This window comes from Tepidibacillus sp. LV47 (assembly GCF_048381575.1).
Lineage (GTDB): Bacteria > Bacillota > Bacilli > Tepidibacillales > Tepidibacillaceae > Tepidibacillus.
Window position 1 is genome coordinate 57,672 of the sequence record NZ_JBLWIF010000001.1, and the last position, 115,343, is coordinate 173,014.

The following is a 115,343-nucleotide window of genomic DNA, read 5'->3' on the forward strand; positions in this document are numbered from 1 at the left end:
GATCAGAAGATTCCTGAAAAATTAAGTCGATTATATTGTTGGTTTCCTATAAAAAATAGTTATAATTTTTATATGGATAATCTTGGATAGGTGAGATGATATGATCTTTAGAATAAATGAATTAGATCTAGTAATGGCCTTATCAAGTGTAATAGACTTGATAGATGAAAACGTAACAGATCATCATAAAAGAGTTGCCTATATTGCGTTCCAGATAGCGAAGGAAATGGGCTTATCGGATAGAGAACAAAGAGAGCTTATACTTGCAGGTGCACTTCATGATATTGGCGCCCTCTCTCTTCAAGAAAGAATTGATATCACTCGTTTTGAGAAATCTTACGATTATATTCACGCGGAAATTAGTTATATGTTTTTAAAAAAGTTTCAACCTTTTTATAAAGTTGCTGACATCGTTCGGTATCATCATACCTACTACTTTGATTTGATAAAAGATTCAAATTTACGCCAACAGGTAACAATTTTAAGTCAGATTCTTCATCTTGCTGATCGAATTGAAATTCTTATTAATCGTTCTGAACAGAATATACTAAACCAAGTTAAGGCTATAACCAAAAAGATAGATGAAAATAAAGGTGATATGTTTCACCCAGAGGTAGTTGAAGTTTTTCAGATTTTAGCAAAAAAAGAATATTTTTGGTTTGATTTAATAAGTCCTTTTATTGAACGAATCTTATCAAATCATTTTCGTTCTACTGTGGTTATGTTAGATTTGAATGGGTTATTAGAATTGGCGAAATTATTTTCACAAATCATTGATTTTCGTAGCCGGTTTACATCTACACATTCAAGTGGTGTAGCTGCGACGGCAGAAATGCTGGCTTGTTTAGCAGGGTGTACTGAAGAAAAATGTAAGATGATGAGAATTGCAGGTTACTTACATGATCTAGGAAAGTTAGCTGTTCCGATTGAAGTACTTGAGAAACCAGGAAAACTTACGGAAGATGAATACAACCTTGTAAAACAACATGTTTATTATACGAAAAGGGTACTAGAACATATGAAAGATTTAGAGGAAATTGTCCATTGGGCCTCATCACACCATGAACGGCTTGATGGGAAAGGGTATCCTTTCCATTATGTTGCCAATGAATTAAACATTAGGTTGTAGAATTATGGCAGTCGCAGATGTATTTACTGCAATTACAGAAGATCGGCCTTATCGAAAAGGAATGGATAAAGAAGAAGCGTTAAGTATTTTGGATGATATGGTTTCTAAATCGATGATTGATCCTCATGTGGTTTATCTGCTTCACTCATATTTTGATGAAGTGAATCTGGCTCGTATTGAAGCTCAGGCACAGGCTGAACTTGAATATGAAGAATTCATGAAGCAAATAGGATACACTGGTGTGTGAATTCGGAAGGATCTATGGTAAAGAACTAGATAAGGATCGCTCTCAATAAAATTCTGACTACATTAAGTGAAATATCAAAAAACTTGATGAGAGAAATAGATGGTAACAATACCGAAAGGAGACATTTATGTATGTTTCCAATATTTGATTCTCATTTTCATATTATTGATTATCGTTCCTCCAACTTCACGAGCTTGGAGTAAGAGCGATAAGATTTAATGTTATAATGCTACAATTTCTCTGATTTTTTCTGCAGAGTCGTACATGCCAAGCGCTTCAAGTTGATAAATTGATTGTAAATATCGTTGTATTGCTTCGTACTCAGCTTTTAAATCTTGTCGAAGCATTTACTCATAGTGGAAGCAGGGCAGAAGGAACGATCATTGGCGGAAATTTATGTACATTGAATTTGTTATGTTAACACTATTCTTTTGCTGTTAATGACGAAACTTTTTAATGTCAGTAGGGTGGGAGGAAAAAGATGGACAACTTAAAGAAGTTACTACACGAGTCGAATTATACTGTAATATTTACAGGGGCAGGGATGTCCACTGAGAGTAATTTGCCAGACTTTCGTTCTGCTTCTATAGGACTTTGGAACAAGTTTGATCCTTCAAAGTTAGCCACTATTGATGCAATGAAAAATAATCGTGAGGAATTTAGAGAGTTTTATACCATGAGGATGAAAGCCATCCAAAACACAAAACCCCATATAGGTCATCATATTCTTGCAACATGGGAGAAGAATGGGCTTATTAAATCTATCATTACACAAAATGTAGATGGTTTTCACCAACAAGCTGGAAATAAAAAAGTCGTAGAATTACATGGAACACTTCGCCATTGTCATTGCCATCTTTGTGGTAAAATTTACTGTAACGAGCGATTTATAAATAACGAAACAAAATGTAAATGCGGAGGCTTTATTCGTCCTTCTGTTGTGTTATTCGGAGAAAATCTCCCGGAAGAAGCATTAGAAATGGCCGAAAAAGAAACCAAAAAGTCCGATTTGTTTATTGTATTAGGTTCATCACTCCAAGTATCACCGGCTAATTATTTTCCCTCTATTGCAAAGAGAAACGGTGCAAGGTTAGTCATTGTCAATATGGAACCAACTCCTTTGGATGATCAAGCCGACATAGTAATTCATCATCGAAAGATTGGGGATGTGTTAAAAGAATTAAATCAAAGGAATTGAGTAGATAGGATATTGCTGTAACCATTAATGATGTTATTCTTTTCACTCATTATCATGAGCCGCGCGGCTTAATTCACAGAGATCGATAATCCATTCACCAAAATAAAGCAATAAAAATAGAAAAAAGAAGTATCGTAAAGTATTAAAAAAGGCTTCCTAGGCTCTTACTAAAGAAATTGGAATGGAATATTGAAGACCATTGATAAAACAAAAAATGTTAAGATGAACTAACCAATGAAGGATTTGAAACCTTAAATCATTTTTTCAAAGATTGCAGGATATTGGGGTAAATTCCGTTAGCCCAATGAAAGCAAAATTTTATGAAAAACTTGGAAAACTGTATTATTGTGAATATTATCACAATAATTTTTATAAGGCTGAATATTTTTATTTGTCTTTACATTCCGAAAAATATAGGTTAAATAAGTAAAATAAAGAAAACGAATTCATTTTTCGGAAAATTAGAACTTTAACTTCGTTCAATATTTTGCTATATTTTTCACAATCATTAATTAAAAAATGTTGTATAATATGTTTGAGAAAAAAATTAAAAATAAAAGGGTGATTTAAAAATGAGTACTGAGGTTTTAGAAAGATTAAGCCAAAGTGAAGCAATTAACTTTACGAAGGAATATGTTGTTAAGTTTAAGGGTAAAAAGATTAGTTTAGAAGAATATTTAGCTGCAAAAGAGGAAGAGGCAATTTTCTCTAGATTTTAAACATAGATACGATTTTGAAATAAATGGTTCGTAACCAATAAACCTTCTATATTGGAAGGTTTATTTTTTTTATCGGTAAGAGTATTTATGAGGAGGAAGTCAATCAATCCCTCCTCAAACTCAAACTTTTATATAGCTATTCGGTCAATTAGATCTAATGGGTTTTTCTGCTGGGTCTTCAATCACTCTCCTATTAAAAGAATAACGAGAACCATTTATTAATAAGGTTCATAATGACCAAGTAAATCTTTCCTGTCCCATAGTGACATTAGCACTAAAGCGTTACAATATGACAATATTATAGACGTACAACATCTCTAATGAATCATCATCAGGGTCAAAACGAAAGTATTATCATTTGACGAACGCTGGAAAGGCAAGTTTAGAAGAAGCCAAGAGAGTATGGAAGGAATTAAATGCGGCTGTAGATTGTTTCATTCATAAACCACAAACCACACGTTTCTCATTTCTTTTTCTTTCCATGATTTTCACCTCCCCAAAATTCATTGTAGCACAATAGGATAACAAATGCTCTATATTGTGTGAGAGCAACATAACCAATTATTTTTTCAGAATATTACAGAAATTAATTGACATTATTTGCTATCCCTTCTAAACTAAATGTTAACAGGATGCTTTTATATAAGTTAACAAATTATTTGGGGGGATGGTATGAACCAAAGAGTTTCAGAATTAACGAGAATTGCTTTACTGGCTAGTTTTATTGCGGTAACTGGTATGATCAAAATTCCAACAGGGTTTCCAGGTGCAGAATTTCAGTTGTCCGCTCCATTGGCCGTTGCTATTGTTGTTACTTTTGGATTTTGGCGTTACTTTATCGCAGGTTTAATTGCGAGTTCTGTTTTATTCATGCTAGGGATTCATACAATTCTTAATGTCGAGGTTGCTATTCTTTTTCGCCTTGTTGCAGGTGGAATAATTGCACTATTTAGAACATCTCTTGGGGTTATTCTTATTGCAGGACCAATTGGATCTCTCATTGCACGTATTGGACTTGCTTATACTTTACAAATTGAGCCACTTCCTCTAATCCTAACTGCAATTCCGGGAATGATTTATACCGTGATTACGGTTTATCCGCTTACGAAAGTGTTGCAAAGAGCCAATAAGGTGGTGTGGAGATCGTATGAATCTGTATAGTATTCGGATGCGAGCAGCACAAGGCGGTTCACATGAACAGGGTGGAAAACATATTTCTGGTGGCGAACAAATCGCAACTTTCCATGAAATTCAGGATCGTGTTTCTTATTTATTAAAAAAAGCACTGGAACATGATCGTGGTAACCCAGATTTCCTCCAGCTAACGATTGACCTTATAGTAGAACCTGTTCAGATGCTGTCTCCATTATCGGTTTATACCCATACAGTAAATCAAGTGGAGGAAGGAAGAAATCTAGCAAGGGGTATTTTGCGAGATCTAGGATTGAAAGAAATTGTAATCGATAAAGGCTTCAAATGGATGGAGATAGCGAATGAGGTACGTGGTGCTATACTGGTAGATGCTATTACAGGTGAGAGAATCGATCAACAAGGGTTAAAAGGTGTTAGAGCAACAAGATTGGATTGGAAAGTCGGGGAATTTGAAAAATGGTGTTACGCTCAACAGCTACAACCCAATATCCGTCTAAAAGAAGCGTTGGCATTAGCTACAAAAATTAGTCATTATGAGGGGGTTGTTGCTGAATTATGTTGGTCAGATGATCCGAATTATGTGATTGGTTATGTTTCTAGTAAGATTCTTGGTTATCATCGGATTACGAAAATGAAAGAACACGGAGACGAAAATGGGGGCAGGGTTATATTTGTCAATCCTGATGTGAGAGTGAATGATTATATTCAATTCTTAGAAAAAACGCCAATTCTATTAAAAATGGGGGAGTATGAATGAATTCTGTAGACTTAATTGAAAAGAGTAAAAGATATTTATGGTTACCTTTCACACAAATGATGGACTATGATGAAAATCCCTTGATTATCGAAAGTGGAGAAGGAATTAAACTGAAAGATATTAACGGCAAGGAGTATTATGATGGATTTTCCTCACTATGGCTTAATGTACATGGACATCGAAAGAAGGAATTAGATAATGCGATCAAAGAACAGTTAGGGAAAATTGCTCATTCTACTTTATTAGGGATGACCAATGTACCTGCAACAGAGTTAGCAGAAAAGCTTATTAAAATTACACCAGAGGGGCTAACAAGGGTTTTCTATTCCGATAGTGGTGCAGAGGCGGTTGAGATTGCGATTAAGATGTCTTTTCAATATTGGCAAAATTTAGGGAGAGCGAATAAAAGGAAATTTGTCACCATGACAAATGGATATCATGGCGACACGATTGGAGCGATCAGTGTTGGTTCAATTGATCTATTTCACCAAGTTTATGGTTCATTGATGTTTGAAACCTATAAAGTTCCATTTCCTTATGTGTATCGCCATCCTAGTGGGGATCCTGTCCAAACAAGAGATGAAAGTCTTGCACAACTTGAAAGTTTATTAAAAGATCACCATGAGGAAATTGCGGCTGTTATCGTGGAGTCGATGATGCAAGGTGCAGGTGGGATGATCCTTATGCCGGATGGATTTTTAAGTGGGATACGTGAGCTATGTACGAAATACAACGTTCTTCTTATTTTGGATGAGGTCGCAACTGGTTTTGGCCGAACGGGAAAAATGTTTGCTTGTGAGCATGAAGGGGTAACACCTGATCTTATGACAGTGGGGAAAGGAATTACTGGTGGTTATCTCCCGATTGCTGTAACTTTTACAACAGAGGAAATTTACCAAGCTTTTTATGATCACTATGAAAATATGAAAACATTCTTCCATGGACACTCCTATACAGGAAACCAACTTGGCTGTGCAGTAGCTTTAGCAAATTTAGATTTATTTCAGAAAGAGGACATCGTTAACCAAGTGAAAAGAAAGTCTGTTTATCTAAAGCAGTTACTTTCAGAGCTTAAATCGCTTTCTCATGTTGGTGATATTCGTCAGCTAGGATTTATGGTAGGGATCGAATTGGTAAAGGATAAAACAACCAAAGAACCATTTCCATTTGAAGCAAGAACAGGCTACCATGTTACGCTTAAGTTAAGAGAATTAGGAATGTTAACTCGACCATTAGGAGATGTGATTGTATTTATGCCACCACTCGCCTCAACTGAACAAGAATTAAAAGAAATGGTTCATTTGTTAAAGAAAGCGATTGTTTTGGTTACGGAAAAGGAGGAGGAACCCGTTGAATACGAAGTGGGTCGAAGATGAACTAAAAGTTATAAAAGAAAAGGGGTTATACCGACAATTAAAAACGATTGAGACACCTCCAGAACCTAGGATTAAAATAAGAGGAAAAGAATTGCTGCTTCTATCTTCGAACAATTACTTGGGGCTTGCTTCGGATGATCGATTAATTCAGAGTGCTGTAGAAGTACTTCAATCTTTTGGAGTAGGAAGTGGTGGCGCAAGATTAACAACGGGGAATACCATTTGGCATGATCAACTTGAAAAAAGAGTAGCGACGTTTAAAAAGGCAGAAAGTGCCTTATTATTTTCCAGTGGTTATCTGGCTAATGTTGGTGTTTTATCAAGTGTTGCTGGAGAAGGAGATGTTATTCTTAGCGATGAATTAAATCACGCGAGTATCGTAGATGGTTGTCGACTTAGTAAAGCAAAAACAATAATTTACCATCATAAAAGTATGAATGATCTTGAAGAGAAGCTACGTATGACAAGCGTTTTCAAAAAAAAGTTTATTGTTACTGATGGTGTTTTTAGCATGGATGGAGATTTGGCTCCATTGCCAGAGATAGTAGCATTAGCTAGAAAATATAATGCTTATGTGATCGTGGATGATGCACATGGCACAGGCGTGCTTGGCGAACACGGAAGAGGTACCGCTGAACATTTTAATTTAGAGCATGAGATTGATCTAATGATTGGAACCTTTAGTAAAGCGGTTGGGACAGAGGGAGCTTATGTTGCAGGAAAAGAAGTTTGGATTCAATATCTTAGAAATAAGGCAAGATCCTTTATTTTTCAAACAGCAATGGCACCAAGTATTGCCGCTGCCACAATCACTTCAATTGATATTATTGAACAAAACCAACATTTGCGCCAGCATCTTCTTCGACTAGGTAAAATGCTCCGAAAACAGTTAAAACTTTTAGGGTTTCGGGTTGATGATGGGATTACTCCTATTATTCCAGTGATAATCGGTGAAGCTAAACTTGCTGTCGAGTTTGCAAAAGAGCTAGAAGAACAAGGTATTTTTGCACCAGCCATCCGACCACCGACAGTGCCAATTGGCCAGAGTCGAATTCGAATCTCACTAATGGCCAGTCACACCGAAGAACAAATAGGAGAGGTTATCGAAGTGTTTCAACGAGTAGGCCAAAGCTTAGGAGTGATTCGATGAAAAAAGGCATTTTTATAACGGGTACAGATACAGATATCGGGAAGACATTTGTTGCTGCAGGTATTGCTGCAATGTTAGTTGATCATGGAATTGACGTTGGCGTTTTTAAGCCAATGTTGAGTGGAATGAAGCGAGACGATCCGCGCAGTGATGCGATGATCTTAAAAACAATGTCCAAAGATACCAACTCTCTAGAATGCATTAACCCTTTTCAATTTGATGCACCTTTAGCGCCCTATATTGCCCAACAATTAGAAGGAAAGACTATAATGAAACAGGATGTTATCGATAAATGGGACCAAGTGAAAGTGACCCACGACTTTTTTATAGTAGAGGGAGCTGGAGGTCTAGCTGTTCCTTATGGTGAGAACTATTTGGTAAGTGATCTAGCTTTTGAAATAAAATTACCTCTGGTAATTGTGGCTAGACCTAATTTAGGAACAGTCAATCATACCTGTTTGACAGTTGAATATGCTAGACAAAAAGGATTAGATGTTCTAGGAGTCATCATTAATGGATTAAAACAAAATGAAGCTGGAGAAGCTGAAAAGACAAATCCCAAATTGATTGAACAATTTTGTCGGGTTCCAGTGCTAGGAGTCATTCCATGGATGGATACGACTGATCGTAGTACAATTATTAAGATAATGAATCAAAATCTTCAACTGAACTATTTCCTTTAGGAGGTTAACCATGCTAGCCAAAATAAAAGGGGCTTTGTTTGGTGTTAACATTGTTCACTTTTGAACCAGTCTTTTTGACTGGTTTTTTGTTTTGACATTTTCCTGACATAATTAATGTCTAATATAGACAAGTGTAAAACATATGGAAAGGAGTCAATATAATATGCTTAAGCAATTATTTTCTAAGCATAAGCCAGAAATGGAAAATAGTAAATCAGATGACCTTATTTCCTATAGAAAGAAAAGACAAAAGAAAATCGTTATTATTACATCTGTTCTCCTAGTGCTATTAGCCGGAGGAGTGTATGGATATCAGAGATTATCGGCACCAAAACCAACCAATCAGGTAGTTAAATTGATACCTGTTCAAAAAGGAGATGTGACTGAAACAATATCAGCAACAGGAACTGTTCAAGCTACAAAAAGAGTCGTTTTAAACTTTCCAAACGGCAGCGGTCAGATAACAACGGTAAATGTAAAAGTTGGAGATCAAGTAAAAGCTGGGCAAGTATTAGCAACTGTTGATTCTTCTTCATTAAGTACACAAGTTAAAATCGCTCAAGCGAATCTATCTGCTGCAAAAGCGCGGTTGGAAGAAGTGAAAAAAGGAGCCTCTGCAGAAGAAATTGCTGTTAAACAACAGAGTGTGAATAAGGCAAAATTATCCCTTGATATAGCGAAAAGTAACTATGAGGAGCAGAAAAAATTATATAGTGAAGGGAAAATTGATCAACTTCAACTTGAACAAGCAAAGAACAATGTCGATCAAGCACAAGCAAACTATAATATGGAAGTTGCTCAGTTGAATCAATTAAAATCTCCACCTAAATCATCAGAACTACAAAGTGCACAAGCAAGCGTAGACCAAGCATATTATCAATTACAACAAGCACAAAACGCCTTAGCAAATGCGACGTTAAAAGCACCGATGGATGGGGTAATCGTTGAGGTAAACGGTGAGGTAGGAGAGATTCCATCTAGTGGTGGTGGATCGAATAATGGATCAACAGGTAACTCTTCCTTAAGCAGTTCAACATCTTCTGGTTCGTCAAAGAGTTCAGGATTTATTGTCATGGATAATTCAAATTCTGGTGAACTTGAAGTTATATCGCAAGTAAGTCAAAACGACATTGGAAAAGTGAAAATAGGTATGAACGCTACATTTACCACGACTTCTTTTGAAGGAAAAAAGTTTACAGGCAAAGTTACCGCAATCTCTCCTGAAGCAACAACACAATCAGGAGTTACAACATACAGTGTAAAGCTTTCTGTGGATAATAAAGAACAGTTATTAATGCCCGGCATGACAGTAAATACAACTATAATAGTGGGAACTCATACTAATACACTGTATGTACCTGCAGCCGCACTAAAGGAACAAAATGGTAAGATGGGTGTAATGGTACAAACTACAAATGGTCGATCTCGATTCCAAGAAGTAACGATTGGCTATTACAGTACAGATAAAGTAGAGATTCTATCTGGATTAAAAGAGGGAGATCAAGTCGTATTGACCTTCCAACTTCCTTCATCGACGAACAATGAAAGATCCAATCAATTCCGGTTACCTGGAACAGGAGGTAATCGCATTCCCTTAAGAGGTGATCGCTAATGAAAACCGTAATCAGGATTGAAAATTTGAAAAAGGTTTATCAAATAGGAAATCAGGAAATACAAGCGCTTCGTGATGTAAGCATGGAGATCGAAGAAGGAGATTTTGTTGCCATTATGGGACCTTCAGGATCTGGTAAATCAACCATGATGAATATCATTGGTTGCCTTGATCACCCTACTTCAGGAAAATACTATTTGGATGGTTACCCGATATTAAATGCACATGATGATGAATTATCACTCATTCGAAATCGCAAAATCGGTTTTGTTTTTCAAAACTATAATTTACTCCCAAGAACATCTGCAGTAGAGAATGTTGAGCTTCCACTTCTTTATGCAGGTATATCCGCCAAAGAGAGAAGAAGAAGAGCTGTTACTGCACTTAAAAGTATGGGTATGGGAGATCGACTTCTAAATAAACCAAATGAGCTTTCAGGTGGGCAACAACAACGGGTAGCTATTGCTAGGGCCATTGTCAATGATCCTGTCATCCTTTTGGCTGATGAGCCAACAGGTGCATTAGATACCCAAACCAGTGCGGAAATTATGGGGATTTTTCAAGAGTTAAATGATAAGGGAAAAACCATCATTTTAGTCACTCATGAACAAGAAATTGCGGAGTATGCCAAACGCATCATTCGATTTCGTGATGGCCAAGTTATCTCCAATGAGATCGTGTTGAATCGGCGAATGGCTAAGCGTAAGGATGTGGTAAAATGAGTTTTATAGAAAGTATGAAAGTCTCTCTACGAAGTATTCGAGCAAATAAATTACGTTCATTTCTTACAATGCTTGGTATTGTGATAGGAGTATCTGCTGTTATCACCATGGTTGCAATAGGTGAAGGAGCATCTACAAGTGTCACTTCCCAAATTAATGCTCTAGGTAGTAATCTTTTAATTGTTACTCCTGGTCAAGCAAAACAAGGAGGAGTAAGTTTTGGAGCAGGATCGCTGAATTCGTTAACTTTAGGTGATGCTTCAGCTATTTCTACAAAATCTTCTATTGCAGCTGTGGCTCCTTCTATTAGTAAACAAGCTCAAGTGGTGTGGAAAAATCAAAGCTATTCTACAAGTATTGAAGGGACCAATGAACAATATTCTGAAGTTCGCAATATTAGTGTACAACTGGGGAGGTTTATTAATCAGTTTGACGTAATGGGTCAATCGAATGTTGCGGTGGTGGGACCTGAAGTAGTGACCAATTTATTTGGAAGTATGAATACTGATCCAATCGGACAAACCATTCAAATCGATCAAATGCCGTTTACCATTATTGGTGTCCTCGCCAGTCAAGGAAGTTCAGGTAACATAGACAATGATGATCGAGTCATTATACCGATTACAACCGCAATGAACCGTTTGTTTAATGAAACAAATATTAAAACCATTTATGTGTCAGCAAAATCTTCAGATTTAATGGATCAAGCACAATTCGATATTCAACAAACACTTCGTTCACAGCATCATTTATCACCATTGGATGAGGATGATTTCCAGATTAGATCTCAAACACAAATTTTAAACACAGCTCAAGGGATAACTTCGATTATGACTGCGTTGTTATCTGGTATTGCCGCCATTTCTTTACTTGTGGGTGGAATTGGGATTATGAACATCATGCTTGTCTCCGTTACAGAACGTACAAGAGAAATCGGGATTCGAAAGGCAATTGGGGCAACAAAAGGGGATATTCAAAGGCAATTCTTAATTGAATCCATGACTCTTAGTCTATTTGGTGGAATCATTGGAATTCTAATCGGTATCGGTGGCGCAATGCTAATCAGTGAATTTACTAGTTTAACAACAACGATTCGTTTAAGTCCAATTCTTTATTCATTTTTAACCTCTGTAATCGTTGGAGTCATTTTTGGTGTTTATCCTGCAAGGAAAGCGGCTCAATTAAAACCAATTGATGCTTTACGTTATGAATAAAAAGGGGAACTGCTTGATTCAAACAAGCTGTTCTTATAATATTCTTTATACAACAGAAGGTGAAACTGTATGAAATTTATCGACCGAACAATAAATGTTCTCGGTTACTTAGTTGCTGCATTGTCATTTTCAATGATTCCAATATTTTATTTCTATTATAATAGATCTGCATTTTTATTTGGTATAAGAGAAAGAGGCCTAAGTAATCAATTAGGGGTTATGGGTTTAATATTTGGAATATCCGCTTTAGGAATTTGGGTATTAAGAAAAATTTATGTAATAATGAAAAAGAAAAAGCTAAATGATCGAGGGATACTACGTCACCTTACAACTTTCTTGCATAAACATCATGTCCTATTAGGATGGATCACCATTTTTTCATCTACAGCTCATGGGGTCTATTACCTCCTGAATTATCCGAATAAGCAGACTGCAATTATTACGGGTATCATTGCTTGGACAATTTTAATATTGTTATCTTTGTTTGGTGTTGTAATGGAATACAAGTTAAAAGAAAAGATGAAGCATAAAAAGGTACGTATTTATCATTTTATGTTAGGTTTGTTCTTCATTGTTGGACTTATCATTCATGTCATGTGAGGTGAAATATGAATCGATTTAAGTTATTGGTTTCAATTATTGTGTTAGTCCTATTAATCATAACTATTGGCAGTACTTTTTACTACAAAATAAAAAATCCTTCCCAAATTATAGAAGATAGAAGCAGATTTTACCATAGTCAGCAATTAAGGACACTAGGTAGTAAGAGCTAGGGGAGAAGACACTATGAAAAAAATAATGGTTGTTGAAGATGAGTTATCTATTTCAAGAGTTTTAAAGGCATATCTAAAAAAAGCTGGCTATGAAGTTGAGTTAATCTCTAGTGGGGAGGAAGCAATAGAAAAATTTTCTGAATATAAACCTTCTTTGGTTATATTAGATATCATGTTACCAGATGTAGATGGATGGACCGTACTTCATTTTATTCGTGAAAGAAGCTCATGCCCAGTTATTATGTTAACTGCATTGGGACAAATAAGCCAAAAATTAACTGGGTTGAATCAAGGTGCAGACGATTATATTACAAAACCTTTTGATCCTTTAGAAGTGGTTGCAAGGGTTGACGCAGTACTTAGAAGATCAACCCTGATTATCGATCAGGAAAATATCAGATATTACGGAACATTAAAGATTGACTTTAAAGCCCACCGTGTGTATTTGCATGGACTAGAAATGGAGTTACCACCACGTGACTTATCTTTGTTGCTCTTTCTTGCAAGACACCCCAATCAAACGTTTACAAGAGAGCAATTGATTGAACAAGTATGGGGAATGGACTATGAAGGAAGTGATCGAGCTGTAGACCTTGCGATTAAGCGAATACGCAAGGTACTAGATTTGTGGCCTTCTTCTGAAGGAGAAATAAAGACGATACGAGGAATGGGGTATCAGTTCAGTGTTTATGGAAAAAAATGAGAGAACTCCATTGCTACGTTATTGGACTGCACGTTATCTAATCACCCTATTTGTAGGTCTCGCGATTGTTGGCCTCATTACAACGTTATGGATCTACAAACTGGAAAACCAAAAAAGAATTGCGATTGCTCGTTTTATTGCTGAAGATATTTCTGAACGAATTGTAGACAAAAAAGGAAATATGAATGTGGAACCTGTTTTATTAGGCTTCCTTAAAAAAAGAGAACATTTTTTTGATTTTGGAGCAAGAACTTTATTATTGATCATTGATAATAAAAAGAATTTAGTCTTTAGCGATAACCCTATATTTCAGCCGGACATTCTTCAAAGAGTAACACCAGTATTAACTCAGAAAGATAATGTTGTTAAAATTAAGGGCTTACGAGATCGAGAACAATCTTATCTTGTCAAAAAAGAAATTAAATATAATCAACAAACAATTGGATGGGTTCTTATTGTCTTTCCACAAGCGAAAGTTACCTTAAACAACGAACAATTACAGCTTCTTATTATACTGTTGGTAAGTTTAGCCCTATTAGGATGGGGAGTGATCTATTTATTATCCAGAAAACTCTCTAAGCCAATAAAAGATGTCGTCGATGCTGCAAAGCAAATTGTGGAAGGAAATTACGACATTCAGATGGATAAAGATATAAAAGAAAAAGAGATTTATGAGTTGATTGACTCCTTTGAAAATATGTCCAAGCGTTTAAAACAGCTTGAGATGATGAGAACAGAGCTTCTAGCAGGTGTCACACACGAATTGAGAACACCAATTGCTTCCATTCGAGGACTTATTCAATCTGTGAGAGATGAGGTTGTAACGGGTGAGGAAGCAACTGAATTCTTAGAAATCAGTATAAAGGAAACAAAGCGGCTTCAGAAGATGGTTGAGGATTTATTGGATTTCAACTCGATGATCATTGGTGAGTTTAAGCTTCAAAAGGAAAAACATAATATCAATGAACTTGTTCAAGAAATTAGTCACCAATGGTTGATTGGACAAGAAAATTCCATCGAGCTTCATACATCTGTACCTGATCAACCAATTTATGTTATGACCGATTCAGCAAGAGTTCAGCAAATTCTATACAACTTACTTAACAATTCAATTCAGGCAATGAATCAAACGGGTAGAATCGATGTAATTCTTTATCAGACTAATGATGATATTCGGATTGATGTCAGAGATAATGGTCCGGGAATACCTGAAGAGGAGAAAGGTTTAATTTTTGAACGATTTTTTCGCGGAAAGGCAAAGAAAATTAAAGTACGTGGTTTGGGATTAGGTCTCACATATAGCAAAAATTTAGCAAAAGCTCTTGGTGGTGACTTGATCTTAAAAGAAACTTCAGAGAAAGGGACGACTTTTACACTGATTTTAAAAAATGAGGATAGCTATCATTAGCAAAAGAACACTTTCAAGAACCGATAACGACAATTGTGAATGATGCATTAATCAATTACCGTGAGAGAGAGAAGGCTGGGACATTTCATCCTTGCTTTCTCTCTTTTTTTAAAAACAATGTAACATATTGACACAAACTACAGACGTATGTTATTAAAAAAAGTGATTAGCACTCAAAGGAATAGAGTGCTAATAATTTGTTTATCTGTTTTTTGCAGATGATTTACAATTTGAATTACTGCATTAGATAGTTTAATCGGAATGTTTTTATTATTGAGGGGGGACTTTAATGGAAAAAAAACAGTTTCAAGCAGAATCGAGAAGATTATTAGATATGATGATAAACTCTATTTATACTCATCGAGAGATATTTTTACGAGAATTAATTTCAAATGCTAGTGACGCGATTGATAAAATCTATTACAAAGCGTTAACGGATGATTCATTAAGTTTTGATCAAGACAATTACTACATAAAAGTGATCGCTGACAAGGAAAATAGGACGCTGACAATATTAGATACCGGAATAGGAATGACAAAAGAAGAACTAGAAGAAAACCTAGGAACGATTGCTAAGAGTGGTTCTTTAGCATTTAAAACTGAAAACGAATTGAAAGATGGCCACGAAATTATTGGCCAATTTGGAGTCGGATTTTATTCCGCATTTATGGTAGCAGATAAAGTTACGGTCATTAGTAAGGCTTTAGGAAGTGATCAAGCTTATAAGTGGGAATCTACGGGTTCTGATGGATTTACGATTGAGCCATATGAGAAAGAATCAGTGGGTACTGAAATTATTCTAAAAATCAAAGAGAATACAGAAGACGAGAACTATGACGAGTATCTAGATGAGTATCGATTAAAAGCAATCATCAAAAAATACTCTGATTTTATTCGCTATCCTATTAAAATGGATGTGACTAGAAGAAAACCAAAAGAAGGAAGCGAGAATGAATTTGAAGAATACAAAGAAGAAGAGATTATCAATAGTATGGTTCCAATCTGGAGAAAAAATAAAAATGAACTTACCCCTGAAGATTACGAGAATTTTTATAGGGAAAAACACTATGGTTTTGACAAGCCTTTAAAACATATCCATATTAGTGTCGATGGTGCAGTGCGATATCATGCGATTTTATTTATCCCAGAGAAAATACCATTTGACTATTATACGAAGGAATATGAGAAGGGGTTAGAGCTCTATTCCAATGGTGTATTGGTCATGAGCAAATGCTCCGATTTACTTCCAGATTACTTTAGCTTTGTTAAAGGAATGGTCGATTCGGAGGATCTATCTCTCAACATCTCTAGGGAACTTTTACAACATGATAAGCAATTAAAGCTCATTGCGAAAAACATTAAGAATAAAATTAAAAACCAGTTGCAAAGTATGTTAAAGGATGAAAGAGATAAGTATGAAGTATTTTATAAGTCCTTTGGCAGACAATTAAAATATGGGGTTTATAGTGATTTTGGAAGTCATAAAGAAGACTTGCAAGATTTATTGATGTTCTACTCTTCCAAAGAAAAGAAAATGGTCACCTTAGATGAATATGTATCCAGAATGCCTGAAGATCAAAAATATATTTATTATGCTACTGGAGAAACAGTTGAAAGAATTGAAAAATTGCCTCAGACTGAGTTAGTTGCGGATAAAGGATATGAAATTTTATATTTCACTGAAGATATTGATGAATTTGCAATAAAAATGTTAATGACCTATAAAGGGAAAGAATTCAGATCCGTATCAAGCGGAGACTTAGGTATTGAAACTAACGATAATCAAAATAATGCAGAAGAGAACGAACACAAAGAACTCTTTGACTATATGAAAAAGGTATTAGGAGACAAAGTAAAGGATGTCAGGGCATCAAAAAGATTAAAGACTCATCCAGTATGTTTTGCGACAGATGGAGAAATCACGATCGAAATGGAAAAAGTCCTAAAGCAAATGCCCGGTGACCATAATATTAAAGCTGAAAAAATTCTAGAAATTAATATCAATCATGAGGTATTCAAGTCGTTAAAAAATGCATTTGAAAACGATAAAGAGAAATTAAACTTATATACAAATCTATTGTACAACCAAGCACTTCTCATTGAAGGATTGCCAATCAATGATCCAGTAGAGTTTACAAATGATATTTGCAAAATCATGGTGTGACAAATGATTATAATTCATTAGGCTAAAAATTAGAGCATGGTTTTTTCCATGCTCTAATTTTTTACTTAACCTATGTACAGATAAGTTTTCTGAGAAGTATCAAAAGTAACATTTTAGTGATAAAATAGGGCATACGGGAAATTATAATAACTCACGATATTTTCTAGGAGGCCATACATATGATTAATAAAATCGGAAAAATCACGTTATATGTAAATAATCAAGAGGAAGCAAAAAAGTTTTGGACAGAAAAATTAAATTTTGTAGTTAAATTTGAACAGCAAATGGGCCCAAATATGACATGGTTAGAAGTGGGTCCAAGTGAGAGTGAATTTACGACATTTGTTTTATATGACAAAAATGTAATGAAGGCTCAAAATCCATCTATGAACGTTTGCCATCCAAATGTCATACTAAGTACCACTGACATAGAAAATGCTTTTACAAAAATGAAGGAAAATGGTGTTGAAGTAGGGGAAATGATGAAGATGCCGTATGGGAAAATGTTTTCATTTAAAGACCAAGATGGCAATGAATATCTACTTCGTGAAGACAAATAATCGTTTTGATTACTACCCATTAAAGCATAGAACACAGTTTTCGTCGATAATAATGTACACTTTTTAACTCATTAATTCCAAGCAAAACAAAAAGGTCAGAAATTCCTCCTGGCCTTTTTGTTATTTCATCTTACCATTGGTTCGATTTATATTTCATTTATCGTAACTCAAATTATGATTCATAATTTCCGTTTATTCTGATCCGTCAAATTCAGGAAACGATATAGCAAGGTTAGTACTAGTTGCCTCCATTATGGGTTATTCTATTCCCTCACCAATGGAAGCAGGCGGTAATTACCAAGTTAGTTACCGTGGGAAATGAAGGTCTTGAAGCTTGGAAACAATCGCAAAACTTCTATTTGGGCTCAGTCAATACAACGGATCATTTTACTACAGAGACAAGGATGCCCCCTTTCAAGTGCGGATTCTATTTTACCATGCGTTTCCTATATTTTGTTGTTGTATTTAATTTTACAATGAACCGGAGAAACATAACTTATTTTTTAAAAAAATGTCTCTTGACAATGGGGGGCATTACATAAAATAGAGGAGGTTGCGAACATGATACCAAACAAATTAAAACGAGGGGATGAAATTCGTGTTGTTTCTCCATCAAGAAGTTTATCTGTCGTTAACCAAGCAAATCAAAAAATAGCCATAGACCGCCTTGAATCGCTCGGATTCCATGTGACGTTTGGAGACCATTGTTATGAAAGTGATGAATTTCATTCTTCCTCTATAGAATCGAGAATTGAAGACCTACATAATGCTTTTTCAGATCCCAATGTGAAAGCCATTCTAACTTCAATCGGTGGCTATAATAGTAATCAAATATTGAAGTATCTCGATTATTCATTAATTCAAGCAAATCCAAAGATACTTTGTGGTTATTCAGATATTACAGCATTAGGTAATGCGATATATACCAAAACTGGATTAACCACTTATTCAGGCCCTCACTTTTCTACGTTCGGAATATTAAAAGGAGTGGATTATACCATCGATTATTTTCAAAAAGCACTGATGACAGATGAAATCATAGAGGTAAAACCGTCAGATTTTTGGAGTGATGATCCATGGTATTTGGATCAAGAAAATCGAACGTTTATTGAGAATGACGGTTGGTATGTCATAAATGAAGGCGAAGCAGAAGGAATTATTATTGGTGGAAATCTATGCACATTGAATTTGTTGCAAGGAACTGAATTCATGCCGAGTTTAAAAAACACTATACTTTTCATAGAAGATGACGAACTCACTTTCCCCGAAAATTTTGATCGGGATTTACAATCGTTGATTCACCAAAAAGGTTTCGAAGAGGTTAGGGGGATTGTTATTGGTAGATTCCAAAAGAAATCTGAGATGAGCAAGGAGATATTGAAGAAGATCATTAAGTCAAAGAAGGAACTCGATACCATACCCGTCATTGCAGATGTGGATTTTGGACATACTTATCCTCAGATTACATTTCCGATTGGTGGAAAAGTTTCGATCGTAGCGAAGGGGAATGAATCGAAAATTAAAATCCTTCAACATTGAAATGAACGACTATTCATAGATAAAAGGACTACCTAATTGGGAAGTTCTTTTTGTCAGGATAGGGGTTATTGATTACTAAATTGGTGGTTTTCTATGTTTGGTTGCTTGTTCATAGGAATAGGCAATTTCGATCAGTGTAGGTTCGCTATAGGCTTTTGCAGTGAATGTAATGCCAACAGGTCCACCTTCATCTGTGTAACCCGCCGAAACTGATTGAAATAATCTATCCTTTCACTTCCTAATTACAGATCTGTAGCAGCGAGAATTAAAATCTAGAGCAATATGATGTTTTTCAATTTCTGTCATATTTAAAAGCATCAAACATTTCTTTTTACTCATTTCATGCCCTCCGTTTATTGATTGTAGTAACGTTAGAGTCAAAATTATCTTTTCGAAAAGTTATCTTTTCATTCGTACAAAAACTAAGTCTTTTTGGTATATTGAGGATAAGGAAATTTATACCGAATAAAAGTTAATAAAATGAGGTGAGAAAATGGAGTTGGTTCAAATTGGTGTCATCCATAGCAATTACAATAAAAGATTAGATGCTCCACGACAAGGAAGGTTATCTGATGAAACACAAGTAATAGAAATATTTGTCGAGTATATGGAAGGCATGAAAGGAATAGAAAACGTCTCCCATCTGATTGTCCTTTATTGGTTTGATCGAGCGAATCGAAAAAATCCACTGTTTATCAAACCAAGAGAAGGCAATGAAAAAAAAGGAGTATTTGCTACTCGTTCACCTAATCGACCCAACCCAATTGCTTTTTCTATTGCTGAGGTAATTAAAATTGAAGGTAATAAAATAACTGTAAAAGGATTGGAAGCTTTAGATCAAACGCCACTTCTGGATATTAAGCCGTACTCGGTTGAAATCGACTGTGTTGATTCTGCTCGCTTTAGTGGGGATAAATTTTAAATTGAAAAACGAACCAGATAAATCATCTAGTTCGTTTGTGAATGAAGTATTTTATAACTCAAGTACATAAGTTAGCCGCGGTAGTTTTTCACAAGTAGGGATAAAATAATCGTTCAATTACCTCACGAAAATAAAGAGAGAGAATTTACCGTAATAAAACTTGATCACCATCGAGAGACTCCAGGAATTTGGGTTGTTGTGAAAAAACTTGGTCAAGCGTACGAACAAAAAAAGATTACGAGCTGGCAAGAGCTTATTTCAAATATGCTTTAAAACTCCGGCCGGATGATGAGTATGTAAAATATAGACTAGCGATTTATGAGCATCATTTATAATTCTTTACAAATCAAAATGTCAGAGCTGTACAAATAACACGGGGAAATATTTCTATTTTCGAGGAATTTAATTAGTTTACATAATATATATTATCGGACGCAAATTTAAGCAAAAAATATGCATCTCAATTGATAAGTATTCTTAAGATTTTGAGACAAAAAATAATCTTTTGCTTCTAAAAAGACATTTATACATACTAAATTTCATCTATTTAAAGATCGAAGATCTTTTTATACAGAAATACAATAAAGAGTCAAGGAAATCTTCTCCATGACTCTTATTTTAACTTGTTCATTTTTATGTTAACTTTTTTTCTTTTTTTAATTTCAATACATTTCCTTAGCAAATTTTTACTAAGCCTAACCTAAAGTTTTTCTTTCGGAACTTTTCACTTAATAAATATTACCAATTTTAGTTACAACAACTCCGAAAGTTTAAAATTTATTTTTTACCTAATTTGTCATATTCGGATCATATAAGACGTAAGATTGCTAAGGTTACAAGGATTAGACCTGGTAGTAAAGTAAATCGTTCTGCAAAAGAATAAATCATGTTATTCCTCGCTAAGAAGTTACCTAATCCAATTAGTACAAAATGAGTTAATCCAAATAAAAACGGTGTGAGAAAAGGATTTAAGTTAAAAAAGGATAACGTAAAAGCCGCAATAGATGCATCCATAGCGACAGCAATTCCAAGAATCGTTCCTTCGATTGGTTTAATATCATTTTCATGATCAATATCTGCGAGGATAGGATTATTTACAATTTTAATTAAATTTTTAACGTGAAGATTATCGATTAAGTTTTTATTGTTTAGCTGATTCGTATGATGATTCGCTTCTTTTTTTTGTTTTAAGCCTTCTTTTAATGTAAACAGTCCTAAAAGAAAAAGGAGTGACGCTCCAATATATTTACCTGCCTCAAGAGGAATGATTTTTTGGAGCTTATATCCCGCTATCATGCTAATCATTGTGCCTATAATAGACCAGGAAGAAATAACCAGCAGGGACAAATATGAGATTTTTATCTTTCGTAATCCAAAAGAAAAACCGCCCCAAAATCCATCAATACTCACTGCAGTTGCTATTAAGATTAATGTAAAAATACCCATTTTAAGACTCCTCTCATGATTTGTCATATATTTTGTCATATATAACATATGAACTTGCAATAAGAGAGGTCACAAAAATGGATATGGTACTCTGATTTAATTCAAATAACCTTGCTTTAATTTTTCTTCTTTTAATTTTTGCGGTGTCACGTCATTTCCATTAAGATCGACAACTTTAATTGAATGTAACTGTGCGCGTAAACTGGCTTTATAAGCATCAATATATTCTCGGCGTAGTTTTGCTTGTTCTTCTTTCTCTGTTTCAGTCAAACCAACTGTTTTTGCTTTTCTTGCTAATTCATTGATTCGATTGATTTTATCTAAATTCACTTTACTCTCTCCTTTCCCACCTTTCTAGAATAACGGCATTGGCTAAAACACCAACAACGTTTAAAGAAGTACGAAATGTATCAGTTAATCGATCGACTCCAGCGATTATAGCAATGGCTTCTAAAGGTAAACCTGCTGCGGAAAGTACAGTAGACATCATGATAATTCCAGCACCGGGTACTCCCGCAGTACTAAACGATACAAGAATTGCACTAATTGCAATGGCGATGATTTGATTTAATTGAAGGTCTATTCCAGATAATTGTGCTACAAATAAAGCTGTAAAACCTTGTAATATCACTGCCCCATCTTTTTTTAATGAAATCCCAAAAGGAATCGCAAAGCTCAATATTTCTTTTTTCATCCCGTACCGTTTTTCTGCATTTTCCATAGCCAGAGGTAATGTTGCATTACTACTTGCCGTACCAAAGGCTAAGCTAATAGCTGGAAAAAAGGAACGATAAAACTTTAAAGGATTAGTTCCTAGTAAAAACAAAAGAACGCCATAAATTCCAAAACCCATTACGAAGATGGATAAAATAAGGCCAATGATATATAGAGATAGATTTTTAAGAATTCCTAAACCTTGGGTAGCAATAACAGAAACCATGAGTGAAAAGACCCCAATTGGAGCGAGTTTTAAGATGATCCCCATAATATGATTGATGACTTCATTGGCACTTTCAAAAAATGATAAAAATGGCTTACCCTTTTCCTTCGCCAAGGTGATTCCAAGTCCAAGTAATAAAGAAGTAATAATAATTTGGATCATGTGTCCTGAACTCATTGCTTCAAAAGGATTAACTGGTATAATACTTAACAACCATTCACTTAGGGACATACCTTCTTTTAATTCAACTTTTTGTTGCAAAAGTTGAACACCTATACCTGGTTTGAGTAAGTACGCAAAGAATATTCCGATAAAAAGAGCGACTAAGGAAGTTAAAATATATAATATCATTAATTTAAGACTATATCGACCTATTTTTTTAATATCTTTCATTCTAGTCATACTAACAACTAATGATGCTAAAATAATTGGTACCACAATAAATTGGATAAAACGAATAAAACCAGTTCCTATTAGATGAAAAATATTCTTATCTAGGTATTGAATCGTGTTCTCAGGAAGGTAGAGGTTGAAAATAAAACCTACAACAACACCAAGCAACATCGAAAGCGAAATTTTTGTAGATTGACTCATGTTAGAACTCCTTTCTCTTTTTCTTTAATACGTTACATGATTATATGACAGTTGAAAACTTTAATCAATAATCCGATGTGCTGCTTGATTCTTTTAACTTTTTTTCATATTCTTGGTATCTACGATGTACCGTTGCTTTGGAAATATCATAACCAAATCCACGTAATGTAGCTGCAATTTCATGAAAAGTCAATTCAAGCTTTCTTAAACGAATAATTTCTTCAATGGGAACTTCCTTCTTCTGCCGGCCACCTTGATTAATGTTTTTTAGATTTCTAGCTGGTTCGTATCCGGCTTCTATAGCACGTTTCATTCCACGTGAAATTTTTCGATTATTTAAACGTCGTTGGTATTCCTCGATGATTGCTAGAATTTCTAAGACCATTCCATCCATTTCAGAAACAACTAACTCGCCATCATGTTCTAATGAAACGATCTTTCCTCCATATTTACGAATTTGATGGAGAATGGCAATCTTCGTATTTCCTCTGCCAATCCTTGTCTCATCTTGAATCACTACTGCATCGATTAATCTTTCTTTAAAAAGATGAAGTAGATGGTAGATCCCTTCTCTATCGATTTCGTAACCACTTTCCTGTTCTTCTATTATATCTACAATTGTCCAATTTCTTTTTTGGCAAAAGCGAATGCTTTCTTCCGACTGTCTTTTGAGACTAGTAAACTGTTGATCCCTATCTGTGCTCACCCTCGAATAAATCGCTACTTTCACAATATCCCCTCTCCCTAAAAATTAATGAAAGTAACAAACCAAACTAAGATATCCAGTATAAAATGAAACATTACTCTAGCATTTAATATGACCAGAAAAGGACAGATTTAGTATAACACTTTTTTATAGTGAAACAAAATTTCTGATCAAAAATATCAGAACGAATGTTTGCAATCTCACTTTCCTATGATATAATAAAATAAAAATTGGAATATTATGTGAGGTGTCATATGAATAAATTATCCAATCGACAAAAAGCGATTTTAGATTTTATCAAGCAAACCGTAAGGGAAAAAGGATATCCCCCATCTGTTCGAGAGATCGGTGAAGCTGTTGGACTAGCCTCTAGTTCTACTGTACATGGTCACTTGGCTCGGTTAGAGAAAAAAGGGCTTATTCGAAGAGATGCTACAAAACCAAGAGCAATAGAGATTCTTACGGATGATTTTGATCGGGAAACAAATGGTCAACAAGTCGTAAAAGTACCTGTAATTGGTAAAGTAACTGCAGGATTACCAATTACTGCAATTGAAAATATTGAAGATTATTTTCCTTTACCCGCCCATATAATTAACGGTGACCAGGTATATATGTTAACTGTTCAAGGTGACAGTATGATTGAAGCTGGAATTTTGGATGGGGATTATGTAATTGTTCGTCAACAACCTGTCGCGAATAATGGCGAAATTGTTGTGGCGATGACCGAAGATGGTGAAGCAACGGTTAAACGATTCTTTAAAGAAAAGAATCAAATTCGTCTTCAACCTGAAAATTCATCGATGGAACCAATCCTATTAAAAGATGTGATTATTCTTGGCAAGGTCATCGGTGTATTTCGACAAATCCATTAATTTTTATGCAATAATTTAACCCCTAACATATCGTTAGGGGTTATGATAACATTAGTATAATTTCAAATATTGATCTCTTTCCCATTGGTGAACTTGAGTTCTAAACATATCCCATTCAATTCGTTTTGCAGCTACAAAATGCTCGACAGCGTGCTCACCAAGAGCGGATAAGATTAATTCATTTTTAAGTAATTCCTGAATCGCTTCTTCTAAGCTAGTTGGCAGGTTTTCAATTCCCTCACGTTTTCTTTCCTCTTCCGTCATGTGATAAATATTTCGGTCAATTGGAGCTGGTAATGGTAATTTATTCTTAATCCCATCAAGTCCAGCTTTTAATAGCACTGTTAAAGCTAAATATGGATTTGCTGAGGGATCAGGATGGCGAACCTCAATTCTTGTGCTTAAACCTCTAGAAGCAGGAACTCGTATTAATGGGCTTCTATTTAAAGCTGACCATGCTACATATACAGGTGCTTCGTAACCAGGAACCAAACGTTTGTAGGAATTCACTGTAGGATTGGTAATGGCTGTTAACGAACGAGCATGTTTTAATACTCCTGCAATAAAATACCTCGCAGTTTCAGAAAGACCTAGAGGATCGTTTGGATCATAAAAAGTATTTTGATTACCCTTAAATAAGGAAAGATGAAGATGCATACCTGATCCATTTACACCGAATAAAGGTTTTGGCATAAATGTAGCATGTAACCCATGCTTACGGGCGATTGTTTTTACCACAAGTTGGAATGTTTGGATATTATCAGCTGTACGCACAGCATCTGCATATTTAAAATCGATCTCATGTTGTCCAGGCGCAACTTCATGGTGGGAAGCTTCTACTTCAAATCCCATTTTATCTAATATTAATACGATATCTCGACGACAGTTTTCCCCTAAGTCAACTGGAGCTAAGTCAAAATAAGCGCCATTATCATTTAACTTTAGTGTAGGTTCACCTTCTTCATCCGTTTTAAAAAGGAAAAATTCAGGTTCAGGACCTACATTCATCGCAGAAAAACCTAATTCTTCTGCTTCTTTCATCGCTCTCTTCAATATTCCCCTAGGATCTCCAGGGAATGGTCTTCCGTCAGGTAAATAAATATCACAAATTAATCGAGCAACTGCACCTTCCTCTGATTCCCACGGGAAAATAACCCACGTATCTAAATCTGGATATAAATACATATCTGATTCCTCAATCCGAACAAATCCTTCAATTGAAGAACCATCAAACATAATTTTGTTATCCAGAGCTTTTTCCAATTGACTGACAGGAATTTCTACGTTTTTGATTACACCAAGTAGATCTGTAAACATTAATCGGATAAAACGAACATTTTTTTCTTTTGCCATTCTTAAAATGTCGTCTTTACTATACCTTGACATGTTCTACACTCTCCCTATTTTTAATGATTTATCTCAAATGCAAAAGCATTGAGGAACTTTAGTGAAAAAACCTTGAAATTTCCCCTTGAATTAATGAATGGGTTTTGCCTGGGCGTAAATCTAAAATTTCTCGCATCACCATCTCACGTAACCTAGCATCAGATATAATATCGATTTTATTTTTACGAGAGAGTTGAGCTTCTTTTTCCCTTTCTTCTTGTTCTCTGCGTGCAAAGATCTCTTTTATTCCTGCAATATTTACTTTCTTTTCTAAAAGACTTTTAATCTCCAATAGTTTTTCAATATCGTTAAAAGAAAAAAGTCGTTGTCGTCCTTTTGTACGAGCTGGATGGATTAACCCTTGTTCTTCATAATAACGGATTTGTCTAGCAGACAATTCGGTTAATTGCATGACAATTCCGATTGGAAAAAGAGGTAGATTTCTTCGTTCCAAATCAGTCATATCTATCCTCTCCTTAATTTATTATGCTTCTATTTTATTCTTTGTAAATTTACTTGTCAATATAATGTTAGAAAATATAACATATATTTTTTTTAAAAATCTATTGAAAGTATTCCTTTTTCCATCATATTTTGAATCGCTGTCAATAAACCCCATTTTACGTGTTGATAAGTGAGACCCCCTTGAATGTAAGCAATATATGGCTCGCGAATCGGAGCATCACCAGATAGTTCTAAACTTGCCCCTTGAACAAATGTACCTGCTGCCATAATCACTGGGTCTTGATAACCAGGCATTAAATTTGGTTCTGGTACAACATGGGAATCAATAGGAGAGCCTTTTTGAATCCCTTGGAGAAAGGCAATTAATGAATCTGCGTTATCAAACTGGATCGCTTGAATAATATCATTTCTTTTTTCCGTCCAATGAGGATTCGTCTTGAACCCTAATCCTTCAAGGAAAGCAGAAGCAAAAATTCCCCCTTTTAATGCTTCACCTACCATATGAGGAGCCAAGAAAAATCCTTGATAAAAATCCATCATGTGTTCGTGCATCGAACCAACTTTTGCTCCGATTCCTGGTGCTGTTAAGCGATAGGATATTTGTTTTACATATTTTTCTTTGCCAACAATGTATCCTCCGGTTTTAGCAATACCTCCTCCAGGATTTTTAATTAGTGAACCAACGAGAATATCAGCCCCTACCGCAGTAGGTTCATGCTTGTCCGTAAATTCACCATAACAATTATCGATAAAAGTAATCACTTCTGGCTTGATTGCCTTTACGAACTGAATCATCTCTTGGATTTGTTCAATGCTAAATGAAGGTCTCCATGCATAGCCCCGGGAACGTTGAATTGCGATAACCTTTGTTTTTTCATTGATACTCTTTTTCACTTCTTCAAAATCGACGGTTCTATCTTCTTTTAAAGCAATGGATTGGTAATGGATCCCCCATTCTTTAAGGGATCCCATTCCTTCACCATGGATTCCGATCACTTCTTCCAAAGTGTCATATGGAGAACCTGTAATGTACATCAGTTCATCTCCAGGTCTTAAAAGACCAAAAAGACCGATCGCCAATGCATGGGTTCCAGAAACGATATGGGGACGCACCAATCCGGCTTCTGCTTCAAATACATCTGCATAAATTTGATCTAAAGTCTCTCTCCCTAAATCATCATAACCATAACCTGTAGAGGATTGAAGATGAAAGTCTGATACATGGTGTTGCCTAAAGGCTTTCAACACTTTTGCTTGGTTGTATTCCACTAATTCTTCAATTTCTTTTTTTCTTGGCTCTATTTTTTTTTCAATTTCAGCGATGTATTGTTCAAATTGTTTCGGAAACTGAAAAAAAGATAACATTCTTTATCTCTTCCTTCTATATTCTTTATTAGTAAACTTAATCAACGAAAGATATAAGATAGTATACCACAAGCAATGTAAGGAACATAATTCAAATGAACAAAATAAAAAGTCACCCTTAAAAGAATGACTAGATTATAAGTATTTATTCTTAATGTCGATTAAATCTTCGGGATGAATAGTCATTAATGCCTCTTTGGAATTTGTGACTTCTCCTTCCTTAATTAGACGTACAGCTTGATTGCGAATCGCTTTTTCTATCCAGTTTCGAACTAAACGAGCATTACTAAAACTGCGCACGGGATTATTTTTTTCTTCCATAATATAAGTTTTTAGTTTTTGTTTTGCCATTGGTGAAAGAATATAATCCCGTTCCGACACCATCACTTCAGCAATATCTAATAGTTCATTTAAAGAATAATCCTCAAAATGAAGCTGAATAGGGAAACGGGAATATAATCCAGGGTTTGAGCGAATAAAATTCTCCATTTCAAAGGAATAGCCTGCTAAGATAAGGATAAAATCATTTTTGTGATCTTCCATTTCTTTTACAAGGGTATCGATTGCCTCACGGCCAAAATCTTTCTCTCCACCTCTTGTTAAAGAGTATGCTTCATCAATAAAAAGTATCCCACCAAGAGCTTTTTTTACTTGTTCCCTTGTCTTTTGTGCGGTATGACCAATGTACTCGCCAACTAAGTCAGCTCGTTCTACTTCAATTAAATGTCCTTTTGAGAGGATTCCCATCTCTTTGAACATTTTAGCCATAATTCGCGCTACAGTAGTTTTTCCTGTACCAGGGTTCCCTTTGAATATCATATGATAAACCTGAGAATTAGAACGTAATCCAACAGCAGATCGTTGTTGATCGATCTGAATAAAAGCAAAGATTTCAAAAATCAATTTTTTTACATCATTTAAACCAACTAACCGGTCTAATTCTTGTACGATCGATTTATATCGATCTTGTACCGTAGGATTTGAGGTTGTAACTCTTTCTTGTTTGGGAGTCTCTTTTATCCTGATAATTTCTCGCTTATGGTCTAAAACAATATGGATTTTATGAGGGGGATTTACTTCTGACGCCGTTATTTTTTTCTTCAAAGTATTCACCTCACTGATCCGTTCCTCATTCATAAAAAGACTAATAATCAGGGAGTGTTAACGAAGGATATGAAAAACAATTGTCTTATCTGTTTTTTCCATTTCAAGTATTAGCATTGGATGGGTAATAATTTGCATCAGCAATTGATCAGGATTTGGATCCTTATATTGAAAAATGATATGTATTTCTTTTTCTTTCACATCAATACTTTTTATGGTAATCTCATAACCACTTGTTCTTTTTTCTCCTCTTGTGAGTACAAGATAGATTTTTTTATTCGTCTCAATCACAATATGATTTTCAATGGATCGATTTGCTTTTATCCAGTCTTTAACTTGAATTGGAGCATCTACTTCTTGAATTACTTTATAATTCATGGTCCTTTCATCCCTTTTTTGTTTGCATTTCTAATATATTTATAAAAATCTCATCAATTCATTATATGGTGAAAATAAAAAGACATTCCTTATCAATGATAAAGAATGTCTTTTCGCTAAATGGTTTTCTATGATTTAATCATCTTCCTTTTGTTCTTGGACTAGATTAATATTTTTAGATGGAACAAATGTAGAAATCGCATGTTTATAAACCATTTGTTGTTTACCTTCTGATTCAAGAATAACAGTGAAATTATCAAACGCTTTAATAATTCCTCTTAATTGAAAACCGTTCATAAGAAAAATTGTAACAGGTATATGCTCTTTTCGAGCAATATTTAAAAAAGTATCTTGAATATTAATGCTTTGTTTCATTTCTTTTACCCCCTAAAGTAAACGTGTCTAGAAATATTTTATTCTTTACGTAATAAGTTTTTTCCTGCTAACCATTCAGAAATCTTCTGAGTGATCTTTTCTTTCTCTTCTAAAGTGTTATTAGTTAGATCAAACCAATGTATACCAGGCATATTCCGAAACCAGCTAAGCTGCCTCTTTGCAAAGCGTCTCGTTGCTTGTTTAATCATTTCAATTGCCTCTTCAAGCGTAACTTTCCCTTTTAAATAAAGAATGATCTCCTTGTACCCAATTCCTTGCATCGAATTTAAGGTTTCGTCATAGCCTTTTTTTAGTAAGCGTTGAACCTCTTCGACCAGCCCTTGTTGAACCATTAGATCAACTCGTCTATTAATTCGATCATATAATTTTTTCCTATCCATAGTCAAGCCAATCATAAGTAAATGATAAGGTGTTTGTATTTGTTGTTCTTTTAAAATCTCACTCATCGTTTTTCCTGTGGTATGATAGACTTCTAATGCTCGAATGACACGTTTTGTATCATTAACGTGCAATTTTTTCGCTGATTCTGGATCTACCTCTTCTAAACGTTTATGTAAAGCCTCTTTTCCATGAATTTTTAACCATTCTTGTAATTGGTGTCGGTATGTTTTGTTCATCGAATCTTTGGAAAATCGGTAGTGATGGGTGACCGATTTAATATATAAACCTGTTCCACCAACGATAATGGGTAAATGGCCCCTTTGATTGATTTCTGTAATTTTTTGAATCGCCCGTTGTTGAAACTCAGCCACAGTAAAAAAATAATCGGGTTCATATTCATCAATGAAATAATGAGGAATCCCTTTCATTTCTTCCGGTCTAATTTTGGCAGTACCAATATCCATCCCTTTATACACCTGCATCGAATCACCGGAGATAATCTCTCCTTGAAAACGAATTGCAATTTCAATACTTAGTTCAGTTTTTCCTACTGCTGTAGGCCCGACGATCACTAAGAGTTTCTCTTTCATCGCTTAACCTCGCCATCGATTAAGATTACGCCATAGCTAGTGGATGATGAACGAAAGATTTTTGTAAATCCTAGTCGACCAAATTCACTACTATTTTTATTTTCTTTTAAGACAACCATTCGTTTAGCCACTCGTTTTGCTTGTTCAATGGTTTCAATGGTCAATGGATTTGGATTGGCCAACTTTCTTAAAGGAACCATCGACGAAGATTTTTTGATTCCTTTACGAAACATGGGATCAAAATAAACAACATCAAAACTTTGATCAGGGAGTAATTTTAAATATTGATAATGATCAAGTAACTGAACTTCTATTCGCTTCATTGCCCTATCGATTTTCGGATCTTCTTTCCAACCTAGTTGTAAACCATCTTTTACAAGGGTACCAATGACTTGTTCACTTTCAATCCCCAAAACGCGTCCTTGTTCACCTACAATGTAAGATGCTACGATAGAATCCGATCCCAATCCCATTGTACAATCAAGAAATGAATCTCCAGATTTTAACTTGGTAAGGGAAACCAGTATATCATTATCGCCTTTTTGTAATCGGTTTATACGTAAAACAGCCATACTAGGATGAAAGAAAAAAGGTTGTTCTTGTTCATTCGCAAAGTATTTTGCACTCTTTTTTTCTACGACAATGACTTCTCGATCAATCGCAAGCAGAGCTTTAAGGGAATGTTTTTTTCGCTGAATAAAATTTGCCTTTAATGCATTTGCTATCCATAAAGCTCGATGAAGTGTGGCTTCATCAGCATCATAAGAAGTTGTTACAATCATTTTATATCACTCGTTTAAACATTTTTTCTATTTCATAATTAGAGAAATGGATGATAATCGGCCTTCCATGGGGGCACGAGAAGGGATTTTCTGTATTTCTTAGCTGTTCAATCAATTGTTCCATTTCTGTTTTTGTCAAATATTGATTTGCTTTAATGGAAGTTTTACAAGAAAGAGTTGCAACCATTTCTTGACGTAAAACATAAAAGTCAATGACTCCCTTATCTAGTACCATTTGTATTAATTTTTCGAGAAAAATTTTTTCTTGTCCTTTTGGAATCCATAAAGGAATAGAGCGAATAAGAATCGTTTTCTTTCCAAATAATTCTAAGTTAATCCCATGTTCATTGAAATAATCTTTCTGTCTGATCAGTTCTTCAATTTCCGAAGGTGTAAAATCAAAAGTAATAGGTACTAATAATTCTTGACTCGCTTTCTTCTCTTCATTCATCAGACGTAGATTCTTCTCATAATTAATTCTCTCATGAGCAGCATGTTGATCAATTAAGAAAAGGCCATCATCATTTTGTGCAATTATATAAGTACCCATAAATTGGGCTAAGGGCTCTAGTAATGGAAGACGATTAGAAGGTTCTAATGAAGTATCTTCTTTTGGTTGTGACTGTTCATTTTTGTTATTCGTTTGTTCTCTATGAGCTTCATCTTCCATACTCATTTGATTTGGGGTTGCTAAGTAATCCTCTAAGTTAAAAAAGGTTGAGATCAATTTTTTTTCATTAACCGTTAGGTTTTCTCTTTGTTTCTGTTTCGAGTAAGAAAAATCAAAGTTCTCTTGAATGGATTTTTGTATCGTTGGTTTGTCTTGTTTGGTTTTTAACGGTTCACGGATAAAGGATTCTTTATAAAGTGCTTGATAAACAGTGAATTCAACAAATTTCAGCAGTTCTTGTTCTTTGCTAAAACGCACTTCTAGTTTTGCAGGATGAACGTTTACGTCAATTAAAGAAGGATCCAATTCAATGTTAAGTACAGTAATCGGATAACGATGAACCATTAATAAGGTTTTATACCCATCAATAATAGCCTGGGTTAAAGCATAATGTTTAATATATCTTCCATTAACGAAAATGGAGATGTGGTTCTTGTTTGCTCGAGTAAACTCTGGTTTTGATAAAAGTCCTGAAACTTTAAAATCGGGGCTTTCATTAGAGAAGGAAATCATATTTTTCGCTAGACTAGTCCCATAAATTGCTCCGATAACATGGCGAAGTTCACTGTCTCCAGTGGTTCGTAAGATAAGACGACCATTATGCGTAAGAGTAAAAGAAATCATAGGATAAGCTAAACTCAAACGATTAACAAAATCGGTAATATGTCCTAATTCGGTTTGGAGTGATTTCATATATTTTAATCTTGCAGGTGTATTATAAAAAAGGTCACGAACCGTAATCTCCGTTCCTTTCGTATAGGCAATTTCTTGTTTGTTTATGATCGATCCACCATGTAATTGTAACTCGATTCCTTTTCCATCATGGCCAGGAGATGTTTTTACAGTCAATCGAGAGACTGCGGCGATACTAGGCAGTGCTTCCCCGCGAAATCCTAGTGTTTTGATTCGAAATAAATCATTTCCTCTTTTGAGTTTACTGGTTGCATGGCGAAAAAAGGCTTTTTCAACATCTTCTTCATCCATTCCTTCCCCGTTATCTCGTACTTGAATTAGGGAGAGACCTCCTTCTTCGATGTGTATGTCGATTTTGGTACTGCCAGCATCGATACTGTTCTCAATTAATTCCTTTACAACAGAAGCTGGTCGTTCTACTACTTCTCCTGCTGCAATTTGATTAGCGATTTGGTCATCGAGTACCCTAATTTTTCCCAAAATTACTCACTTCCTTAATCGTTTTTGCAGCTCATATAGTACTTGAAACCCTTCCATTGGCGTCATATTTAATAGATCCAAAGAAAGAATCTCTTCAATGATTTCATGGTCATATGCTATCTTTTTTCTTTTTTCATTTATTTTTTGCAATGGATGTTTTTCTTCTTGGGTTGAAAACAGATCAAGTTGTATTCCTTTTACATCTCCATCTATTTTTTCTTTTTTACCTTTTGTTTCATATTCTTGCAAAATGCGTTTTGCGTTTTCAATCACTTCTTTTGGTAATCCAGCTAATTCTGCAACATGAATTCCGTAGCTACGATCAGATTTTCCTTTTTCAATCTTATGGAGGAATATCACTTTACCATCTTTCTCAATGACATTGACGTGAATGTTTTGGATTCTAGGAAATCGATCTGCTAGACTGGTTAATTCATGATAATGGGTAGAGAATAAAGTTTTGGCATGAACATGATCATGAATATATTCAATAATGGCCTGTGCTAAAGCCATACCATCATATGTAGAAGTCCCTCGACCAATTTCGTCAAGTAAGATTAGACTATTTTTCGTCGCTTGCACAATTGCTTGCTTGGTTTCAAGCATTTCTACCATAAATGTACTGTGGCCACTTGTTAAATCGTCTCCAGCACCAATTCTGGTGAAAATACGATCGATTATCGCTATATCTGCACTTTCTGCTGGGACAAAACAACCAATTTGCGCCATGATGATCGTTAACGCAATTTGTCGCATATAGGTACTTTTTCCTGCCATATTGGGGCCGGTAATCAATAATATCTGTTGACTTTCTTGATCTAATTCGACGTCATTGGGAATATATGGAGTTTCCTTTTGTACATATTCAATAACCGGATGTCTTCCTTGACGAATCTGAATTCTCCCTTTTTGATTAAACGTTGGCCTTACATAACCTTGTATCGCACTTACTTTCGCAAAGGACAAAAGAACATCAATCAGCGCAATCTGCTGTGCTAATCGTTGCAATCTGTGGTTTTGATTGGCGATTCTCTCACGAATTTCTGTGAATAAATGATATTCTAATTCTTGCATCTTTTCTTCGGCTTCTATTATTTGAGCTTCTTTTTCTTTTAGTTCTTCCGTAATATAACGTTCTCCATTGGCAAGTGTTTGTTTTCGAATATAGCGATCTGTAGGAACTTGAGCGAGGTTTGATTTCGTTACTTCTATATAATAGCCAAATACCTTATTGAATCCAACTTTTAAAGATTTAATTCCTGTTATTTCTCTTTCTTTACGTTCTAAGTCTTGGAGCCACTCTTTTCCCTCAGTTCTCGCACGATAATATTCATCAAGTTTTTGATGATACCCTCTTTTAATAATCCCCCCATCTTTTACTCCAGAAGGCGGATCGTCGACAATAGCTTGGTCAATTAAGGAATAAATGTCACCACATAAATCAAAGTCGCCCATCAATTTTAAAATAGGATCAATCTGATTTTCAAGTAAGATTTCTATTAGTTTTGGGATCTTTTCAAGGCTTTGTTTCAAAGCATATAGGTCTCTTGGTGTAGCATTGCCATAAGATATCCTTGAAACAATACGTTCCATGTCATAGATTTGTCGTAACTGTTCTTTTAGTTCATCGCGAACAAATGGATTTTCATATAAAGCCTGAACACCATCTAAACGTTCTTCAATGGCTGTTTTGGATAACAACGGTTTTTCTAGCCAACGCCGTAATAAACGACTACCCATTGATGTTTCTGTTTGGTCGAGTAACCACAGCAAGGAACCTTTTTTAGAATGATCCCTTGCTGTTTCCGTAAGCTCAAGATTACGTCTTGAAAAAGGATCGAGAATCAAGTATTGCTTTGGTTCATAAATCTGTAATTCATTAAAATAAATCAGTTTTTGCCGTTGGGTCTTTTGCAAATAATCCAATAGGATTCCTGTACTAAAGAGAATCGCTTTAGGTAATTCTTTTTGTTCTGGAAACTGATCGTATACGAGTTGAATGAAATGTTGTTCTTGTTCTTTTAATTCATTATCTAACCAAGTAAGATTGGTTTGTAAATATTGTTTCAGTGTCGGTTCTAATTCTATTAATTTTTTTGTTAGAATAATTTCAGAAGGTTGGTATGGAATTAGTTCATGAATGACACGTTCAAATTCATCCTCAATCATCGTTGCATAAAATTCGCCAGTTGAAATATCACTAATGGAAATGCCATATTGGTTTAAATGTTGTAAAAAGAAAATGGAAGCGATATAGTTATTGACTTTACTTTCTACAAGTCTATCATCCATGATCGTTCCTGGAGTGATTACGCGGGTCACTTCCCGTTTGACTACCCCTTTTGCTTGCTTAGGGTCCTCTACTTGTTCACAAATGGCAACTTTATAGCCTTTTTTAATGAGTTTATGTATATACGAGTCGGCAGAATGATAAGGAACCCCACACATTGGGATTCTCTCCTCTGTTCCACCATCTCGACCCGTTAATGTAATTTCTAAGAGCCTTGAAGCTAATTCGGCATCTTCAAAAAACATTTCGTAAAAATCACCAAGACGAAAAAATAAAAAGGCATCAGGGTATTCTGCTTTGATCTTTAAATATTGTTGGATCATTGGTGTGTAAGTAGCCATAATAAATCCCCCATCATAATGATCATATGTCAATAAATTATAACATAAGTCTTTATATTTTGGGTAATGTTGTTAACGGTGATAAGGAGGAATCTTCCAAACTTTGCGAATATCTTGATTTTCATTCCAAACATACCAATTGTCAATTAGTTTTTCTAAAGGATCTAAATAATTGAGAAAATTGTCATAGGCTTTTAATTGTTTTAATTCTTCCCATAATTTTTGTACAACAGGTTTTAAGGTTTCTTTATCTCCTTGATAATATGCTGCTTGAATTTTGCTATCAAATAAGGGATCTTGAGAAAGGTAAAGATAGTTTTCAGCGATTAATTTTGCTAAGGCAAATACTCCTTTTGTTAGGGTAGGCGAGACAATCCAGCTTGGTAATGTACGATATTCAAATCCTTTATGAAATTTTCTGCGATAATCTCCTAAAAAGCCATATTTTGGCCTTCTTTTTCTCCCTTTGGGATCTTCAAAGAGGGTCACAGTCAAAGTAAGATAATTATCTAATGCCCGTAATAAAAAAGAATTGAGGTCAACGTGACTAAAATGAATATGGCCACCGATTGGGAAACCTTCTATTGGCATGGCGCCAGCAAGCCATTCAATTCTTTTGTTTTTTATTTTTTTGCTGGCTAAGATCATTGTTTGGTAGAGATTTATGACAAGCTGTCTGGGAGAAGAACTTGGTTTTGGTCTTAGTTCCGCTAAAGGTAATTGGGTTCGGTCATGATTCGTCCATATGTCGTCGCAACCAACAATGCCTTTTTTAGGTAAAAAATGGGAAGCAAGAACCATATTCCCATTTATATCCCTTAAGATAAATTCAGGGTCAGTCCCCAATACTACTTCTTGACCTTGTGAATTGATGATCTTTTCCCATTGTATTGCGAATTGATTAAAGGCATCGGCAAATATTGTTGCCAATCGTTTATTCAATTTTGGATAAGGATTCACATGGAGAATCCATGGTTTTTCTCCTGCACTTACCCCTACAGTTACCATCGCATAATCCAAATGGAGTGAATATACAGCACGGATCGCTAATTGACTAACACGTCGTTCCTCTCGTTTTGTTGCTAAAGTTTCCACTTCAGTAAGACTAATATTATCCTTCATTTGAAAGATATTTTTGTTTAGCCAATTTAATGATTGACTTTGTTTTTGCTTAAAATAAGCAAGGATATTTTGTTGAAAAACAGCGACTTGATAAATGTGAATGTAGCGTAATTTTTTTATTTTTACTTGTTGTGTGAACTCATCGAAAAAAATTGGAGTAGAGATTCCATGGATATTGAATATTTTATATTGTTCATACTTATTATTGAGTAAGTACAAAGCTTTTTTATTAAGAAAATAAGGAATAGAATAAGCTTCTTCCACATTTCCCCATGGAATAAGTAACGTTTTATCTTGAATATCTTGATAATAAAGTGTGGATCCATGTGGTATTTTAAGTTGTTCTAGTAATGAATCTATTTTTAGATTTTTTTCGTATAAGAAAAAAGCTTTCATGTTTCTCCCCCCAATTTCTAGGGTTCATTCAAAATTATCTTATTCAAAAACATGTAAGAAGTGAAAAAAGAGAAGGAAACGAGTTCCTTCTCTCCCAAAATAAGGGGTTTTAATCTAAGTCATCGATGATAAATGGATTGAGATCTTCTATTTCATCGGAATCAATATCATCTTCTTCAATAAGAAAACCTTTTTCATCATCGCAATCCTGGCAAAGGACTACACATACTTTGGTTTCTCCAACGATCTCAACTAAGAACTCTTTTTCTACTTCAACGATCACCATATCTCCATCAGATGATAATTTAGCATCGATACAGTGCGGTGCTTGAATGGCTGTTGCGTAAACTTCAACTTTGTCTTTTGCACAATTGCTATCTAGGTAGGATAATGGAACTTTTTCGTTATAAGAAACTGTTTCTGTTGCAACCGTTGTTTTTGTATTGTTTGCGTAGGAATACCATAAGTTAATATCGTACGTACCAACTATCTCAATGACATCATCAACTTTTTCAGCTTCAAAGGTATGATTTATTGCCCAGCAACCTAAGATATTGGATGGTTGATTTGGGAGCACAATATTATGAGGCGTTTTTGAAAATTTCCGTCCTTTACCACAGACCGCTTTTGTTATGATCTCTCTACATTGTAGGTCTTTATTTGTACGGACCATATCGTACCCTCCTCAATCGATTCTCAATTAATCTTATGCAGGACGAATGTCTATGGTGAAAAAAACCCATAAAAAAAACTACAGAGTAAATCTGTAGTTTTTGGACAAATTATCATGATCAAGAGGCAGGGTCTTTGATAGTTCATTTTTTATTAATTGAATCATAGATTGGAGGTAATGATTGATCTCTTGTTGATATTGCTGATATTGATGTACCAATGGAATACTATTCAATTCAGCATTTAGGTGATCCAAAGTCTCCTCAAGTTGGTGAATATAATTAGGTTTACGAAAATGCTTTGCATTGACCAATTCCTGTTGTTTTAATTTGATCTCTGTAATTAGTTCTTGTATTCTTTTGTGACTTTTAATTTTATTCTCTGCTACTTGGTAAATTTTTATCTCTTCTTGTTCGGAGATCATCTTTGCCAGTTTTTGCGTTTGTTTTAAAATGTCTTCTTTTTTAATTGGCAACATCAAGTAACTCCTCTTGTGTAGAAACAAGTTCTCCTTTTAATGTCCATGTTTGCGGTTCAATAATTTTGACTTGTACAAACTGGCCAATTAAAGATGGATCTCCTTTAAAGTTGACAAGTTTATTGCCTCTTGTTCGACCAGATAAAACTTCTGAATTGGTTTTACTTATACCTTCAACAAGAACCTCAACGACTTGGTTTCTTAATTGTTCGTTTTTCTTGCGGCTGATCTGATTTTGTAGATCCATCAATCGTTGAAGACGTTCTTTTTTCACATCTTCTGGGATATCATCCTTCATTGAAGCTGCTGGTGTTCCTTCACGAGGAGAATAAATGAAAGTATAAGCAGAATCAAAACCTACCTCTTTTACTAAAGATAACGTATCTTGAAATTGTTCCTCTGTTTCTCCAGGGAAGCCTACAATGATATCAGTCGTTAGTACAACGTCTGGAATCGCCTTTTTAATCTTCTTTACTAATTCTAAATATTCTTCCCTTGTATATTTTCTTGCCATTTTCTTTAATATATCTGTATTACCTGATTGGAAAGGTAAATGAATATGCTCCATTAAATTTCCACGATTTGCTAACACTTCAATCAAACGATCATCAAAATCCTTTGGATGGCTAGTTGTAAAACGAATTCTAGGGATATCAATTTTACGTAGATCATCTAATAAGTCGGCAAATCCATAATCAATATCTAGATCATTACCATAAGCATTGACGTTTTGCCCTAGAAGTGTAACTTCTTTATAGCCTTGACGAGCTAATTCACGAACTTCAGCAATTATATCTTCTGGTCTACGACTACGTTCTTTACCCCGTGTATAAGGGACAATACAATACGTGCAGAACTTATCGCAACCATACATAATGTTAACCCAGGCTTTTAATCCATCCTGTCTCACTTTTGGCATATTCTCAATAATATCGCCTTCTTTTGACCATACCTCAACAACCATTTCCTTATTAAAAAGGGCATCCCTTAATAAAATAGGAAGGCGATGGATATTATGGGTACCAAAAATAAGATCAACATGTTGATAAGATTGTAAAATTTTATTTACTACTTTTTCTTCCTGTGGCATACATCCAGCTACACCTAATATGATATGGGGTTTTTCCAGTTTTAAGTGTTTTAGCCGGCCTAATTCGCCAAATACTTTATCCTCAGCGTTTTCACGGACTGCGCAAGTATTAAAAAGAATAATATCTGCTACATTTTCTTCATCAGTTGGTTGGTATCCCATGTGTTCAAGGATACCTGCCATCGTTTCAGAGTCATGAGAATTCATTTGGCAACCATAGGTGCGAATTAAATAGTATTTTCCCTTACCAATGTTGGCCATTTCCTCAGGTATAGGTTCAAAATCGATAATCTGTACAGCTTGTTTTCCACGTTTTTTTGCTTCTTGGATGTTAGGAGGAATAAAATATTTTGTATATTTATTATTAATGTCGATATTTGACATAATTATTCACCTCACTTATTTTAGACACAATGATATTATTATTTTATTTAGGAAATTAATACTAATTGTATGATATAAATACAACTTATTATTATAACAAGAATGGTTCTCATTTTAAAGGACTTATTCACAATAATAACTTCCTTTTAAAAAGGGAAAATTAAAGATATACCGGATCAAAGGGGGAATAAGCAATGCCGAATCATAATGATATCTTTAGAAATAAACGGGATTTTGCTAGAGCGGAGTTTGCAACCGAATTATACAAACCTAAAGGTCGTCCTCGACCAAGAGAAATAAAATCCCAGAAGCATCAATATGCACCCGAGCATTTTGAAGGATTAAAAGGCAAAAAAACAAGTTTTCATATGAAAATTGGTTCCCCTAATGAATCTTAGGTAGATAAAACAGCAGCCACGATGGCTGCTGTTTTATATGAGGGATTATAAGCAATCACCTTAAGCGTTTTTCTTTTCAATTGCAATTAGATAAGGAGCATGGTTTATTTGGTTGATATACTGTAATTTCATGACAGTATACTCTTTTTGGGAAAAGGATTTTAAAAATGTTTCAACGATATTTGCTTCCTGTCTTTGATCATGGCCAGTATAAACAATCAGCACAATGATCCCATCATCGGTTAATAGATGAATTAAAGCTTCAATCGCTTTAATGGTTGTTTCACCTTTCGTTACAATCGTTTTATCAGAACCAGGTAGATATCCAAGATTAAACATTGCAGCTTTTACTTTGTGCTTTACCCATTTTTTTATTTCTTCATGACTTTCTTGAATACAGTGGACTCGATCTAATAAATTTTTTTCTTTTAGACGATTTTTTGTTTTTATGATTGCTTGTTCTTGAATATCAAAACCATATACCTTTCCTGTCTCACCTACTAATTCGGCTAAAAAAACTGTATCAAAGCCATTTCCACAAGTTGCGTCAACAACGATATCCCCTTTTTTTACTCGCGTTCGAATGAGTTCTTTTCCATATTGAAGAATAGGTAAAAAAGCCATTATATTTCGATCACCTTTCCGATCATCGGCATGATCAAAGTTCCATCGATTCCCGCATATAATAATTCTTCTTCAATTTTATTCGGATCATATTCTGGGTATAAATGAGTGACAAGTAATTTTTTTGGTTTTAATTCTTGGCTTAATCTTGCAACATCATATGTTGAAAGATGTCCCATTGGTTTAGATGGGCGATCTTTTTCTAGATAAGTACATTCTAAAACTAAGAGATCCGCATGATTGACAAATGGCGCCCAATGAGTATGGATACCGGAATCTGCACCATAAACAAATGTTTTTTCGCCCGATTGGAATTTCATCGCATATGTAGGAACACCATGGTCGGTTTGTAAAAATGAGATTTCAAGATCATCCAACTGTAATTTCGTTGATTCGTTAATATGATGGGGTTCGATAAAATGTTGGAACGGAATCAGACTTGCTTCTTGTTGCGGTTCCTGCGGGAAATAAACAGGTAAAGGTTTTGTCCGACCTTTCATTACGAATTCCATTTGCATAGCATATTGAAGAACTAAAAAATCGCTCATATGATCGTGGTGTAAATGAGATATAAATACGGCTGACAATTGGCTGACTTGGATATGTTGTTGCAGTTTAGCAAGAACTCCACTTCCTACATCTATAAGATAATATTTATTGTTATGTTCCAATAAAAATCCGGGTCCACTATTATTTGCCCCTGGAAATGGCGACTGATAACCTAAAACGGTAATTTTCATGAGAAGTACCTCCTATGTAGATACATGATTTATAAGGGAATATAAAAGCCATCTCAATTTAATGAGATGGCTTTTATATTATATCGTTTTTATTCAAATTCTTTCAACAAGGAAGCAAAAACATCATCGGATAATTTTAGGTCAACATTGACTAATGGTGTTTCACTAAAATTAGGTATTAAATCTTGAAAAGATTGTCTTTCTGGATCGCGATAGATAATTCCTGTTACAAGCCCTTCATGTTCCATTACTTTTTGAACAGCCATAGAACGGTTAGTTGGATCAAAAGTTGGATCCTCGTCAAGGTTTACAATATGCTCTTTAAACCAGTCATAAGTATTCACTTTATTAAATGTAACACAAGGACTAAATACATTGATAAATGAAAATCCTTTATGTTTGATTCCTTCTTCAATAATACGAGTAAGTTGAGCAAGGTCTCCTGAAAAACCCTGAGCAACAAAAGTAGCACCAGCAGAAATCGCCAATTCTAAAGGACGAATTGGTTGTTCAATGGAACCTTTTGGCGTGCTTTTTGTTTTTGCCCCAAACATACTACGAGGTGAAGTTTGACCCTTTGTTAAACCATAAATTTGATTATCCATCACTACATAAGTAATATCGATATTTCTACGAATGGCATGGATCGTATGGTTCGTACCAATAGCGAAACCGTCTCCATCTCCACCAGCAGCCATAACCGTTAAATTTCGGTTTGCCATTTTCAATCCTTGTGCAATAGGTAATGCCCTTCCATGAATTCCATGAAAACCATAGGCATTAATATATCCTGAAATTCGACCAGAACAGCCAATCCCAGAAACAATGGCAAAATTTTCAGGTTCAAGACCTACATTTGCAGCAGCCTTTTGAATCGCAGCTTGAACAGCAAAGTCTCCACAGCCCGGACACCAATTTGGTTTTACATCGTTACGAAAGTCTTTAAATGTTGCCATTTTATATCAACCCCTTAACTCCATTGTAGATTTCTGATGGTAAGAATGGATTGCCATCATATTTTAGTAATTTTTCTATTTTTTCGCCCATGCCTACATGTAATTTTATGAGATCTGCTAATTGACCCGTTCCATTATTCTCAACAACGATTACTTTTTTAGCTTTCTCGACTAATTCTTTCAATTCATCAGCAGGGAATGGATAGACAAGACGTACATGTGCTTGATTTATTTTTAATCCATCCTTCTCTAAGCGACCAATTGCTTCGGTTATAACTCCTTGGGTTGATCCAATTCCAACAATTAATAGATCCGCTTCATCATGTGGAGTTTGTTTTAGAACAGGATGATTGAATGTAATGTTTTTAATTTTATTTAAACGTTTTTCCATCATCTTCTTACGAATAGCAGGTGCCTCTGAAGGACGGCCTGTTTCTGCGTGTTCAACACCGGTTACATGATGGATTCCATATTTTTGTCCAGGAATGACTCGTGGAGAAATTCCATCTTCAGTGAATTCATAACGTTTAAACATACCTTCAATTGCTGGTAATTCTTGATTACCTAAGAATTTACCCCTATCGATTTCAATTCTATGATAATCAAGAGGTTCTACTGTTTGTTTACCCATTCCCAATGAAAGATCAGTCAGAACAATAACAGGGCATTGATATTTTTCAGCTAAATTGAATGCTTCAGCTGTATCATAGAAAGCGTCTTCAACGGAGTTAGGAGCAATTACGATTTTTGGTATCTCACCATGTGCACCATGAATCGCTGCGTTAAAATCACTTTGTTCATTTTTTGTTGGTAATCCTGTACTTGGGCCCCCACGTTGAACATCGACGATGACAAGTGGAGTCTCAGTGATTCCTGCTAAACCTATTGCTTCTTGCATAAGTGATAAACCAGGACCAGAAGTAGAGGTCATTGTACGAATTCCACCATAAGAAGCCCCAATAACCGTTGTAACAGCTGCAATTTCATCTTCGGTTTGAATAACAGTTCCACCTAGTTCTGGTAATTTTTTAATAAGATACTCCATAATTTCGGAAGCTGGAGTAATTGGATAAGCAGCCATAAAACGAACTCCTGCTGCAATCGCACCCAAAGCTACAGCCTCATTTCCAGTCATAAACAGGCGTTTTTTTCCATCCGCTTTGGCTAATACAAAATCATCTAAACTGCCCTTTGCTTCATTTCGAATATATTCAGCACCTTGACGAATTGCTTCAATGTTCTTATTGACAACTTCTTGTCCTTTTTTGCCAAACATTTCTTCCACGATTTCTTTAAATGAGTCGATTGGAAGATCCAAAATTGCACTCGTTACACCCACAGCAACCATATTTTTCATCAACGATGTTCCTAGATTCTGAGCAATTTCAGTAATAGGAACAGAGAAGAAACGAACATTCTCTTTTTTTACTTGCGGATTAAATTTAGAGTCTGCAATGATGATGCCAGCTTCTCGTAATTCCTCGCTATTTAGATCAATGGTTTCCTGATCAAAAGCAATTAAAATATCTAAATCATCAGAAATTGCCCTTACAGGTTTTGTTGTTACACGAATCTTATAGTTTGTATGTCCGCCTTTAATCCTAGATGAAAAATGCCGATATCCATAAAGATAATAACCAAGTCGATTTAATGCCGTAGCAAAAATTTCACCAGTACTATCAATACCTTCCCCTTGTTGTCCGCCAACTTTCCACGAAAGTTGATTTAACATTTTCTCCACCCCTTTAAAAATGGTAAAAATGATAGATTGAATAATGATTTCTCTTTTCCCCGTCACCTCACAATTACTATCACTAAAACTTCCCTAAGTTTATGTCTAATTTGGAAAAAAATCAAACCGCTTACAATTGGGAATTTTCTATTAAACTATAAAAGAATATAATTTTTTACTTATTATCTGAAAACAGCTAGTATTTTCTCACTATTTTAAAGAATTTTTACTGATTTTACCGAATACATTTAAAAGTCAGAATATAACAAATTAACGAAGAACTTTTTTATAATAACGTAACCAATTTTCTTTTAATATCCCTTCTACATGTTTTTGATCAAAATGTTTCAATAAAGCGTTGACTAGGTTATCCAATTTTCCAGCGTTTTCTAAACCTTTGATCGGGATAGCGCCATCAAAGTCGGAACCTAATCCAATTTGTTCAATTCCGCCTAATGTTGCGATATGGTCAATATGTAAGAGAAGATCATCAATCGTAGGTTCTTTTTTTGTCGATGTAAATTCTCGCACAAAGGTAACGCCAATCATACCACCTTGTTTAATAATTGCTTTTATTTGCCCGTCTGTTAAATTTCGCGGATGGTTACACACTTTTTTCGTGTTCGAATGAGAAGCAAGAATGGGTTTTTCACTTCGTTCAATCACATCCCAAAATCCTCTTTCTGATAGATGAGAAACATCAATCATCATTCCAAGACGATTCATTTCTTTTACAACTTCTTGACCAAAGCTTGTTAATCCTCCTCCTCTTTGTTCCATGACACCATCTGCCACTTCATTTGCTTGATTCCATGTAAGTCCCATTGCCCTAACACCTAAACGATAAAAGGTTCTTAGTTTTGCTAAATCCCCTTCTATAACCTCTGCACCTTCAATCGACAGCAGAGCAACTTTCTTGCCTTGACCTATAAAGGTTTCAATCTCTTGATATGTTGTAGCAAGTTTCAAATGATTTTTCTGTCTAATGATCATCTGATAGAAATCATCAATCGATTGAATTGCGACTTTAAATTTTGACGTTTTTATTGACGGCGGAATATAAATAGCAAAAACTTGTAGATCAACTTTTCCTTTTATCATATTGGGATAATTCACATGCAATCTTGAATCTTTATTATAAAAAGAAATACTTCGATCATTTAATAATTTCCATAAAACATCACAATGGGCATCAATAATCATCTTATCACTCCGAAAATATGATTTTAAACCATAGCGAAAAAACCTGTCTTCCTTAAAGGAAAACAGGTTTAAAAATCCAGCCCTATCGAGGTTCAACAATTAATTTAATTGCAGTTCTTTCTTCGCCATCAATCACAATATCTGTGAAAGCAGGAATACAGATAAGGTCAACACCACTAGGCGCTACGAAACCTCGCGCGATTGCTACTGCTTTGACAGCTTGATTCAGTGCACCTGCACCTATCGCTTGTATCTCAGCGGCACCACGCTCACGCAGCACTCCAGCTAGTGCACCTGCAACAGCATTGGGACTAGATTTTGCTGAAACTTTTAATACCTCCATGGATTGAAACCTCCTTGTACGACAACATTATGAGTTAAACCATTAGTAATATATATTCGCTGTCTTTTAAAAAAATTCCTGCTGTTAAAAAGAAAATATCATAAAATTTAGAACAAAAAATATTTCAAATTAGATTATCTACAATCGTTTTTTCTTGGTTAAGAAAAATACGTTCAATATGTTTTGCTTTTCCTGAAGCCAAATCAATATCAATAATAACAGCATTTAATTGCCATCTTCCCGATTTATCAACCTCAAATCTTTGAGGCATAGAAGTAATAAATTTTTCGATCACTTCTTCCTTTTTCATTCCTAAAATCCCATCATAAGGACCTACCATTCCTACATCGGTAATATAGGCAGTCCCTTTTGGTAAAATTCGTTCATCTGCTGTTTGAACATGGGTATGTGTTCCTATTACAGCACTTACTTTCCCATCTAAAAACCAACCCATTGCTTGCTTTTCTGAAGTTGCTTCGGCATGAAAGTCAATAAGAATATTGGATGTTTCTTTTCTAACACTCTCCAAAATTTCTTCCGCTTTTTTAAAAGGGCAATCAATAGCTGGCAGAAATGTACGTCCTTGTAAATTAATAATCGCTAATTTATGAGTATTAAAATTAATGATGGTATAGCCTTTTCCAGGAGTACCACTCGGATAATTGGCTGGACGAATAAGATTGGGAAAATTGCCAATAAATTGATAGACATCTTTTTGATCCCAAGTATGATTTCCCATCGTAATCACTTGAATACCAAGATTCATCAATTCTTTTAATATTTTTTCTGTAATTCCCCTACCACCTGCAGCATTTTCTCCATTTGCAACAATAATCTGTGGTCGATATTTTTGTTTGATTTTACCAATATTTTCTTGTATTGCCCTGCGACCTGGAGAGCCAACAATATCACCAAAAAAAAGAATTCTCAAAAAGTTTCACTCCTTGTTATTTCTTTCATTTAATCTTACTGGAATTTGAATAAAATAAAATAAAGTGGCAAAGCCACTTTATTTTGCGTATTCTACCGCTCGTGTTTCTCTGATGACGGTTACCTTTATATGGCCCGGATAATCGAGTTCATTTTCGATACGTCTTGTTATACTCCTTGCCAATATGATCGCGTCATCATCAGAAATTTGTTCAGGATTTACCATAACTCTTACTTCTCGCCCTGCCTGAATGGCATAAGATTTTTCAACACCCTCAAAGGATTCGGAAATTTCTTCAAGTTTTTCTAAACGTTTAATATATGTTTCTAGTGTTTCTCTTCGTGCACCAGGTCTAGCTGCAGACAGGGCATCAGCTGCCCCAACTAAAACAGCAATAATCGAAGTTGGCTCTACATCTCCATGGTGAGATGCTATCCCATTTATAACAACTGGGTGTTCATTATATTTCTTAGCTAATTCGACTCCAATTTCAACATGTGACCCTTCTACTTCATGATCAATTGCTTTACCAATATCATGGAGTAAACCAGCTCTTTTAGCTAAAGTTACATCTTGTCCTAATTCTGCAGCCATTAAGCCACAAAGATGTGCAACTTCAATTGAATGTTTTAAGACATTTTGACCATAGCTGGTTCTAAACTTGAGTCGGCCAAGAATCTTGATTAAATCCGGATGTAAATTATGAACACCAACCTCAAAAGTTGCCTGTTCTCCATATTCACGAATTCGTTCGTCTACTTCTTTACGAGCTTTTTCCACCATTTCCTCAATCCGAGCAGGGTGGATTCGGCCATCAGCTACTAATTTTTCTAATGCTGTTTTTGCAATTTCTCGTCGAATTGGATCAAAACCTGATAATATCACTGCTTCTGGAGTATCATCAATAATTAAATCAATTCCTGTTAATGTTTCTAATGCACGAATATTACGGCCTTCTCTTCCAATGATTCGACCCTTCATTTCATCATTTGGAAGGGTAACAACCGAAACTGTTGTTTCTGCCACGTGATCTGCTGCACAACGTTGAATGGCTGTGGTAATAATTTCCTTTGCTCTTTTATCGGCCTCTTCTTTTGTCTGTTGTTCGATCTCTTTAATTAAAACAGCAGTGTCATGCCGAACTTCTCTTTCAACCTTATCTAAAATGATCTGTTTCGCTTCATCTGTCGTTAGATTAGAGATTCTTTCTAATTCTGCTATTTGTTCTCGTAATGTTTCCTCAACTCTTGCTCGCGTCTCTGTTATCGTTTTCTCCATTTGTTGTAGAGATTCTTCTTTACGCTCCAACGATTCTAATTTTTTGTCTAATGTTTCCTCTTTTTGTAATAACCTTCTTTCAAGACGTTGAATTTCATTCCTTCGTTCGCGTATATCTCTATCAGCTTCACTTCTTAATTTGTGAACCTCATCCTTGGCTTCTAAGATCAATTCTTTTTTCGTCGCTTCCGCTTCTTTATATGCCTGTTCAACGATTAGTCTTGCTTTATCTTCAGCGCTGGAGATCTTTGCTTCAGCTAAGGATTTGCGGATAAAGTAACCTACACCGACACCGGCAGTAGTTGACGCAAGCAAAAGGGCAATATTACCTAAGTCCATTCATTCACCTCCTTTTGCTTACCTAAAAAACAAGACCGATTCCAGTTCGGTCTTTGGCATCGTCAATCAATCATAGTTTCATATTTTTTTAATTAAAAAATAAGTAGTTTGCATCTTCCAAAAAATATAAAAGATGCAATTCAATTGTAATATTCATTGGTAAGCTTGTCAAGTTATCAAGCCCCATCCGGATCACTATCAATGCTTAGATCTTTTTTTAAATCATGTAAGATTTGCCATATAATTTCATAGGAAAATCCTTTCCGCCTTAAATATCCTCCAACTTTTCGTTGGATGGTAACCCAATCTTCTTTTCGATTTTGAAGAGCTTTCTTTTTTGCCAATTCTAAAGCCATTTGGTACTCTGTTTCACTGTTAATTTTACTAAGACTTTCTTGTATATAGGTTGAGGAAATTCCTTTTCTTTTCATTTCTTGAGCAATTAATTTTTTTCCTTTAGGCTTTAATCTGATTTGCTCTTCTACAAATTCTTCAGCATAACGACGATCATCAAGCCACTTTTTTGCTTGTAATTTTAAAATAACATTTTGAATCATTTCTTGTTCATAATCTTGAGCGATCAAATATTTTTCTAGTTCCTTTCTCGTTCTTGGTCGAAAACTTAAATATTTTATTGCTTTTTGCCATATTTTATTCTCTTCTTCTTCTTTTAAAATCGTTTCGATATCTTCATTGGTTATTTCTTTTCCTTTTATTAACCGCTTTGCTATTAAAACATCTTCATGAACAGAAAATGCATACTGATCGTTGACATGAATATTATATCTTTTCGAATTTTGTTTTTGCTTTGTTATTTTTGTAATAATTAAAGTCTTTTTCATTTTATTCACCACAGACTTTCTAAAATAGAATAGCACCTATACGATGGATAGGTGCTATTCAGCTTCAAATAATAAATCTTCTTCAGGATCGTCGCTTATGCTTGTTGAAATTGTTTTACCAAGGCTATGATATTCTCTAATTTTTTGCTCGATTTTTTCTGCGATTTCAGGGTGTTCTTTTAAATATTGTTTCGCATTTTCTCGACCTTGACCGAGACGTTCTTCTTCGTATGAATACCATGCACCACTTTTTGTAATAATGTCTAATTCTGTTCCAATATCTAAGATACTTCCTTCTTTTGAAATCCCTTCACCATACATAATATCAACATCCGCTTGTTTAAAAGGTGGTGCTACTTTATTTTTCACCACTTTAATCCTCGTACGATTACCAACCATTTCATTTCCCTGTTTTAGGGTTTCTGCACGTCTTACCTCAAGACGAATAGTACTATAAAATTTTAAAGCTCGACCACCAGGTGTTGTCTCAGGGTTTCCAAACATAACACCAACTTTTTCTCGAATTTGGTTAATAAAGATGGCAATGGTTTTCGATTTATTAATGGCACCAGAAAGTTTACGTAAGGCTTGGGACATTAAACGCGCTTGTAAACCTACATGGGAATCTCCCATTTCCCCTTCAATTTCTGCCTTTGGTACCAAAGCGGCAACGGAGTCGATAACAATAATATCTACTGCACCACTACGAACTAATGCTTCTGCTATTTCTAGTGCTTGTTCTCCTGTATCGGGTTGAGAAAGGAGAAGTTCATCAATATTCACTCCAAGCTTCCTAGCGTAAGTTGGATCTAAGGCATGTTCTGCATCAATAAATGCTGCTTGTCCTCCAAGTTTTTGCACTTCAGCAATCGCATGTAGAGCAACCGTTGTTTTTCCAGATGATTCTGGACCATAAATTTCAATAATTCTACCTTTTGGATAACCGCCAACACCTAAAGCAATGTCTAATGCTAGGGAACCGCTAGAAACGGTTTCTACCTGTGCAGAAGCTGATTCCCCTAGTCTCATAATTGATCCTTTACCAAACTGTTTTTCTATCTGACGTAGCGCATTTTCTAGCGCTGCTTTCCGTTCGCTCACTTCGTTCTCCCCTTTTTTTATTTTCCTATGTATCTTTCTGATATTATCTTATAATGAAACGGAAGAATATACAAGATTTTTTTGCGAACATTTATTCTCTATTTAAAACTTCTTTCATTCGATCTTTTAAAGTCTGCCATAAAAAATAATGAGCATACTTGGCAGCCCGTTTTTGAATCACTTGTCTGCTTCCAGATAATCGAATTTCTTTCACAATTGTTTCTTTTCCTTTTTCACTAATCCCGATATAAACTAAACCAACAGGCTTATTCTCTATTGGTTTTGGGCCAGCGATTCCAGTGATTGAAACGGATAGATTCGTATCAAACAATTTCAGCGTTTCTTCACTTAAAATTTGTGCTGTTTCTCTACTAACTGCTCCTTTTGTTTCGAGTATTTCATTTGGAACATGAAGGATTTTATGTTTTATTTCATTACTGTAACAGATAATTCCACCTAGATAAATCTTTGAACTCCCTGGGATTTTCGTAAATCGGCTCCCAACAAGACCGCCAGTACAGCTTTCGGAGACGGATACTGTTAATTGCAATTGTTCTAATAATCGAACAACAACATGTTCGATCTCTTCCTCGCCATTACCAAAATGATACGGTTCTAAACGATGGTGAATTTCCTCTTCTACTGGGCGAATAAAAGCTAAAGCTTCTTCTTCTGTTTTTGCTTGTGCAGTTAAACGAAGGGTTACTTCTCCATCGTTTGCTAATGGCGCTATCGTTGGATTTGTTTGGCTTTCAATTAAGTCGATGATACGTTCCTCTAAAGTGGACTCACCAATCCCATAAAATCTCATCACTTTTGAATAAAAAATATTTCCCCTATCAATCTTTTGGATCCAAGGGATCGCATAATGAATCAACATAGGTTTCATTTCACTTGGTGGCCCTGGAAGGAAGACATAGTATCTTCCATCAGCTTCGAGTCCAATTCCAGCAGCTAGTCCATGATCATTGGGAAAAACGGTACCCTTCTCCAAGATCATTGCTTGTTTTTTATTGTTTTCTGTCATTTTGATTTGTCTTTGCTCAAAAAAAGAAACGATTTTATCAAAAGTAAGTTGATCTAAGACTAATCTTCGATTCAAAACCTTAGCTGCTGCCTCTTTGGTTAAATCATCTTGGGTAGGTCCTAAGCCACCAGTAAAAATAATGAGATTCGATCGTTTTTGGGCTTGTAATATGGCTTCTTTTAATCTTTCTTCATTATCGCCAACAGTAACATGGTAATAAATTGGAACTCCAATTTCCGCCATTTTTCTTGAGATAAACTGGGCATTTGTGTTTGCAATTTGCCCTAATAACAATTCTGTTCCAACGGCAATGATTTCACCTTTTAACAAAATAACGTCCTCCGTTTCCTAAATACATAAAGAAAAAATAGTAGGTCTATACCTAATATCAGTCCTATTTCATTTCAATCACTTGTTTATTTTTTATAAAATAATCGATACCTGAAATAATGGTAACGAGTACAGCAATCCATACCATTAATTGGGCGAGGGGAATATGAATATAATTAAAGGGAAAGTTATTTAACATTAATAGTACAATCGCGATAATCTGTGTGACCGTTTTTAATTTTCCTAATTTACTTGCAACAATAACAAATCCTTCGGCAGCTGCAACCATTCGCAGGCCAGTTACAGCAAACTCCCTACTAATGATGACAATTGCAATCCATGCATCTAATCGTTGCATTTCGACTAACGAAATCAATGCTGCCGAAATTAATAATTTATCAGCTAACGGATCTAATAATTTACCAAGATTGGTAACGAGTTTTCTTTTTCGAGCAATATATCCGTCAAGCCCATCAGTGCTTGCTGCTACGATAAAGATAAAAGTAGCAATAAGTTCACTATAAGTGATCATTTCACCTGCAATTTTAATTTCACCAAAATCAAAGCGAATAAGTAAAAAAACCATAATGATTGGAACTAGAAAGATCCTGATGAGCGTGATTTTATTTGGCAGGTTCACTCTTAATACCCTCCCCAAAGAGGTCAAATTCAAATGAATGGGTGACTTTAACCTTTACAATTTCGCCAATATTGGCTTTGATGTTACTAACAAATACTTCACCATCAATTTCAGGCGCATCATATTGAGTTCGACCAATGAAAACTTTATTTTCTTCATCATATTTCTCAAGAAGAACATCTAATTCTTTACCAACAAATCGTGAATTTCGTTCTTTGGCGATCTCTCTTTGTACTTCCATAAGAATATTCGCTCTTTTTTCTTTTACTTCTTGGGGGATTTTATTTGGGAGACGAGAAGCAGGAGATCCTTCCTCTTCGGAATAAGTAAATACCCCTAAACGATCAAAACGAATTTCTTTAATAAAATCAATAAGGTGTTCAAAATCTTCTTCGGTTTCACCAGGAAAACCAACAATAATCGAAGTTCTCAATGCAACGTCAGGTATTCTCGAACGGATCTTATGAATTAAATTCCGAATATCTGTTTGCCGACCTGGACGTAACATTTTCTTTAAAATATGATCTTCACTATGTTGCAGAGGCATATCAATGTATTTACAAAGTTTAGGATTGGTTGCAAAAGCATCAATCAATTCGTCAGTAAAATAACCGGGATATAAATAATGCAAGCGAATCCAATCTAGACCTTCAATTTTTGACAATTCTTCTATTAATTCTGGCAACATAATTCTACCATATTTATCCATACCATAATTAGTAGTATCTTGTGCGATAAGGCTAATTTCTTTTACTCCCTGGTTAACCAGATCCTTTGCCTCATTTACAATGGAAGGGATTCCTCTACTACGAAACTTTCCTCGCAGAGAAGGTATTACGCAAAACGTACAAGAATTATCACAGCCTTCAGCAATTTTAATATATGCGGAATAAAAAGGAGTTGATCTTTTACGTGGTAGATTTTGTTCATAGCTAAATATGGGATTTCCAATATAGATCGGTTTTTTTCCTTCAAGGGATTCTTTGATAACTTCAACAATTCGATCAAATTCTCCCGTCCCCACAAGCGCATCAATCTCGGGCATTTCTTCCATAAGTATTTCTTTATACCGCTGACTCAAGCATCCTGTTACAATCAGTGATTTTAATTTACCTGTTGTTTTATAATCAGCCATGTCTAAAATGGTATTGATCGATTCTTCTTTTGATGCATCAATAAAGCCGCATGTATTCACTATAATCACATCTGCATCTTCTTTTTCATTTATGATATTATAACCATTTTTCTCCAATAATCCTGACATAATTTCTGAATCAACAAGATTTTTTTCGCATCCTAATGTAACAATTGCTACTTTTTGCTTCTTTCTCGCCATTTTCTACCACACTTTCTACAAACAATACCTATTTTGATACTTCACAAGTATAATATAAGTTCAAAAACTAGTCAAAGTAAACAATTTTGCAATAATACCTTAAATAAAAAAAGGCTTCACAAAATACATGAAGCCATAAATGAATATTATTGCGTCTTCTTCTTTTGGATAGAAATATATTTGGGCCCAGGTTCATTCCCTACAGATATATTTTTATCATTCACATTCAATTGAACACCTGCCGCATTCCCTAAATGAATCCACAATTCTTGATCATCTAATTTTATTTTGTCAGTCACTTGACCTTTGTTAAGTGTATTCATGACAATCAATTTTCCACGTGGACCGCCTTTTCGAATCTCAAACCAACAACTATCATTAAAACTCAATTGAATTTCAATATCTTGATTTTCAGTACTAACAACCTCATAGATATCCTTTGTTCGATTCCGATATGAGGTGGTACTTACCTTCGTTACTTCGATACCTGTACTTAATGGCTGTAATTTACTTGGCTCTTTAGTTGACTGGTTTTGATTATTTTTGGAAGTAAGAGAAGTATTAGGTTTTTGAACAGACTTTTCTGTCGTTTCTAATCTGGTTTTATCAAGATCCCCTGTGGATTCATTCGGTTTATCTTGTACTATTGAGACAATCAACATATAAATAAGAAGTAAAACAATTCCAACGAAAATATAAATAGAGGAAAGTCGAAGATACTTTCCCATTTTAGATGGGGGTTTTGCCAAAGAATGTGCCGTTTTAGAAGGCAAATCCTCAAGATCTGTATTTGGGATTAAATTTTGATATTGTTCAATCAAATCAGGGTTAAGACCAACCACTTCACCATAACTTTTTATAAACGCCTTTGCATAAAAATTCCCTGGAAGTTCGTCAAGTCTTCCTTGTTCAATCGCTTCAATATACTTTGATCGAATTTTTGTAATTTCTTGAATATCTTCAATAGAATATCCTTTTTTTATTCTTAGTTCGCGTAGTAACTGCCCTAATTCTTCAGACATTAAATCCCCTCCGCCAATTAACTGATATCAAAGGAACTAAAACTAGTATTAATTAAATTATAAGTGATTTCTTCATCAGGATCATTTCTAAGTTCAATAATATAATCAAAATCATCAAGGTTATATTCGGTTTCCCGGATAAAAATATCTGGATGTTCAATCACTTTTGTCGCAGGCATACGTAAAATCTCTCGAATTAAATCGCGATGGTTCTCATTTGCTCGCAGTGTTGATACGATTCCATCGATAATAAAAATGTTCTCTGGATCTAACTCATCCTCTACCAATTGATTTCTAATGGTTTGTCTAAGTAACGTAGAAGATACCAAGATCCACTTTTTATTTGCCGAAACACTACCTGCAACGATCGATTCTGTTTTTCCAACACGGGGCATTCCACGAATTCCAATTAATTGATGACCTGAATTCCGAAAGATTTCGCTTAGAAAATCAACTAACAATCCTATCTCATCCCGTACGAATCGAAATGTTCTTTTATCAGATAAGTCTCGATCGATATATTTGCCATGGCGTACAGCTAAACGATCTAAAATCGTCGGAGGACGAAAAGCAGTAATCGTGATATCAGGAACATCTTTTAAAAATTTTCCGATCAGTTCGATTTTTTCCATATCATAAATGTGTAAGATCATTCCTCTTTTTTGTAGGTCTACACCATTAATGGTCATAATATTAACGTTCATTAAACCCAGCATCGAAGAAATATCTCCTAAAAGTCCTGGGCGATTTTTATGTATTTTATATTCCAAATACCAAGGCTTGGGCTCTTGAGAAATCATATAACCTCTCCCTTACCATATCATATAAATAAGTATACAACAAACTCACTCAATAGTAGAGTAAAAAAGATAGTAAAAATGCCCCTAAAATAACAGGGGCATTTTTAAAAATAAGTTATTTTTTGTCTACAAGCTGTACCATAATTTGGGCAAGAACCTTTTGTTGTTCTTCATTACTATGATCCCAAAGGTCTTTAAGAAGGCGTTCTTCTTGGTTTTTGGGATCTACTTGTTTATTTAAATAGTCCCCAATTTGATAAGCCAAGTTAGCGATGGTTTGATCATCTAATCCCATACGTTGTGCTTGGTCTACTCGTTCATTTAAGAATTGTTTCCAATCTTGGAAATTATCGAGCACAGACATATTTAGTCCCCCTCTTTAAATTTGCTACGGAAATATCCGTTCATTTTTAATATGCATTAGATAAACAGTTATTATTCATCCTAAATTTAAACCCATCCCCCGTCTATGCGAATAATTTGACCCGTGATATATGAGGATTCAGGTTGTAAAAGATGTACAACCAAAGATGCAATTTCCTCTGGTTTTGCAAAACGATTCATCGGAATTTCGTTTTTCATCATTTCCAATTCTTCTTGTGAAAAATTCGCCATCATTGGTGAGAGGACAATACCAGGAGCAATAGCATTTACCGTGATTCCTGAAGGAGCTAATTCTTTGGCTAAAGCTTTAGTAAAGGAGTCAATTGCTCCTTTTGCCATGGAGTATAAAACTTCATTGGCTGCACCAACTTGCCCCCAAACAGACGAAATATTGATAATTCGGCCAAATTTTTGCCGAATCATATTCGGAACAACTTTTTGTGAGCAAAAAAAAGTACTCATCACCATGATATTCATTATTTTTTGATATTCTTCATATGTTACATCTTGAATTAATCCATAATGGGATGCACCCACATTATTAATCAAAATCGTAGGTTTTAAGCCGGTTTTTTCAATTTGACGGAAAAGATTCTCTATTCCTTCAATTGTTGATAGATCAACTGAAAAAGCTAACAAATCATTTCCTGTAATTTGCTGCCTCATAAATTCGTCGATTCTTTCTTTGTTTCGATAATAATGAAGAATTAAGGGTATTTTTTTATTCGCTAATTTCTTAGCAATGGCGATTCCTATGGTACTTGATGCACCTGTAATTAAAGCGACTTGTTTCATGCAAATCCCCACCCCCAAAATTAAAACGGAGCTTAGTTATCCAAGCACCGATTAAGGACGAACAATAGAAATGGCCATATTTTTTTCCGTAAAATCTTCTAAAGTCTTATTGATCCCTTCAACTGTAATCTCTTCAAGTACAGGTAGGATCTCAAAAAGATTGGACTCATTAAATAAATAACGACTAAATTGATTGGCAATAAATTCAGGTACATTTAATTTCCTTAAAAAGTCTCCCATTTTCTTTTTCTTGCTTCTTTGAAAAAGTTGTTCATCAAATCCTTTTGTATGGAAAATAACATCCTGAATTTGATTCACCAAATCATCTGGATCTTTCGTATTTCCGCCGATTAAGGAAAAAGCATAGTTTTGCTCTATTTGAAATTCAAAGCCAAAATCTTCATCAATGAGCCCTTGGCTGATTAGATGATGATAAAAGTTACTTCCATTCCCCAAAAGTAATTCTAATAAGAGTTGCATTTCAAGTTCTTTCTTAATAAATTCCTTTCCTTGTAAGCCAAGATTTTTATGTTTAAAACCTACAAGCACCTTTGGCATCGCTACAGGTAGATGGATTTCATTTTGGGGTTGATGGATGGCTTCTGGTTCTTCTGGATGTACTCGTTCAATATCTGGCGCTTTTTTAAATTTTTTCTTTGCCTGATTTGTTTTGACGACCTCAATGATTTTATGTGGATCGACTCCACCTACCACGAATAATACCATATTACTCGGGTGATAAAACGTTTCATAACATGTATATAACTGTTCTTTTGTAATTTGATGAATCGATTCGACCGTTCCAGCAATATCAATACGAATAGGATGCGTATGGTATAAGGCTCTGAGTAAGCCAAAATATAAACGCCAATCTGGGTTATCATCATACATGCGAATTTCTTGCGCGATAATCCCTTTTTCTTTCTCTACATTTTCATCGGTAAAATAAGGACGCTGTACAAAGTCGATTAATGTTTCTAAATTTTTTTCAATGTTTTCAGTACTCGAAAATAAATAAGTGGTTCGGTCAAAACTGGTAAAAGCATTTGTTTGTGCACCTTGAATGGCAAAAGTATGAAAAATATCTCCCTCTTCTTCTTCAAACATTTTATGTTCCAAAAAATGTGCAATTCCATCGGGAACTTTGATCAATTGCCCATTCACCTTAAATTCACGATCGATGGATCCATAGCGAGTCGTAAATGTGGCATAGGTTTTTTGGAACCCTTTTTTCGGTAAAACATATACTTGTAAGCCGTTGTCTAATCGATCCGTAAATAACGTTTCATCCAATTGCTCAAATATAATTTTTTTCAATTAGCATCCTCCTTAACGTGATCTTTTAAAAAATAAATCGTATCTAATTTCACTTTTTGCCCTACTCGAATAAGATCGTCAATCGTTACGTGTTTAGTTTGTTCGATCATTTGGGATAATGTCCTTGGCTTTTGGCTTAATACTCCATGATAAGTATAATCTATAAGTTGTCTTGGTCGATCTAGCATTTCTTTTAACTGGTTTGTTAATATGGCTTTTGTCTGATTGATTTCTTGCTCTGTTATCTTACCTTCTTTCATCATTTGAACTTGCTGCTTGATGATTTCAACGGCTTTATCATAATTTTTAATTTCAATACCACTTTGAATTATCATGATCCCTTTATGACTATCCAATTTTGAAGAGGCGTAATAAGCTAAACTCGCCTTCTCACGCACATTAACAAATAATTTAGAATGAGCAAAACCACCTAAAACTCCATTGAAAAGCAACATAGGAATGTAATCGTCATCTTGTATCGTCGTATACGTTCTTAATCCTAAATTTAATTTTCCTTGCTTTACATCTAATGCTTCGACAACGATTTTTTCCTCTTTTACAGGAACATCAACGATTACTTCTGCTAATGGTTTCACCTGCCGCTTTGGCAGTTGAAAAGACTCTGCAATTGCAGTATGAACAATTGATTCATCATAATCTCCAACGATAAAAAAATCGATTGGGGCTGTGTTCATCCATTCTTGATAAAATTGATAAAGGTTATCTTTTGTGATGTGTGCTAAATCGTCTAAACAACCGTTAGCAGGTAGACGATAAGGTTCATTTTTACACATATTTTCGATCATTTTTTGTTCAGCATATTGAATTTTGTCATCCAAAATGCTTTTGATTCGTTGTGCTAACAATTCTTTTTCTGTTTCAAAAATTATTGATTGAAAACCTTGGTCTTCGATTAGTGGTTGTGTAATTAAATTCCCTAATAGATCAATTGCCTCTTTTAATAATGAACGATTTTCATTCAAATACTTTTCATTCGCCACTTCACAACTAAATTGAACGATTTGTCTTTCTCCTCTTTTAAAAACATAAGCATCTAAAGTCACACCATATAAATCATCTAATTTTTCTTGAATTTGTTTCAAAGAAGGATATTTTTTGCTCCCTCGTTTTAATATATAAGGGAGTAGTGCAACTTTTGTTACATTTTCTTTTATTAGGTCAGTTGCAATATTTACTACAATGGTATTTGTTTTATATTTATCTGTTTGTAAATGATGAACTTGGATTGAATGGATTTCTTTCTTTGAAAATTGATCTAAAAACAATATCCTCATTCCCTTCTATTTATAATATCCATAGTTTACCACTTTTTCTACACATTAAAAAAGGAGGTTATACCCCCTTTAGATAAATATATTATAGATCGCTATCATATAACTCGTCATTTTCTTCCCGTTCATTAAATCGACCACAATCAGGAGCCAAACAAAGCATTCCTTCCAATTGACCGTCCTTATAGTACATTCCTTTTGTACCTCCGCAATATTTACATTCCCACATGTTATTCACCTCAGTTTTGTTAACTATTATTTAGTAAAGATATGGTTGCCAATTTTTTTAATCTGAGGTCTAGACCAAATCCAAGCAGAAGTAGCTGTAGCTGGATTAAAATAATAGAGCGCGCCACCAGTTGGATCCCATCCTGCGATTGCATCTAAGACGGCCTTTCTAGCTGTTTCATTAGGAGTTAACCAAATTTGTCCATCGGCGACTGCTGTAAACGCACCTGGTTCAAAAATCACTCCAGATGGTGTATTAGGAAAAGCTGGATTTTCTACACGATTTAGTATCACTGCAGCAACTGCAACTTGACCGACATAAGGTTCTCCTCGTGCTTCCCCATATACTGCATTGGCCATTATACGAATATCATTTTCAGAAAACCCTCTTGTTGAATAAGCTTTCCTAGCCGTTTTCTTTGCTGTATAAGTTGGACGCCAGTTTTTTGTTGCCTTCCATAACATATATTTGGTTTTGCTTCCTACAATACCATCTACTTTCATTCCAAACTTATATTGAAAATTTCGAACAGCCCAATATGTTCGCCAACCAAAGACACCATCAATTTTTCCTTTATAAAAACCTAAAAATTTCAGCCTTCCTTGCAATTCATAAACATCTCCGCCCTTAGAGCCCCATACCAGAGTCGTTTTACCGAAAGTGGGTTGTGAGTTGTAATTCATTCCAACATAATATACTGACGATATCAATATAAGAATTGAAAGCAGGATAATGAATTTTTGTTTTTTCATGTTCATTCCTCTTTCTTGATGAAGTTGTTAAGTAGTCTAAAATTATCTTACCCCGATTCTTCATTTTTCATGATAAAAAAGAGCCAGTTTCCTAAATTGGAAACTGACTCTATCTTTCCCCTTTCTCATAGGGGATACCAACAGATGCTGGTGCTACTGCTTTGCCAACAAAACTCATTAAAATAATTAACGTTATAACATATGGTAACATCGCCAACAATTGAGATGGTATTTGAATTCCTGTCGAACCAAGATAAACAATTAATCCTTGTGCAGCACCAAATAATAACGAAGCCCACATTGCCCCTTGAGGTTTCCATTTTCCAAAGATCATAGCGGCTAAGGCAATAAATCCTTGGCCAGAAATAAGAGTAGGTCTAAAGTTGGAAACAACAGCTATACTCATTGCTGCTCCACCAAAACCAGCAAAAACACCAGATAATAATACAGCAATATATCGGATCTTATAAACATTTACCCCAAGGGAATCAGCTGCTTTCGGATGTTCACCAACCGCTCGCACTCTTAAACCAAATTTGGTTTTGTATAATACAAACCAGACAATAAATACCAAAAGAAATGCAAGGTAAACGGTAGCATATTGATTAAAAATTTGATCAAGTATAGAGTTTTGCGGAAATAACCCATTTAGAGGCCGTGGTATCTTTGCGGTTAAGGGGATTGGTTTGGTCATTGTCGCTCCTTCAAAGAATAAACGACTAAAAAACAATGCCAAACCAGGCCCTAAAAAGTTAATTGCAATTCCTGAGACAACTTGATCTGCAGCAAATGAAACGGAAGCAATTGCATGAAATAAAGCGAGAAAAGCACCAGCAACCCCAGCAGCTAAGAAAGCTAACCAAGGATTACCAGTAAAATAACCTACTGTAGCACCTACAAAAGCACCGACCGTCATCATACCTTCTAAACCAATATTGACAACTCCAGAGTTTTCTGAGATAACTCCTCCTAAAGCTGTGTAAATCAAAGGTGTTGCATACATTAAAGTGGTTCCAATAATAAAGGCGACACTATCTAACAAATTGTTCACCTCGTTTCTTTCTTAATAATAAGACCATCTTGATAAATTTGGGAATCGCGATAAAGAAAACAATGGTACCAATCACAATATTGATAACCTCAGAAGGAGCTTGTAATGCAGATTGTATTTTCGGTCCGCCATATTGAAGAATACCAAATAAAAGGCCACCAAAAATACTGCCTATTGCTGTGTTGCCACCAATTAAGGAAACAGCAATCCCGTTAAAACCATAACCTTCCATAGCTGCTAACACTGCCACGTTTTTTGTTACTCCCATCACTTGGATGGCACCAGCCAATCCTGCTAAGGCCCCAGCGATGATCATGGATACTAGTATACTCTTTTGAACATTAATACCACCATATTCTGCTGCATATTTGTTAAATCCAACGGCTCTTAATTGATAACCCAAAGTTGATTTATTTAGAATAAAGGAAATAAGCACAGCAAGTAATATGGCGATTATAATTCCTAAATTTACAGGAGCTCGCATCGCATCAGCCAAAAAAGGATAATTTGCAAGCCATTCACGTCCAGTATCAGAAATCTTCCAATTTCCTAATATTTCAATACTTGCAGTTTTTAAAATATCATATGAAGTTTCACTTTGTGGCCTTCTAAAACCATCCAACATTACAATATAGTTATTTAAATAAAATGCAACCCAGTTTAACATAATGGTGGAAATAACCTCATGAACGCCAAACCTTGCCTTTAGATAACCTGCGATTCCTCCCCACAACCCAGCAGTTAAAGCAGCAACGAATAGTATAACGAGAACATGGATAATAGGTGGTAGTTTTAAGAAATAACCGCTTAAAGCTGCAACTAATGCCCCGATGATATATTGCCCTTCTGCACCAATATTAAAAAGTCCTGTACGAAAGGCAAAAGCAACGGAAAGACCTGTTATCATTAAAGGTGTAGCATAGATAATCGCATAGGCAATATATTTTGGTTTACTAAAAACTCCTTTAAACATGACGCCATAAGCTTCTATTGGATTAAATCCAGCAATGGATAATACAATGGCTCCAATAATGAGTCCAATAAAAATGGAAATCAATGTAAAACCAAAACTTCCCGAAAGTAGGTTTAATAATTTTGAATTTTTATTCTTCGCCATGGACTTCACCTCCTCCAGCCATCATCAATCCTAAGATATTTTCATCGGCGTCTTTCGCATCTAAAATCCCTACAATCTTACCTTCATAAATGACTGCAATCCGATCGGAAACATTCATCACTTCATCTAATTCTAAAGAAACAAGAAGAACAGCTTTATTTTTATTCCTCTGTTCGACTAAGGACTTATGTACATATTCTATTGCACCTACATCTAATCCTCTGGTGGGTTGGGCTGCAATCAGTAAATCTGGATCATTCGTTACTTCACGAGCAATAATCACTTTTTGTTGATTCCCACCTGATAATGCTCTAGCTTTAACATTTTCATCTGTAGGTCTAACATCAAATTTATGAATGAGGCCTTTAGCAAATTCTTTTATTTTGTTGCAATCTAAAATACCATTTTTGGAAAAAAGAGGTTTATTATAGTTTTCAAGTACCATATTTTCCGCAACTGTAAAATCAAGGACTAATCCTCGCTTTTGCCTGTCTTCTGGAATTGTTGATATTCCTTTTTCAATGATTTCTCTTGCCGTCTTATTTGTAATATCATTTCCATTAATCTTTACTTTCCCTGACTCGATTTTTCTTAATCCCGTGATTGCTTCAATTAACTCACTTTGACCATTCCCGTCAACCCCAGCAATCCCTAAAATTTCCCCTGCTTTTACTTCAAGGGATAATCCGTTAACCACATTGATTCCTCGATTATCTTTTACAACCAAATTCTCAATGGAAAATACTATTTGGCCTGGTTTTTTCTCTTCTTTCTCTACTTTAAATTGAACTTGTCTACCTATCATTTTGGCAGCTAATTCCTCTTCTGATGTAGTACTTACATCTACTGTGTCGATCCATTTTCCCCTACGAATGATCGTACAATAATCTGCAGCCATCTTAATTTCTTTTAATTTATGTGTAATGATGATGACCGACTTTCCTTCATTCGTTAAATTCTTCATAATTTGAATTAATTCCTGAATTTCTTGGGGAGTCAAGACTGCAGTCGGCTCGTCTAAAATTAAGATTTCTGCCCCGCGATATAAGGCCTTTAGGATTTCTACTCTTTGTTGCATACCAACAGAAATATCCTGAATTTTTGCTGTAGGGTCAACGTAAAGTCCATATTTTTCCGATAATTTTTTTACGTCTTCAACGGCCTTTTTTATATCTAAATAACCAAAAGCTTTTGTCGTTTCCATACCTAAAATAATATTTTCAGTAACAGTAAAAGGTTCGACCAGCATAAAATGTTGGTGAACCATTCCAATCCCATGTTTGATCGCTACATTAGGATTGGTAATATTTACTTTTTTCCCGCGAATATAAATTTCGCCAGAGGTAGGCTGATATAGACCGTACAAGATATTCATCAAGGTTGATTTTCCCGCGCCGTTTTCCCCTAATAATGCATGAATTTCTCCTTTATGTACCGTTAGGTTAATATTATCATTTGCTTTAAAATTACCAAAAATCTTGGTTATATTTCTCATTTCAACTGCTTTCTCTTGAAAATTTATACGAGCCAAAGAAGAACCCTCCAATCAAGACTACATATCTACTTATCGAACGAAACAGCTCAGACAAAACGTCCGAGCTGTTAGTTTTATCTAAAACTATTTAACTTCAAATTTAGCGAATGTATCTGCATTGTTAGGAACGACAATTTCGCGATTAATGATTTTTTGTTTTATTCCATCTACTTCTTTTAAGATATTAGCAGGAACATGTTTATTCGATGTTGGTGCAATATCAACTGCTCCATCTTTTAGACCAAGTGTAATATTTGTGCCTCCAGGAAATTTTCCTTCTTTTAGTTGTTTTACCACATTATAGATTCCATTATCAACACGTTTCATCGCTGAAGTAATGACATTATCCGGTGCTAAATAGTTTTGGTCTCTATCTACACCGATCGCATACTTCCCCTGTTCTTTTGCTGCTTCAATGACACCATCGCCAACACCGCCAGCTGCATGGAAAACAATGTCAGCCCCTTGTTGGTACATGTTCGTTGCGATTGACTTTCCTTTTGCAGCATCGGTAAAGGATTCGGCGTATTGGGTAATTACTTCAACCTTTGGATTTGCATATTTGACGCCAGCTTTGAAGCCATATTCAAAAGCATCAATAATAGGACCTCTCATTCCACCGACAAAACCTACTTTTCCAGTCTTAGTCATTTTTCCTGCGATATAGCCAACTAGAAAGGAGGATTCTTCAGCCTTAAACATAACACCTACCAAGTTATTAGGTGGATTATCATATGCGGCGTCAATGATTGCATATTTTTGATCAGGATTATTTTGTGCTTCCTCAAGGATTACTTTTTCCATTTTAAAACCAATGCCCCAAATCAAGTCATTACCAGCATCTAATAATGTTTCAAGATTTGGTTTATAATCGGCATCCTGTTTTGATTCTAGGTAGGAAGCCTTAATACCCAATTCTTTTTCAGCTCTTTGTAATCCTTCCCATGCAGATTGGTTAAAGGATTGGTCATTCACCCCACCAGTATCTGTCACCATTGCTACTTTTAACGTCTTCTCTGTAGTTTGATTCTCTGGTTGCCCGGCTTGTTTATTGTCTTTAGTTTCTTTATCAACTCCGCAACCAACAAGGAAAGAACTCATTACAAGTAAGAGAACCAAGATGAGTGTAATATATTTTTTCATAAAAAAACCCCCTCTAAAAATTGAATGTTTCTCACGATTTCTCGTGACTTCTTCGCTATTTTAGAATGTTGAAGGTAAACATCGTAATGATGGAATATATATTATTTTCCCTAAAGCCACCCCCTTTTATGTGAAACAACTTACCTCTTTCTCAAAACTTGAAAGCGGAATTTATCCGATCGAAAATAGTTGACTGAGATTAGTACGGGGCGATCAAACGTATCAAAATGAACTTGTTTTAAAATTATGAGCGAAATTTCTTTAGGCATATGTAACATTGGTGAAATTTTTTCATGATAGCCAAGGGGTTCAATTTCGGCTATTGCGTATGCAATTTCAATTCCCGCTTCTTTAAATAATTGAAAAATAGAACTATATTTACGAAAATCAATCTTTTTCTCTAAAATGTTTTCAGGAATTTTGTCAATGCAATAAACGACCGGTACGTTATCAGCCGTTCGAATTCGTTCTATACGGATAATGTTTTGATCTGAAACGTCTAATTGAAAAGCTTTGATATCATCTTTTGTTGCTAGGTTAGAAGATATATCAATAAATGTCGTACCGGCTTGGTAACCATGTTTTTCAATCATCTGAGTAATGCTATATAATTCTTCAATTCCGCTTATAAACAAGGGTTTTGATTTAACAAATGTGCCAACCCCTTGTTTTCGGATAATCACGTTTTCATCTTCCAACATTCGTAATGCTTCCCGTAGTGTAGCTCGACTAACTCCTAATTCTTTTGCTAATTCAAATTCAGAAGGAAGTTTTTGACCAGGTTTTAATTTTCCACTCTCAATATCTTGTTTAATTTTATCAATGACTAATAAATAAAGTGGCCTTGGATCAGGTCGTAACATCATTTGATTTTTCCTTCCTTTTAATAGTTAGATGTCAGACGACATACTTTTGTCTCAAGATATATTCTCCTTTTTTTTGATCGAAAAATCAACAAATTTTTTAAGAATTTCTTTAAAAACACCTAACTTGGTATTTTAAATTCATCTAAATCTTCTTTTGTCAGCAATACTTTTCGGGGTTTGCTTCCTTCATAAGGCCCAACAATACCATTTGCTTCCATTGCGTCAATCAATCGAGCTGCTCTTGTGTAACCAATTCGGAATCGCCGTTGTAACAAAGAAACAGAAGCTTGTTTATTTTCGACAACGAGTTTGACCGCTTCGTAATATAATTCATCTTCTACTTCTTCAGTCTCTTCTTGATGTTGGTTTAAATCTGGAATGATTTCTTCTTGATAAGTGACTTGTTGTTGTACTTTTACAAATTGGACTACCGCTTCAACTTCTTGTTCTGAAATAAAAGCCCCTTGAACTCGAATCGGTTTAGAAAAACCAACGGGAAAATATAACATATCTCCGCGTCCTAATAATTTTTCCGCTCCTGCCATATCGATAATGGTTCGCGAATCTGTTTGTGAGGAAACACCAAATGCAATGCGAGATGGAATATTTGCTTTGATTAATCCAGTAATGACATCAACAGAAGGACGTTGCGTTGCTACGATTAAATGAATACCTGCAGCTCGAGCCTTTTGTGCTAGGCGAATGATCGAATCTTCAACATCATTGGGAGCAACCATCATTAAATCTGCCAACTCATCAATAATAACAACGATATAAGGCAATATTTGAGCTTGTCCAAAAGATTCTTCTAATAATAATGAATTATATCGTTCAATATCTCTTGCCCCTTTTTGTGCAAAACTTTCATATCGTTTTTCCATCTCGTTTACAATCATTTTTAATGCTTTTGCTGCTTTTTTGGGATCTGTAACAACTGGAGTAATTAAATGGGGAATTCCATTATAAACATTTAATTCAACCATTTTAGGATCGATCATTAAAAATTTGACTTCACTAGGTTTTGCTTTATATAAAATACTCGTAATCATCCCATTGATACATACACTTTTTCCTGATCCAGTTGCTCCAGCAACGAGGAGATGGGGCATTTTTGCTAAATTTCCGATAATCGCTTTCCCCGTTATATCTCTACCTAAAGCAATACTAAGTTTAGATTGAGACTCGTTAAATGGTTGACTTTCAATGACTTCTCGCAAAGTGACAACAGCAATTTCAGAATTGGGAACTTCTATCCCAATCGCTGCTTTCCCAGGGATTGGTGCTTCAATTCGTATATCTTTAGCGGCCAACGATAATGCAAGGTCATCAGCCAGATTTACAATCCGGCTTACTTTAACACCAATATCTGGTTGAATTTCATATCGGGTTACTGCTGGACCACGATGGATTTGAACAACTCTAGCTCTTACCCCAAAACTCTCTAAGGTTTTTTCTAATTTTTTGGCATTATTACTAATGTCTCGATGTTCTTCGAATTGATCAGAAAAAGTGGGTGGTTTTAGTAGTGTTGTTGAGGGTAATTGATAATTTTCATCTTCTTCTTTCATAATTTGCAATTGTACATCATTTAATTGGGATTCATCGTCATTCTCTTTTACATTCAAAGCAGATAGTTGAAAATGCTCCGTCAGTTGTAAAGGTTCACTATGATTTTGGTCAAGATTCGTTTGGTTCATAAAATCATGAATGATCGGTCCATTTGCTTCAAGAGGATGATTTTCTTCTTCATCATTTTCTAAAATAGGTTTTCTTTTTTCATATCTAGTTTTTAATACGAATAATTTATCTTTGAGGAAGGTTTCAAAACGTTCATAAAATAGAGTGATTCGTTTTTTTATTTTCTTTATAAATTGAACATATGATAAATGGAATGACAATAATAGTCCAACTAAGATGAAAGTTACGATTAATACATTTGTACCTATTCGATCGAAAAGATAGTTAAAAACAAGATAAAAAAATGCTCCAATCATGCCAGAACCAACAATTTGGTTAAATTTTTCACTTGCTCTTTCTTTTGCTAGTTCTTGCCAAGTAACTGAAAAAATATTGGCATCTGTATATTGGCCATGCATTTGAAGTTGATCGATAAATTGTTGATGGGCTAGGGTAATGATTGCAATATAAAGGAAAAGGAGTCCAGTTTTTCGCATCGTCCATGGGAATGAAAATTTTCTTTTGATCATCATGGATAATGCAATATAAATCCCAATCAAACTTAAAGTAAAGTCTAAATTCCCTAGCAATAAACGAAAAAAAGCCTTTAAGAAATATCCCACCGCACCTTTTCCTACTAATTCGTAACTAAATAAGGCAAATAAAAGGATCCCATAGGCTTCAAATTTGATATGTTGTTTTATTTGTTGTGTTCTTTTTTTTCTTTTTTTTTCAGCCATTTGCTTCACCCATTTTTCTTAGTAAAAAGCAGCCTTATAAATGGCTGCTTTTGTTGTCATTATACCATGAATATAGCTGAATTAACAGGTATTTCCTATGTCAAATAGGGTTTAAATGTTAACATTGTTCCAGGTTGATATTTTGGGTTTAAATAATCTTGGGGGTTCGGGCTAATCAATCGAATCAGTTTCCCTTCAAATTCGGAAACAGGTTCGATCACCATCGTCATATGACCGTGATGGATTTCTTTATAATTAATTTTCATTTGATCATACCCTTGAAAAACAAACTCCAATGGAACTGTTGAATAATGAATCATTGAACAACACCTTTTTGATAATTATTGTTTTTCCATAACTCAATCCTGCGATTTAATTCTCTTAAGGCATCACCCAAACCACCGACTTGGTCAATTAACCCATATTTTACTGCATCCTTCCCAATAACATTTGTACCTATATCTCTAGTTAATTCCCCTGTTTTAAACATTAATTCCCGAAATTTCTCTTCCGTTATTTTTGAGTGCTCAGCAACAAAGCGAACGACTCGATCCTGCATTTTATCTAAATATTCAAATGTTTGAGGAACTCCAATGACCAATCCTGTTAGACGCACTGGATGAATGGTCATTGTTGCTGTCTCGGCAATAAAGGAATAATCTGCCGAAACGGCGATTGGAACACCAATGGAATGTCCTCCACCTAAAACTAAAGTAACGGTTGGTTTAGATAGAGATGCAATCATTTCGGCGATCGCAAGTCCTGCTTCTACATCTCCCCCGACTGTATTCAGCGTAATTAAAATCCCTTCAATTTTGGAATTTTGTTCTGCTGCAATAAGTTGGGGAATGATATGTTCATATTTCGTCGTTTTATTTTGCGGTGGTAAAACGATATGTCCTTCGATTTGCCCAATAATATTGAGCGAATATATGTTTGTCTCTGTAGAAGGGATATTCACTTGACCTAGCGATTGAATCGTATCCATTAATGTAGGTCTATTTTGAGCTTGATCGGGAGAAGTTTCTTGAGTTTTTTCCTCAGATTGTAAAGATTGATCTTTTTCCAATGTCATGTACATTCCTCCTTGTTTATTTGTATTATGACTTAGAAATGAAAAAAACATTCAGAAATTGAAAAAGCAACCATGTTACTGGTTGCTTTATTTCACTCCAAATATTAAACTTCCATAATAATAGGGAGGATCATTGGTCTTCTTCTTGTCTGTTCATATAAGAACCTTCCTAAGACATCCCGTACGCTTGTTTTTAATGAAGACCAATCATTTACATTCTCGATCATTAATCTTTGTAATGTGGCAGTGACAAGGCGATTTGCTTCTTCTAATAATTCCTCAGATTCCCTGACATAAACAAATCCGCGAGATATGATATCTGGACCTGATAAAATTGTCGCATTTTGTTTACTTAATGTAACTACAACTACTAAAATTCCATCTTGTGATAGAAGTTTGCGATCTCTTAAAACGATATTGCCAACATCGCCAACTCCTAATCCATCAATTAATACATTTCCTACAGGGATTTTGGGACCATAACGAGCCTTTCCATTTGCGATTTCAACGGTATCCCCGTTATCGAGAATAAAAATATTTTCGTGAGGTATACCAATTGATTCGGCAAGATCTGCATGCAAACGAAGCATACGATATTCACCATGAATAGGAATAAAATACTTAGGACGGATTAGGGTGAGCATTAATTTTAATTCTTCTTGACTTCCATGACCCGAAACATGGACACCTGATACGGAGCCAGGTCCGTAGATTACATTTGCGCCAACTCGAAATAACTGATCTACTGTTCTAGCTACATATTTTTCATTCCCAGGAATTGGTGTAGCAGCAATAATCACCGTGTCACCAGGTATAATATCCAATTTACGATGAGTAGATCTAGCCATTCGTGTTAGTGCAGACATTGGTTCTCCTTGACTTCCTGTAGAAAGAATAACCACTTGATTTGCCGGTAATTTGTTAATTTCATCAATATCGACAATAAGTCCCTCTGGAACATGAAGATAACCTAATTCGATTCCTATGTTAACAACGTTAACCATACTTCTGCCAACGATCGCAATCTTTCGACCATAAATTTGAGCTGCGTCGACAACTTGTTGAATTCGGTGAATATTTGAAGCAAAGGTAGCCACAATGATTCTTTGTTTTGCTTTACGAAAAGCTTCATTTAATGCTTCGCCAACAGACCGTTCTGAGCCAGTATGACCTTCTCTTTCCGCATTCGTACTATCTGATAATAAAGCAAGAACACCTTTTTTCCCGATCTCAGCCATTTTGTGAATATCCGCCGTTTGATTATTTACAGGTGTTAAGTCGAACTTGAAATCGCCTGTATGTACGATAACACCTTCCGGAGTCTCGACAACAACACCAACAGAATCGGGAATACTGTGGTTGGTTCGGAAAAAAGAAATCTTAAAAGATCCAAGTTTGATTACAGAATCACCATTTATCAAGTTCAATTTCGCTTCAGCTAGAATATTTGCTTCTTTTAACTTGCTTTCTACAAGACCGAGCGTTAATTTTGTTCCATAAACAGGTACATTGAGTTGTTTTAAAACATAGGATAATCCGCCAATATGATCTTCATGCCCATGGGTTAAAACGATTCCTCTAACTTTGTTTTTATTCTCAATCAGATAACTAATATCAGGAATAACCACATCAATACCGAGCATTTCTTCTTCAGGAAATTTTAGACCCGCGTCGATCACAACGATGTCATCACCATATTGAATAACGTACATATTTTTGCCAATTTCTCCTAACCCGCCTAGAGCAAAAATGAGTAACTTATCTTTGTTGTTTTTTGGCAACTTCATACCTCCTATATTCAGTTGTAGTCACACAAAAAAACCGCACAAGCCACTTGGAACTATTATACATGAACGGAAACATAAAACACAAGTAATCTTTCGTAATCGATTTCACCTTAAAAACTGTTATTTCATCAATTTTCAACGTTAACCTTAATCTTTTAAAACACAACTGAAAGAAGTAATATTGTTCTTGTATTAAGTATAGTATGACCTGTTTTAACAAAAAAAAGCCCTAAAGGAAACAACTCCTTTAAAGCATCCCGATAAGGTGAATTAAATTTTAAAAGTTTACATAATAATATTATCGTAAATTTTTTTCACGATTTCACTTTGTTCTTTTGTAGCAGGAACTAATGGTAATCGTACAGATCCAACTTGTATACCAATCCTATTTAATAATTCTTTTATTGGAACAGGATTGGATGTAATAAATATTCCTTCAAATAAAGGAAGAAGTTTTTGGTGATAAGAAGCTGCTTTTTTCACATCACCAGCTAAGTATGCGTCAATCATCTCTTTCATTTGCTTTCCTACGACATGACTAGCGACGCTAACAACACCATACCCACCTATTGATAATACGGGTAACGTAAATTTATCATCCCCACTGTATAAAAAGAAATTTTCTTTTGTCTTTACTAGAATCTCACTCATTTGAGAAAGATCTCCGCTAGCTTCTTTTACTGCAATAATATTGTCAATTTGACTTAGTCGAACAATCGTTTCTGCCTGAATATTAATTCCTGTTCTACCTGGAATGTTATAAATCATAATAGGAAGTTGCGTTTCTTCAGCAATTGCTTTGAAATGTTGATAAATTCCTTCTTGGGATGGTTTGTTATAGTATGGGGCGACGGCCATAATCCCATGAACACCAATAGCTTCTGCTTTTTTGGTTAATGCGATTGAAGACTTGGTATTATTACTTCCAGTTCCTGCGATGACTTTTGCACGACCTTGTGCAAACTCAAGTACCCTTTCGAATAATTCTAATTTTTCTTCTGTAGATAATGTAGGTGATTCGCCTGTTGTCCCTGCAACGACAATCGTTTCCGTACCTGTTTGAATTAAATGTTCAACCAGTTGTTTTGTTTTATCAAAATCGATTTCCATTTTTTCATTAAAAGGGGTAACCATTGCCGTAATTAGCCTACCAAAATTCAAAGTAAGCCCTCCTTTATCTTTCTATTTTAATCAAAAAAAGCTTGATGAAGCGCAGTAACAGCTTTTTCCATATTTTCGCCGTGAACCAATACCCAAATTGTTGTATGAGAATCCGCTGATTGTAAAATTTGAATATCTTGATCTGTTAATGCTTTTACGATTTTAGCCATAACTCCAGGCACCCCAGCCATTCCAGCTCCAATTACAGAAATCTTTGCACAATTACGGGTAACTTGAGGTTCATACCCCATATCTGAAAGTACTTTTATTGCTTGATCAAGCTCGTCTTCATGAACGGTAAATGCAACTCCCATGAGATTGACATTAATAAAATCAACGCTGATTTTATGTTCTGCCATTGCATTAAAAACTCTAAGTTGTAAATCATATTGACCTTCTTTTGCATAAACTTTGATTTGAGCAATATTAGGAACATGAGCTATTCCCGTAATGATTCTTTCATTAATATTTGATTTTTTTGCTCGTTTTTTTACTTCAGCTAAAGTAGTAACAAGGGTTCCTTCATCATCAGAAAAAGTCGATCTTACACGAATGGGAATCTGTTCTTCCATTGCGATTTCCACTGCTCTTGGGTGAATAACTTTTGCTCCCTGATAAGCTAAATTACAGATTTCCTCGTAAGTGATAACTTTTAGATGTTCAGGATTTTGAACAATTCTAGGATCTGCCGACATGATTCCATTTACATCCGTAAAAATATCAACCATATCTGCATGAAGGGCAACACCTAAGGCTGTTGCTGTGGTATCAGAACCGCCCCGACCTAATGTGGTAATATCACCTTGATCCGTCATTCCTTGAAAACCTGTAACAATGACAACTTTATTTTGTTCTAACCCTTCATAGATTCTTTTCGGGTGAATGGTTTTAATTTGTGCATTTGTAAAATTATCATTTGTAACGATTCCTGCTTGACCACCAAGTAGTACAACATTATCAATACCACGAGCATGGAGCATGCTACTTAATGTAGCAGCTGAAATGATCTCACCACAACTTAATAAGAGATCCATTTCCCGCTTTTGCAATCGATTGTCATTTTGTTTAATATGATCAATTAAAGTATCGGTTGCATAAGGGTCTCCTTTTCTACCCATTGCAGACACAACGACAACAACCTGATTTCCAGAATTGAGTTCATTTTTGATATGCTCAATTACCCGTTCTCTTGCTACTTTAGTTGCAACGGAAGTCCCCCCAAATTTTTGTACAATGATTCCCATCTTTGCCTACCTCTTTTATTTTGCGTTTTTAATCAATTCTTCGGCAATTTGGATAGCATTCCATGCTGCACCTTTTAACAAATTATCGGAAACGATCCACATATTCAAAGCCTTTGGATGATCTAAATCTTTTCGAATTCGACCAACATAAACATCTAATTTATTGGCAGCATCAATGGCTAAAGGATATTCTTGCTTAGCTGGATCATCAATAACAACAACTCCAGGTGCTTTTTTCAATAATTCATATACTTCAGCTAGATCATAATCTTGTTTCAATTCAACATAAACGGATTCAGAATGGCCGTAAACAACAGGTATCCTTACACATGTAGCTGTGACTTGAATTTCTGGATCATGTAATATTTTTTTCGTTTCTCTTACCATTTTCATCTCTTCAAGTGTAAATCCGTTTTCTTCAAAAACATCGATTTGAGGAATTGCATTAAAAGCAATTTGTTTTTTTACAGGTAGGGAACTAACAGGCAATATTTTCTTTGTCACTTCTTTCCCTGCTAAAATCTCTTCTGTTTGTCTATATAATTCTTGAATCGCTTGATATCCTGCACCTGAAACGGCTTGATAAGTGGACACGATAATCCGTTTAATTCCATAGCGATCATATAGTGGCTTTAAGGCAGTTACCATTTGAATGGTTGAACAATTAGGGTTGGCAATAATCCCTTGATGTTGTTTTAGATCTTCACCATTTACTTCTGGAACTACTAATGGAACATTGGGATCCATACGAAAACCATTACTATTATCGATAACAACAGCACCGCTTTTTACAGCATATGGTGCCAATTGCTTACTTGTTTTCCCTCCTGCGCTAAATAAAGCGATATCAATCTCTTCAAAACTTTCAGGAGTTGCTTCTTCAACAATAATTTCAGCTCCCTTATATTGAAGTACAGTCCCTTTTGAACGACTAGAAGCAAGTAATTTCAGTTGATTAACTGGAAAGTTCCTTTTCTCTAATAACTGAATCATCTTTTGTCCAACCGCACCAGTTGCCCCTACTACAGCGATATTATAACTTGATTTTTTCTTCATCCATTTTCTCCTCCCAAAAGTTTTTATTTTATTTTATCAAATTAATATTTAAATCTTTCGATTAAAACAGGTTGGATTTGTCGGTTTTCTAATGCTGCTTCACAAGTTTCTTTAATTAAATCCATTCTAGCAACTAAAGAATTTGGCTTTTTCATTGGTGAGTCTTGGCCAAAAGGTACAAGAAAAATATTTTTTGTTGCTAGTAACTTACCAATATTCATTCCATTTAAGCCTAAACCATCATTCGTTGAAACAGCAACAACAACTGGTTTTTGATTTCGAAGTTGACCTTTGGCAGCCATCAATACTGGAGAGTCAGTGATAGCATTCGCTAATTTACTAATGGTATTTCCAGTTGCAGGTGCAATAACCATAACGTCTAATAATCCTTTTGGTCCTATAGGTTCCGCATCAACTATTGTAGTAATCATATCATTGCCGGTTATATCCTTCAGCTTTTTTTGCCAATCTAAAGCTTTCCCAAAACGCGTATCTGTTGTTTGCACTGCATAACTGAGAATAGGGATCACATTTGCTCCTGCATCCACCAATATTTGAATCACAGGTATGACCTCAGCAAACGTACAATGGGAACCTGTCAATCCAAAACCAATCGTTTTCCCTTTTAAGTCCATATTATTTACCCCCTCGGTCTCCTGTTTGCTCAGTTAACAGATTGGTTAAGACATTTGCAATAATTTGTCCAGCTGTTTTTGGAGCAACAATACCAGGTAAACCGGGAGCTAAAATGGCTTTGATTCCTCTTTTTTCTGCATATCGAAAATCTGTACCACCAGGTTTTGAGGCTAAATCAATGATTAATGAATGAGATGGCATATTTGCAATAACCTTTGCTGTTATAATCATCTGAGGAACGGTATTAAACAATAAATCAACATCAGTGACGTGTTTTTCTAAATCATCTGTATGAAAAGGAAATAACCCCATCTCATAAATTCTAGCCATATGTTCTGGTTTTCTGGCACCTACTTTCACATTTGCACCTAATGCTTTAAGTACTCGTGCCAACGTTACACCTGTTCTTCCAAACCCTAACACAATGGCATTTGATCCGTGAATCGTAAAATCTGTGTTTTGGATTGTCAATAATAAAGTACCTTCCACAGTAGGTATGGAATTATAAATGGCAACGTCATCCCGATCAAGTAATTCAATAAGTTCAATTTTTAAATCGTCACATAGATTTCGTAAATAAGTTTTTGCCATACCTGTATAGATTTTGCTTCTTTTAGGGAGTTTCACTAAATAATCTTTTGTTAATACCAATTTTTTTTGACTAAAAATACTTTCTACATTCCCTTCATCATCTGTTCCAACAATTGGAAGAATTATTGCATCTACATCGATAAAACTATCAGCTTCTAATTCTTTAAGATAGGCACCAGGAATTTTACTATCTAAGTTATCAAAGCCGATAAGGGTTACGTGTGCATCCATTTCAATGCATTTTTTAATGACTTCTAATTGTCTGGCGTCACCACCGATGAAAGCAACGTGAATTCCAGTGAGCACTTAAAGTTTCCCCTTTCCAAACATTTTACTAGAAAAAAGAGAAAATGCAAAGCATATCTAAGATTTCTTACCGGTTTACCATTTCATTGTTTGCTTTTTTCTTTCATCATCATATTCGAGAGCCCAAAAAGTGGTGACTGACCAGAAAATTTTCATAAATAAAAGTTTAGGGATTTTTCCCTAAACTTGTGGATTCTCTACAATAATAATTGTCGGACCAATTTTTCGAATAGATGTCCATGGAATATAAAGTTCTTCTTTTCCTTTACCTAACCACTTTCCTTTTGGAATTAATAACCCTTCTATTTTCCCTGTATTTGGATCTATCACTAAATCTGACGGACCAATTGTCCCGATTCGTTCACCATGATTTAAATCAATGATTTCTTTTCCACTTAATTCACTAAATCTCATCCTACTCTCCCCTTTCCCCTCTTTTTTTACTATGCTTGATAAAGAAAAAAAAGAACTGCCTCTTTGGCAGTTTAAATTTTCATTGTTTGCTTTTTTGAAGCATATATTGAATAATTAATTTATCCAAATCTCTACTTAACTCTAAGAGTTCCTCCTTCATCAAAATCTCGTGGCTTATGATTGGCTTTTTGCCCACTTTCTGATGTAATTCCCTTCGAATTCTCTCCATCTCCTGAATAAGTATATCTTCTGTTTTGTTTTTCATTTCTTTCCCTCTTTTTAAAAATTATCTACCAGTATGGCCGAAACCACCTGTATTCCGCTTTGAATCAGTTAATTCTTCAACTTCTTGTATTGTGATTTTGGGAACTTGCATAAATACGAGTTGAGCAATACGATCGCCAGGATGAATCACAAAATCTTCTTGCCCAAGATTGATGACAATCACTCCAATTTCCCCTCGATAGTCAGAATCAATCGTACCCGGGGTATTTAATATACTGATACCATACTTTAAAGCCAATCCGCTTCTTGGGCGTATTTGTGCTTCAATCCCTTCTGGCATTTCGATTGCAAAGCCAGTTGGAATCAACCTTCTTTCACCTGGTTTTAAACGGATCGGCTCATTTAGTGCTGCAAAAATATCAAAACCACTTGCACCTTCTGACATTCTTTGCGGGATTTTTGCATGGTTATATCCTGGCAATCTTTTTATTTTAATGGGATACAAGGAAATCCCTCCTATACGACTTTGGTAATTGATCAAGAGTACTAATCATTGAAAAAGCAAATGGATGTTGAAACACTTTTGAAATGACCGTTTGAATGGAATCGTGATTCACCTGCTCAATTTTTTGAACCATCTCATCAAGGGAGAGATGTTTCCCAAGTAATAACTCGTTTTTCCCTAACCGACTCATACGACTATTTGTGCTTTCTAAACTAAGCATCAAATTTCCTTTTAATTGCTCTTTGCCCTTTTTCAACTCCTTATCGGTAATCCCTTTTTGTTTCATTTCAAGTAATAACTGTTGAATAATTTCAACTACATCATTTACTTGGTTTGGAGCTGTACCAGCATAAATCGTAAATAATCCTGTATCTTTGTAAGAAGTATGATAAGAAAAGACGGAATACGCAAGTCCACGTTTTTCGCGAATTTCTTGAAAAAGTCGAGAACTCATGCTACCACCAATAATGTTATTCAATAGGATCAGAGAATAAATATCTGGATCGGTTACAGGTAGCCCTGGAAGGGCAAAAGTTAAATGAGCTTGTTCCGTTTGTTTGAATTTGATCAGTTCAGTAGGTTTAAAACTCGCTTTTTCCTCTGATTGATGAAATTTGTGATTATTAAAATGACCAAAATACTTTTCAACCATTGCCAAAATATCTTTAGGTACATTTCCCGCTAGGGTTATTACTGTATTTTCTACAGTATATCGCTGATCTAAATAGTCTCTAATCATCTCTACTGTAATTGAATTGAGAATCTCTTCTGTTCCTAAAATCGCATATCCTAGTGAGTGCTCTCCGTGAGCTGCCTTCGCGATAAGATCATGTACTTGATCGTCTGGTGTGTCTTCGTACATCTTAATTTCTTCAATCACAACATTTTTTTCTCGATCTAACTCTTTTTTGTCAAAAGTGGAATGGAAAAACATATCGGATAATACGTCTAAGCCGATTTCTACATGCTCATCCAAGACTTTTGCGTAATAACAGGTATATTCTTTTGAGGTAAAAGCATTCACATTTCCGCCAATGGAATCAAATATTTCAGCAATTTCTTGAGCTGACCTTTTTTCTGTTCCTTTAAATAACATATGTTCAATGAAATGGGAAATACCATTATTTTGTAATGTCTCATAACGAGAACCTGTTCCTACCCAAATTCCCATTGCCACGGACCGAACAGTTGGAATATCTTCTATGATTACCCTTAAACCATTTTGTAATGTATATTGTTGTATCACGTACATCCTCCTATTAGCTAAAACTTAGCATTGTGATATAACTATATCAAAATTTAGGAGGTGGCTCAACTGGTAGGATTCTTTTTGTTGATAGAGTTTCTTTAACAGAACCTATTTTTAATCCTTTTCTTTTGATTTCTTGAATAAGTCTCGGTAATGCTTTTGCAGTTGATTCTGTAGGGTGCATTAAAACTAGGTGTCCTTTATCAATCTTTGGAATGATCCGTTTTATAATCGTATCTGGGGTAGGGTTTTGCCAATCGATCGTATCAATGGTCCATAAAACGGTCCTTAATTGAAGCTTTGCGGCAATTTCTACAACCCGCTTATCATAATCACCAGAAGGTGGAGCAAAATATGTTGATTTTTGCTTTGTCGTCTGATAGATAATCTCCTCTGTTTTTTTCAACTCTTCTTCAATTCTTTCATTTGTGAGTCGACTCATTTGGGGATGGGAATAAGCATGATTCCCAACTTCATGTCCTTCATTTACAATCCGTCTTGCCATTTCTGGATTTTTTTTCACCCAACTTCCATCAAGGAAGAATGTCGCTTTGACCTTTTCCTCTTTTAATGTCTTTAATATGGAATCTAAATATTCCGTGCCCCAAGCTACATTAATCATCAGTGAGACCATTGGCTTTTCTGGATTTCCTCGATAAATTGGATAGGGTTTTAATTCATCAATCTTGATTTTAGGTTCCACCTCTTTCCAAATAAAAACGAGATCATTCACTGATTGAACTTTTTCTTTGATGGCAGTTTTAATCGTGGTTTCTTCATCGACAACTAAACCATTATAACCTGGTATTAATTTCCATATAGGATCAATTTTCGGTTCAATGGGGAATTGATTATTTTTTTTCGCATATTCATAAACGGTATGTACCAAATCTGAATTATTATTAAAGACCATTTGGTTTTTAACATCATCGATATATTCTGTAACAAAATAAGAATTTGCAATTCCACTAACAATAAAGACCATTAAAAAAATAATGAAACTAAATTTGATCCATTTCAAATCCAACTCACTCCGTTTTCAATGTATGTCAATATATTTTATTGAAAACGGAACTTGGCTAGAACAAATAAAAAAGAGACAGATAAAATCTGGCTCTTTCTCTCATGATTCCTTATGAACATTCTCTTGTTCTTTTAAAACTGCTTTTCTTGAAAGATTGATTCGGCCTTGATTATCGATATCGATGACTTTAACAAGGATTTGATCGCCAACTTTAACCGCATCTTCTACTCTATCCACTCGTTTTACATCAAGTTGTGAGATGTGTACGAGTCCTTCTTTTCCTTGGAAAATTTCAACAAAGGCTCCGAATTTCTCAATTCTTTTTACAGTGCCTAAATAGGTTTGTCCAACTTCAACTTCACGTACGATGTCTTCAATCATTTTCTTTGCCCGTTCATTTTGAACTGGATCATTAGAGGCGATATAGACACGACCATCTTGTTCAATGTCAATTTTTACTCCCGTTTCATCAATAATCTTATTAATCACTCGTCCACTTGGACCAATGATATCCCGAATTTTATCTGGATTAATTTTAAGTGATGTGATTTTAGGTGCATATTCAGAAAGTTGTTCATTCGGTTTGGGAATCGTTTCAAGCATTTTTTCTAAAATGAAAAGTCGACCAATTCGAGCTTGTTCTAATGCTTTTTGTAAAATGTCACGATCAATTCCACTAATTTTGATATCCATTTGTAATGCGGTTACACCTTTTATGGTTCCTGCAACTTTAAAATCCATGTCCCCTAGATGATCTTCTATTCCTTGAATATCGGTTAAAATAGCTACCTGATCTCCTTCTTTTACAAGCCCCATGGCTATACCTGCAACAGGTGCCTTAATCGGTACCCCCGCATGCATCAAAGCAAGAGTACTTGCACATATACTTGCTTGCGAAGTTGATCCATTGGATTCAAGGACTTCCGATACAAGGCGAATGGTATAAGGAAACTCTTCTTCCGATGGAATGACTGGTTCTAATGCTCTTTCCCCTAGTGCGCCATGACCAATTTCACGTCTTCCAGGTCCTCTCATTGGTTTTGCTTCACCAACACTATAGGGCGGAAAGTTATAATGGTGCATAAATCGTTTGGATTCTTCCAAATCAAGTCCATCAAGAATCTGAACATCACCTAAAGCTCCAAGAGTACAAACACTCAATGCTTGGGTTTGCCCACGGGTAAATAATCCTGATCCATGTGTTCTTGGTAATAATCCGACTTCACAACTGATCGGTCGAATCTCATTATGTTTTCTACCATCTGGTCGTTTTCCCTCAAAAAGAATCATTCGTCTTACTTCTTCTTTCAAAATTTGATGTACAACTTCGCCAACCATTGCCAATTGTTCAGGATAGATCTCAGTAAAATATTCAATCGTTTTATTTGTAATCTGATCAATTGCATCTTGTCTGGCTTGTTTTTCTTCAATTTGAATCGCTTCAATGATTCGCTCTGTCGCATACGCTCTTACAGCTTCATCAATCTCAGGATCAATTTGGTAAAGGGTAACTTCCATTTTTTCTTTACCTACTTCAGCGACCATTTTTTCGATGAAGCCGATCAATTCTTTTATCTTTTCATGACCAAACATAATTGCTTCTAGCATAATCTCTTCAGGTACTTCGTTTGCACCTGCTTCTACCATGTTAATTGCTTCTTTAGTTCCTGCTACGACAAGATGTATATCGCTTTTATTCATTTCGTCAACAGTTGGATTAATCACAAATTGACCATCGACTCTTCCTACAATAACGCCTGCAATTGGCCCCATAAAAGGGATATCGGAAATGGAAAGTGCAGCAGATGTTCCAATAAGCGCTGCAATTTCTGATGGACAATTGGGATCAGCTGACATAACTGTGGCGTAAATCTGGACTTCATTGCGAAACCCATCTGGGAATAAAGGACGAATGGGACGGTCAATGAGCCGTGAAGCTAAAATTGCTTTTTCACTTGGTCTTCCTTCCCGTTTGATAAAACCTCCTGGAATTTTTCCTACGGCATAAAGTCTCTCTTCATAATTTACGGTAAGGGGAAAGAAATCAAGTTCCCTTGGTTCTTTCGATGCTGTAACTGCTACTAATACCGCAGTGTCACCATAGCGAACCAATACTGAAGCGTTGGCTTGTTTTGCTAATTGGCCTGTTTCAAGTATTAGAGATCGTCCAGCAAGATCTAGTTCGTATACTTTTTTGTCCATGGAATCATTATTGCCTCCTCTCAATCGTTCATTAAAAAATTCTACATAATGATTAGTATTTCCTGCTTTTTTTGTTCATAAAAAAGGGGGGGAAGGAAAGGAAAAAGCGGGTTTCCCCGCTTTTTTATAACAAATTAGGTATTATTTATCTACGTATTCCTAATTTGTCGATGAGTTGACGATAACGTTGAATGTCCTTTTCTTTTAAGTAATTTAAAAGATTACGACGTTGTCCAACCATTTTTAAAAGTCCACGGCGTGAATGATGATCTTTTTTGTGTACTCGTAAGTGTTCATTTAAGTTATTGATCTTCTCAGTTAGGATAGCAATTTGAACCTCTGGAGATCCTGTATCCGACTCATGAAGCTTAAACTCGTTAATAATTTGGTTTTTGCGCTCTTGACTTAATGCCATCCTTTTCACCTCCCTTATTTTATACTCCTATTCCAAGAAAAACGTCGGTGAATCGTTAATCCGAGAATAGGTATCTTCGGCTGTTTATACAATAAACAACCGAATTAAAGTATAACATATTCAAGATAATAAAGCAAAAAATTATCTTTGGGTATGAACAAAAGCTTTTTTCGCATAAAGAATATCTTTTTGGATTTGTTGTTTTAATTCGTCTACACTAGTGAATTTTTTTTCTCCTCTTATATAATCTATTAATTCGACTTCAAGAATTTGTCCATATAAATTTCCGTTAAAATCTAGAAGATGGACTTCATATGTTGGTGTCTTAAGGTTTTGTTTTACTGTTGGTTTATAACCGATATTCATGACGCCAGCATAAGATTTCCCTTGAACATAAACTTTTACTACATATACCCCATTTTTAAGAATTAAATAATCCTCTAACAATTCGAGGTTAGCCGTTGGAAAACCAATGGCTCGGCCTAATTGATCCCCTTGTACCACTTTACCATGAATTGAATAATTTCTTCCAAGCAATGATCGAACCTCTTTTAAATCCCCTGAAAGTAAACGATTTCTTACTCTGGTACTACTAATTTTTTTGCCTTTGTAGTCATAAGATTCGATAACATCTACGGTAAAAAGACCTTGGCTTAATTCCATTAGTGTTTTTGGAGTACCCATTCCTTTATAACCAAAGGTAAAATCAAACCCTACAACAATACCTTGCACGTTTAATTTCAATAAAACCTGTTTCACAAATATCTCTGGTGATATATTTGCAAATTCTTTCGTAAACTGAATAATATATGTGAAATCCACATCTAAGGTTTCAAATTGTTTTAATTTACTTTGAAGAGGGGTAATTTGATCGATTTTATCTTTGATCCCCATCACCTGTTTTGGATGGGGGTAAAACGTCATCACACCACAAGCCAGATTGCGAGTTCTAGCAATCTCACAAGCTCTTTTTATTACTCTTTGATGTCCTAAATGTACCCCATCAAAAAAACCGATGGCTATCACACTTGGTTTGTATTTTTGTTCTTTTAATGGGTAGGTAAGTTCATATACCTGCATCCCTTTTCACCCTATCTTAGTTATCCTTAAACACCTTTTTCGGTTTTGCGATTTCTTCATTTTTATTTTTTATATATAAAGCCGCTAAATTTCCTTTGGAATCACAAATTCGAACAAGACCTTCATAGGTCTTAGATAATTGAAGAACGATTTTTTGTCCATTAAAAACCTTTTTATCAATTTCTTCTTTTGGCAATATGACTTTTGGTAAGTGTGGCAGTGATTCTGATAAGGGAATAATGGCTTGCTTTAACTTTTCTGTATCAGCTATCTGTTCAATCTCCTCAAGAGTATATGTTTGTTCTAAGTGAAATGGGCCACTTTTTGTTCTTATGAGATAAGACATATGTGCTGGATAACCAAGTTTTTTGCCGATATCGACACAAAGGGTTCGAATATAGGTGCCTTTTGAACATGTAACTGTAAAATCGATCTTTGGATGTTTAGTGGGATGATAATCGATCATTTCCAAGTTATAGATTCGAACTTTTCTTGGTTCCCTTTCAACGGTTTTACCTTGACGAGCCAATTGATATAAACGTTGGCCATGAATCTTTATGGAGGAATACATGGGCGGTACTTGCTCGATTTCACCAATAAAGGTTTGAAGTACATCTTTTATTTGTTCTTCTGGGATAAACTCAACTTCCGTTTCTTCAATCACTTCGCCTGTTGCATCTTCAGTCGTTGTCGCAATCCCAAGTGTAACTCGTCCTTGATAAGATTTAGGAAGATCCATAATGTATTCAGCGATCCGAGTCGCTTTTCCAATACAAATAGGAAGTACCCCTGTCACTTCAGGATCTAATGTACCTGTATGGCCAATACGTTTAATTTTTAAGATTTTCCTTAATCTATGAACCACATCATGAGACGTCATTCCTTTAGGTTTAAAAATAGGTAGAACTCCATCAATCTCATGTTTCGTTCCCAAGGCGGCTCCATCCTTCGTCTCTTTTTATTTTATAGCGCAATAGAGCTTTTACTTCTTCTAACGGTCCATGAAAAGTAAACCCGGCCGCTCTTGCATGGCCTCCTCCTCCAAAAGACTTGGCAATCGCTCCAACATCAACTATTTTTTTTGAACGAAGACTTACTTTGATGACATGGTCTTCTGTCTCTTTGAAAAACACACCTACTTCTACACCTTCAATATTCCGACAATAGTTAACAATTCCCTCTGTTTCATCAGATAAAATCGTATCTGGCAGATCTTTCTTTTCAAGAAACGTCCAAGCAATCTTACCGTCTTCAATGATTTCTAATTTTGATAGGGCAATTTTCAATACGTCAATGTGACCTTTAGTAATCGTTTCTAAGGTAATTTCGGCAATTTCACTTGGAGAGACCCCATATTCTAATAATTCGGCAGCAATTCTCATAACCTTAGGAGATGTATTTGAATAGCGAAAGCCTCCTGTATCAGTAAATAATCCAGTATAGATACATGTTGCTAGATTTTTATCGATTGGAACTTCAAGTTGATCAGTTAAATCATACACGATCTCAGCTGTGGCAGCAGCAGTAGGCAGAAGCAAATTCACATCACCAAAGTGATCATTCGTAGGATGATGATCAATATTTAAAATTTTTGCTCCTTCAGCTACTAGAGGATCAATATCCCCCATTCTTAACCGATCCGCCAAATCGACCGATATAATTACAGAAAACTTCTCTTTAACATTTTGAATCCTCTGAATTTGGTCAGCCAAAGGTAAGAAGAGGAACTTTTTTGGAATCTGATCTTGATTCACGATTTGAAAAGATTTTCCTAACGCTTTTAAAAGATGAGCCAAAGCTAGTGAAGAAGAGATCGTGTCTCCGTCAGGATTAATGTGGGACACGATCAAAAAATGGTCATTTTGTTGAATGAATGAAGCGGCATTCGCTAATTGCTCTTTGTAGTCAGTCATGATTTTGCTCTCCTTTAATATCTCGCAAAAGTTCCTCTATTCTATTTCCATATGCAATCGATTCATCTTGTTTAAAAATGATTTCAGGTGTATGACGTAGGCGAATTCTTTTTCCTATTTCTGATCGGATATACCCTTTTGCTTTTTCCAAAGCTGTTAAAGAGGACTTCACTTCATCCTCATTTCCCATAATACTGACATAAATTGTAGCTTGAGAAAGATCACCAGTTACTTTTACAGCCGTTACCGTCACAAAGCCAATACGAGGATCTTTTAGATCATATTGAAGAATTTGACTGATTTCTTTTTTGATCTGTTCGCCTACTCTTTCTACTCGGAGCTTTGACATGGTTACACCTCATTTAGCAATATTCTATCGAAAAAGAAATCACTTCTAGTTCATGATCAACTTCTACAAGTTGAAGAGCTTTTTGTAATTGATTCTCGATTTGTTTTTTCCCATTTGCTACAGCCGCAATTTCAATAATGGTATGTTGCCATTTATCAAGATAATCGATTTCTGCAACAGCCAAATGAAGTTTGTTTTGAATACGAGCAATGGCTTTTTTTAGGATATGTCGTTTTTCTTTTAAAGAGTAGATATTAGGAATTCGACATTCGAGAACAAGCAATCCCACCATTATTTTTTCACTGCTTCCATAGTGAATATCTCAATAATGTCTCCTTCTTTAATATCATGAAAGTTTTGCAAGGTAATCCCACATTCATATCCTTGTGCTACTTCTCTTACATCATCCTTGAACCGCTTGAGTGAATCAATTTGGCCTTCATAAATCACAATCCCATCACGAATAACCCGGGCAGAAGCACTTCTTATTACTTTACCTTCCGTCACATAACAACCTGCAATCGTTCCAACATTTGAAGCTTTAAATATTTGTCGAACTTCAGCTCTACCCATCAATACTTCTTGATACTCAGGATCTAACATTCCTTTTAGTGCTGCCTCGATTTCATCAATGACATTATATATGACTCGATGCAAACGAATATCCACTTTTTCTCTTTCAGCAGATGCCCTCGCTTGCGGTTCTGGGCGTACATTAAAGCCAATAATAATGGCATTGGAAGCAGAAGCTAAGGTTACATCTGTCTCAGTAATTGCTCCTACTCCTTTATGAATGATTTTTACCCTTACACCTTCAACTTCAATTTTCTCTAGAGCTCCTTGCAATGCCTCAACAGAACCTTGAACATCTCCTTTAATAATCACATTTAGCTCTTTAATTTCACCTTCTTGAATCTGTTTAAAGAGATCATCAAGGCTTACGCGAGAAGTCGCATTTAATTCTTTTTCCCTTAATTTTTCCTTACGTTTTTCGCCGATTAATCTTGCTTTTCTTTCTTCTTCAAACACAATAAAAGGGTCACCAGGATTAGGTACTTCATTTAAACCAGTAATTTCTACCGGCGTTGACGGGCCAGCTTCTTTCATCCTTTTCCCTCGATCATTGATCATTGCCCGTACCTTACCATAGGTCGTTCCTGCAACAATTGGATCACCAACACGTAATGTCCCTTTTTGAACAAGAACGGTAGCTACTGCTCCTCTACCTTTATCAAGTTGGGATTCAATGATTGTTCCTTTTGCTAAACGGTTTGGATTCGCTTTTAATCCTTGCATTTCCGCTACAAGAAGAATCATTTCTAACAGGTCATCCAATCCTTCTTGTTTTAACGCAGATATAGGAACAAAAATGGTATCTCCACCCCATTCTTCTGGGATCAATCCATGTTCCGTCAGTTCTTGTTTGACACGGTCAGGATTTGCATTTGGTTTATCCATTTTGTTGATTGCAACAATGATTGGTACATTTGCAGCTTTTGCATGGTTAATCGCTTCAATGGTTTGTGGCATCACTCCATCATCAGCAGCGACAACGAGAACCGTGATATCGGTCACTTGAGCCCCACGTGCTCGCATACTTGTAAAAGCAGCATGCCCAGGTGTATCTAAGAAAGTAATTTTCTTTCCATTAATCGTTACCTGATAGGCACCAATATGTTGCGTAATTCCCCCTGCTTCTCCTTCAGCAATTTTTGAATGCCGAATTGCATCTAAAAGTGTGGTTTTCCCATGATCAACATGACCCATAATCGTGACAACAGGTGGGCGCTCAACTAAATCTTCTTCTTTATCCGGCTCGTCAAATAATTCAAATTCCGTTTCATCTACCTCAATTTTTTCCTCAACTTCTATCCCGTACTCTTCTGCGATCAATTGAATCGCTTCAAGTTCAATCTCTTGATTGATCGTAGCCATGATCCCTAAGAATAAAAGTTTTTTAATGATTTCAGATGGCTCTTTATTTAATTGTTTTGCTAATTCGCTAACGGTCATTGAACCGGTATAGATGATCTTCTTTGGTGTTTTTGTTTTTTCAGCTTGTTGTTGTGAAGCGTCTTCCTCATTTGAAGGGTTTTTCTTCTTTTTCTGGTTACCTTTTATTTTCTTATTAAGATCACGATGATCGCTTACTTTATGATCATCAAAACGTTTTTGGGTGGGTTTGGTTTTCTTTTTTGTTTTTCCAATCGATTCACTTTCTTCATACATTCTTTTTTTGTCTCGTTTAAAATATCGCTCTTCATCATGATGATCTTCCATATAACGATATTTCTCATGATTCATCGATTTATGATCTTTTTTTGGATGATGCTCAGATTTTTTCATCTGCGCTTGTTGTAGATTTTTTTCTGATTCTTTTCCTTGCGGCTTATGCTCTTTATTCATACTGCTTGATTTTGGTTGTCGTTTTTGTTCATTGTTTTTTACGGTCTCTACATTTTGTTTTAATTTTTCTAGATATTCCTCTATTTTCTGTATCATTTCATCATCTAAAACGCTCATGTGATTGGTAATAGGTATATTTAATTTTTTTAGAATTTGAATTAGTTCTTTACTTTGCATTTGCTTCTCTTTAGCGTATTCATAAACTCGAATTTTACCCAATGAACTTCACCTCCAGATTTCTACTCCGTTAATTCTTGTAATCTATTACTAAATCCCTTATCGGTTATTCCGATTACAACACGAGAAGGTTTACCGATTGCTTGACCAAGCTCTTGACGAGAAAATTGAATTCGGTAAGGAATTTGATAATATTCACATTTATTTGCAATTTTTTTCTTTGTATTTTCGGAAGCATCTGTTGATAATAATACGAAAAATACCTTTTGATCCTTTATGGCGTTAACGACCAATTCTTCCCCTGAAATGATTTTTCTCGCCCTTTGAGCTAAACCTATAATTGACAAAATTTTATTGGATTTTCTCATTATGCTGATCCAACTCCAATTGCAGCTTTTGGTAGATCTCTTCCCCTATTTTTACTTCTAGTGCTTTTTCTAAGGACTTTCTCTTTTTTGCTAAATAAATACATTCATCTTTTAAACAAAGATAAGCACCGCGACCTGATTTTTTTCCTGTTAAGTCAATGGAAACTTCCATTTCAGGTGTACGAACAATGCGAATTAATTCTTTTTTCGGTTTCATCTCTTGGCAGGCAACACATTTTCTCATTGGAATTTTCTTCTTTTTCATGAAATCCCACTCCTTAAAAATGTCTGTATTATGATTGCCCCCACGTGTTACTCTTTATTGATCTGTGATTCACTCTTAATATCGATTTTCCATCCTGTCAATTTTGCAGCCAATCTTGCATTTTGGCCTTCTTTTCCAATTGCCAAAGAGAGTTGGTAATCAGGAACAACAACGGATGCAATTTTCTCATCTTCATGGATATCCACACTTATAACTTTGGAAGGACTTAATGCATTGGAAATGAAGACTTCAATATCTTTTGACCATTTAACAATATCGATTTTCTCACCTTTTAACTCGTTGACAATCGTTTGAACCCTAGCTCCTTTAGGTCCAACACAAGCACCTACAGGATCAACATTCTCATTATGAGAATAAACGGCGACTTTTGATCGATAACCTGCTTCTCTAGCAATGGATTTGATTTCGACTATTCCTTCATAAATTTCAGGAACTTCTAATTCAAACAAGCGTTTTAATAAACCAGGATGAGTTCTGGAGACAAAGATGACTGGACCTTTAGTTGTCTTTTCCACTTTTGTAATATAAACTTTCACTCGGTCTCCTTGTTTAAATTTTTCCGTTGGCATTTGTTCACTTAGAGGAAGCAAAGCCTCGGTTCTGCCCAAATCGATATAAATAAACCGAGAGTCTTGTCTTTGCACAATTCCAGTAATGATGTCTTCTTCCTTATCGATATAGGTTTCGTAAATGATGCCTCTTTCTGCCTCTCTAATTCGTTGAGTGACAACTTGTTTTGCTGTTTGAGCCGCAATTCTTCCAAAGTCCTTAGGTGTTACTTCAATTTCAACAATATCATCAATGTGGTAGTTTGGATTGATCTCTCTCGCAGAATCAATCGAAATCTCAAAGCGAGGATCAACAACATCCTCAACCACATTTTTTCTTGCAAAGACTTTTACTTCTCCCGTTTCTCGATTGATATCTACCCTTACATTCTGAGCAGAATGGAAATTTCGTTTGTAACCAGAAATTAGCGCTGCTTCAATTGCTTCTAAAATTACTTCTTTACTAATCCCTTTTTCTTTTTCTAATTGATCAAGTGCTTCGATAAATTCCCTATTCACCGATTCTCCTCCTTTCTTCATTAAAAAACAATGGCTAACCGTGCGCTAGCAACACTTTTATAAGGGATTTTGTATACTTTTTTCCTTTCTTCGATCGTTACCACATCACCTTCAAAGTTTAGTAATTTACCCTCAAAAACTTTTTGATTTTCAATAGGCTCGTAAGTTGTAATATGTACATGTTTTCCAATGGCTTTGTGAAAATCTTTTTCATTCTTTAAGGGCCGTTCTGCACCAGGGGAAGAAACTTCTAGGAAATAAGGGTTGGGAATGGGATCTACTTTATCTAATTCTTGGCTTAATCGTTCACTTATCCTACTACAATCATCTAAATCGACTCCCCCTTGTTCCCGATCGATAAATACACGTAAGAACCAATTGCTGCCCTCTTTCTTATATTCAATATCAACTAATTCTAGCTGTTCTTGATCTAGTATGGGTAAAACTAATTTTTCTACAATCTCAACAATCTTTTGACTCATCGTATCCCCCTTCCAAAATGATCCATATGTATAAGAAAGAAACTTTCCTTCTTTTTACCAAGAAAAATCTAAAGAGTGGGTTTCCCCACTCTTTAAAAAACTGATTCTATCCACAGTATTACCAAATAAATTATAACATAATACTTTATTTCGAATCAAATTGCTTTTGCGCATTTTAAAAGATTTTTTAAAATAAATGATTAAACTAAAATAATGATAATTGGTTCGTATTAGGAAGTCCAGATAATAATCCATACTCATCCAATAATTCAATCACTGTTTTTGAGGCCTTAGCACGAAGTTGCAAATCTTCGATCGATAAAAACTCTCCTTCGTTTCTTGCTTCAACAATATGTTGAGCTGCACTTATACCCACACCAGGAATGGAAGATAAAGGAGGGATCAGACTTTTTTGATCATCATCAACAATAAACTTAGTTGCATCTGATCGATATAAGTCCACATTTTTAAATTGAAAACCTCGTTCCATCATTTCTAGAGCTAATTCAAGTACCGTTAATAATCCTTTCTCTTTTGGTGAAGTTTGTACTCCTTTTTCATTAATTTCATTGATTTTATTCCGAATCGCTTTAGAGCCAGCCAGCGCAATCTTCACATCAAATTCATCGGCACGAACAGAAAAGTAAGTTGCATAATAATAGATGGGATAATAGACCTTAAAGTAAGCAATGCGAATCGCCATTAAGACATAGGCGACAGCATGAGCTTTCGGGAACATGTATTTGATCTTTTGGCAAGACTCGATATACCAATCAGGTACGTTATGTTTTTTCATTTCATTAATATCTTCCGGCTCTAAACCTTTTCCTTTTCGAACTTTTTCCATGATTTTAAAAGCTAATGAAGAATCGACTCCTTTCTGAATTAAGTAGACCATAATATCATCACGAGTAGAAATCACTTCAGACAAAACAGCCTTCTTTTGGCGAATAATCTCCTGCGCATTATTTAACCAGACATCGGTTCCATGAGAAAGGCCAGAAATTCGAACCAATTCGGAAAACGTCTTTGGTTTGGTATCTTCTAACATTTGCCGAACAAATTTTGTCCCAAATTCAGGGATGCCTAAACAACCTAAATTCGTGCCAATTTGTTCTGGGGTTACTCCTAGTGCTTCTGTTCCACTAAAAATACTATAAACTTTAGGATCATCAACAGGAATTTTCTTTGGATCGATTCCTGTTAAATCTTGTAACATGCGAATAACCGTTGGATCATCGTGACCAAGTAGATCTAATTTTAACAAACGACCGCTTATAGCATGATAGTCGAAATGAGTTGTGATTGTATCAGAATTGGGATCATCTGCTGGTCGTTGAATTGGCGTAAAATCGTATACATCTTTATACTGAGGGATAACCATAAGTCCCCCTGGGTGTTGTCCAGTAGTTCTTTTAACCCCTGTACAACCAGCAACTAATCGTTCCACTTCAGCATTTCGTACTTTCAATTGTTTTTCTTCAATAAATTTTTTAACATAACCATAAGCTGTTTTATCTGCCACCGTTGAAATGGTTCCAGCGCGAAAAACATACTCAGATCCGAACAATTCTTCTGTATATTTATGAACCCTTGGCTGATATTCACCAGAAAAATTTAGGTCGATATCAGGCACCTTATCTCCTTTAAATCCCATAAAAGTCTCAAAGGGGATATCATGGCCATCTTTTTTCATTTTGGTGCTACAGTTCGGACAATTCTTATCAGGCAAATCAAATCCAGAACCATAAGAACCATCAAGAATAAACTCACTATGTTTACATGTTGGGCAAACATAATGGGGTGGTAGTGGATTCACTTCGGTAATTCTTGTCATCGTTGCGACAAAAGAAGAACCGACAGACCCCCTTGATCCTACTAGATAACCATCTTCTAATGACTTATTCACTAACTTGTGAGAAATTAAATAAATCACCGCATAACCATGATTAATGATACTGTTTAATTCTCGTTCCAATCGTTTTTCGACGATCTCTGGTAATGGGTCACCATAAATACTCTTTGCTGTTTCATAGCTCATTTTGCGAATTTCTTCGGCTGCTCCATCAATAACCGGGGTAAAAAGATCATCTGGGAAAGGTTTTAATTCCTCGATATCAGCTACTACTTTCTTTGGATTCTCAACAATGATCTTTTTTGCCATTTCTTGGTCTAGATAAGAAAACTCCGCAAACATCTCATTCGTTGTAAGGTAATGAGCAGAATAAAGATCTTCTTCCTGATGATAACGATAACCACCAATTTGGTTAAAAACGAGAATCTGCCGATTAATTGCTTCATGTGGATGAATATGATGAACATCTCCTGTTGCACAAACAGGTATATCTAATTTTTCTCCTAATTGAATCATTCGTAAATGAATATTCTTAATATCTTCCTCACTTTGAACGACTCCTTTACGAATCAAATGTTGATAATGAGAAAGGGGTTGTATTTCAATATAATCATAGAACTTGGCAATTTCCTCAATGACTTCAGGAGGTTTGCTAAACATTGCATCAAATAATTCCCCTTGATGGCATGCTGTACCGAAAATTAAACCTTCTCGATGGGTGATCAATTCGCTTCTTGGAATGCGAGGAATGCGATGAAAATATTCAAGATGAGATTTGGAAATCAATTTATATAAATTCTTAAGACCTACTTCATTTTTCACGAGAATCGTAACATGAAATGGACGAAGCCTTGAAACATCCACTTTACCCATGTTTTGATTAAGCTCAATAAGATTATGAATTTCTTTTTCCTGTAAATCTAGGATCATTTTCCATAAAAGTTTACCCGTTGCTTCAGCATCATGATAAGCGCGGTGGTGATTCGTTAACTCGATGTTAAATGCTTCACAAAGAGTATTTAATTTATAGTTTTTCATTTTGGGATAAAGCATTCTGGCTAATTCAACGGTATCAATAACCGGATTGGTTAGATCTTCTTCACCAATTCTTTTATAACCCATATGTAAAAAACCCATATCAAATCGTGCATTATGGGCTACGAGAATACCATCTCCTACAAATTCCCTGAATTTTCTCAAGGCCTCATCTAAAAATGGCGCACCTTGTAACATTTCATCAGTGATCCCTGTAATTTCTGTGATCTTTGGAGACAATGGTTCTTTCGGATCCACAAACGTTGTAAAAGTGTCAACAATCTTACCATTTTTTACCTTAACCGCACCAATCTCAATGATCGTATTGTACATTGCTGAAAGTCCTGTTGTCTCTGTATCAAAAACAATATACGTTTCTTCCATTAAATTTCGCGATTGTTCACGATAAACAATGGGAACGCCATCATCGACTACATTTGCTTCTACACCATAAACAATTTTTACACCATATTTTTGGCCTGCTTCATAGGCTTCGGGGAATGCTTGTACAATACCATGATCTGTAATCGCGATGGTATCATGCCCCCATTTACTTGCTTGTTCTACGATTTTCTTGATGGAATTCACTCCATCCATCGCACTCATATTGGTATGGACGTGGAGTTCAACCCTTTTTTCTTCTGCGGTATCCTTCCTTTCTATAGGTTCAATCTCGTTTATATCTCTAGCCAGTACAATTAATTCTTTAGCAAAAGGATCATATTGAACTTGCCCTCTTACTTTTAACCATTGGCCTTCCTTGATTATCAAAGAGTCTTTTTCTTTTCCATCTTTTAAGAAAACTTTAACTTGAATCGAATCGGTAAAATCGGTGATTGAAAACGTTAAAAGGTATCGCCCACTTTTTAATTCTTTTCGTTCAGTAGAGAAAACACTCCCCTGGATGATAATGCTTTTTTCTTCTTCAACAATATTGCGAATAGAAGTAGGCTCTTCTTTTATCTCATAACCGTACATGATCTTTTGTTCTGCCTTAATCGTCTCTGGCTGTTGTTCTACTATTTTGGTAACCAATGCTTCTTGAGCAAGTAACATCTCTTCTTCCATTCGTTCTTCATAGAATTTAATGAACACTTCCTCTTGGTCAAGACAAGAAATATGAATCTTAAGGTCACTTTCATGCCAGTTTTGAAGGATTTTTTTTAATTGGGTAGCAATTTGTTTATGTTCTAATACTCCTTTTATTGCCTGATTTGGGACTTGTATATTCAGCTCGTTCTCATTAACAATCCATTTTGATTGTTTCAAGATATTGTAGATACTTGGGGTGTTTTGATAGGGAGTAATGATCATATCCTTATATTCCTCAATCCATTCTTCGATCGGTACTTCTTTAAAACGAAGGTAAAATTTTAAAGTTGCAATATGTTTTAAACTTTCTACAATCGATTTCCACATCTGATCAAAAACAATTGAAGGAATGACTTGTGGGAATTCAAAATAAAAAGTCCACTCTTTGTTCTTTCGACTTATTTCTACTTTTTCAATGATTCCCTCTTTAAAATATTCCTCAATCATTCCTTTTGGTATCTTCGCATAGGAAAGTAGTGCAAGAAACCGCTGATTTTTATCTCTTAGATTCCCCATATGATCACCTGTAATTTCCAATAAGTCATTTTACTTTCACTATCTCAAAAAAAAGCAAATGGTACAACCCTAAGATTGTACCATATTTCTTTCGTTATTTGTAATATCATTGATTTCTTTCACTAATTCTTCAAAGAGATCTTCTTCTTTTACTTTTCTTATGATTTTGCCATGCCTAAAAATTAATCCTTCGCCATTTCCGCCAGCGACACCAACATCTGCTTCACGGGCTTCTCCAGGACCATTTACAGCACAACCCATAACTGCAACTTTAATCGGTTTATCGATCGTTTGCAGATATTCTTCAACACGATTAGCTAAACTGATCAAATCAATTTGAACTCTTCCACAAGTAGGACAAGAAATGATCTCAGGTTCATTGGTGCGAATTTCCAAACTCTTCAAAATTTCTTTCGCTACTTTTATTTCCTCAGTTGGATCACCAGTTAGTGAAACCCTAATGGTATCTCCTATTCCACTAGCAAGAACAGTACCTATGCCTATTGCTGATTTAATACTTCCCGCAAAGATTGTACCTGCTTCCGTAACCCCTACATGAAGAGGATAGTTTCTCTTTTCTGCCATTAGATGATAGGCTTTGATCATCATCGGAACGTTCGAAGCTTTTAGGGAGATAACGATATCATGAAAATCAAGTTCTTCTAGTATTTCTACATGTTTTAAAGCTGATTCAACAAGCCCTTCTGCAGTGGGATGGCCATATTTTGCTAGTATATCTTTTTCTATCGAACCAGAATTGACACCAATTCGAATAGGGACATTTCTTTCTCGACACACTTCAACGACGGCTTTCACTTTATCGACTGATCCGATGTTACCTGGGTTAATTCTAATTTTATCAATTCCATTTTCAAGGGCAATAAGCGCCAATTTATAATCAAAGTGAATATCGGCAACTAGAGGAAGAGGAGAACGTTTTTTGATTTCCTTGATTGCATGGGCTGCATCTTCATTAATGACAGCAAGACGAACCAGCTGACAACCCACTTCTTTTAAACGTTCAATTTGAGCTACTGTTCCTTCCACATCCCGTGTATCCGTCGTTGTCATCGATTGAATCACAACATCATTTTGTCCACCTATCTGTAAATTCCCTACAAAAACAGGCCTAGTTTCTTCCCGTTTAAACATTTTTGCACCCACCTTATATTCTTACAAGCAATAATTAGTCAAAAATTCGTGAAACATCATTAACTGTAACGACGATCATGAGTAACATCATAAAAGCAAAACCAATTAAATGAACGAGACTTTCTTTTTTGGGGTCGATGGGTTTACCTCTTAATCCTTCTATGGTTAAAAACATCAGTCGACTACCATCTAATGCAGGGATTGGTAATAAATTGAAAATTCCTAAATATAAACTTAAAATTGCTGCCCAATTGAGCAATGTCGCTAACCCTTGTTTTGCTGCATCACTGGTAATTTTCATAATCCCTACAGGTCCTGCTAGATCATTCATTCCTACATTTCCTGTTAAAATGAGTTTAAATCCATCTAAGATCACTTTGGTCATCGCCAAGGTATTTTTTACAGAATAGGAAGCTGCTTCCCCAATCGTTGCTTCTTTTTGTGCTTGTGTTACAACAGCACCAATTTTTCCTACTTTAGCTTTTTGATCCAATTGGGGCACAATGGTAATTGTTTTTTCTATACCTTTTCGATTTACAATAAGATTTAATTCTTGATTAGGGGAGTGTTGGATGAAGTTAATGAATTCTTGAGAGGATTCGACGGCTTGACCATTAATACTTAAAACCCAATCTCCTTCTTGTAAACCTGCTTTTGCTGCAGGAGAATTGGGGGTAATTTCTCCTAATATCACTTGATTTGATGGTACACCAACCATATTAAAAACAATGAAGAACAATACGATCGTTAATAGAATGTTAAATAATGGGCCAGCAAAAACGGTTAAGAAACGATCTAAGATAGATTTTGAACCAAACTGTCGATCCCAAGGGGCAATTTGGACGTTTTGTTTTTCATAGTGAAGAATAGTATTACGTGCTACTTTGTATTGAACGAATTGTTCATTTTCATCCATTCCTTTGATTATTAACTCATGTTCTAAATCGATCTCTTCAACTTGAATCCGTTTTTCCCCTTTTTTCCCTTCACTAAAAATATCTGTTACTTCACCTTTTTGGTTAAGATTCACACCAATTTGATCCCCTTTTTTGATTTCAATAACTTCAGGATCTTCTCCGGCCATTCGTACATACGCACCAAAGGGAAGAATCCGCAATGAATATTGGGTTTCTCCCTTTTTTACGGATAAAAGTTTAGGCCCCAATCCTAAAGAAAACTCCCTTACAAATATACCTGCTCTTTTAGCAAAAATAAAGTGCCCAAGTTCATGGATAAACATAATTGAAGCAAAGACTAAAATGATCTCAACGACTAATGTTAAATCCAAAGTTTCATCACCAGTCCTTTCATTTTATGAAACTTCTAACCATTCTCCTCGCCCACTGATCTGCTTCTGTAATTTCTTCAAAGTTTGGATTTTTAATCTTATGATGCTTTTCAAGAACTTTTTCAATGTAAGATTCTATTTCAATAAATGGTATTTTGCCTGATAAAAAAGCGGCAACAATTTCTTCATTTGCCGCATTTAAAACAGTCGGCATTGTACCACCTTCTTTTCCACATTCATAAGCCATTTTTAAACTAGGAAATCGTGAGAAATCAGGTTTTTCAAAATGTAATGAACCAATCGTGGTTAAGTCTAAGGGTTCTTGTTTTAATTCGAAACGATCAGGATAAGATAACGCATATTGGATGGGTATTTTCATATCCGGTGTTCCTAACTGGGCAATAATGGCTTTGTCAATATACTCTACCATAGAGTGTATGATACTTTCAGGGTGAATCATGACATCAATTTTATCAAAGGGCATATCAAACAGCCAATGAGCCTCGATGATCTCTAACCCTTTATTCATCATTGTTGCTGAATCGATGGTAATTTTAGCACCCATTGACCAGTTTGGATGTTTTAGTGCATCTTCAACCGACACATTTTTTAATTCTTCTCTTGATTTATCGCGAAATGAACCACCTGAAGCTGTTAAAATAATACGGCGCACTTGCTCTTTTTTTTCTCCATTTAAGCTTTGAAAAATGGCCGAATGTTCACTATCAATCGGTAAAATAGGAACTTGTTTTTTTTTCGCCAAATCCATTACGATATGTCCTGCAGAAACTAATGTTTCCTTATTGGCTAAACCAATCTGTTTGCCTGCTTTAATCGCTTCAATTGTCGGCTTCAAACCGATACTTCCAACAACAGCAGATACCACAAAATCGACATCAGGGTGGGTTGCCACCTCAATAAAACCTTCTTCTCCATAAACGATGGAAATACGCGAATCGACTTCGCTTTTCAATTTTTCTGCCAATTCTTTTGTTTTTACAGAAACTACCTTTGGAAAAAAGATTTTAATTTGTTCCCTTAATCGATCAAGATTTTCTCCTCCTGATAAGGCTACAACACGAAATTGATCAGGATGAGATCTTACCACTTCTAATGTTTGTGTTCCGATTGAACCTGTAGATCCTAAAATTGAAATATTTTTCATAAAAACCACCTCAAAAAGGCTTACAATTTAAACAGAAAATAAACAATAGGAAAAACAAAGATCAAACTATCAAATCGGTCTAAAATACCACCATGACCAGGCAATAAGTTTCCCGAATCTTTCACTTCTTTTGAACGTTTTAATGCCGATTCTACTAGATCCCCAATTTGGCCTAAGATAGACACAAAAAGGCTTATAAAAAAAGCTGTCGTCATAGAACTTACAATATGTAAAATTTGATTTACGATAATCCCTGCAACAACAGCTAATAAAATTCCGCCAATTGAACCTTCGATCGTCTTTTTAGGGCTAACCTCTGGCCATAGTTTATTTTTCCCAAAATATCTTCCACTAAAATATGCACCAGAATCAGATGCCCAAATTATGATTAATATAAATAGCGTCATGGGGAAACCATTTTCAATAAGTCTTGTCTTTAACATAAAGCCAAAACCAAGAGAAACATAAATGGCACCAACTAAAAAAATAGAGATATGATCAAATGTAATCTTATTTTTTACAAAAACAACGAAAGTAAGAAATACAAAAAGACTGAATAATATGACATTAAGAAAAGAGAAATATTGAAAAATAGGAATAATTGGATTTAGGCTAAGGATCATCCCAATAACAGACAATAAGCCAATGAAGCCTTGAATGGAAAAAAGACTTGTTTGGTTCATTCTAAGAAATTCATAATAGCTAATAGTAGCTAAGACAAGAATAAGAAAGGTAAAAGGAATACCTCCTAGAAAAACTAAATATAAAAATCCAGCCCCACCAATGATTCCAGTGATAATTCTTTTCTTCATCTTTTCACTCCCTTAGATTCCCCCAAATCTTCGACCCCTTTGTTGATACTCATATATCGCTTCGAAAAAATGTTGTTCATTAAATTCGGGCCAGTAGGCTTTCGTAAAATAGAGTTCGGTATAGGCCATTTGCCACAATAAAAAATTACTTAAACGTAATTCACCGCTAGTACGTATGAGTAAATCAGGATCGGGATAATTCTTTGTTAACATATATTGTCCAAAAATTGTTTCATCGATTTCTTGTTCAGTAATCTTGCCTGCTAAAACATCGCGAACAATTGCCTTTGTGGCTTGGACAATCTCATGGCGACTACCATAATTCAAAGCAAAGTTCAGAATAAGACCTGTATTGTTTTCTGTTCTTTTTTCTGCTTCGTGTACAGCCTTTAATGTATGTTCAGGCAAATTTTGATCAAAGCCGATGATTTTTACCTGCACATTTTGTTTGTTTAATTCATTAATTTCTTTGGTAAGAAATTCCTGAGGTAAACTCATTAAGAAATTTACTTCTTTTTCAGGTCTTTTCCAATTTTCGGTCGAAAAAGCGAATAAAGTAACAATTTTCACTCCTACTTTATTTGCTGCTTTTACAACCCTTTTGATCGCTTCCATTCCAGCTCGATGTCCTGCAATTCTTGGCAAACCTTTATTCTTTGCCCATCTTCCATTTCCATCCATTATAATAGCCACATGTTTAGGTATATTCGAAGGGTTAATTTCTTCAATACTCACTGTTTTTGTAAAAAATCCTTTAATCATGGGCTGTCCTCCATCTCCAAAAACAAATGCGTTTTTTTGAAAAAATCCCCCCTCATGTAAGGGGGGAAATTAAACTTCCATGATTTCCTTTTCTTTATTCGCAATAATTGAATCAACTTCAGCAATATATTTATCTGTTAATTTTTGAATCTCATCTTGGGTACGGCGAAGTTCATCTTCCGATATATCACCGTTTTTTTCTAGTTTCTTTAACTCGTCATTACCATCACGACGAATATTGCGAATCGCTACTTTACTCTCTTCACCCATTTTTTTTACGATTTTAACAAGTTCTTTTCTACGCTCTTCTGTTAATTGCGGTATAGTAATCCGAATAACAACTCCATCATTTGTCGGGGTAAGTCCGAGATCAGATTTTAATATTGCTTTTTCAATTTCACCTAATACGCTTTTATCCCAAGGTTGAATGACGAGAGATCGCGGATCTGGAGTTGAGATGTTGGCTAGTTGATGAATGGGAGTAGGCGCACCATAATACTCGACGAGAACTTTATCCAGTAGAGCAGGATTTGCTCTTCCTGCTCTTACACTTGCGAGATCCTTTTTTAAAGTCGCAATGGTTTTACTCATTTTTTCCTCTGAATTTTTTTTAATCGTTTGAGGCATTATTTTTCCCCTCCAATGATCGTACCGATTTTTTCACCAAGGATGACCTTTTTAATATTTCCTTCTTCAGAAATATTAAATACGATTAATGGAATATTATTATCCATACATAATGATGAGGCGGTTGAATCCATGACTCCTAAACCTTTATTGATCATTTCCAAATACGTAAGTGTATCGTATTTCACAGCATTTCTGTCTTTTTTGGGGTCAGCCGAATAAACCCCGTCCACCTTGTTCTTTGCCATGAGAATAACATCTGCTTCAATTTCAGCAGCTCTCAAAGCCGCTGTGGTATCTGTAGAAAAATAAGGGTTTCCTGTTCCAGCAGCAAAAATAACGACACGATTTTTCTCTAAATGGCGGATTGCTTTTCGACGAATATAGGGTTCAGCGACTTGTCTCATTTCAATCGATGTTTGGACTCTCGTAGGGACAGAAATGTTCTCTAGCGCATCTTGTAAAGCTAACGAATTAATAACCGTCGCTAACATTCCCATATAATCAGCTGTTGCTCGATCCATTCCTTGCGCGCTTCCAGCAACCCCTCGCCAGATATTCCCACCGCCGACAACAATAGCTACTTGTACTCCTAATTCCACAACTTCCTTGATCTGATTTGCGATCGAGGAAATGAATTTAGGATCAATTCCATAACCAAGTTGGCCAGCTAATGCTTCACCACTTAATTTTAGAATAATTCGTTTATATTTTGGACGCTCCATTAGTTAGCCCCCGTTCTTTATTCTACACATATACAAATATTCCTGCTATAAAATCCTTTTTTTATGCGGATAGTTCAGGTAAAAAAATAGGGACACAATGTGTACCCTATTTTTATAATTTAGCTTGTGCCATTACTTCTTCAACGAAATTATCTACTCTTTTCTCCAATCCTTCACCCATTTCGTAGCGAACAAAGCGACGAATATTAATATTTTCACCAATTTTAGCAATTTGTTCTTTTACCAATTGGTCTATTGTTTTATCAGGGTCTTTTACAAATGGTTGTTCTAAGAGACAAACTTCTTTATAAAATTTTTCTAAACGTCCTTCAACGATTTTTTCAACAATTTTTTCTGGTTTTCCTTCATTCAAAGCTTGTTGAGTTAAGATTTGACGTTCTTTTTCAATTTCTTCTTGTGGTACTTCTTCACGAGAAATGTATTTTGGATTTGTTGCTGCAATATGCATAGCGACATCATGAACAAAAGTTTTAAATTCATTGGTTTTAGCTACAAAATCTGTTTCACAGTTGACTTCAACAAGAACACCGATTCGTCCATTGCCATGTATGTATGCTTCAATAATTCCTTCAGCTGCAATGCGGCCTGCTTTTTTAGCAGCTGATGCAATACCTTTTTCACGAAGAATTTCAATCGCTTTTTCCATGTCACCATTTGCTTCAGTTAAAGCCTTTTTACAATCCATCATTCCTGCGCCAGTTTTTTCACGAAGTTCTTTCACAGCTGATGCTTTAATTTCCATTCTTTTTCCTCCTTCAATCTTTTCAATACTATTTTAGTAAAATAACTTAATTGTAATAAATCAATCAATTTGAGGATTATATTTATAGATGAATGATGCGTTGTAGAATAAAAAGGGTGGTAAGGGTATCTCACCCTTAGGCCACCCTTATTGATGACTTACGCGATAGTTTGTTCTCCTTGTTTTCCTTCAAGGATCGCATCTGCCATTTTTTCTGTTAATAATTTAACCGCTCGGATTGCATCATCATTACCAGGAATGACATAATCCACTTCATCTGGATCACAGTTGGTATCAACAATCGCAACAATTGGAATACCTAATTTACGAGCTTCTGCTACTGCAATACGCTCTTTACGAGGATCAATAATGAATAAAGCGCCAGGAAGCTCTTTCATTCCTTTAATGCCACCTAAAAACTTTTCAAGACGTTCTTTTTCCTTTTTAAGATTCATTACTTCTTTCTTTGGAAGAACATCAAATGTTCCATCTACTTCCATTGTTTCTAATTCTTTTAAACGTTCAATCCGTTTTTGAATGGTAGCAAAATTGGTTAATGTTCCTCCCAACCAACGTTGGTTAACATAAAAGCTACCTGAACGTTCTGCCTCTTCTTTAACGGATTCTTGAGCTTGTTTTTTCGTTCCAACAAATAGAACACTTTTTCCTGAAGCGGCGACTTCACGAAGAAAATGATAAGCTTCTTCAACTTTCTTTACCGTCTTTTGTAAATCGATAATGTAAATTCCATTTCTCTCTGTAAAGATATAGCGTGCCATCTTTGGATTCCAACGACGTGTTTGATGTCCAAAATGCACACCCGCTTCAAGTAATTGTTTCATTGAGATTACTGCCATGTAATAGTTCCTCCTTTTGGTTGTTTCCTCCGCCTACTTCATCTTTAACAATGACTTATAAAAAAGCACCCATTATTAAATCGGTAGACGTGTGTTTTTTAACACCGTCAAATAATATACCATATCTATATATACGATGCAACTATATAGAACAAAAACTCTTATGCATCAGTTATTCTTTCATTTATTTTTATAATTTTTCCCTCTTCAAAATATTCAATTTATTGTGGTATATTAATGAAATAATATAAAGAATAACACATATGAAGGGAGAATGGATTATGAATGAAATTCGCCCATTTCACAAAATTCTTGTGGCTAATCGCGGCGAAATAGCTATTCGTATTTTTCGCGCATGTACCGAATTGAATATTCGCACTGTTGCCATTTATTCAGAGGAAGATAGTGTTTCCCTTCATCGCTTTAAAGCGGATGAAGCCTACTTAGTGGGAAAAGGAAAAGGACCTGTCGAAGCATACCTCGATATTGAAGGGATAATTGAAATCGCAAAACGGCATGATGTCGATGCGATTCATCCAGGGTATGGATTTTTATCGGAAAATGCGGAGTTTGCCCGTCGTTGTGAAGAAGAGGGCATTGCTTTTATTGGTCCAAAACCAGAACATATTCAAATGTTCGGAGATAAAGTCAAAGCAAGACAAATGGCGATAGAAGCTGGTATTCCAGTGGTCCCAGGTACAGAACAACCCATTGAACATTTACAAGATGCTATTTTCTTTGCGAAAGAACACGGTTATCCCATTATGGTCAAAGCTGCATTAGGTGGCGGCGGCAGAGGAATGAGGATTGTTCACAATCAAGAAGAATTGGCAGAAGCCATTGAAAGAGCCCGTTCCGAAGCCCGTTTAGCTTTTGGCCATCCAGAAGTCTATATTGAAAAATATTTAGAAAAACCAAAACATATTGAAGTGCAAGTACTTGCTGACAAATATGGTCATGCTGTTCATTTATTTGAACGGGATTGTTCTGTCCAACGACGCCATCAAAAAGTGGTAGAAGTGGCCCCAGCTTTAACCCTATCTGAACGTTTAAAAAATCAAATTTATGATGCAGCTTTAAAATTGATGAAAAAGGCGAATTATGTGAATGCAGGAACTGTTGAATTCTTGGTAACACCTGATGAAAATTTTTATTTTATTGAGGTTAATCCGAGAATTCAAGTAGAGCATACCATTAGTGAGTTGATTACTGGCATCGATATTGTCCAAGCCCAAATTAGGATAGCCGAAGGATACGCATTAGATAGTGAGGAAATTGGGATCTTTTCTCAAGATGCAATTGAGAAAAAAGGATATGCTATTCAATGCCGCATCACCACAGAAGATCCAGAGAAAGGATTTTTACCTGATACAGGGCGAATTGTAGCCTATCGTTCGGCTAGTGGATTTGGAGTACGCCTTGATGCAGGCAATGGTTTTGCTGGTTCAGAAATTAATCCTTATTATGATTCTCTTATTGTCAAGGTATCAACTTATGCCAATACTTTTGATCAAGCAGCAAAGAAAATGCTTCGTACGTTGCGGGAGTTTCGCATTCGAGGAGTAAAAACAAACATCTTGTTTTTGGAAAACTTGGTCCAACACCCGGCGTTTTTAAAAGGAGATTATGATACTTCCTTTATTGATGCACATCCTGAATTATTCATCTTACCAAAACGGCAAGATCGGGCAACGAAACTTCTTTCTTATATCGGCCATATCACAGTCAATGGATTCGAAGGATTACCAAAAAAGGAGAAAAAACCAATCTTTCATCCACCGAGAATCCCAAATACTTCCATTAAAGAACCTTACCCTTACGGTACAAAACAAAGGCTGGAACAAGAGGGAGTGGATGGTCTCATTCAATGGATTTTACAACAAAAAAAGGTGCTCATCACGGATACGACTTTACGTGATGCCCATCAATCTCTCTTTGCTACCCGTATGCGTACGTATGATATGTTACAAATTGCAGAAGCCACCAGCAAATTAGCTTCAGAACTGTTTTCCCTTGAAATGTGGGGCGGTGCTACATTTGATGCAAGTATGCGCTTTTTGAAAGAAGACCCATGGGAAAGACTACATAAACTTAGGGAACGGATTCCAAATATTCTTTTTCAAATGTTGATTCGAGGGGCAAATGCCGTAGGATATACCAATTATCCTGACAATGTGATTAAAGCTTTTATCCAAGAATCTGCAAAGGCAGGAATTGATATTTTCCGTATTTTTGATAGCCTCAACTGGCTAGAAGGAATGAAAGTTTCCATTGAAACGGTACGAGAAACGGGTAAAATTGCCGAAGCTGCCATTTGTTATACCGGTGACATTCTTGATCCTTCGAGAAATAAATATACCCTTCAATATTATATAAATCTGGCAAAAGAATTAGAGAAAGCGGGAGCTCATATCATTGGAATTAAAGATATGGCTGGTCTTTTAAAACCTTACGCAGCTTATCAGTTAGTAAAAGCATTAAAAGAAGAAGTCGCACTTCCAATTCATTTGCATACCCATGATACGAGTGGAAATGGGCAAGCAACATTGTTAAAAGCCATTGAAGCAGGAGTAGATATTGTCGATGTAGCCATGAGTGCCATGTCAGGTCTTACCTCCCAACCTTCATTAAATGGCCTTGTTGCCGCTCTAGAGCATAGTGAACGAGAAACAGGTCTAAATCTAGATAACCTTCAAAAACTGGATCACTATTGGGAAGATATTCGCCCTTATTATGGATGCTTTGAAAGTGGACTAAAATCAAGCAGTGCGGAAGTGTACAAATATGAAATGCCCGGTGGTCAATATACCAACCTCAAACAGCAAGCCATTTCTTTAGGTCTTCGAGATCGCTTTGATGAAGTGAAAGAAATGTATGCTAAAGTTAACCAAATGTTTGGCGATATTATTAAAGTGACTCCTTCATCAAAAGTTGTTGGAGATATGGCCCTATTCATGGTACAAAACAATTTAACGGAACAAGACATTTATGAGAGAGGAGAACAAATCGACTTCCCTGATTCTGTTATCCAATTTTTCCAAGGTTATCTCGGTCAACCTTATGGTGGTTTTCCTGAACGTTTGCGGGAAATTATCTTAAAAGGAAGGGATTATATTACTTGTCGTCCTGGTGAATTGTTACCTCCTATTGATTTTGATCAATTAGAAGATGAACTTGCCCAAAAAATCAATCGAAAACCTTCTAAGCAAGAACTCTTAAGTTATGCCCTTTATCCAAAAGTGTTCTTAGAAAAAGAAGCTTTCATTAAAGAATATGGAAATATGGCCATTCTAGATACGCCTACCTTCTTCTATGGCATGCGGCCAGGTGAAAAAATTGCCGTTGAAATTGAAAAAGGAAAAACCTTAATCATCAAACTCACATCCATTGGCGAATTAAAATCAGATGGATCAAGAACCATTTATTTTGAATTAAATGGAATTCCAAGAGAAGTCATTGTACAGGATCAAAGTACAGGATTCACGGTCCAAAAACGAAGAAAAGCCGATCGAAACAATCCCCTTCAAGTGGGAGCAACCATGCCGGGTAAGGTTGTTAAAATCATGGTGGAAAGAGGAGATACGGTTGCTAAGGGAGATTACCTGGTTGTAACAGAAGCGATGAAAATGGAGACTACGATTCAAGCCTCCTATGATGGTGTGATCAAAGACGTATACGTCAAACCAGGTGATACGGTTGAGATAGGTGACCTATTAATCGAGTTTGAATATATTAAACAGAAATAGTCCCCCAATTTATCTGTAGTTAAGGCTTGTATGTTTCAACGCGATCCCAGTCGCATTGATAGAAACATACAAGCCTTAATACATAAGAATCAAGGATGAGTTTTAGGGTTTATTCGTGATTAGAACAATTACATCTTTCATCGTCATATTTGGAGAGTAAGTATAAGTACCTGCTTTAATCTCTTTCACTAGACCTTGCTTCTGAAGAATTTTTAAGAATTCTTGTTTATCTTTAATGATATGTTGCTTGTAGAGCAAATCTGCAATTTCATTGGTCGACATCCCTTTATCAATCCTAAAAGATATGGGAGTTGCTTTATCTTTATTTGGTTGTAACAGTATTTGATTCTTGTTCTTTATTTGTTCTATTTCTTCCTTTGTGTATAACTGATACCCATATTTATTAGCAGCCTCTTTAATTTCTTGTATAGATAATGGTTTGGATTGGTCTTTTGTAGAAAAATCATCTTGGTTTTTTGTAGGTAAAATCATGAAAATGAAACTACTAATCATCAATCCAATTCCTAATCCCATTAAAAAATTTCGGTTTCTAAACATATGAAAACCCTTTCTTCATCAATTCAATAACGAGTTCTACTTCTCCTTGCCCCATATTGGTTTTTCGTGCGATTTGCTGAATACTTTCCCCATTTTGATAGAGTCTCATCACCTCTTGATATTTGGGATTGATTTGTTGGGAAAGTGTTTTTTGGCTTTTTTCGAGTTTATTTAATCGTTCTTCAATGAGATTGACCTTTTGCTCAACTTTTGTAAAAAATTGTTGTTGCGATTCTTTAATTTTTTGGATGAATTCATCATTTTCCAAAGAAAATTGAAACGTAAAATCTTCAATGATTTTTTCAATTTTTTCTTCCATTAACTGTTGGTCTTTGGGTTTAAAAAATGCGAGGACAACAATTCCAACTCCAAATAAAAAAAGAAGAATTTCTACCCATATTTCTCCCATATGATCACCAATCACTTCTTTATAATTCTAAGTCTATGAATCTACCCTTAGTTTGTTCATGATTTTTCGGACTTCTTAATGTGTTTTGTTCTTGTAATAAGCTTTTTTTCAATTCTTCCGTTTTTCTTTTTCGTTTAGCCTCTAATTTTTTTGCCTGTGTTATCAGATGGCTTTGGTGAATTAGATCTTTTTGATGAAGCTGCTTTTGAATTTGGCCTATGTCTTGTGTTTTCGGCAGTGCCAGTTGAAGTTCGATCGCCTTTAAACTCAAACTACATCCCTCTCTTATAATAAATGATTTTTCAATCGTCCTAATGCTCCCCTTAAACGGTAGATTGCTTTTGTATGCAATTGGGAAATCCTCGAAGGGGACAATCCCAAAATTTCGGATATCTCAGTAATATTCAGTTCTTCATAATAGTACAAAGTGATGACTAATTTTTCTTTTTCAGGTAAGCGATCAATCGATTTAGCTAAAACATCGCGAACAAATTCACGATTGATTTTTTCATCAAGATTTTGACGTGGATCTTCTAATAGTGTCTTTCGTGTCGTTTCTTGATCAAAATCTACTGGCTCATCAAGAGACAAACAATGCAAAAAAGAAGTTTCCTTTAATTGTTGATAAAACTCTTCAACTGAAAGATGAAGATATTCGCTCACTTCTTTGTCTGTTACACTTCTTAAGTACTTTTGTTCTAGTTCTTGGTAAGCCATCTGAATTTTTTTTGCCTTTTCTCGGACAGAACGCGGAATCCAATCGGTTTGGCGTAGCCCATCAAGAATTGACCCTCTGATCCTTTGTGAGGCATAGGTTTCAAACTGATAACCTTTTTGATAATCGAATTTTTTGAGAGCATCTAAAAATCCCAGCATTCCGTGACTTCTTAATTCATCAAAAGTAACTTGGTCTGAAATTGTGGGTTGCATCTTTAAAACAATTTGATCTACTATTCCGATATAATGGTTGACTAATTGATGATAAGCTTCTGGATCACCATCATTTCGCCATTTATCCCATAGACGTTCAATGTTGGCTTGTTGCTGACTTGGCATAGGATGAAACTCCTCTCTTAATCATCCTGGGACCAAACTCTTATGCCTTTGACAATTTGCTCTATTTTTTGTTCGTCTTTACTAATCTTTTCAAACTCTAATGGTTGAAAGTCAATTTGATCAGATTTTTGGGGATGGTTTGTTTGGTATATTTCTCTAAACAATTTTTGATCCTCTTCTTGGCTAGTATTTAACTCAATATGTTTTGTGGCAGATAAACTTTCTTTATGAGTACTAAAAACAATATAAAAACCTCTTAAAAACCAACAAAGAAAATAGAAAAAGATAAATGCTAAACTACTGCGAACAAAGGCTGTTTTCAAAAGGTTTAATCGTAGATTAATGATCAAGATGATGATAGATATAGCAAACGCAATGAAAAGCCCAATTTTTCTTCTTTTTATGAAATTCATATCTCATGAACACCTTTATTGACTGTTTTAATAAGTAAAATTCCACTAAATGTATCCAGTTCAATGGTTCGGCCAAAATTTCCTCCAGTATCTTCGGCAACAATCGAAATCCCTAATTTTTTTAAGGTTTCTTTTGTTGCTTCTACATTTCTTGGACCGATTCTCATCATGTCAATTTGAGATTGAAATTGAAACATCTGAGCTCCACCAGCAATTTTTGCAATAATTGAACTTTTTCTCGCTCCTAATTTTAACATTTCATCCACTAATAAAGGAATTGCCGTATCCGCATATTTTGCTTTATTCACGTTCCCAACCCGAACCATATCTGATGATGGTAACATAATATGAGCTAGACCTCCAATGCGATGAACAGGATCATATAATGCAATTCCTACGCAAGATCCTAATCCCGTCGTACGAATCCGATCGGGAGAGGTAGCGGTTCGTAAATCAGCCATACCTACATTTATTACGTTTGTAGTTTTATCCACGTTCATCATTCCCATGGCACTCCTAATGCAGAAAACATGATATTAAACGATTCTGGGTCGGGTATTAAGAAAAAGTGGCCTTCTACGAGCTCTTGTTCTTCAAAAAATGTAGTATTGATAACAATGGCGAAATCACTAATTTGACTGACTTGAAGTAATCCAAAACTTAAGATCGCTCCAACCATATCAACCGTTATCGCTGGAACAGTAGGATAAAGTTTGAGATTCGTAAAATCCGCAAGTGAAGAAAGGTAGGAACCGGCTAATATGTTGCCAAGCTCATTAAGAGCAGAAGTTTCTAATTCAGAAAAAAAATCCTGTTGATTCGCCATGGGACCTAACATCTCTTTAAGAAGTTTTTTCGCGGAATCAATAGTCAGCGTAAATAATAAATTACCTGGAGCGTCTCCTTCAACTCTAAAAAAAATACAAACCATGATTTTTTCCGAACCGCCTAAAAACTCTTCGACTTCTCTAAATGGTAAAATTTTTACTTGGGGTACTTTCATCTCAATTGGTTTTTTTATCATTTTTGAAAGAGAAGTTGCTGCGTGACCTGCCCCTATATTGCCAACTTCTTTTAAGAAGTCAAGTTGAATCTCCCGAAGTTTATGTAACTCTCTAGTCATAGTTACGCCCCAAATTTCTCTAATTGTTTCTTCTCATCTGCATTAAGGACTTTATTAAGATTTAACAAGATCAACAGACGATTTTGTAACTTTGCTATCCCCCGCAAATAAACGGCTTCAACTCCACCAACGACTTTAGGTGGTGGTTCGATTGCATGAACTGGAACATCGATCACATCATTTGCAGCATCAACAATCAATCCAACTTCCACCCCTTCTACATTGACGATAATTATTCGAGTCGAATCATTGTATTCTTTTTCTGCAATCCCAAGGCGACTTCTTAAATCTATAATCGGAATGATCACGCCCCGTAAATTGATCACCCCTTTTACAAAAGGTGGAGTATTTGGGACTCTTGTAATATATTCCATTCGTTCAATCGACTTTACTTGTTGAACTTCAACCCCATACTCCTCTGAATCTAGACGAAAAACAATCACTTTCACTTCATTAAGATTTTGTTCAACTTGTTGATTCATAAGATCCCCTCCCTATTTGATTAAAGCATTCGTATCAATAATTAAAGCGACTTGACCATCTCCAAGTATCGTAGCTCCTGAGATCGCAAAAACATTAGGCAAATACGAACCAAGCGATTTTAATACAATTTCTTGTTGACCAATGAAAGAGTCGACAACTAAACCAGCCATTTTATCTCCCTTTCGAACAATAACAACAGAGATATCCTCTTCCTCTATCCCCTCATCAGGAACAGCAAAAATTTGTTTTAGAGGGATTAAAGGAACGATATGGCCTCGAAAATCAATCACCTGTTGTTTATGAGCATACATGATGTCTTTTTCTTTATAAATGGCTGTCTCAATAATTGAACTTAAAGGTATTGCATATTTTTCTCTTTGAATTTGTACCAACATTGCAGAAATAATCGATAATGTTAATGGAAGTTGAATGATAAACGTGGTGCCTTTTCCAGGCGTCGAATCAACGGAAACAAATCCACCTAGAGTTTCAATTTTATTTTTTACAACATCAAGGCCTACTCCTCTTCCTGAAATATCAGAGACTTTTTCGGCAGTACTAAACCCCGAATGGAAAAGGAGATTAAAAATTTGTTTATCCGTTAATTGGTTACCTTCTTCTTTCGTAATTAAATTTTTTTCAATCGCTTTATTTAACACTTTTTCGCGATGTATTCCTCGTCCATCATCAGTAATTTCAATAAAGACATAATTGCCACTATGGTATGCTTTTAGCGTTATTTCTCCCGCTTCCGGTTTATGATTTTTAATTCTTTCTTCAACAGATTCCAGCCCATGATCCACTGCGTTTCGAAGGATATGAACGAGTGGATCGCCAATCTCATCAATCACTGTTCGATCAAGTTCGGTTTCAGCACCAATAATATTTAGATTGACTTTCTTATTTAATTCTTTGGCCAAATCACGGACCATCCTTGGAAAACGATTAAATACTTGTTCAACTGGAACCATGCGAAGGTTGAGAATAATATTTTGTAGATTACTGCTAATTCTACTCATATGCTCTACGGTGTCTGTTAGTTCAACATGATTGATCTCATTTGCTAACTGCATAAGGCGTCCCCGATCGATCACAAGTTCACTAAATAGATTCATTAATTCATCTAGGCGTTCAATATCAACGCGAATCGTTTTTGCTGAGAAGTGTTTTTTCTGCTGGCCATGATTTTGTACAGATGTTACTTCGTTATCCTTTTTCATATTTGTCGCTTTTTCCTGACGACTTTGATTGACAAGTTGGTCTTTACTTATGTTTTGAATCTGAACAGACTGAATTTCGGAGATATTTAGGATCGCTTTTTCGATTTCTTGTTGATCATTCTTTGAGATCAATATAATCGTAAAGTCATTCCCAAACTCCTCATTTTCAATCTCTTCTACCGATGGAATTGATTTGATAATCTCGCCATAATTCTCTAATTCCTTAAATACCATGAATGCCCTAGCAGATTTAAGAATACTTTCCTCATCGAGAATTACTTGAATCTGGTAAATAGCAAAATTAGATTCTAATGACTGCATAAGAACTGTAATTTCATATTGATCAAAGGAAAGCATTTGTTTGTGATGTTCATCTATTTCTATAGAAATAGGGGCATCTAAGTTAGATCCTTTCAAATTATGTACTTTGTTTCCTGTTACAATTGCTCCTAGTTGATTAATTAGATCTTGCGTTTCAACTTGATCATGTCCTTCACTCATAATCATTTCAACCATTTTATCTAGACGGTCAACACAATGAAAAATGACATCCATCATATTCGAATCGACGGTTCTTTTTGCATTTCGTACCAAATCAAGTACATTTTCCATTTCATGAGTTAAGCTTGCCATTTTTTCAAAACCCATTGTCGCTGCCATTCCTTTTAAGGTGTGTGCGGAACGAAAGATCTCATTAACAAGATCTATGTTTTGAGTATCCGTTTCTAATGCTAGTAAATTCTCATTGAGGTTTTGTAAATGTTCTTTCGCTTCTTCCAAGAAAATATCAAGATATTGATTTAATTCCATGGTTGCCACCCCCTTTGTTTTTGAATCGTTTCTACGATTTTGTTGGCAATATCATATAATGGAACTATCATATCGATCACTCCACTTTTAATTGCAGACTTTGGCATTCCAAAAACAACACAAGTACTTTCATCTTCTGCGATCATCATTACATTTTTCTCTTTGTTTAGCGATTGAAGTCCTTTTGTTCCATCGCTTCCCATTCCTGTCATAATGACCAATACTTTATTTAATGGTACATCTGCTAATGATTTAAACAATACATCCACACTTGGACGGTGACCACCAATTGGCTCATTTTGATTCAAACGAATAATATATTGGTTTGATTGACGTTTTACAATCATATGGTAATTCCCTGGAGCAATATAAGCTGTACTAGGTTGTAATGGTTGCTTGTCCTCTGCTTCTACCACACGAATTTGTGACAATGAATCTAATCGGTTAGCTAATGATTTGGTAAAACCAGCTGGCATATGTTGAACAATTAGAACAGCATAAGGAAGATTTTTGGGGAGTTTGGTAATCACTTCTTGTAATGCTTTTGGTCCGCCAGTAGATGTTCCAATCGCCACAATTCCCTCAATACTTCCGTTACCATTCACTTTTTCAATAGATTTTTCTAATTGTCTGGGTTTTCTTATTAAACCCCTTCTCATCATATTCCACTGCCCAATCCATTTTTCCTTTTGCTTAGACGCAATTAATATCTTATCAACTAGTTCGTCCTTTACTTTCCCAATATCAAAAGAGATTGCCCCAGAAGGTTTAGGAATAAAATCAAAAGCTCCAAATTGTAATGCTTGAATCGTGGTATCTGCTTCAACTTTTGTTAAACTACTAACCATTATGATCGGAACAGGAAAGCTTCTCATAATTTCTGCTAATGCTTCTAAACCATTCATTTTTGGCATTTCTACATCAAGTGTAACCACATCTGGCTTAAACTTTTTTATTTTTTCAATCGCTTCCATCCCATCTTTGGCCGTATCAACCACTTCGATAAGGCCACTTTTTGCCAAAAGATCAGAGATTAACTTTCTCATGAAAAAAGAATCATCGACGACGAGTACACGTACTTTTTTCAAACCATCACTCCTATCTACGAAACAAGGTATACATTTTTTCCAAAAAAGCTTTTGTTCCACCTATTTTGCTTGGTTCATGTTTTTGAATATATTTCTCAACAATTGTTCTTATATTTTTACTCGCTTTACTATTTGGATAAGCTAAATAAAAAGGTTCCTGTTTTTTTACTGCTTTTGGCACATGTTCATCGTTAGATATGTAACCAAGGTAATGGATATCAAAATCTAAAAAGTTTTTTGAAACAATGCGAATCCGATTAGCAGTACTATGTGCTTCTTTTTCATTAGCGGCCCGATTAATAATTAAAGAGACTTTTTTTGTTTTTTCCTTAGAATGAAGGAGTTTAATAATTGCATAAGCATCCGTTATTGCTGTTGGTTCAGGAGTAGTGACCAAAAAGACTTCATCAGCTGAGAGCATAAACCTTAATGACTCTTCAGATACGCCCGCTCCTGTATCTACTAATAAGGTATCTACATGACCATTTAATAATTGAAATTGATCAAATAGGTAGGAGAGGTTTTCATATTTATGTTGATTCATGAATAATTCTAAATCTGACCCACCGGCGATAAACGTTAAACCTTTTGGCCCTTTTTCAATAATATCCCAAACCTTAAGACGTCGTTCTATGAGGTCTTGTAAAGTATATTTCGTATGAACCCCCATTAAAACATCAATGTTCGCAAAACCGATATCCGCATCTAAAATTGTTGTTTTATGATGATAATCTAATAAAGCTAAAGCAAAATTTAAGGTAAAATTCGATTTTCCTACCCCGCCTTTCCCACTCGTAATTGTGACCACACGGGTGGATTGGGGATTTTGAATTGGAGAGGCTAGCAATCTTTTTCGTAGGCTTTCAGCTTGATCTTTGATTATCACCAATTACCCCTCCTAAAATCGCTTTTGCAATTTTCTCTTCATCAAAAATTTCAATATCATCAGGAACGTTTTGACCGTTTGTGATATAAGAAACTGGATATGGATACTTTGAAACAATATTGATAATCGTACCATAAGATAACGTTTCATCAAATTTCGTAAATAATAATTTGTCAATATTCACCTTTTTAAAATGTTCAAGAATCGATAACATATCCTCATATTTATGAGTTAAACTTAATACCAAATAGGTTTCACTTTGAGCATTTGTAGATAAGAGGTGGTTCAATTCG

General features: G+C 35.4%; 114 protein-coding genes (1 of these 114 only partly in view). 22 read left to right on the forward strand and 92 right to left on the reverse strand.

The window, feature by feature from the left end; genetic code table 11:
- The first annotated feature begins 100 nt into the window (after positions 1-100).
- Positions 101-1,129 carry an HD-GYP domain-containing protein gene (locus ACMW72_RS00260; protein ID WP_418366830.1) on the forward strand — a complete coding sequence of 343 codons (1,029 nt, stop codon included), beginning with the start codon at positions 101-103 and terminating at the stop codon, positions 1,127-1,129.
- Positions 1,130-1,133: 4 nt separating this feature from the next.
- Positions 1,134-1,376 (forward strand): HD domain-containing phosphohydrolase, encoded by a 243-nt coding sequence (locus ACMW72_RS00265; RefSeq protein ID WP_418366831.1) that lies wholly within the window; start codon positions 1,134-1,136, stop codon positions 1,374-1,376.
- Positions 1,377-1,597: 221 nt separating this feature from the next.
- Here the strand turns inward: ACMW72_RS00265 and ACMW72_RS00270 are convergent, their stop codons facing one another.
- Positions 1,598-1,723: a hypothetical protein gene (locus ACMW72_RS00270; RefSeq protein ID WP_418366832.1), complete on the reverse strand. Its 126-nt coding sequence runs from the start codon at positions 1,721-1,723 to the stop codon at positions 1,598-1,600.
- Positions 1,724-1,857: 134 nt separating this feature from the next.
- Between ACMW72_RS00270 and ACMW72_RS00275 the strand changes: the two genes are divergently transcribed.
- The 17 genes from ACMW72_RS00275 (at position 1,858) to tsaA (ending at position 20,028) form a co-directional block, all read left to right on the forward strand.
- A complete protein-coding gene (locus tag ACMW72_RS00275; protein ID WP_418366833.1) occupies positions 1,858-2,574 on the forward strand; it encodes an NAD-dependent deacylase in 717 nt (238 codons plus the stop codon).
- 572 nt (positions 2,575-3,146) lie between these two features.
- Positions 3,147-3,293, forward strand: coding sequence for a hypothetical protein (locus tag ACMW72_RS00280; protein WP_418366834.1), 147 nt, complete (start codon positions 3,147-3,149; stop codon positions 3,291-3,293).
- Positions 3,294-3,965: 672 nt separating this feature from the next.
- On the forward strand, positions 3,966-4,454 hold the full coding sequence (locus ACMW72_RS00285) for a hypothetical protein (protein ID WP_418366835.1): 489 nt from the start codon (positions 3,966-3,968) through the stop codon (positions 4,452-4,454).
- The gene (locus ACMW72_RS00290; protein WP_418366836.1) at positions 4,441-5,202 is read left to right on the forward strand and encodes a 6-carboxyhexanoate--CoA ligase; all 762 of its coding nucleotides are present in this window, start codon (positions 4,441-4,443) and stop codon (positions 5,200-5,202) included. Before ACMW72_RS00285 ends, ACMW72_RS00290 begins: the two co-directional genes overlap by 14 nt.
- Positions 5,199-6,578 carry an adenosylmethionine--8-amino-7-oxononanoate transaminase gene (bioA, locus tag ACMW72_RS00295; protein WP_418366837.1) on the forward strand — a complete coding sequence of 460 codons (1,380 nt, stop codon included), beginning with the start codon at positions 5,199-5,201 and terminating at the stop codon, positions 6,576-6,578. Before ACMW72_RS00290 ends, bioA begins: the two co-directional genes overlap by 4 nt.
- Positions 6,553-7,728, forward strand: a complete 1,176-nt coding sequence (bioF, locus tag ACMW72_RS00300; protein WP_418366838.1) for an 8-amino-7-oxononanoate synthase — start codon at positions 6,553-6,555, stop codon at positions 7,726-7,728. The genes bioA and bioF overlap by 26 nt, the downstream gene beginning before the upstream one ends.
- Positions 7,725-8,411, forward strand: coding sequence for a dethiobiotin synthase (bioD, locus tag ACMW72_RS00305; RefSeq protein WP_418366839.1), 687 nt, complete (start codon positions 7,725-7,727; stop codon positions 8,409-8,411). Before bioF ends, bioD begins: the two co-directional genes overlap by 4 nt.
- A gap of 163 nt (positions 8,412-8,574) precedes the next feature.
- Positions 8,575-10,023, forward strand: a complete 1,449-nt coding sequence (locus ACMW72_RS00310; RefSeq protein ID WP_418366840.1) for an efflux RND transporter periplasmic adaptor subunit — start codon at positions 8,575-8,577, stop codon at positions 10,021-10,023.
- Positions 10,023-10,745: an ABC transporter ATP-binding protein gene (locus ACMW72_RS00315; protein WP_418366841.1), complete on the forward strand. Its 723-nt coding sequence runs from the start codon at positions 10,023-10,025 to the stop codon at positions 10,743-10,745. Before ACMW72_RS00310 ends, ACMW72_RS00315 begins: the two co-directional genes overlap by 1 nt.
- Positions 10,742-11,959, forward strand: coding sequence for an ABC transporter permease (locus ACMW72_RS00320; protein WP_418366842.1), 1,218 nt, complete (start codon positions 10,742-10,744; stop codon positions 11,957-11,959). The genes ACMW72_RS00315 and ACMW72_RS00320 overlap by 4 nt, the downstream gene beginning before the upstream one ends.
- Before the next feature lie 69 nt (positions 11,960-12,028).
- Positions 12,029-12,559, forward strand: a complete 531-nt coding sequence (locus ACMW72_RS00325; protein ID WP_418366843.1) for a hypothetical protein — start codon at positions 12,029-12,031, stop codon at positions 12,557-12,559.
- A 186-nt stretch (positions 12,560-12,745) separates the two neighbouring features.
- Positions 12,746-13,435: a response regulator transcription factor gene (locus tag ACMW72_RS00330; protein WP_418366844.1), complete on the forward strand. Its 690-nt coding sequence runs from the start codon at positions 12,746-12,748 to the stop codon at positions 13,433-13,435.
- Positions 13,422-14,843 carry a HAMP domain-containing sensor histidine kinase gene (locus tag ACMW72_RS00335; protein WP_418367367.1) on the forward strand — a complete coding sequence of 474 codons (1,422 nt, stop codon included), beginning with the start codon at positions 13,422-13,424 and terminating at the stop codon, positions 14,841-14,843. The genes ACMW72_RS00330 and ACMW72_RS00335 overlap by 14 nt, the downstream gene beginning before the upstream one ends.
- 289 nt (positions 14,844-15,132) lie before the next feature.
- Complete coding sequence (htpG, locus tag ACMW72_RS00340) at positions 15,133-17,007, forward strand: molecular chaperone HtpG (RefSeq protein ID WP_418366845.1); 1,875 nt, start codon at positions 15,133-15,135, stop codon at positions 17,005-17,007.
- A gap of 179 nt (positions 17,008-17,186) precedes the next feature.
- A complete protein-coding gene (locus tag ACMW72_RS00345) occupies positions 17,187-17,567 on the forward strand; it encodes a VOC family protein (protein ID WP_418366846.1) in 381 nt (126 codons plus the stop codon).
- A gap of 561 nt (positions 17,568-18,128) precedes the next feature.
- On the forward strand, positions 18,129-19,106 hold the full coding sequence (locus ACMW72_RS00350; RefSeq protein ID WP_418366847.1) for a S66 family peptidase: 978 nt from the start codon (positions 18,129-18,131) through the stop codon (positions 19,104-19,106).
- Positions 19,107-19,599: 493 nt separating this feature from the next.
- A complete protein-coding gene (gene tsaA / locus ACMW72_RS00355; protein ID WP_418366848.1) occupies positions 19,600-20,028 on the forward strand; it encodes a tRNA (N6-threonylcarbamoyladenosine(37)-N6)-methyltransferase TrmO in 429 nt (142 codons plus the stop codon).
- An 807-nt stretch (positions 20,029-20,835) separates the two neighbouring features.
- Here the strand turns inward: tsaA and ytaF are convergent.
- The 4 genes from ytaF to ACMW72_RS00375 all read right to left on the reverse strand — a co-directional run bounded on the left by ytaF (position 20,836) and on the right by ACMW72_RS00375 (position 23,738).
- Positions 20,836-21,522, reverse strand: coding sequence for a sporulation membrane protein YtaF (gene ytaF / locus ACMW72_RS00360; RefSeq protein ID WP_418367368.1), 687 nt, complete (start codon positions 21,520-21,522; stop codon positions 20,836-20,838).
- A gap of 48 nt (positions 21,523-21,570) precedes the next feature.
- Positions 21,571-21,804: a DUF896 domain-containing protein gene (locus ACMW72_RS00365; protein WP_418366849.1), complete on the reverse strand. Its 234-nt coding sequence runs from the start codon at positions 21,802-21,804 to the stop codon at positions 21,571-21,573.
- A gap of 1 nt (position 21,805) precedes the next feature.
- Positions 21,806-23,008, reverse strand: coding sequence for a dicarboxylate/amino acid:cation symporter (locus ACMW72_RS00370; RefSeq protein ID WP_418366850.1), 1,203 nt, complete (start codon positions 23,006-23,008; stop codon positions 21,806-21,808).
- A gap of 64 nt (positions 23,009-23,072) precedes the next feature.
- Positions 23,073-23,738: a recombinase family protein gene (locus ACMW72_RS00375; protein ID WP_418366851.1), complete on the reverse strand. Its 666-nt coding sequence runs from the start codon at positions 23,736-23,738 to the stop codon at positions 23,073-23,075.
- Positions 23,739-23,968: 230 nt separating this feature from the next.
- Between ACMW72_RS00375 and lexA the strand changes: the two genes are divergently transcribed.
- Positions 23,969-24,589, forward strand: a complete 621-nt coding sequence (lexA, locus tag ACMW72_RS00380) for a transcriptional repressor LexA (RefSeq protein ID WP_418366852.1) — start codon at positions 23,969-23,971, stop codon at positions 24,587-24,589.
- Positions 24,590-24,640: 51 nt separating this feature from the next.
- On the opposite strand, the gene glnA is transcribed toward lexA, so the two are convergent.
- The 14 genes from glnA to miaB all read right to left on the reverse strand — a co-directional run bounded on the left by glnA (position 24,641) and on the right by miaB (position 40,052).
- Entirely contained in the window at positions 24,641-25,975 is a 1,335-nt protein-coding gene (glnA, locus tag ACMW72_RS00385) for a type I glutamate--ammonia ligase (protein WP_418366853.1), read from the reverse strand.
- A 58-nt stretch (positions 25,976-26,033) separates the two neighbouring features.
- Positions 26,034-26,438, reverse strand: a complete 405-nt coding sequence (locus ACMW72_RS00390) for a MerR family transcriptional regulator (protein ID WP_418366854.1) — start codon at positions 26,436-26,438, stop codon at positions 26,034-26,036.
- Between the two features lie 92 nt (positions 26,439-26,530).
- Entirely contained in the window at positions 26,531-27,805 is a 1,275-nt protein-coding gene (locus ACMW72_RS00395; RefSeq protein WP_418366855.1) for an aminotransferase class I/II-fold pyridoxal phosphate-dependent enzyme, read from the reverse strand.
- A gap of 135 nt (positions 27,806-27,940) precedes the next feature.
- Positions 27,941-28,942 (reverse strand): AAA family ATPase, encoded by a 1,002-nt coding sequence (locus ACMW72_RS00400; protein ID WP_418366856.1) that lies wholly within the window; start codon positions 28,940-28,942, stop codon positions 27,941-27,943.
- Positions 28,943-28,966: 24 nt separating this feature from the next.
- Positions 28,967-29,287, reverse strand: coding sequence for a protease complex subunit PrcB family protein (locus ACMW72_RS00405; RefSeq protein WP_418366857.1), 321 nt, complete (start codon positions 29,285-29,287; stop codon positions 28,967-28,969).
- A gap of 135 nt (positions 29,288-29,422) precedes the next feature.
- Entirely contained in the window at positions 29,423-29,662 is a 240-nt protein-coding gene (gene hfq, locus ACMW72_RS00410) for an RNA chaperone Hfq (protein ID WP_418366858.1), read from the reverse strand.
- Between the two features lie 38 nt (positions 29,663-29,700).
- Entirely contained in the window at positions 29,701-30,654 is a 954-nt protein-coding gene (gene miaA, locus ACMW72_RS00415) for a tRNA (adenosine(37)-N6)-dimethylallyltransferase MiaA (RefSeq protein WP_418366859.1), read from the reverse strand.
- On the reverse strand, positions 30,651-31,436 hold the full coding sequence (locus ACMW72_RS00420) for a class I SAM-dependent methyltransferase (RefSeq protein WP_418366860.1): 786 nt from the start codon (positions 31,434-31,436) through the stop codon (positions 30,651-30,653). The genes miaA and ACMW72_RS00420 overlap by 4 nt, the downstream gene beginning before the upstream one ends.
- 1 nt (position 31,437) lies before the next feature.
- Positions 31,438-33,279: a DNA mismatch repair endonuclease MutL gene (mutL, locus tag ACMW72_RS00425; RefSeq protein ID WP_418366861.1), complete on the reverse strand. Its 1,842-nt coding sequence runs from the start codon at positions 33,277-33,279 to the stop codon at positions 31,438-31,440.
- A gap of 6 nt (positions 33,280-33,285) precedes the next feature.
- Positions 33,286-35,910, reverse strand: coding sequence for a DNA mismatch repair protein MutS (mutS, locus tag ACMW72_RS00430; RefSeq protein WP_418366862.1), 2,625 nt, complete (start codon positions 35,908-35,910; stop codon positions 33,286-33,288).
- A gap of 72 nt (positions 35,911-35,982) precedes the next feature.
- Positions 35,983-37,428 (reverse strand): putative amidoligase domain-containing protein, encoded by a 1,446-nt coding sequence (locus tag ACMW72_RS00435; RefSeq protein ID WP_418366863.1) that lies wholly within the window; start codon positions 37,426-37,428, stop codon positions 35,983-35,985.
- A gap of 109 nt (positions 37,429-37,537) precedes the next feature.
- A complete protein-coding gene (gene cotE / locus ACMW72_RS00440; protein ID WP_418366864.1) occupies positions 37,538-38,101 on the reverse strand; it encodes an outer spore coat protein CotE in 564 nt (187 codons plus the stop codon).
- A gap of 78 nt (positions 38,102-38,179) precedes the next feature.
- The gene (locus ACMW72_RS00445; RefSeq protein ID WP_418366865.1) at positions 38,180-38,578 is read right to left on the reverse strand and encodes a YlbF family regulator; all 399 of its coding nucleotides are present in this window, start codon (positions 38,576-38,578) and stop codon (positions 38,180-38,182) included.
- Positions 38,565-40,052: a tRNA (N6-isopentenyl adenosine(37)-C2)-methylthiotransferase MiaB gene (miaB, locus tag ACMW72_RS00450; RefSeq protein ID WP_418366866.1), complete on the reverse strand. Its 1,488-nt coding sequence runs from the start codon at positions 40,050-40,052 to the stop codon at positions 38,565-38,567. The genes ACMW72_RS00445 and miaB overlap by 14 nt, the downstream gene beginning before the upstream one ends.
- A 194-nt stretch (positions 40,053-40,246) precedes the next feature.
- Here miaB and ACMW72_RS00455 point away from each other — a divergent pair, with 194 nt between their 5' ends.
- Positions 40,247-40,450, forward strand: coding sequence for a hypothetical protein (locus tag ACMW72_RS00455; RefSeq protein WP_418366867.1), 204 nt, complete (start codon positions 40,247-40,249; stop codon positions 40,448-40,450).
- 60 nt (positions 40,451-40,510) lie between these two features.
- Here ACMW72_RS00455 and ACMW72_RS00460 read toward each other — a convergent pair whose 3' ends face one another.
- The 61 genes from ACMW72_RS00460 to rpsB all read right to left on the reverse strand — a co-directional run bounded on the left by ACMW72_RS00460 (position 40,511) and on the right by rpsB (position 103,258).
- Complete coding sequence (locus ACMW72_RS00460; RefSeq protein ID WP_418366868.1) at positions 40,511-41,074, reverse strand: class I SAM-dependent methyltransferase; 564 nt, start codon at positions 41,072-41,074, stop codon at positions 40,511-40,513.
- Positions 41,074-41,814, reverse strand: a complete 741-nt coding sequence (locus tag ACMW72_RS00465; protein ID WP_418366869.1) for an MBL fold metallo-hydrolase — start codon at positions 41,812-41,814, stop codon at positions 41,074-41,076. The genes ACMW72_RS00460 and ACMW72_RS00465 overlap by 1 nt, the downstream gene beginning before the upstream one ends.
- 89 nt (positions 41,815-41,903) lie before the next feature.
- Positions 41,904-42,770, reverse strand: a complete 867-nt coding sequence (locus ACMW72_RS00470) for a 2-oxoacid:ferredoxin oxidoreductase subunit beta (RefSeq protein ID WP_418366870.1) — start codon at positions 42,768-42,770, stop codon at positions 41,904-41,906.
- A 1-nt stretch (position 42,771) separates the two neighbouring features.
- The gene (locus ACMW72_RS00475; protein WP_418366871.1) at positions 42,772-44,502 is read right to left on the reverse strand and encodes a 2-oxoacid:acceptor oxidoreductase subunit alpha; all 1,731 of its coding nucleotides are present in this window, start codon (positions 44,500-44,502) and stop codon (positions 42,772-42,774) included.
- Between the two features lie 270 nt (positions 44,503-44,772).
- A complete protein-coding gene (locus ACMW72_RS00480; RefSeq protein WP_418366872.1) occupies positions 44,773-45,705 on the reverse strand; it encodes a dipeptidase in 933 nt (310 codons plus the stop codon).
- 82 nt (positions 45,706-45,787) lie between these two features.
- Positions 45,788-46,048 carry a stage V sporulation protein SpoVS gene (gene spoVS, locus ACMW72_RS00485; RefSeq protein WP_132768455.1) on the reverse strand — a complete coding sequence of 87 codons (261 nt, stop codon included), beginning with the start codon at positions 46,046-46,048 and terminating at the stop codon, positions 45,788-45,790.
- Positions 46,049-46,172: 124 nt separating this feature from the next.
- Positions 46,173-46,979 carry a TIGR00282 family metallophosphoesterase gene (locus tag ACMW72_RS00490; RefSeq protein WP_418366873.1) on the reverse strand — a complete coding sequence of 269 codons (807 nt, stop codon included), beginning with the start codon at positions 46,977-46,979 and terminating at the stop codon, positions 46,173-46,175.
- 78 nt (positions 46,980-47,057) lie between these two features.
- The gene (gene rny, locus ACMW72_RS00495; protein ID WP_418366874.1) at positions 47,058-48,596 is read right to left on the reverse strand and encodes a ribonuclease Y; all 1,539 of its coding nucleotides are present in this window, start codon (positions 48,594-48,596) and stop codon (positions 47,058-47,060) included.
- A 176-nt stretch (positions 48,597-48,772) separates the two neighbouring features.
- Positions 48,773-49,438 carry a RecX family transcriptional regulator gene (locus tag ACMW72_RS00500; RefSeq protein ID WP_418366875.1) on the reverse strand — a complete coding sequence of 222 codons (666 nt, stop codon included), beginning with the start codon at positions 49,436-49,438 and terminating at the stop codon, positions 48,773-48,775.
- Positions 49,439-49,492: 54 nt separating this feature from the next.
- On the reverse strand, positions 49,493-50,539 hold the full coding sequence (recA, locus tag ACMW72_RS00505; protein ID WP_418366876.1) for a recombinase RecA: 1,047 nt from the start codon (positions 50,537-50,539) through the stop codon (positions 49,493-49,495).
- Between the two features lie 91 nt (positions 50,540-50,630).
- Positions 50,631-51,896, reverse strand: a complete 1,266-nt coding sequence (locus ACMW72_RS00510) for a competence/damage-inducible protein A (protein ID WP_418366877.1) — start codon at positions 51,894-51,896, stop codon at positions 50,631-50,633.
- A gap of 64 nt (positions 51,897-51,960) precedes the next feature.
- The gene (gene pgsA / locus ACMW72_RS00515; RefSeq protein WP_418366878.1) at positions 51,961-52,536 is read right to left on the reverse strand and encodes a CDP-diacylglycerol--glycerol-3-phosphate 3-phosphatidyltransferase; all 576 of its coding nucleotides are present in this window, start codon (positions 52,534-52,536) and stop codon (positions 51,961-51,963) included.
- Positions 52,520-53,872: a 30S ribosomal protein S12 methylthiotransferase RimO gene (gene rimO, locus ACMW72_RS00520; RefSeq protein ID WP_418366879.1), complete on the reverse strand. Its 1,353-nt coding sequence runs from the start codon at positions 53,870-53,872 to the stop codon at positions 52,520-52,522. The genes pgsA and rimO overlap by 17 nt, the downstream gene beginning before the upstream one ends.
- A 146-nt stretch (positions 53,873-54,018) precedes the next feature.
- On the reverse strand, positions 54,019-54,894 hold the full coding sequence (locus ACMW72_RS00525; protein ID WP_418366880.1) for a RodZ domain-containing protein: 876 nt from the start codon (positions 54,892-54,894) through the stop codon (positions 54,019-54,021).
- 17 nt (positions 54,895-54,911) lie between these two features.
- Positions 54,912-55,694 carry a DUF3388 domain-containing protein gene (locus ACMW72_RS00530; protein WP_418366881.1) on the reverse strand — a complete coding sequence of 261 codons (783 nt, stop codon included), beginning with the start codon at positions 55,692-55,694 and terminating at the stop codon, positions 54,912-54,914.
- A 115-nt stretch (positions 55,695-55,809) separates the two neighbouring features.
- Entirely contained in the window at positions 55,810-56,058 is a 249-nt protein-coding gene (locus ACMW72_RS00535; protein ID WP_418366882.1) for a DUF3243 domain-containing protein, read from the reverse strand.
- An 86-nt stretch (positions 56,059-56,144) separates the two neighbouring features.
- A complete protein-coding gene (ymfI, locus tag ACMW72_RS00540; protein ID WP_418366883.1) occupies positions 56,145-56,873 on the reverse strand; it encodes an elongation factor P 5-aminopentanone reductase in 729 nt (242 codons plus the stop codon).
- A 51-nt stretch (positions 56,874-56,924) separates the two neighbouring features.
- Positions 56,925-58,190 (reverse strand): EF-P 5-aminopentanol modification-associated protein YfmH, encoded by a 1,266-nt coding sequence (gene yfmH / locus ACMW72_RS00545; RefSeq protein WP_418366884.1) that lies wholly within the window; start codon positions 58,188-58,190, stop codon positions 56,925-56,927.
- Positions 58,187-59,485: an EF-P 5-aminopentanol modification-associated protein YfmF gene (gene yfmF / locus ACMW72_RS00550; protein WP_418366885.1), complete on the reverse strand. Its 1,299-nt coding sequence runs from the start codon at positions 59,483-59,485 to the stop codon at positions 58,187-58,189. Before yfmF ends, yfmH begins: the two co-directional genes overlap by 4 nt.
- A gap of 252 nt (positions 59,486-59,737) precedes the next feature.
- The gene (gene sleB, locus ACMW72_RS00555; RefSeq protein ID WP_418366886.1) at positions 59,738-60,463 is read right to left on the reverse strand and encodes a spore cortex-lytic enzyme; all 726 of its coding nucleotides are present in this window, start codon (positions 60,461-60,463) and stop codon (positions 59,738-59,740) included.
- A 109-nt stretch (positions 60,464-60,572) separates the two neighbouring features.
- Positions 60,573-61,514 carry an ABC transporter permease gene (locus ACMW72_RS00560; protein WP_418366887.1) on the reverse strand — a complete coding sequence of 314 codons (942 nt, stop codon included), beginning with the start codon at positions 61,512-61,514 and terminating at the stop codon, positions 60,573-60,575.
- Complete coding sequence (locus tag ACMW72_RS00565; protein ID WP_418366888.1) at positions 61,495-62,631, reverse strand: ABC transporter permease; 1,137 nt, start codon at positions 62,629-62,631, stop codon at positions 61,495-61,497. Before ACMW72_RS00565 ends, ACMW72_RS00560 begins: the two co-directional genes overlap by 20 nt.
- Positions 62,618-64,126 (reverse strand): ABC transporter ATP-binding protein, encoded by a 1,509-nt coding sequence (locus ACMW72_RS00570; RefSeq protein ID WP_418367369.1) that lies wholly within the window; start codon positions 64,124-64,126, stop codon positions 62,618-62,620. Before ACMW72_RS00570 ends, ACMW72_RS00565 begins: the two co-directional genes overlap by 14 nt.
- 123 nt (positions 64,127-64,249) lie before the next feature.
- Entirely contained in the window at positions 64,250-65,308 is a 1,059-nt protein-coding gene (locus ACMW72_RS00575; protein ID WP_418366889.1) for a BMP family lipoprotein, read from the reverse strand.
- 140 nt (positions 65,309-65,448) lie between these two features.
- Positions 65,449-66,174, reverse strand: a complete 726-nt coding sequence (locus ACMW72_RS00580) for a GntR family transcriptional regulator (RefSeq protein ID WP_418366890.1) — start codon at positions 66,172-66,174, stop codon at positions 65,449-65,451.
- 119 nt (positions 66,175-66,293) lie between these two features.
- Positions 66,294-68,591 (reverse strand): DNA translocase FtsK, encoded by a 2,298-nt coding sequence (locus tag ACMW72_RS00585; protein ID WP_418366891.1) that lies wholly within the window; start codon positions 68,589-68,591, stop codon positions 66,294-66,296.
- A gap of 95 nt (positions 68,592-68,686) precedes the next feature.
- Positions 68,687-68,911 (reverse strand): YlzJ-like family protein, encoded by a 225-nt coding sequence (locus tag ACMW72_RS00590; RefSeq protein WP_418366892.1) that lies wholly within the window; start codon positions 68,909-68,911, stop codon positions 68,687-68,689.
- Positions 68,908-69,666 carry a ClpP family protease gene (locus ACMW72_RS00595; RefSeq protein WP_418366893.1) on the reverse strand — a complete coding sequence of 253 codons (759 nt, stop codon included), beginning with the start codon at positions 69,664-69,666 and terminating at the stop codon, positions 68,908-68,910. The genes ACMW72_RS00590 and ACMW72_RS00595 overlap by 4 nt, the downstream gene beginning before the upstream one ends.
- A 104-nt stretch (positions 69,667-69,770) precedes the next feature.
- Complete coding sequence (gene rnjA / locus ACMW72_RS00600; protein ID WP_418366894.1) at positions 69,771-71,447, reverse strand: ribonuclease J1; 1,677 nt, start codon at positions 71,445-71,447, stop codon at positions 69,771-69,773.
- Between the two features lie 291 nt (positions 71,448-71,738).
- Entirely contained in the window at positions 71,739-72,614 is an 876-nt protein-coding gene (gene dapA / locus ACMW72_RS00605; RefSeq protein WP_418366895.1) for a 4-hydroxy-tetrahydrodipicolinate synthase, read from the reverse strand.
- Between the two features lie 26 nt (positions 72,615-72,640).
- Positions 72,641-73,858, reverse strand: coding sequence for an aspartate kinase (dapG, locus tag ACMW72_RS00610; protein WP_418366896.1), 1,218 nt, complete (start codon positions 73,856-73,858; stop codon positions 72,641-72,643).
- A gap of 15 nt (positions 73,859-73,873) precedes the next feature.
- Positions 73,874-74,914, reverse strand: coding sequence for an aspartate-semialdehyde dehydrogenase (locus ACMW72_RS00615; protein WP_418366897.1), 1,041 nt, complete (start codon positions 74,912-74,914; stop codon positions 73,874-73,876).
- A 41-nt stretch (positions 74,915-74,955) separates the two neighbouring features.
- Entirely contained in the window at positions 74,956-75,549 is a 594-nt protein-coding gene (locus ACMW72_RS00620; RefSeq protein ID WP_418366898.1) for a dipicolinate synthase subunit B, read from the reverse strand.
- A gap of 1 nt (position 75,550) precedes the next feature.
- Positions 75,551-76,447 (reverse strand): dipicolinate synthase subunit DpsA, encoded by an 897-nt coding sequence (dpsA, locus tag ACMW72_RS00625; protein ID WP_418366899.1) that lies wholly within the window; start codon positions 76,445-76,447, stop codon positions 75,551-75,553.
- Between the two features lie 180 nt (positions 76,448-76,627).
- Positions 76,628-76,861 carry a YlmC/YmxH family sporulation protein gene (locus ACMW72_RS00630; RefSeq protein ID WP_418366900.1) on the reverse strand — a complete coding sequence of 78 codons (234 nt, stop codon included), beginning with the start codon at positions 76,859-76,861 and terminating at the stop codon, positions 76,628-76,630.
- A gap of 79 nt (positions 76,862-76,940) precedes the next feature.
- A complete protein-coding gene (locus ACMW72_RS00635; RefSeq protein WP_418366901.1) occupies positions 76,941-77,126 on the reverse strand; it encodes a Spo0E family sporulation regulatory protein-aspartic acid phosphatase in 186 nt (61 codons plus the stop codon).
- Between the two features lie 21 nt (positions 77,127-77,147).
- Positions 77,148-77,591, reverse strand: coding sequence for a dUTP diphosphatase (gene dut, locus ACMW72_RS00640; RefSeq protein ID WP_418366902.1), 444 nt, complete (start codon positions 77,589-77,591; stop codon positions 77,148-77,150).
- On the reverse strand, positions 77,578-78,837 hold the full coding sequence (locus ACMW72_RS00645; RefSeq protein WP_418366903.1) for a M16 family metallopeptidase: 1,260 nt from the start codon (positions 78,835-78,837) through the stop codon (positions 77,578-77,580). The genes dut and ACMW72_RS00645 overlap by 14 nt, the downstream gene beginning before the upstream one ends.
- Positions 78,838-78,883: 46 nt before the next feature.
- Positions 78,884-79,861 carry a polysaccharide deacetylase family protein gene (locus ACMW72_RS00650; RefSeq protein WP_418366904.1) on the reverse strand — a complete coding sequence of 326 codons (978 nt, stop codon included), beginning with the start codon at positions 79,859-79,861 and terminating at the stop codon, positions 78,884-78,886.
- A 102-nt stretch (positions 79,862-79,963) separates the two neighbouring features.
- A complete protein-coding gene (gene pnp / locus ACMW72_RS00655) occupies positions 79,964-82,066 on the reverse strand; it encodes a polyribonucleotide nucleotidyltransferase (RefSeq protein ID WP_418366905.1) in 2,103 nt (700 codons plus the stop codon).
- 145 nt (positions 82,067-82,211) lie between these two features.
- Positions 82,212-82,481 (reverse strand): 30S ribosomal protein S15, encoded by a 270-nt coding sequence (gene rpsO, locus ACMW72_RS00660; protein ID WP_418366906.1) that lies wholly within the window; start codon positions 82,479-82,481, stop codon positions 82,212-82,214.
- 141 nt (positions 82,482-82,622) lie between these two features.
- The gene (locus ACMW72_RS00665) at positions 82,623-83,561 is read right to left on the reverse strand and encodes a bifunctional riboflavin kinase/FAD synthetase (RefSeq protein ID WP_418366907.1); all 939 of its coding nucleotides are present in this window, start codon (positions 83,559-83,561) and stop codon (positions 82,623-82,625) included.
- Positions 83,562-83,577: 16 nt separating this feature from the next.
- Entirely contained in the window at positions 83,578-84,495 is a 918-nt protein-coding gene (gene truB / locus ACMW72_RS00670) for a tRNA pseudouridine(55) synthase TruB (RefSeq protein ID WP_418366908.1), read from the reverse strand.
- The gene (locus ACMW72_RS00675; RefSeq protein WP_418366909.1) at positions 84,479-85,474 is read right to left on the reverse strand and encodes a DHH family phosphoesterase; all 996 of its coding nucleotides are present in this window, start codon (positions 85,472-85,474) and stop codon (positions 84,479-84,481) included. Before ACMW72_RS00675 ends, truB begins: the two co-directional genes overlap by 17 nt.
- Positions 85,467-85,823, reverse strand: coding sequence for a 30S ribosome-binding factor RbfA (rbfA, locus tag ACMW72_RS00680; protein ID WP_418366910.1), 357 nt, complete (start codon positions 85,821-85,823; stop codon positions 85,467-85,469). The genes ACMW72_RS00675 and rbfA overlap by 8 nt, the downstream gene beginning before the upstream one ends.
- A gap of 13 nt (positions 85,824-85,836) precedes the next feature.
- The gene (locus ACMW72_RS00685) at positions 85,837-86,106 is read right to left on the reverse strand and encodes a DUF503 domain-containing protein (protein ID WP_418366911.1); all 270 of its coding nucleotides are present in this window, start codon (positions 86,104-86,106) and stop codon (positions 85,837-85,839) included.
- Between the two features lie 8 nt (positions 86,107-86,114).
- On the reverse strand, positions 86,115-88,448 hold the full coding sequence (infB, locus tag ACMW72_RS00690) for a translation initiation factor IF-2 (protein WP_418366912.1): 2,334 nt from the start codon (positions 88,446-88,448) through the stop codon (positions 86,115-86,117).
- A gap of 20 nt (positions 88,449-88,468) precedes the next feature.
- Positions 88,469-88,774, reverse strand: coding sequence for a YlxQ family RNA-binding protein (locus ACMW72_RS00695; RefSeq protein WP_418366913.1), 306 nt, complete (start codon positions 88,772-88,774; stop codon positions 88,469-88,471).
- Entirely contained in the window at positions 88,758-89,039 is a 282-nt protein-coding gene (gene rnpM / locus ACMW72_RS00700) for an RNase P modulator RnpM (RefSeq protein ID WP_418366914.1), read from the reverse strand. The genes ACMW72_RS00695 and rnpM overlap by 17 nt, the downstream gene beginning before the upstream one ends.
- A gap of 47 nt (positions 89,040-89,086) precedes the next feature.
- Positions 89,087-90,127 carry a transcription termination factor NusA gene (gene nusA, locus ACMW72_RS00705; RefSeq protein ID WP_418366915.1) on the reverse strand — a complete coding sequence of 347 codons (1,041 nt, stop codon included), beginning with the start codon at positions 90,125-90,127 and terminating at the stop codon, positions 89,087-89,089.
- A gap of 20 nt (positions 90,128-90,147) precedes the next feature.
- Positions 90,148-90,609 carry a ribosome maturation factor RimP gene (gene rimP / locus ACMW72_RS00710; RefSeq protein ID WP_418366916.1) on the reverse strand — a complete coding sequence of 154 codons (462 nt, stop codon included), beginning with the start codon at positions 90,607-90,609 and terminating at the stop codon, positions 90,148-90,150.
- A gap of 205 nt (positions 90,610-90,814) precedes the next feature.
- Positions 90,815-95,107, reverse strand: coding sequence for a PolC-type DNA polymerase III (locus tag ACMW72_RS00715; RefSeq protein ID WP_418366917.1), 4,293 nt, complete (start codon positions 95,105-95,107; stop codon positions 90,815-90,817).
- Positions 95,108-95,176: 69 nt separating this feature from the next.
- Positions 95,177-96,259, reverse strand: coding sequence for a flavodoxin-dependent (E)-4-hydroxy-3-methylbut-2-enyl-diphosphate synthase (gene ispG / locus ACMW72_RS00720; RefSeq protein ID WP_418366918.1), 1,083 nt, complete (start codon positions 96,257-96,259; stop codon positions 95,177-95,179).
- Between the two features lie 34 nt (positions 96,260-96,293).
- Complete coding sequence (rseP, locus tag ACMW72_RS00725) at positions 96,294-97,547, reverse strand: RIP metalloprotease RseP (RefSeq protein ID WP_418366919.1); 1,254 nt, start codon at positions 97,545-97,547, stop codon at positions 96,294-96,296.
- Between the two features lie 19 nt (positions 97,548-97,566).
- Positions 97,567-98,712: a 1-deoxy-D-xylulose-5-phosphate reductoisomerase gene (locus ACMW72_RS00730; protein ID WP_418366920.1), complete on the reverse strand. Its 1,146-nt coding sequence runs from the start codon at positions 98,710-98,712 to the stop codon at positions 97,567-97,569.
- 20 nt (positions 98,713-98,732) lie between these two features.
- On the reverse strand, positions 98,733-99,524 hold the full coding sequence (locus ACMW72_RS00735) for a phosphatidate cytidylyltransferase (protein WP_418366921.1): 792 nt from the start codon (positions 99,522-99,524) through the stop codon (positions 98,733-98,735).
- Between the two features lie 12 nt (positions 99,525-99,536).
- On the reverse strand, positions 99,537-100,286 hold the full coding sequence (locus tag ACMW72_RS00740) for an isoprenyl transferase (protein ID WP_418366922.1): 750 nt from the start codon (positions 100,284-100,286) through the stop codon (positions 99,537-99,539).
- 69 nt (positions 100,287-100,355) lie between these two features.
- Positions 100,356-100,913 carry a ribosome recycling factor gene (frr, locus tag ACMW72_RS00745; RefSeq protein ID WP_418366923.1) on the reverse strand — a complete coding sequence of 186 codons (558 nt, stop codon included), beginning with the start codon at positions 100,911-100,913 and terminating at the stop codon, positions 100,356-100,358.
- Positions 100,913-101,638, reverse strand: coding sequence for a UMP kinase (gene pyrH, locus ACMW72_RS00750; protein ID WP_418366924.1), 726 nt, complete (start codon positions 101,636-101,638; stop codon positions 100,913-100,915). The genes frr and pyrH overlap by 1 nt, the downstream gene beginning before the upstream one ends.
- Positions 101,639-101,750: 112 nt before the next feature.
- The gene (gene tsf, locus ACMW72_RS00755) at positions 101,751-102,401 is read right to left on the reverse strand and encodes a translation elongation factor Ts (protein ID WP_418366925.1); all 651 of its coding nucleotides are present in this window, start codon (positions 102,399-102,401) and stop codon (positions 101,751-101,753) included.
- Positions 102,402-102,559: 158 nt separating this feature from the next.
- Positions 102,560-103,258, reverse strand: coding sequence for a 30S ribosomal protein S2 (gene rpsB, locus ACMW72_RS00760; protein WP_418366926.1), 699 nt, complete (start codon positions 103,256-103,258; stop codon positions 102,560-102,562).
- Between the two features lie 281 nt (positions 103,259-103,539).
- Between rpsB and ACMW72_RS00765 the strand changes: the two genes are divergently transcribed.
- Positions 103,540-107,004: a pyruvate carboxylase gene (locus tag ACMW72_RS00765; RefSeq protein WP_418366927.1), complete on the forward strand. Its 3,465-nt coding sequence runs from the start codon at positions 103,540-103,542 to the stop codon at positions 107,002-107,004.
- Between the two features lie 102 nt (positions 107,005-107,106).
- Here the strand turns inward: ACMW72_RS00765 and ACMW72_RS00770 are convergent, their stop codons facing one another.
- The 12 genes in view from ACMW72_RS00770 to flhF are tightly spaced (at most 19 nt apart) and all read right to left on the reverse strand, a layout consistent with a single transcriptional unit that may run on beyond the window.
- The gene (locus ACMW72_RS00770; protein WP_418366928.1) at positions 107,107-107,562 is read right to left on the reverse strand and encodes an endolytic transglycosylase MltG; all 456 of its coding nucleotides are present in this window, start codon (positions 107,560-107,562) and stop codon (positions 107,107-107,109) included.
- Positions 107,555-107,971 (reverse strand): DUF2802 domain-containing protein, encoded by a 417-nt coding sequence (locus ACMW72_RS00775; protein WP_418366929.1) that lies wholly within the window; start codon positions 107,969-107,971, stop codon positions 107,555-107,557. Before ACMW72_RS00775 ends, ACMW72_RS00770 begins: the two co-directional genes overlap by 8 nt.
- Positions 107,972-107,990: 19 nt before the next feature.
- Complete coding sequence (locus ACMW72_RS00780; RefSeq protein ID WP_418366930.1) at positions 107,991-108,242, reverse strand: hypothetical protein; 252 nt, start codon at positions 108,240-108,242, stop codon at positions 107,991-107,993.
- A gap of 14 nt (positions 108,243-108,256) precedes the next feature.
- Positions 108,257-109,027, reverse strand: coding sequence for a FliA/WhiG family RNA polymerase sigma factor (locus tag ACMW72_RS00785; RefSeq protein WP_418366931.1), 771 nt, complete (start codon positions 109,025-109,027; stop codon positions 108,257-108,259).
- Positions 109,028-109,044: 17 nt separating this feature from the next.
- On the reverse strand, positions 109,045-109,440 hold the full coding sequence (locus ACMW72_RS00790; RefSeq protein ID WP_418366932.1) for a hypothetical protein: 396 nt from the start codon (positions 109,438-109,440) through the stop codon (positions 109,045-109,047).
- A complete protein-coding gene (locus tag ACMW72_RS00795) occupies positions 109,437-109,934 on the reverse strand; it encodes a chemotaxis protein CheD (RefSeq protein ID WP_418367370.1) in 498 nt (165 codons plus the stop codon). The genes ACMW72_RS00790 and ACMW72_RS00795 overlap by 4 nt, the downstream gene beginning before the upstream one ends.
- A gap of 5 nt (positions 109,935-109,939) precedes the next feature.
- On the reverse strand, positions 109,940-110,563 hold the full coding sequence (locus ACMW72_RS00800) for a chemotaxis protein CheC (RefSeq protein WP_418366933.1): 624 nt from the start codon (positions 110,561-110,563) through the stop codon (positions 109,940-109,942).
- A gap of 2 nt (positions 110,564-110,565) precedes the next feature.
- The gene (locus ACMW72_RS00805) at positions 110,566-111,045 is read right to left on the reverse strand and encodes a chemotaxis protein CheW (RefSeq protein ID WP_418366934.1); all 480 of its coding nucleotides are present in this window, start codon (positions 111,043-111,045) and stop codon (positions 110,566-110,568) included.
- A gap of 12 nt (positions 111,046-111,057) precedes the next feature.
- Positions 111,058-113,076 (reverse strand): chemotaxis protein CheW, encoded by a 2,019-nt coding sequence (locus ACMW72_RS00810; protein ID WP_418366935.1) that lies wholly within the window; start codon positions 113,074-113,076, stop codon positions 111,058-111,060.
- Positions 113,067-114,164: a protein-glutamate methylesterase/protein-glutamine glutaminase gene (locus ACMW72_RS00815; RefSeq protein ID WP_418366936.1), complete on the reverse strand. Its 1,098-nt coding sequence runs from the start codon at positions 114,162-114,164 to the stop codon at positions 113,067-113,069. Before ACMW72_RS00815 ends, ACMW72_RS00810 begins: the two co-directional genes overlap by 10 nt.
- 10 nt (positions 114,165-114,174) lie before the next feature.
- On the reverse strand, positions 114,175-115,050 hold the full coding sequence (locus ACMW72_RS00820) for a MinD/ParA family protein (RefSeq protein ID WP_418366937.1): 876 nt from the start codon (positions 115,048-115,050) through the stop codon (positions 114,175-114,177).
- Positions 115,028-115,343 carry the final stretch of a flagellar biosynthesis protein FlhF gene (gene flhF, locus ACMW72_RS00825; RefSeq protein ID WP_418366938.1) on the reverse strand. It continues 809 nt past the right edge of the window, so only the last 316 of its 1,125 coding nucleotides appear in the window; its start codon lies beyond the right edge, outside the window; it ends in the stop codon at positions 115,028-115,030. The genes ACMW72_RS00820 and flhF overlap by 23 nt, the downstream gene beginning before the upstream one ends.

Excerpts from the sequence above, each read along its gene's own strand:
- bioD (WP_418366839.1), top strand. The coding sequence starts at position 7,725 with ATGAAAAAAGGCATTTTTATAACGGGTACAGATACAGATATCGGGAAG.
- ACMW72_RS00435 (WP_418366863.1), bottom strand. The coding sequence starts at position 37,428 with ATGAAAGCTTTTTTCTTATACGAAAAAAATCTAAAAATAGATTCATTA.
- ACMW72_RS00695 (WP_418366913.1), bottom strand. The coding sequence starts at position 88,774 with ATGAGAAAATCCAATAAAATTTTGTCAATTATAGGTTTAGCTCAAAGG.
- ACMW72_RS00350 (WP_418366847.1), top strand. The coding sequence starts at position 18,129 with ATGATACCAAACAAATTAAAACGAGGGGATGAAATTCGTGTTGTTTCT.
- ACMW72_RS00280 (WP_418366834.1), top strand. The coding sequence starts at position 3,147 with ATGAGTACTGAGGTTTTAGAAAGATTAAGCCAAAGTGAAGCAATTAAC.
- rimO (WP_418366879.1), bottom strand. The coding sequence starts at position 53,872 with ATGGCGAGAAAGAAGCAAAAAGTAGCAATTGTTACATTAGGATGCGAA.
- ACMW72_RS00630 (WP_418366900.1), bottom strand. The coding sequence starts at position 76,861 with ATGAGATTTAGTGAATTAAGTGGAAAAGAAATCATTGATTTAAATCAT.
- ACMW72_RS00405 (WP_418366857.1), bottom strand. The coding sequence starts at position 29,287 with ATGAATTATAAAGTAATTCAAGAAGTAGATGCTCCAATTCAAGTTAAA.
- ACMW72_RS00465 (WP_418366869.1), bottom strand. The coding sequence starts at position 41,814 with ATGAAAATTACCGTTTTAGGTTATCAGTCGCCATTTCCAGGGGCAAAT.
- ACMW72_RS00790 (WP_418366932.1), bottom strand. The coding sequence starts at position 109,440 with ATGAATTTCATAAAAAGAAGAAAAATTGGGCTTTTCATTGCGTTTGCT.
- rpsO (WP_418366906.1), bottom strand. The coding sequence starts at position 82,481 with ATGGCATTAAGTCAAGAGCGCAAAAACCAAATTATTAACGAGTTTAAG.
- ACMW72_RS00285 (WP_418366835.1), top strand. The coding sequence starts at position 3,966 with ATGAACCAAAGAGTTTCAGAATTAACGAGAATTGCTTTACTGGCTAGT.
- frr (WP_418366923.1), bottom strand. The coding sequence starts at position 100,913 with ATGCCTCAAACGATTAAAAAAAATTCAGAGGAAAAAATGAGTAAAACC.
- ACMW72_RS00805 (WP_418366934.1), bottom strand. The coding sequence starts at position 111,045 with ATGAATCAACAAGTTGAACAAAATCTTAATGAAGTGAAAGTGATTGTT.
- ACMW72_RS00530 (WP_418366881.1), bottom strand. The coding sequence starts at position 55,694 with ATGATTTCTCAAGAGCCCAAGCCTTGGTATTTGGAATATAAAATACAT.
- ACMW72_RS00275 (WP_418366833.1), top strand. The coding sequence starts at position 1,858 with ATGGACAACTTAAAGAAGTTACTACACGAGTCGAATTATACTGTAATA.
- ACMW72_RS00675 (WP_418366909.1), bottom strand. The coding sequence starts at position 85,474 with ATGACTGACTACAAAGAGCAATTAGCGAATGCCGCTTCATTCATTCAA.
- htpG (WP_418366845.1), top strand. The coding sequence starts at position 15,133 with ATGGAAAAAAAACAGTTTCAAGCAGAATCGAGAAGATTATTAGATATG.
- ACMW72_RS00785 (WP_418366931.1), bottom strand. The coding sequence starts at position 109,027 with ATGCCAAGTCAGCAACAAGCCAACATTGAACGTCTATGGGATAAATGG.
- ACMW72_RS00595 (WP_418366893.1), bottom strand. The coding sequence starts at position 69,666 with ATGACATTGGAAAAAGATCAATCTTTACAATCTGAGGAAAAAACTCAA.
- ACMW72_RS00480 (WP_418366872.1), bottom strand. The coding sequence starts at position 45,705 with ATGATTATTGATGCCCATTGTGATGTTTTATGGAAATTATTAAATGAT.
- ACMW72_RS00565 (WP_418366888.1), bottom strand. The coding sequence starts at position 62,631 with ATGGCGAAGAATAAAAATTCAAAATTATTAAACCTACTTTCGGGAAGT.
- ACMW72_RS00335 (WP_418367367.1), top strand. The coding sequence starts at position 13,422 with ATGGAAAAAAATGAGAGAACTCCATTGCTACGTTATTGGACTGCACGT.
- ACMW72_RS00470 (WP_418366870.1), bottom strand. The coding sequence starts at position 42,770 with ATGGCAACATTTAAAGACTTTCGTAACGATGTAAAACCAAATTGGTGT.
- tsf (WP_418366925.1), bottom strand. The coding sequence starts at position 102,401 with ATGGAAATTAAAGCATCAGCTGTGAAAGAACTTCGTGAAAAAACTGGC.
- ACMW72_RS00665 (WP_418366907.1), bottom strand. The coding sequence starts at position 83,561 with ATGCAGGTATATGAACTTACCTACCCATTAAAAGAACAAAAATACAAA.
- rimP (WP_418366916.1), bottom strand. The coding sequence starts at position 90,609 with ATGAGTCAAAAGATTGTTGAGATTGTAGAAAAATTAGTTTTACCCATA.
- glnA (WP_418366853.1), bottom strand. The coding sequence starts at position 25,975 with ATGTCAAGGTATAGTAAAGACGACATTTTAAGAATGGCAAAAGAAAAA.
- ACMW72_RS00290 (WP_418366836.1), top strand. The coding sequence starts at position 4,441 with ATGAATCTGTATAGTATTCGGATGCGAGCAGCACAAGGCGGTTCACAT.
- rnpM (WP_418366914.1), bottom strand. The coding sequence starts at position 89,039 with ATGAAAAAGAAGAAAATTCCAATGAGAAAATGTGTTGCCTGCCAAGAG.
- ACMW72_RS00445 (WP_418366865.1), bottom strand. The coding sequence starts at position 38,578 with ATGTTGCCAATTAAAAAAGAAGACATTTTAAAACAAACGCAAAAACTG.
- ACMW72_RS00735 (WP_418366921.1), bottom strand. The coding sequence starts at position 99,524 with ATGAAGAAAAGAATTATCACTGGAATCATTGGTGGGGCTGGATTTTTA.
- spoVS (WP_132768455.1), bottom strand. The coding sequence starts at position 46,048 with ATGGAGGTATTAAAAGTTTCAGCAAAATCTAGTCCCAATGCTGTTGCA.
- ACMW72_RS00765 (WP_418366927.1), top strand. The coding sequence starts at position 103,540 with ATGAATGAAATTCGCCCATTTCACAAAATTCTTGTGGCTAATCGCGGC.
- rny (WP_418366874.1), bottom strand. The coding sequence starts at position 48,596 with ATGGACTTAGGTAATATTGCCCTTTTGCTTGCGTCAACTACTGCCGGT.
- rpsB (WP_418366926.1), bottom strand. The coding sequence starts at position 103,258 with ATGGCAGTAATCTCAATGAAACAATTACTTGAAGCGGGTGTGCATTTT.
- cotE (WP_418366864.1), bottom strand. The coding sequence starts at position 38,101 with ATGGTCCGTACAAATAAAGACCTACAATGTAGAGAGATCATAACAAAA.
- hfq (WP_418366858.1), bottom strand. The coding sequence starts at position 29,662 with ATGAAACAAAGCATTAATATTCAAGATACTTTTTTAAATATTGCTCGA.
- ACMW72_RS00310 (WP_418366840.1), top strand. The coding sequence starts at position 8,575 with ATGCTTAAGCAATTATTTTCTAAGCATAAGCCAGAAATGGAAAATAGT.
- ACMW72_RS00325 (WP_418366843.1), top strand. The coding sequence starts at position 12,029 with ATGAAATTTATCGACCGAACAATAAATGTTCTCGGTTACTTAGTTGCT.
- ACMW72_RS00620 (WP_418366898.1), bottom strand. The coding sequence starts at position 75,549 with ATGGACTTAAAAGGGAAAACGATTGGTTTTGGATTGACAGGTTCCCAT.
- ACMW72_RS00715 (WP_418366917.1), bottom strand. The coding sequence starts at position 95,107 with ATGGGGAATCTAAGAGATAAAAATCAGCGGTTTCTTGCACTACTTTCC.
- ACMW72_RS00395 (WP_418366855.1), bottom strand. The coding sequence starts at position 27,805 with ATGTTATCTTTTTTTCAGTTTCCGAAACAATTTGAACAATACATCGCT.
- ACMW72_RS00315 (WP_418366841.1), top strand. The coding sequence starts at position 10,023 with ATGAAAACCGTAATCAGGATTGAAAATTTGAAAAAGGTTTATCAAATA.
- bioA (WP_418366837.1), top strand. The coding sequence starts at position 5,199 with ATGAATTCTGTAGACTTAATTGAAAAGAGTAAAAGATATTTATGGTTA.
- ACMW72_RS00475 (WP_418366871.1), bottom strand. The coding sequence starts at position 44,502 with ATGTTAAATCAACTTTCGTGGAAAGTTGGCGGACAACAAGGGGAAGGT.
- ACMW72_RS00420 (WP_418366860.1), bottom strand. The coding sequence starts at position 31,436 with ATGATTGTAACAACTTCTTATGATGCTGATGAAGCCACACTTCATCGA.
- ACMW72_RS00260 (WP_418366830.1), top strand. The coding sequence starts at position 101 with ATGATCTTTAGAATAAATGAATTAGATCTAGTAATGGCCTTATCAAGT.
- ACMW72_RS00590 (WP_418366892.1), bottom strand. The coding sequence starts at position 68,911 with ATGATTCATTATTCAACAGTTCCATTGGAGTTTGTTTTTCAAGGGTAT.
- ytaF (WP_418367368.1), bottom strand. The coding sequence starts at position 21,522 with ATGTTATATATGACAAAATATATGACAAATCATGAGAGGAGTCTTAAA.
- ACMW72_RS00455 (WP_418366867.1), top strand. The coding sequence starts at position 40,247 with ATGCCGAATCATAATGATATCTTTAGAAATAAACGGGATTTTGCTAGA.
- ACMW72_RS00615 (WP_418366897.1), bottom strand. The coding sequence starts at position 74,914 with ATGAAGAAAAAATCAAGTTATAATATCGCTGTAGTAGGGGCAACTGGT.
- ACMW72_RS00775 (WP_418366929.1), bottom strand. The coding sequence starts at position 107,971 with ATGGGAGAAATATGGGTAGAAATTCTTCTTTTTTTATTTGGAGTTGGA.
- miaB (WP_418366866.1), bottom strand. The coding sequence starts at position 40,052 with ATGTCAAATATCGACATTAATAATAAATATACAAAATATTTTATTCCT.
- ACMW72_RS00800 (WP_418366933.1), bottom strand. The coding sequence starts at position 110,563 with ATGACTAGAGAGTTACATAAACTTCGGGAGATTCAACTTGACTTCTTA.
- ispG (WP_418366918.1), bottom strand. The coding sequence starts at position 96,259 with ATGTTTAAACGGGAAGAAACTAGGCCTGTTTTTGTAGGGAATTTACAG.
- ACMW72_RS00810 (WP_418366935.1), bottom strand. The coding sequence starts at position 113,076 with ATGGAATTAAATCAATATCTTGATATTTTCTTGGAAGAAGCGAAAGAA.
- ACMW72_RS00500 (WP_418366875.1), bottom strand. The coding sequence starts at position 49,438 with ATGAAAAAGACTTTAATTATTACAAAAATAACAAAGCAAAAACAAAAT.
- ACMW72_RS00570 (WP_418367369.1), bottom strand. The coding sequence starts at position 64,126 with ATGAGAAATATAACCAAGATTTTTGGTAATTTTAAAGCAAATGATAAT.
- ACMW72_RS00370 (WP_418366850.1), bottom strand. The coding sequence starts at position 23,008 with ATGAGTCAATCTACAAAAATTTCGCTTTCGATGTTGCTTGGTGTTGTT.
- ACMW72_RS00525 (WP_418366880.1), bottom strand. The coding sequence starts at position 54,894 with ATGTCTGAAGAATTAGGGCAGTTACTACGCGAACTAAGAATAAAAAAA.
- ACMW72_RS00635 (WP_418366901.1), bottom strand. The coding sequence starts at position 77,126 with ATGAAAAACAAAACAGAAGATATACTTATTCAGGAGATGGAGAGAATT.
- ACMW72_RS00270 (WP_418366832.1), bottom strand. The coding sequence starts at position 1,723 with ATGCTTCGACAAGATTTAAAAGCTGAGTACGAAGCAATACAACGATAT.
- lexA (WP_418366852.1), top strand. The coding sequence starts at position 23,969 with ATGAATAAATTATCCAATCGACAAAAAGCGATTTTAGATTTTATCAAG.
- ACMW72_RS00345 (WP_418366846.1), top strand. The coding sequence starts at position 17,187 with ATGATTAATAAAATCGGAAAAATCACGTTATATGTAAATAATCAAGAG.
- rbfA (WP_418366910.1), bottom strand. The coding sequence starts at position 85,823 with ATGTCAAAGCTCCGAGTAGAAAGAGTAGGCGAACAGATCAAAAAAGAA.
- pyrH (WP_418366924.1), bottom strand. The coding sequence starts at position 101,638 with ATGGAGCGTCCAAAATATAAACGAATTATTCTAAAATTAAGTGGTGAA.
- ACMW72_RS00575 (WP_418366889.1), bottom strand. The coding sequence starts at position 65,308 with ATGAAAAAATATATTACACTCATCTTGGTTCTCTTACTTGTAATGAGT.
- sleB (WP_418366886.1), bottom strand. The coding sequence starts at position 60,463 with ATGAAAAAACAAAAATTCATTATCCTGCTTTCAATTCTTATATTGATA.
- ACMW72_RS00330 (WP_418366844.1), top strand. The coding sequence starts at position 12,746 with ATGAAAAAAATAATGGTTGTTGAAGATGAGTTATCTATTTCAAGAGTT.
- ACMW72_RS00460 (WP_418366868.1), bottom strand. The coding sequence starts at position 41,074 with ATGGCTTTTTTACCTATTCTTCAATATGGAAAAGAACTCATTCGAACG.
- mutS (WP_418366862.1), bottom strand. The coding sequence starts at position 35,910 with ATGGCTACTTACACACCAATGATCCAACAATATTTAAAGATCAAAGCA.
- miaA (WP_418366859.1), bottom strand. The coding sequence starts at position 30,654 with ATGAAAGAGAAACTCTTAGTGATCGTCGGGCCTACAGCAGTAGGAAAA.
- ACMW72_RS00585 (WP_418366891.1), bottom strand. The coding sequence starts at position 68,591 with ATGGCTGAAAAAAAAAGAAAAAAAAGAACACAACAAATAAAACAACAT.
- ACMW72_RS00400 (WP_418366856.1), bottom strand. The coding sequence starts at position 28,942 with ATGAATGAGGAACGGATCAGTGAGGTGAATACTTTGAAGAAAAAAATA.
- ACMW72_RS00730 (WP_418366920.1), bottom strand. The coding sequence starts at position 98,712 with ATGAAAAATATTTCAATTTTAGGATCTACAGGTTCAATCGGAACACAA.
- ACMW72_RS00580 (WP_418366890.1), bottom strand. The coding sequence starts at position 66,174 with ATGATGTTACGACCTGATCCAAGGCCACTTTATTTATTAGTCATTGAT.
- ACMW72_RS00390 (WP_418366854.1), bottom strand. The coding sequence starts at position 26,438 with ATGACTGATTTGGAACGAAGAAATCTACCTCTTTTTCCAATCGGAATT.
- ymfI (WP_418366883.1), bottom strand. The coding sequence starts at position 56,873 with ATGAAACAAGTCGCTTTAATTACAGGTGCATCAAGTACCATAGGAATC.
- yfmF (WP_418366885.1), bottom strand. The coding sequence starts at position 59,485 with ATGAGGATATTGTTTTTAGATCAATTTTCAAAGAAAGAAATCCATTCA.
- ACMW72_RS00535 (WP_418366882.1), bottom strand. The coding sequence starts at position 56,058 with ATGTCTGTGCTCGATAATTTCCAAGATTGGAAACAATTCTTAAATGAA.
- tsaA (WP_418366848.1), top strand. The coding sequence starts at position 19,600 with ATGGAGTTGGTTCAAATTGGTGTCATCCATAGCAATTACAATAAAAGA.
- dapG (WP_418366896.1), bottom strand. The coding sequence starts at position 73,858 with ATGGGAATCATTGTACAAAAATTTGGGGGGACTTCCGTTGCAACTAAA.
- ACMW72_RS00265 (WP_418366831.1), top strand. The coding sequence starts at position 1,134 with ATGGCAGTCGCAGATGTATTTACTGCAATTACAGAAGATCGGCCTTAT.
- ACMW72_RS00740 (WP_418366922.1), bottom strand. The coding sequence starts at position 100,286 with ATGATTAAAGGATTTTTTACAAAAACAGTGAGTATTGAAGAAATTAAC.
- ACMW72_RS00320 (WP_418366842.1), top strand. The coding sequence starts at position 10,742 with ATGAGTTTTATAGAAAGTATGAAAGTCTCTCTACGAAGTATTCGAGCA.
- pnp (WP_418366905.1), bottom strand. The coding sequence starts at position 82,066 with ATGGACAAAAAAGTATACGAACTAGATCTTGCTGGACGATCTCTAATA.
- ACMW72_RS00770 (WP_418366928.1), bottom strand. The coding sequence starts at position 107,562 with ATGTTTAGAAACCGAAATTTTTTAATGGGATTAGGAATTGGATTGATG.